General features: G+C 64.9%; 111 protein-coding genes and 4 pseudogenes. 47 read left to right on the plus strand and 68 right to left on the minus strand.

All coding sequences use genetic code 11. The features are described from left to right. Window positions 1-100 precede the first annotated feature (100 nt). The 22 genes and pseudogenes from E3T40_RS15025 to E3T40_RS15120 all read right to left on the minus strand — a co-directional run bounded on the left by E3T40_RS15025 (window position 101) and on the right by E3T40_RS15120 (window position 19,661). Window positions 101-280 (minus strand): hypothetical protein, encoded by a 180-nt coding sequence (locus tag E3T40_RS15025; RefSeq protein WP_104171755.1) that lies wholly within the window; start codon window positions 278-280, stop codon window positions 101-103. A gap of 203 nt (window positions 281-483) precedes the next feature. Beyond that, window positions 484-714, minus strand: coding sequence for an Rv0909 family putative TA system antitoxin (locus E3T40_RS15030; protein WP_134511889.1), 231 nt, complete (start codon window positions 712-714; stop codon window positions 484-486). 135 nt (window positions 715-849) lie between these two features. Then, window positions 850-2,043: an elongation factor Tu gene (gene tuf / locus E3T40_RS15035; protein WP_104171753.1), complete on the minus strand. Its 1,194-nt coding sequence runs from the start codon at window positions 2,041-2,043 to the stop codon at window positions 850-852. 143 nt (window positions 2,044-2,186) lie between these two features. Further along, the gene (gene fusA, locus E3T40_RS15040; RefSeq protein WP_104100974.1) at window positions 2,187-4,301 is read right to left on the minus strand and encodes an elongation factor G; all 2,115 of its coding nucleotides are present in this window, start codon (window positions 4,299-4,301) and stop codon (window positions 2,187-2,189) included. A gap of 105 nt (window positions 4,302-4,406) precedes the next feature. Next, complete coding sequence (gene rpsG / locus E3T40_RS15045) at window positions 4,407-4,877, minus strand: 30S ribosomal protein S7 (RefSeq protein ID WP_066597688.1); 471 nt, start codon at window positions 4,875-4,877, stop codon at window positions 4,407-4,409. After that, window positions 4,877-5,251 (minus strand): 30S ribosomal protein S12, encoded by a 375-nt coding sequence (gene rpsL / locus E3T40_RS15050; protein WP_055811472.1) that lies wholly within the window; start codon window positions 5,249-5,251, stop codon window positions 4,877-4,879. Before rpsL ends, rpsG begins: the two co-directional genes overlap by 1 nt. A 323-nt stretch (window positions 5,252-5,574) precedes the next feature. Beyond that, complete coding sequence (locus tag E3T40_RS15055) at window positions 5,575-6,231, minus strand: spermidine/putrescine ABC transporter substrate-binding protein (RefSeq protein ID WP_134544576.1); 657 nt, start codon at window positions 6,229-6,231, stop codon at window positions 5,575-5,577. 61 nt (window positions 6,232-6,292) lie between these two features. Further along, a complete protein-coding gene (locus E3T40_RS15060; protein WP_104194972.1) occupies window positions 6,293-6,802 on the minus strand; it encodes a DUF6121 family protein in 510 nt (169 codons plus the stop codon). 61 nt (window positions 6,803-6,863) lie between these two features. Continuing rightward, on the minus strand, window positions 6,864-7,832 hold the full coding sequence (locus tag E3T40_RS15065; protein WP_134544578.1) for a hypothetical protein: 969 nt from the start codon (window positions 7,830-7,832) through the stop codon (window positions 6,864-6,866). A gap of 104 nt (window positions 7,833-7,936) precedes the next feature. Beyond that, on the minus strand, window positions 7,937-8,722 hold the full coding sequence (locus tag E3T40_RS15070; RefSeq protein ID WP_134544581.1) for a hypothetical protein: 786 nt from the start codon (window positions 8,720-8,722) through the stop codon (window positions 7,937-7,939). Window positions 8,723-8,724: 2 nt separating this feature from the next. Continuing rightward, window positions 8,725-9,390 (minus strand): hypothetical protein, encoded by a 666-nt coding sequence (locus tag E3T40_RS15075; protein ID WP_134544583.1) that lies wholly within the window; start codon window positions 9,388-9,390, stop codon window positions 8,725-8,727. After that, a complete protein-coding gene (gene pilM / locus E3T40_RS15080; RefSeq protein WP_134544586.1) occupies window positions 9,387-10,430 on the minus strand; it encodes a type IV pilus assembly protein PilM in 1,044 nt (347 codons plus the stop codon). The genes E3T40_RS15075 and pilM overlap by 4 nt, the downstream gene beginning before the upstream one ends. A 28-nt stretch (window positions 10,431-10,458) precedes the next feature. Next, the gene (locus E3T40_RS15085; protein WP_370287950.1) at window positions 10,459-11,013 is read right to left on the minus strand and encodes an A24 family peptidase; all 555 of its coding nucleotides are present in this window, start codon (window positions 11,011-11,013) and stop codon (window positions 10,459-10,461) included. 12 nt (window positions 11,014-11,025) lie between these two features. Next, window positions 11,026-11,283, minus strand: a pseudogene (locus tag E3T40_RS17690) (prepilin peptidase); the annotation flags it as partial. Window position 11,284: 1 nt separating this feature from the next. Then, a complete protein-coding gene (locus E3T40_RS15090) occupies window positions 11,285-12,712 on the minus strand; it encodes a pilus assembly PilX N-terminal domain-containing protein (RefSeq protein WP_134544591.1) in 1,428 nt (475 codons plus the stop codon). Window positions 12,713-13,274: 562 nt separating this feature from the next. Further along, window positions 13,275-13,712 carry a hypothetical protein gene (locus E3T40_RS15095; protein WP_134544593.1) on the minus strand — a complete coding sequence of 146 codons (438 nt, stop codon included), beginning with the start codon at window positions 13,710-13,712 and terminating at the stop codon, window positions 13,275-13,277. A 105-nt stretch (window positions 13,713-13,817) separates the two neighbouring features. Next, complete coding sequence (locus E3T40_RS17415) at window positions 13,818-14,249, minus strand: prepilin-type N-terminal cleavage/methylation domain-containing protein (RefSeq protein ID WP_304999552.1); 432 nt, start codon at window positions 14,247-14,249, stop codon at window positions 13,818-13,820. A gap of 140 nt (window positions 14,250-14,389) precedes the next feature. Next, window positions 14,390-15,619: a type II secretion system F family protein gene (locus E3T40_RS15105; protein ID WP_370287947.1), complete on the minus strand. Its 1,230-nt coding sequence runs from the start codon at window positions 15,617-15,619 to the stop codon at window positions 14,390-14,392. After that, the gene (locus E3T40_RS15110) at window positions 15,619-17,019 is read right to left on the minus strand and encodes a type IV pilus twitching motility protein PilT (RefSeq protein ID WP_134544595.1); all 1,401 of its coding nucleotides are present in this window, start codon (window positions 17,017-17,019) and stop codon (window positions 15,619-15,621) included. The genes E3T40_RS15105 and E3T40_RS15110 overlap by 1 nt, the downstream gene beginning before the upstream one ends. Before the next feature lie 19 nt (window positions 17,020-17,038). Then, window positions 17,039-18,709: a GspE/PulE family protein gene (locus E3T40_RS15115; protein ID WP_134544597.1), complete on the minus strand. Its 1,671-nt coding sequence runs from the start codon at window positions 18,707-18,709 to the stop codon at window positions 17,039-17,041. Between the two features lie 272 nt (window positions 18,710-18,981). Further along, window positions 18,982-19,119, minus strand: coding sequence for a hypothetical protein (locus tag E3T40_RS16455; protein ID WP_166786659.1), 138 nt, complete (start codon window positions 19,117-19,119; stop codon window positions 18,982-18,984). Further along, window positions 19,116-19,661 carry a hypothetical protein gene (locus tag E3T40_RS15120; RefSeq protein ID WP_134544600.1) on the minus strand — a complete coding sequence of 182 codons (546 nt, stop codon included), beginning with the start codon at window positions 19,659-19,661 and terminating at the stop codon, window positions 19,116-19,118. Before E3T40_RS15120 ends, E3T40_RS16455 begins: the two co-directional genes overlap by 4 nt. A 173-nt stretch (window positions 19,662-19,834) precedes the next feature. Here E3T40_RS15120 and E3T40_RS15125 point away from each other — a divergent pair, with 173 nt between their 5' ends. The 3 genes from E3T40_RS15125 (at window position 19,835) to E3T40_RS15135 (ending at window position 23,993) form a co-directional block, all read left to right on the plus strand. Further along, complete coding sequence (locus E3T40_RS15125) at window positions 19,835-21,289, plus strand: DUF222 domain-containing protein (protein WP_134544603.1); 1,455 nt, start codon at window positions 19,835-19,837, stop codon at window positions 21,287-21,289. Between the two features lie 304 nt (window positions 21,290-21,593). Continuing rightward, window positions 21,594-22,841, plus strand: coding sequence for a glycosyltransferase family 2 protein (locus E3T40_RS15130; RefSeq protein ID WP_134544606.1), 1,248 nt, complete (start codon window positions 21,594-21,596; stop codon window positions 22,839-22,841). Between the two features lie 36 nt (window positions 22,842-22,877). Continuing rightward, window positions 22,878-23,993: a PilZ domain-containing protein gene (locus tag E3T40_RS15135; RefSeq protein WP_134544609.1), complete on the plus strand. Its 1,116-nt coding sequence runs from the start codon at window positions 22,878-22,880 to the stop codon at window positions 23,991-23,993. A 72-nt stretch (window positions 23,994-24,065) separates the two neighbouring features. Here E3T40_RS15135 and E3T40_RS15140 read toward each other — a convergent pair whose 3' ends face one another. The 4 genes from E3T40_RS15140 to rpoB form a co-directional block, all read right to left on the minus strand. Further along, a complete protein-coding gene (locus E3T40_RS15140; protein ID WP_134544611.1) occupies window positions 24,066-26,960 on the minus strand; it encodes a bifunctional diguanylate cyclase/phosphodiesterase in 2,895 nt (964 codons plus the stop codon). Window positions 26,961-27,044: 84 nt separating this feature from the next. Further along, complete coding sequence (locus E3T40_RS15145) at window positions 27,045-27,701, minus strand: hypothetical protein (RefSeq protein ID WP_134544614.1); 657 nt, start codon at window positions 27,699-27,701, stop codon at window positions 27,045-27,047. Window positions 27,702-27,881: 180 nt separating this feature from the next. Continuing rightward, a complete protein-coding gene (locus tag E3T40_RS15150; protein WP_104100992.1) occupies window positions 27,882-31,793 on the minus strand; it encodes a DNA-directed RNA polymerase subunit beta' in 3,912 nt (1,303 codons plus the stop codon). A 45-nt stretch (window positions 31,794-31,838) separates the two neighbouring features. After that, window positions 31,839-35,333 (minus strand): DNA-directed RNA polymerase subunit beta, encoded by a 3,495-nt coding sequence (rpoB, locus tag E3T40_RS15155; RefSeq protein ID WP_104100993.1) that lies wholly within the window; start codon window positions 35,331-35,333, stop codon window positions 31,839-31,841. 310 nt (window positions 35,334-35,643) lie between these two features. Between rpoB and E3T40_RS15160 the strand changes: the two genes are divergently transcribed. Next, complete coding sequence (locus E3T40_RS15160) at window positions 35,644-36,513, plus strand: spermidine synthase (protein WP_134544617.1); 870 nt, start codon at window positions 35,644-35,646, stop codon at window positions 36,511-36,513. Between the two features lie 145 nt (window positions 36,514-36,658). Here the strand turns inward: E3T40_RS15160 and E3T40_RS16460 are convergent, their stop codons facing one another. After that, the gene (locus tag E3T40_RS16460; protein WP_166786660.1) at window positions 36,659-36,835 is read right to left on the minus strand and encodes a hypothetical protein; all 177 of its coding nucleotides are present in this window, start codon (window positions 36,833-36,835) and stop codon (window positions 36,659-36,661) included. Here E3T40_RS16460 and E3T40_RS15165 point away from each other — a divergent pair, their 5' ends adjacent. The 3 genes from E3T40_RS15165 (at window position 36,836) to E3T40_RS15175 (ending at window position 39,230) form a co-directional block, all read left to right on the plus strand. After that, entirely contained in the window at window positions 36,836-37,399 is a 564-nt protein-coding gene (locus tag E3T40_RS15165) for a hypothetical protein (RefSeq protein WP_233194147.1), read from the plus strand. A gap of 119 nt (window positions 37,400-37,518) precedes the next feature. Continuing rightward, window positions 37,519-38,736: a sorbosone dehydrogenase family protein gene (locus tag E3T40_RS15170; RefSeq protein ID WP_241981803.1), complete on the plus strand. Its 1,218-nt coding sequence runs from the start codon at window positions 37,519-37,521 to the stop codon at window positions 38,734-38,736. After that, window positions 38,736-39,230 carry a SprT-like domain-containing protein gene (locus E3T40_RS15175; RefSeq protein WP_104171732.1) on the plus strand — a complete coding sequence of 165 codons (495 nt, stop codon included), beginning with the start codon at window positions 38,736-38,738 and terminating at the stop codon, window positions 39,228-39,230. Before E3T40_RS15170 ends, E3T40_RS15175 begins: the two co-directional genes overlap by 1 nt. A 67-nt stretch (window positions 39,231-39,297) precedes the next feature. Here E3T40_RS15175 and E3T40_RS15180 read toward each other — a convergent pair whose 3' ends face one another. From E3T40_RS15180 to E3T40_RS15195, 4 genes are all read right to left on the minus strand, one after another. Continuing rightward, entirely contained in the window at window positions 39,298-39,600 is a 303-nt protein-coding gene (locus E3T40_RS15180) for a DUF427 domain-containing protein (RefSeq protein WP_134544620.1), read from the minus strand. A 79-nt stretch (window positions 39,601-39,679) separates the two neighbouring features. Next, the gene (locus E3T40_RS15185) at window positions 39,680-40,288 is read right to left on the minus strand and encodes a 2-phosphosulfolactate phosphatase (RefSeq protein WP_104194990.1); all 609 of its coding nucleotides are present in this window, start codon (window positions 40,286-40,288) and stop codon (window positions 39,680-39,682) included. Window positions 40,289-40,309: 21 nt separating this feature from the next. Beyond that, a complete protein-coding gene (locus E3T40_RS15190; protein WP_134544623.1) occupies window positions 40,310-41,575 on the minus strand; it encodes a hypothetical protein in 1,266 nt (421 codons plus the stop codon). Window positions 41,576-41,715: 140 nt separating this feature from the next. Next, on the minus strand, window positions 41,716-42,144 hold the full coding sequence (locus tag E3T40_RS15195) for an EVE domain-containing protein (RefSeq protein ID WP_241981804.1): 429 nt from the start codon (window positions 42,142-42,144) through the stop codon (window positions 41,716-41,718). Window positions 42,145-42,187: 43 nt separating this feature from the next. Here E3T40_RS15195 and E3T40_RS15200 point away from each other — a divergent pair, with 43 nt between their 5' ends. The 4 genes from E3T40_RS15200 to E3T40_RS15215 all read left to right on the plus strand — a co-directional run bounded on the left by E3T40_RS15200 (window position 42,188) and on the right by E3T40_RS15215 (window position 46,008). Beyond that, window positions 42,188-42,700, plus strand: a complete 513-nt coding sequence (locus tag E3T40_RS15200; protein ID WP_104101001.1) for a hypothetical protein — start codon at window positions 42,188-42,190, stop codon at window positions 42,698-42,700. Next, a complete protein-coding gene (locus E3T40_RS15205; RefSeq protein WP_198412013.1) occupies window positions 42,697-43,377 on the plus strand; it encodes a DUF1684 domain-containing protein in 681 nt (226 codons plus the stop codon). Before E3T40_RS15200 ends, E3T40_RS15205 begins: the two co-directional genes overlap by 4 nt. Before the next feature lie 232 nt (window positions 43,378-43,609). Then, entirely contained in the window at window positions 43,610-45,163 is a 1,554-nt protein-coding gene (locus tag E3T40_RS15210) for a DEAD/DEAH box helicase (protein ID WP_134544629.1), read from the plus strand. A gap of 311 nt (window positions 45,164-45,474) precedes the next feature. After that, window positions 45,475-46,008, plus strand: coding sequence for a GNAT family N-acetyltransferase (locus E3T40_RS15215; protein WP_104101003.1), 534 nt, complete (start codon window positions 45,475-45,477; stop codon window positions 46,006-46,008). A gap of 42 nt (window positions 46,009-46,050) precedes the next feature. Here the strand turns inward: E3T40_RS15215 and E3T40_RS15220 are convergent, their stop codons facing one another. Then, on the minus strand, window positions 46,051-46,638 hold the full coding sequence (locus E3T40_RS15220; RefSeq protein WP_104101004.1) for an NUDIX hydrolase family protein: 588 nt from the start codon (window positions 46,636-46,638) through the stop codon (window positions 46,051-46,053). A gap of 401 nt (window positions 46,639-47,039) precedes the next feature. Between E3T40_RS15220 and E3T40_RS16750 the strand changes: the two genes are divergently transcribed. Together E3T40_RS16750 and E3T40_RS15230 are read left to right on the plus strand one after the other, a co-directional pair. After that, on the plus strand, window positions 47,040-47,429 hold the full coding sequence (locus E3T40_RS16750) for an ADP-ribosylglycohydrolase family protein (protein WP_104171724.1): 390 nt from the start codon (window positions 47,040-47,042) through the stop codon (window positions 47,427-47,429). A 363-nt stretch (window positions 47,430-47,792) separates the two neighbouring features. Further along, window positions 47,793-48,536, plus strand: a complete 744-nt coding sequence (locus E3T40_RS15230) for an alpha/beta hydrolase (RefSeq protein WP_104171723.1) — start codon at window positions 47,793-47,795, stop codon at window positions 48,534-48,536. 164 nt (window positions 48,537-48,700) lie between these two features. Here the strand turns inward: E3T40_RS15230 and E3T40_RS15235 are convergent, their stop codons facing one another. Further along, a complete protein-coding gene (locus tag E3T40_RS15235) occupies window positions 48,701-49,138 on the minus strand; it encodes a DUF5997 family protein (RefSeq protein ID WP_174720118.1) in 438 nt (145 codons plus the stop codon). Window positions 49,139-49,234: 96 nt separating this feature from the next. Between E3T40_RS15235 and E3T40_RS15240 the strand changes: the two genes are divergently transcribed. Then, window positions 49,235-50,029, plus strand: a complete 795-nt coding sequence (locus E3T40_RS15240; protein ID WP_198412014.1) for a LysR substrate-binding domain-containing protein — start codon at window positions 49,235-49,237, stop codon at window positions 50,027-50,029. 6 nt (window positions 50,030-50,035) lie between these two features. Beyond that, the gene (locus E3T40_RS15245) at window positions 50,036-51,265 is read left to right on the plus strand and encodes a GAF domain-containing protein (RefSeq protein ID WP_104194994.1); all 1,230 of its coding nucleotides are present in this window, start codon (window positions 50,036-50,038) and stop codon (window positions 51,263-51,265) included. Window positions 51,266-51,289: 24 nt separating this feature from the next. Here E3T40_RS15245 and E3T40_RS15250 read toward each other — a convergent pair whose 3' ends face one another. From E3T40_RS15250 to E3T40_RS15260, 3 genes are read right to left on the minus strand one after another with little or no spacing between them, the layout of a single operon-like run. Next, window positions 51,290-51,985: a GyrI-like domain-containing protein gene (locus tag E3T40_RS15250; RefSeq protein WP_134544632.1), complete on the minus strand. Its 696-nt coding sequence runs from the start codon at window positions 51,983-51,985 to the stop codon at window positions 51,290-51,292. 31 nt (window positions 51,986-52,016) lie between these two features. Next, the gene (locus E3T40_RS15255) at window positions 52,017-52,844 is read right to left on the minus strand and encodes an ABC transporter permease (protein ID WP_104171719.1); all 828 of its coding nucleotides are present in this window, start codon (window positions 52,842-52,844) and stop codon (window positions 52,017-52,019) included. Then, window positions 52,841-53,836, minus strand: a complete 996-nt coding sequence (locus tag E3T40_RS15260) for an ATP-binding cassette domain-containing protein (RefSeq protein ID WP_134544635.1) — start codon at window positions 53,834-53,836, stop codon at window positions 52,841-52,843. Before E3T40_RS15260 ends, E3T40_RS15255 begins: the two co-directional genes overlap by 4 nt. 120 nt (window positions 53,837-53,956) lie before the next feature. On the opposite strand from E3T40_RS15260, the gene E3T40_RS15265 reads away from it, so the two are divergent. Continuing rightward, window positions 53,957-54,142: a hypothetical protein gene (locus E3T40_RS15265; protein WP_134544638.1), complete on the plus strand. Its 186-nt coding sequence runs from the start codon at window positions 53,957-53,959 to the stop codon at window positions 54,140-54,142. On the opposite strand, the gene E3T40_RS15270 is transcribed toward E3T40_RS15265, so the two are convergent. The 5 genes from E3T40_RS15270 to E3T40_RS15290 form a co-directional block, all read right to left on the minus strand. Next, window positions 54,139-55,101 (minus strand): FKBP-type peptidyl-prolyl cis-trans isomerase, encoded by a 963-nt coding sequence (locus E3T40_RS15270; RefSeq protein ID WP_134544641.1) that lies wholly within the window; start codon window positions 55,099-55,101, stop codon window positions 54,139-54,141. The genes E3T40_RS15265 and E3T40_RS15270 overlap by 4 nt on opposite strands. A gap of 215 nt (window positions 55,102-55,316) precedes the next feature. Beyond that, window positions 55,317-57,035 (minus strand): chromosome partitioning protein, encoded by a 1,719-nt coding sequence (locus E3T40_RS15275; protein ID WP_134544644.1) that lies wholly within the window; start codon window positions 57,033-57,035, stop codon window positions 55,317-55,319. Window positions 57,036-57,395: 360 nt separating this feature from the next. Further along, a complete protein-coding gene (locus tag E3T40_RS15280; protein ID WP_134544646.1) occupies window positions 57,396-57,599 on the minus strand; it encodes a hypothetical protein in 204 nt (67 codons plus the stop codon). A 253-nt stretch (window positions 57,600-57,852) separates the two neighbouring features. Next, a complete protein-coding gene (locus E3T40_RS15285; protein WP_104195090.1) occupies window positions 57,853-59,070 on the minus strand; it encodes an acyl-CoA dehydrogenase family protein in 1,218 nt (405 codons plus the stop codon). Between the two features lie 117 nt (window positions 59,071-59,187). Continuing rightward, entirely contained in the window at window positions 59,188-59,922 is a 735-nt protein-coding gene (locus tag E3T40_RS15290; protein WP_104194999.1) for a TetR/AcrR family transcriptional regulator, read from the minus strand. Between the two features lie 194 nt (window positions 59,923-60,116). Here E3T40_RS15290 and E3T40_RS16765 point away from each other — a divergent pair, with 194 nt between their 5' ends. The 5 genes from E3T40_RS16765 (at window position 60,117) to E3T40_RS15315 (ending at window position 64,368) form a co-directional block, all read left to right on the plus strand. Beyond that, complete coding sequence (locus E3T40_RS16765) at window positions 60,117-60,320, plus strand: hypothetical protein (RefSeq protein ID WP_104195000.1); 204 nt, start codon at window positions 60,117-60,119, stop codon at window positions 60,318-60,320. Between the two features lie 118 nt (window positions 60,321-60,438). Then, on the plus strand, window positions 60,439-60,621 hold the full coding sequence (locus tag E3T40_RS15300) for a hypothetical protein (protein ID WP_104195001.1): 183 nt from the start codon (window positions 60,439-60,441) through the stop codon (window positions 60,619-60,621). 866 nt (window positions 60,622-61,487) lie between these two features. Continuing rightward, window positions 61,488-61,655 carry a hypothetical protein gene (locus E3T40_RS16465; RefSeq protein WP_166786661.1) on the plus strand — a complete coding sequence of 56 codons (168 nt, stop codon included), beginning with the start codon at window positions 61,488-61,490 and terminating at the stop codon, window positions 61,653-61,655. Between the two features lie 211 nt (window positions 61,656-61,866). Beyond that, a complete protein-coding gene (gene gtfA / locus E3T40_RS15310) occupies window positions 61,867-63,357 on the plus strand; it encodes a sucrose phosphorylase (protein WP_134544652.1) in 1,491 nt (496 codons plus the stop codon). 36 nt (window positions 63,358-63,393) lie between these two features. Beyond that, on the plus strand, window positions 63,394-64,368 hold the full coding sequence (locus E3T40_RS15315) for a magnesium transporter CorA family protein (protein ID WP_104195004.1): 975 nt from the start codon (window positions 63,394-63,396) through the stop codon (window positions 64,366-64,368). Window positions 64,369-64,386: 18 nt separating this feature from the next. On the opposite strand, the gene E3T40_RS15320 is transcribed toward E3T40_RS15315, so the two are convergent. Further along, a complete protein-coding gene (locus E3T40_RS15320) occupies window positions 64,387-64,560 on the minus strand; it encodes a CsbD family protein (protein WP_104195005.1) in 174 nt (57 codons plus the stop codon). After that, the gene (locus E3T40_RS15325) at window positions 64,557-64,748 is read right to left on the minus strand and encodes a hypothetical protein (protein ID WP_104195006.1); all 192 of its coding nucleotides are present in this window, start codon (window positions 64,746-64,748) and stop codon (window positions 64,557-64,559) included. The genes E3T40_RS15320 and E3T40_RS15325 overlap by 4 nt, the downstream gene beginning before the upstream one ends. Before the next feature lie 123 nt (window positions 64,749-64,871). Between E3T40_RS15325 and E3T40_RS15330 the strand changes: the two genes are divergently transcribed. From E3T40_RS15330 to E3T40_RS15345, 4 genes are all read left to right on the plus strand, one after another. Continuing rightward, window positions 64,872-65,450 (plus strand): RNA polymerase sigma factor, encoded by a 579-nt coding sequence (locus tag E3T40_RS15330; RefSeq protein WP_104195091.1) that lies wholly within the window; start codon window positions 64,872-64,874, stop codon window positions 65,448-65,450. Beyond that, entirely contained in the window at window positions 65,447-66,043 is a 597-nt protein-coding gene (locus E3T40_RS15335; protein ID WP_134544654.1) for an Asp23/Gls24 family envelope stress response protein, read from the plus strand. Before E3T40_RS15330 ends, E3T40_RS15335 begins: the two co-directional genes overlap by 4 nt. Next, on the plus strand, window positions 66,036-66,416 hold the full coding sequence (locus E3T40_RS15340; RefSeq protein WP_134544657.1) for a hypothetical protein: 381 nt from the start codon (window positions 66,036-66,038) through the stop codon (window positions 66,414-66,416). The genes E3T40_RS15335 and E3T40_RS15340 overlap by 8 nt, the downstream gene beginning before the upstream one ends. Before the next feature lie 97 nt (window positions 66,417-66,513). Next, window positions 66,514-66,987 (plus strand): Dps family protein, encoded by a 474-nt coding sequence (locus E3T40_RS15345; RefSeq protein ID WP_104102258.1) that lies wholly within the window; start codon window positions 66,514-66,516, stop codon window positions 66,985-66,987. A 15-nt stretch (window positions 66,988-67,002) separates the two neighbouring features. Here the strand turns inward: E3T40_RS15345 and E3T40_RS15350 are convergent, their stop codons facing one another. Then, complete coding sequence (locus E3T40_RS15350) at window positions 67,003-67,281, minus strand: hypothetical protein (RefSeq protein ID WP_134544659.1); 279 nt, start codon at window positions 67,279-67,281, stop codon at window positions 67,003-67,005. Between E3T40_RS15350 and E3T40_RS15355 the strand changes: the two are divergent. Then, window positions 67,275-67,409, plus strand: a pseudogene (locus E3T40_RS15355) (SDR family NAD(P)-dependent oxidoreductase); the annotation flags it as partial. The gene E3T40_RS15350 and the pseudogene E3T40_RS15355 overlap by 7 nt on opposite strands. An 83-nt stretch (window positions 67,410-67,492) precedes the next feature. Here the strand turns inward: E3T40_RS15355 and E3T40_RS15360 are convergent. Continuing rightward, window positions 67,493-70,375: a bifunctional diguanylate cyclase/phosphodiesterase gene (locus E3T40_RS15360; protein ID WP_104195008.1), complete on the minus strand. Its 2,883-nt coding sequence runs from the start codon at window positions 70,373-70,375 to the stop codon at window positions 67,493-67,495. 587 nt (window positions 70,376-70,962) lie between these two features. Here E3T40_RS15360 and E3T40_RS17220 point away from each other — a divergent pair. After that, window positions 70,963-71,853 carry a hypothetical protein gene (locus tag E3T40_RS17220; RefSeq protein WP_104195010.1) on the plus strand — a complete coding sequence of 297 codons (891 nt, stop codon included), beginning with the start codon at window positions 70,963-70,965 and terminating at the stop codon, window positions 71,851-71,853. A 152-nt stretch (window positions 71,854-72,005) separates the two neighbouring features. Here the strand turns inward: E3T40_RS17220 and E3T40_RS16630 are convergent, their stop codons facing one another. Beyond that, window positions 72,006-72,254 carry an ATP-binding cassette domain-containing protein gene (locus E3T40_RS16630; RefSeq protein WP_304481852.1) on the minus strand — a complete coding sequence of 83 codons (249 nt, stop codon included), beginning with the start codon at window positions 72,252-72,254 and terminating at the stop codon, window positions 72,006-72,008. A gap of 170 nt (window positions 72,255-72,424) precedes the next feature. On the opposite strand from E3T40_RS16630, the gene E3T40_RS15380 reads away from it, so the two are divergent. Both E3T40_RS15380 and E3T40_RS15385 read left to right on the plus strand, forming a co-directional pair. Next, entirely contained in the window at window positions 72,425-73,435 is a 1,011-nt protein-coding gene (locus E3T40_RS15380) for a LacI family DNA-binding transcriptional regulator (protein WP_104195012.1), read from the plus strand. A 60-nt stretch (window positions 73,436-73,495) separates the two neighbouring features. Next, a complete protein-coding gene (locus tag E3T40_RS15385; RefSeq protein WP_104169515.1) occupies window positions 73,496-74,329 on the plus strand; it encodes a shikimate 5-dehydrogenase in 834 nt (277 codons plus the stop codon). A 363-nt stretch (window positions 74,330-74,692) separates the two neighbouring features. Here the strand turns inward: E3T40_RS15385 and E3T40_RS15390 are convergent, their stop codons facing one another. After that, on the minus strand, window positions 74,693-75,526 hold the full coding sequence (locus E3T40_RS15390; RefSeq protein WP_104195013.1) for a site-specific integrase: 834 nt from the start codon (window positions 75,524-75,526) through the stop codon (window positions 74,693-74,695). A gap of 426 nt (window positions 75,527-75,952) precedes the next feature. Between E3T40_RS15390 and E3T40_RS15395 the strand changes: the two genes are divergently transcribed. The 4 genes from E3T40_RS15395 to E3T40_RS16475 all read left to right on the plus strand — a co-directional run bounded on the left by E3T40_RS15395 (window position 75,953) and on the right by E3T40_RS16475 (window position 79,143). After that, window positions 75,953-76,519 (plus strand): hypothetical protein, encoded by a 567-nt coding sequence (locus tag E3T40_RS15395; RefSeq protein ID WP_134544662.1) that lies wholly within the window; start codon window positions 75,953-75,955, stop codon window positions 76,517-76,519. A 493-nt stretch (window positions 76,520-77,012) separates the two neighbouring features. Further along, a complete protein-coding gene (locus tag E3T40_RS15400; protein ID WP_134544665.1) occupies window positions 77,013-77,243 on the plus strand; it encodes a hypothetical protein in 231 nt (76 codons plus the stop codon). 285 nt (window positions 77,244-77,528) lie between these two features. Next, a complete protein-coding gene (locus E3T40_RS15405) occupies window positions 77,529-77,966 on the plus strand; it encodes a hypothetical protein (RefSeq protein ID WP_134544668.1) in 438 nt (145 codons plus the stop codon). Window positions 77,967-78,984: 1,018 nt separating this feature from the next. Next, entirely contained in the window at window positions 78,985-79,143 is a 159-nt protein-coding gene (locus E3T40_RS16475; RefSeq protein WP_158252064.1) for a hypothetical protein, read from the plus strand. A gap of 119 nt (window positions 79,144-79,262) precedes the next feature. Here E3T40_RS16475 and E3T40_RS15410 read toward each other — a convergent pair whose 3' ends face one another. From E3T40_RS15410 to E3T40_RS15435, 6 genes are all read right to left on the minus strand, one after another. After that, window positions 79,263-80,471: a Fic family protein gene (locus tag E3T40_RS15410; protein ID WP_166786662.1), complete on the minus strand. Its 1,209-nt coding sequence runs from the start codon at window positions 80,469-80,471 to the stop codon at window positions 79,263-79,265. Between the two features lie 293 nt (window positions 80,472-80,764). Next, window positions 80,765-80,932 (minus strand): hypothetical protein, encoded by a 168-nt coding sequence (locus tag E3T40_RS15415; protein WP_104195015.1) that lies wholly within the window; start codon window positions 80,930-80,932, stop codon window positions 80,765-80,767. A gap of 237 nt (window positions 80,933-81,169) precedes the next feature. Beyond that, window positions 81,170-81,601, minus strand: a complete 432-nt coding sequence (locus tag E3T40_RS15420; protein ID WP_134544671.1) for a hypothetical protein — start codon at window positions 81,599-81,601, stop codon at window positions 81,170-81,172. Between the two features lie 149 nt (window positions 81,602-81,750). After that, window positions 81,751-82,302, minus strand: a complete 552-nt coding sequence (locus tag E3T40_RS15425; RefSeq protein WP_104195017.1) for a hypothetical protein — start codon at window positions 82,300-82,302, stop codon at window positions 81,751-81,753. Window positions 82,303-82,409: 107 nt separating this feature from the next. Continuing rightward, window positions 82,410-83,021 carry a hypothetical protein gene (locus E3T40_RS15430; RefSeq protein WP_104195018.1) on the minus strand — a complete coding sequence of 204 codons (612 nt, stop codon included), beginning with the start codon at window positions 83,019-83,021 and terminating at the stop codon, window positions 82,410-82,412. Between the two features lie 110 nt (window positions 83,022-83,131). After that, window positions 83,132-83,734, minus strand: a complete 603-nt coding sequence (locus tag E3T40_RS15435; protein ID WP_104195019.1) for a hypothetical protein — start codon at window positions 83,732-83,734, stop codon at window positions 83,132-83,134. A gap of 296 nt (window positions 83,735-84,030) precedes the next feature. On the opposite strand from E3T40_RS15435, the gene E3T40_RS15440 reads away from it, so the two are divergent. Then, entirely contained in the window at window positions 84,031-85,050 is a 1,020-nt protein-coding gene (locus tag E3T40_RS15440) for an HNH endonuclease (RefSeq protein ID WP_241981806.1), read from the plus strand. 8 nt (window positions 85,051-85,058) lie between these two features. On the opposite strand, the gene E3T40_RS15445 is transcribed toward E3T40_RS15440, so the two are convergent. From E3T40_RS15445 to E3T40_RS15480, 8 genes are all read right to left on the minus strand, one after another. After that, entirely contained in the window at window positions 85,059-85,481 is a 423-nt protein-coding gene (locus E3T40_RS15445; protein ID WP_104195021.1) for a hypothetical protein, read from the minus strand. 51 nt (window positions 85,482-85,532) lie between these two features. Then, window positions 85,533-86,159, minus strand: coding sequence for a hypothetical protein (locus E3T40_RS15450; RefSeq protein ID WP_104195022.1), 627 nt, complete (start codon window positions 86,157-86,159; stop codon window positions 85,533-85,535). An 83-nt stretch (window positions 86,160-86,242) separates the two neighbouring features. Beyond that, on the minus strand, window positions 86,243-86,740 hold the full coding sequence (locus tag E3T40_RS15455) for a hypothetical protein (RefSeq protein ID WP_104195023.1): 498 nt from the start codon (window positions 86,738-86,740) through the stop codon (window positions 86,243-86,245). Between the two features lie 112 nt (window positions 86,741-86,852). Continuing rightward, complete coding sequence (locus E3T40_RS15460) at window positions 86,853-87,449, minus strand: primase-like DNA-binding domain-containing protein (RefSeq protein WP_104195024.1); 597 nt, start codon at window positions 87,447-87,449, stop codon at window positions 86,853-86,855. A gap of 610 nt (window positions 87,450-88,059) precedes the next feature. Then, window positions 88,060-88,341: a hypothetical protein gene (locus tag E3T40_RS15465; protein WP_104195025.1), complete on the minus strand. Its 282-nt coding sequence runs from the start codon at window positions 88,339-88,341 to the stop codon at window positions 88,060-88,062. 81 nt (window positions 88,342-88,422) lie between these two features. Further along, entirely contained in the window at window positions 88,423-88,701 is a 279-nt protein-coding gene (locus E3T40_RS15470; protein ID WP_134544673.1) for a hypothetical protein, read from the minus strand. A gap of 70 nt (window positions 88,702-88,771) precedes the next feature. After that, window positions 88,772-89,221 (minus strand): hypothetical protein, encoded by a 450-nt coding sequence (locus E3T40_RS15475; RefSeq protein ID WP_134544676.1) that lies wholly within the window; start codon window positions 89,219-89,221, stop codon window positions 88,772-88,774. A 352-nt stretch (window positions 89,222-89,573) separates the two neighbouring features. Then, window positions 89,574-90,062, minus strand: a complete 489-nt coding sequence (locus tag E3T40_RS15480; RefSeq protein ID WP_104195029.1) for a DUF2510 domain-containing protein — start codon at window positions 90,060-90,062, stop codon at window positions 89,574-89,576. A 412-nt stretch (window positions 90,063-90,474) separates the two neighbouring features. On the opposite strand from E3T40_RS15480, the gene dnaE reads away from it, so the two are divergent. Further along, a complete protein-coding gene (gene dnaE / locus E3T40_RS15485) occupies window positions 90,475-93,789 on the plus strand; it encodes a DNA polymerase III subunit alpha (protein ID WP_134544679.1) in 3,315 nt (1,104 codons plus the stop codon). Between the two features lie 65 nt (window positions 93,790-93,854). Here the strand turns inward: dnaE and E3T40_RS17230 are convergent, their stop codons facing one another. Next, complete coding sequence (locus E3T40_RS17230; protein ID WP_233194150.1) at window positions 93,855-94,178, minus strand: DUF4177 domain-containing protein; 324 nt, start codon at window positions 94,176-94,178, stop codon at window positions 93,855-93,857. Further along, a complete protein-coding gene (locus tag E3T40_RS15495; RefSeq protein WP_233194151.1) occupies window positions 94,127-94,249 on the minus strand; it encodes a DUF2510 domain-containing protein in 123 nt (40 codons plus the stop codon). The genes E3T40_RS17230 and E3T40_RS15495 overlap by 52 nt, the downstream gene beginning before the upstream one ends. 254 nt (window positions 94,250-94,503) lie before the next feature. On the opposite strand from E3T40_RS15495, the gene E3T40_RS15500 reads away from it, so the two are divergent. Then, window positions 94,504-95,292, plus strand: a complete 789-nt coding sequence (locus E3T40_RS15500; RefSeq protein ID WP_134544684.1) for a hypothetical protein — start codon at window positions 94,504-94,506, stop codon at window positions 95,290-95,292. A gap of 179 nt (window positions 95,293-95,471) precedes the next feature. On the opposite strand, the gene E3T40_RS15505 is transcribed toward E3T40_RS15500, so the two are convergent. Continuing rightward, complete coding sequence (locus E3T40_RS15505; protein WP_104195094.1) at window positions 95,472-96,128, minus strand: CatA-like O-acetyltransferase; 657 nt, start codon at window positions 96,126-96,128, stop codon at window positions 95,472-95,474. Window positions 96,129-96,243: 115 nt separating this feature from the next. On the opposite strand from E3T40_RS15505, the gene E3T40_RS15510 reads away from it, so the two are divergent. Together E3T40_RS15510 and E3T40_RS15515 are read left to right on the plus strand one after the other, a co-directional pair. Continuing rightward, window positions 96,244-96,810: a GrpB family protein gene (locus tag E3T40_RS15510; protein ID WP_104195033.1), complete on the plus strand. Its 567-nt coding sequence runs from the start codon at window positions 96,244-96,246 to the stop codon at window positions 96,808-96,810. Window positions 96,811-97,067: 257 nt separating this feature from the next. Continuing rightward, window positions 97,068-97,352 carry a GNAT family N-acetyltransferase gene (locus E3T40_RS15515; RefSeq protein WP_369828385.1) on the plus strand — a complete coding sequence of 95 codons (285 nt, stop codon included), beginning with the start codon at window positions 97,068-97,070 and terminating at the stop codon, window positions 97,350-97,352. A 130-nt stretch (window positions 97,353-97,482) separates the two neighbouring features. Here E3T40_RS15515 and E3T40_RS15520 read toward each other — a convergent pair whose 3' ends face one another. After that, the gene (locus E3T40_RS15520; protein ID WP_104195034.1) at window positions 97,483-97,971 is read right to left on the minus strand and encodes a MarR family winged helix-turn-helix transcriptional regulator; all 489 of its coding nucleotides are present in this window, start codon (window positions 97,969-97,971) and stop codon (window positions 97,483-97,485) included. Between the two features lie 44 nt (window positions 97,972-98,015). Here E3T40_RS15520 and E3T40_RS15525 point away from each other — a divergent pair, with 44 nt between their 5' ends. Beyond that, window positions 98,016-98,930, plus strand: a complete 915-nt coding sequence (locus tag E3T40_RS15525; RefSeq protein WP_233194152.1) for a DMT family transporter — start codon at window positions 98,016-98,018, stop codon at window positions 98,928-98,930. Between the two features lie 248 nt (window positions 98,931-99,178). Here the strand turns inward: E3T40_RS15525 and E3T40_RS15530 are convergent, their stop codons facing one another. Then, window positions 99,179-99,649: an N-acetyltransferase gene (locus E3T40_RS15530; RefSeq protein WP_104195036.1), complete on the minus strand. Its 471-nt coding sequence runs from the start codon at window positions 99,647-99,649 to the stop codon at window positions 99,179-99,181. A 198-nt stretch (window positions 99,650-99,847) separates the two neighbouring features. Between E3T40_RS15530 and E3T40_RS15535 the strand changes: the two genes are divergently transcribed. The 4 genes from E3T40_RS15535 to E3T40_RS15550 all read left to right on the plus strand — a co-directional run bounded on the left by E3T40_RS15535 (window position 99,848) and on the right by E3T40_RS15550 (window position 103,928). Continuing rightward, entirely contained in the window at window positions 99,848-100,357 is a 510-nt protein-coding gene (locus E3T40_RS15535) for a GNAT family N-acetyltransferase (RefSeq protein ID WP_104195037.1), read from the plus strand. A 388-nt stretch (window positions 100,358-100,745) separates the two neighbouring features. Further along, complete coding sequence (locus E3T40_RS15540; RefSeq protein WP_233194154.1) at window positions 100,746-101,027, plus strand: cell division protein CrgA; 282 nt, start codon at window positions 100,746-100,748, stop codon at window positions 101,025-101,027. Between the two features lie 247 nt (window positions 101,028-101,274). Next, window positions 101,275-102,129: a nuclease-related domain-containing protein gene (locus E3T40_RS15545; RefSeq protein WP_206750363.1), complete on the plus strand. Its 855-nt coding sequence runs from the start codon at window positions 101,275-101,277 to the stop codon at window positions 102,127-102,129. A gap of 1,187 nt (window positions 102,130-103,316) precedes the next feature. After that, window positions 103,317-103,928 carry a TetR/AcrR family transcriptional regulator gene (locus E3T40_RS15550; protein WP_134544687.1) on the plus strand — a complete coding sequence of 204 codons (612 nt, stop codon included), beginning with the start codon at window positions 103,317-103,319 and terminating at the stop codon, window positions 103,926-103,928. 333 nt (window positions 103,929-104,261) lie between these two features. On the opposite strand, the gene E3T40_RS15555 is transcribed toward E3T40_RS15550, so the two are convergent. Next, window positions 104,262-104,990 carry a hypothetical protein gene (locus E3T40_RS15555; RefSeq protein ID WP_134544690.1) on the minus strand — a complete coding sequence of 243 codons (729 nt, stop codon included), beginning with the start codon at window positions 104,988-104,990 and terminating at the stop codon, window positions 104,262-104,264. Between the two features lie 1,429 nt (window positions 104,991-106,419). Here E3T40_RS15555 and E3T40_RS15560 point away from each other — a divergent pair. From E3T40_RS15560 to E3T40_RS15575, 4 genes and pseudogenes are all read left to right on the plus strand, one after another. Further along, complete coding sequence (locus E3T40_RS15560) at window positions 106,420-107,004, plus strand: recombinase family protein (protein WP_104195042.1); 585 nt, start codon at window positions 106,420-106,422, stop codon at window positions 107,002-107,004. Between the two features lie 347 nt (window positions 107,005-107,351). Then, a pseudogene (locus tag E3T40_RS15565) lies at window positions 107,352-108,652 on the plus strand (ISL3 family transposase). Between the two features lie 202 nt (window positions 108,653-108,854). Next, entirely contained in the window at window positions 108,855-109,634 is a 780-nt protein-coding gene (locus E3T40_RS15570; protein ID WP_233194155.1) for an alpha/beta fold hydrolase, read from the plus strand. A gap of 200 nt (window positions 109,635-109,834) precedes the next feature. Further along, a pseudogene (locus tag E3T40_RS15575) lies at window positions 109,835-110,182 on the plus strand (IS5 family transposase); the annotation flags it as partial. Between the two features lie 325 nt (window positions 110,183-110,507). Here the strand turns inward: E3T40_RS15575 and E3T40_RS15580 are convergent. Next, the gene (locus E3T40_RS15580; protein ID WP_134544697.1) at window positions 110,508-111,122 is read right to left on the minus strand and encodes a recombinase family protein; all 615 of its coding nucleotides are present in this window, start codon (window positions 111,120-111,122) and stop codon (window positions 110,508-110,510) included. Window positions 111,123-111,564 lie beyond the last annotated feature (442 nt).

A 111,564-nucleotide genomic window follows, 5' to 3' on the forward strand; every position in this document is an offset into this window, starting at 1 on the left:
GGCCTCCGTTGCATCGTGTTGAGTGTGGTAACCCAATCGATACCGGAGGTCCTCACTTTTTTAGCTCACGCCACGCTCACAACCTGTGTGGGAACAACAGCTAGTCCGGGGTCAGCGCCGCCCACTCGGCGGCGTCCATGTACTGGCCGCGAGCGAGCCTGTGCAGTTCGCCCCTCTCCGCCTGGCGGCGGAGCCGGAGGTCGACGCCGAAGGCCCTGCGGAGATCGGACGCGAGGAGGAGGCCGTTGGGTGAGACGTGCTCTTCAGGTGAGTCAGGCATCCGCCCACTGTGCACTGTTGCGTCCCCAGCACCGCGTCGCCACAGGGATCTGCACACTCCCCTCCGGGCAACCCGCCTGTGGAGAACGGGGCGCATCCCGATGCGCGGGTGCTGCGCCCGTTCGCAGGTGGCATGCCACGCGCGAACCGGCGCACGACCCGCGCCACGGTGCGCTCGGTCACCGAAGTGAGCTCGACCAGCGGTTACCTGCCGTCGGGGCCAGTGCCTCGAGCGTCGCGGTCGGTCGGACCGTCCCCGCGACCGAGGTGTTTGTCCGCCGCCGCTCGGGCATCCTTGATCTTGTCGGCGTGCTTGTTGCCGGTGACCTTGTTCGCGGCGGCGGCGCCCCCGTCGAGGATCTTGTCGGCGATCTTCTCGCCCTTCTCTGTTTTGAGGAACTCCTGCGCTTTGCGGCTGATGTCGTTGAAATTCACGGGGTGCTCCGATCTGGGGCGGTTGAGGTTCATTTCAAGGCTAGTTCCTGGGCGATTCGGGATCAACTGGCCCCGCAAGTCGGGGACGAAAAAAAGGGCCGGCCCCGAAGGACCGACCCCATTTTCTGAAGGGAACTACTTGATGATCTTGGTCACCGTTCCGGCGCCGACGGTGCGGCCACCTTCACGAATGGCGAAGCCGAGGCCCTCTTCCATGGCGATCGGCTGGATCAGCGCGACGTTCATGTCGGTAGTGTCGCCGGGCATGACCATCTCGGTGCCCTCAGGCAGCGTGATGACGCCGGTGACGTCCGTGGTGCGGAAGTAGAACTGCGGGCGGTAGTTCGCGTAGAACGGGTTGTGACGCCCGCCCTCATCCTTCGACAGGATGTACGCGGTGCCCTCGAAGTCGGTGTGCGGCGTGACCGAACCCGGCTTGACGACAACCTGGCCGCGCTCGACGTCTTCGCGCTTGGTGCCACGAAGAAGAAGGCCACAGTTCTCGCCGGCCCATGCCTCGTCGAGCTGCTTGTGGAACATCTCGATACCCGTGACCGTGGTCTTGATGGTCGGGCGGATGCCGACAACCTCGACCTCGGAGTTGATCTTGAGGGTTCCACGCTCGGCGCGGCCGGTGACGACGGTTCCACGACCGGTGATCGTGAAGACGTCCTCGATCGGCATCAGGAAGGGCTTGTCCTTGTCGCGGACGGGCTCCGGGAAGTAGTCGTCGACAGCCTTCATGAGCTCAAGGATGTTGCCGACCCACTTCTCGTCGCCTTCAAGCGCCTTGAGTGCGGAAACGCGCACGACGGGAGCGTTGTCGCCGTCGAAGCCCTGGGCGGAGAGGAGTTCGCGAACCTCGAGCTCAACGAGCTCGAGGATCTCTTCGTCGTCAACCATGTCGGACTTGTTCAGTGCCACGAGCAGGGACGGCACGCCGACCTGCTTCGCGAGCAGAACGTGCTCACGGGTCTGAGCCATCGGGCCGTCAGTAGCAGCAACCACAAGGATCGCCCCGTCCATCTGAGCTGCACCGGTGATCATGTTCTTGATGTAGTCAGCGTGGCCCGGTGCGTCTACGTGCGCATAGTGACGCTTTTCGGTCTCGTACTCAACGTGCGAGATGTTGATCGTGATACCGCGCTGGCGTTCTTCCGGAGCCGAGTCGATCGACGCAAAGTCGCGCTGAACGTTCGTCTTGGACGGGTACGTGTCGGCAAGGACCTTGGAGATCGCTGCAGTCAGCGTGGTCTTTCCGTGGTCAACGTGACCGATCGTTCCGATGTTTACGTGCGGCTTGGTCCGCTCGAACTTGGCCTTGGCCACTGTGGGTCCTCCTCAGGACTCATGGCTCCATCGACCGCTGGTTTGCGGCCGGTGAAACTGCTGGATTTGTGTACTTATGCTACTCGGGCCGGGAGGCCGAAGCGATTTGGGCCCGAAGGCCCGGAGAGACCGGAAGCCTCAGGCTATTCGCCCTTGTTCTTCTGGATGATCTCTTCGGCCACGGCCCTGGGGACCTCCGCGTAACTCTCGAAGGTCATCGAGTACACCGCGCGGCCCGAGGTCTTCGACCTCAGGTCACCGATGTATCCGAACATCTCCGACAGCGGCACGTTGGCGCGAATTACCTTCACGCCCTGAGCGTCCTCCATGGTCTGGATCTGTCCACGACGCGAGTTGAGGTCGCCGATGACGTCGCCCATGTATTCCTCGGGCGTACGAACTTCGACGGCCATCAGCGGCTCGAGCAGAACAGGGTCAGCCTTACGAACGGCTTCCTTGAAGCCCATCGAACCGGCAATCTTGAACGCCATCTCCGAGGAGTCGACGTCGTGCGCGGCGCCGTCAAGCAGGCTTGCCTTGACGCCCACCATCGGGTAGCCGGCCAGGACGCCAACGTGCAGCGCATCCTGGATTCCTGCGTCCACCGAGGGGATGTACTCCCGGGGGATGCGGCCACCCGTGACCTTGTTGACGAACTCGTAGCTCTTCTCGGCAGTGATCTCGAGCGGCTCGATCGCGATCTGAATCTTCGCGAACTGCCCGGATCCACCGGTCTGCTTCTTGTGCGTGTAGTCGTGACGCTCGACCGCCCTGCGGATGGTCTCGCGGTAGGCGACCTGAGGCTTGCCGACGTTGGCTTCGACGTTGAATTCACGTCGCATCCGGTCGACCAGGATGTCCAGGTGAAGTTCACCCATTCCCTTGATGACCGTCTGACCAGTTTCCTGGTTCTGCTCGGTGCGGAAGGTCGGGTCTTCTTCGGCCAATTTCTGGATCGCAAGACCCAGCTTCTCCTGATCCTGCTTCGTCTTCGGCTCGATCGCAACCTCGATGACCGGGTCAGGGAACGTCATCGACTCGAGCACGACCTGCGCGTTCGGGTCGCACAGGGTGTCGCCTGTGGTGGTGTCCTTGAGGCCGATGACCGCGTAGATGTGACCGGCGGTCACGAAGGCCACCGGGTTCTCCTTGTTGGCGTGCATCTGGAAGATCTTGCCGATGCGCTCCTTCTTGCCCTTGGTCGAGTTGACGACCTGGGCGCCGGAGTCAAGGTGACCGGAGTACACGCGAACGTAGGTCAGACGACCGAAGAACGGGTGAACGGCGACCTTGAACGCGAGGGCCGTGAACGGCTCCGTCGCGTCGGGGTGACGCATGATGACCTTTTCCTCGTCGCGCGCGTCGTGGGCCTCAATGGCCGGCACGTCGAGCGGGGTGGGGAGGTAGTCGACGACTGCGTCAAGCATCGGCTGAACGCCGCGGTTCTTGAACGCGGAACCGCAGAGGACCGGATAGATCTCGCTAGAGACCGTGAGCCCCCGAATCGCGTGCTTGATCTCGGAGACGGTGAGCTCTTCGCCGGAGAAGTACTTCTCCATAAGGTCGTCGTCGGTCTCGGCGACGGTTTCGAGGAGCAGCTTGCGGTATTCCGCGGCCTGCTCGGCGAGGTCGGCCGGGATCTCTTCGATGGCGTACTTGGAGCCCATCTCGACGTCACCCTTGGAGTCGCCGCGCCAAGTCAGTGCACGCATTTCGACGAGGTCGACAACACCTTCGAAGGTGTTCTCGGCGCCGATGGGCAGCTGGATGACGAGCGGCTTCGCACCGAGGCGCTTGACAATGGTGTCGACCGTGTAGAAGAAGTCGGCTCCGAGCTTGTCCATTTTGTTGACGAAGCAAATGCGGGGCACGTCGTACTTGTCGGCCTGGCGCCAGACGGTCTCCGACTGGGGCTCAACGCCCTCCTTGCCGTCGAACACTGCGACGGCGCCGTCGAGGACGCGGAGCGAACGCTCCACCTCAACGGTGAAGTCGACGTGGCCGGGGGTGTCGATGATGTTGATCTGATTTGAGGCCCAGAAACAGGTCGTCGCGGCAGACGTGATGGTGATGCCACGTTCCTGCTCCTGCGCCATCCAGTCCATGGTCGAGGCGCCGTCGTGCGTCTCGCCGATCTTGTGATTGACACCCGTGTAGTACAGGATGCGCTCAGTGACGGTGGTCTTGCCGGCATCAATGTGAGCCATGATGCCGATGTTGCGGACCTTACTCAGGTCGGTGAGCACGTCAAGTGCCACGGGGGTCCTCCGGAAGTTTGCTTGTGGATCTTGGGGCGAAACAGAGCATCCGGTCGCCGGGCCCATCGAGATCTGCTCTCGACAAGCCCGGATTCCGGAGCGCGACTACCAGCGGTAGTGAGCGAAGGCCTTGTTCGCCTCGGCCATCTTGTGCGTGTCCTCGCGGCGCTTCACAGCGGCGCCGAGGCCGTTGGATGCGTCGAGGATTTCGTTGGTGAGACGCTCGGTCATCGTCTTCTCGCGACGAGCCTTGGCGTAGCTGGTCAACCAGCGCAGAGCCAGGGTGTTGGCGCGGTGCGGCTTGACTTCGACGGGCACCTGGTAGGTGGAACCACCGACGCGGCGCGAACGCACCTCAAGGGTCGGGCGCACGTTGTCGAGTGCCTTCTTCAAGGTGACGACGGCATCCGCACCGTTCTTGGCAACGACGCCTTCGAGTGCATCGTAAACGATGCGCTCGGCGAGGCCCTTTTTGCCGTCGAGGAGGATCTTGTTGACGAGCTGGGAGACGATGGGGGCGCCGTATACCGGGTCAGCGATAACGGGACGCTTGGGCGCTGGGCCTTTACGAGGCATTACTTCTTCTCCATCTTGGCGCCGTAGCGGCTACGAGCCTGCTTGCGGTTCTTGACGGCCTGGGTGTCCAGTGCGCCGCGAACGATCTTGTATCGAACACCGGGGAGGTCCTTCACACGACCACCGCGGACGAGCACCATCGAGTGCTCCTGGAGGTTGTGACCCTCGCCGGGAATGTAGGCGGTGACCTCGGTACCGTTCGACAGCTTGACGCGGGCGACCTTGCGGAGGGCCGAGTTCGGCTTCTTCGGCGTGGTCGTGTAAACACGGGTGCACACGCCGCGCTGCTGGGGGTTGGACTTCAGGGCGGGCGCCTTGGTCTTGGTGACCTTGGGGCTGCGGCCCTTTCGTACCAACTGCTGAATGGTGGGCACTAATTACTCCTTGTTTGTGCTGCACGGTGACAGCTCATTGATGGTTAGCATTCGAATCGCTCCGTTTCCGGCCCAATCGAGTTCATCTGGACCCACCGAAACACGCGGAATGGGTTTCGCGAGCCGTAGTGGGTATGCCGTGGGGGCTGCTCGGAGAGCACACCCTGTGTGAGTGCCACATCAAGGCGCCTAAGGTGCGGCACGACAAGATCGCGGTGGCATGACTCAAGCGCACGACAAAGCGCACACCTTCAGAGGATATCCCGGGGGTGACCGCTGGGTCAAATGGATCACGCGGCCCAAGGGGTTCGTTCAGGTGTTGTTCAGGGGCCGTGCGGCCAGAGCGGGGAATCGAGCGCGGTGTCGAGGTCGGCGAGGAGAGCGATCACCCAGGGTTCGACGAATTCGGTGACGGCGCTGCGCATCCGTTCACGGTGCCGGGACAGTTCGGCGCAGACCCGACCGCCGACCAGCGCCGCGTGTTCGTCGGCGCGTGTGACCTCGGCGCGGATGGCCGCCTTCTCCTCGTCGGTCAAGGGAGGCGGGTCAACGGGCAGGGCCACGGATGCCTCGGGCCGGGCGAGTTCGGCGAACGTGAAGAGGTAGGGGGCGTCGGGCGGTGCCGGCGGGTCGAGCTCGAGGCCGGTGTAGGCCGGGTCGAGGTCCTCAGCGGGGCGGTAGGTCAACGCGGCCTGCTTGCGCTCCTCGTTCAGGCGGATCTCCCGGAGCAGCAGGGGGAGGTGCGTCTCGGTGAACTCGTCGACCTCGGCGTCGATCAGGTGCTTCAGGCGCATGGCGAGGGCGTGCTGCACGGCGTGCGGGACATCCGTGGCGAGGCCGGCGGCGGCGATGACCGGCGACCCGAAGCAGGTGCGGCACAGGCGTGAGCGGCCGCGATGCGTGCCCGGGCGCCAGCGAGGCAGCCAGTTGAGCCAGTCGTCAACCTGTTGGCTGACCCGCAACTCGATGGAACCGCCCATGAGAGTCAAGGGTACCCGATCGGAGTGCTCCGCAGTCAGCGACTTTCAGGCCGGCGGGGTTTCAGTCTTCGCCTTGCTCCCACGGCCATTTCGGGGGGCCGCGTTCGGGCATCCGTGAGGCGAGGACCAGCGAGTAGAGCAGGGTGACGATGAAGGAGAGGATGCCGGTGGTCACCGCGAACGGGCCCAGCAGCACGGAGGCTGCGAACCCGACGCTGTCGCCCGGGAGCCCGGCGGTGTCGGCCGGCACCCCGGTGCCGAGCGCGTAGAGCACCCCGCCCACCAGAACGAAGACGACAAGCGCGGCGACCCCGGTGCCGAGGGAGTACCCGACGGCGATCCGCTGGTTCTCCGGTCTGGTGCGCAGCCCGAGCAGCAGCATCAGGGTGAACACCAGCACCACGGCGGCGGCGGTCATGAACGGGCCGACGAGAGGTCCGGCGTTGGGGTCACTGATGACATCCGTGTCGGTCAGCAGGCTGATCATTCCGAAGGCGGCGACGAGGAGCGCGGCAAGGAGCACTGCCGCGAAGACGGCGACGACCGTCGCGTACTTCTGGTAATTTCGCATCGCTCCTCCTTGATGGCGTACCTGCTGGGGCCCGGCACGCTGAGCGCCGGGCGTCGAACGACTAGTTGCTGCGGAGGCCCTGCGGTCCGGCGGCGAGGACGCGGTCGTATTCGGCCTTCGCTGCAGCGTTGCGTTCGGTGACGGCACGGCCGTTGCGGGCGATCCAGGCGCCGGCCCAGATCGGCACCTCGCGGGCGACGACCGCAGCGGCGATGGCCCCCGGGTTCAGCCACTGCTGGCTGATGAAGCGCGCCGCCTGGTCGGGCGTGAAGTTCCAGGCCTGCACGCTCAACAGCGCCGCACCGATGTAGGAGAAGTAGACGGCCACGGCCACCAGGAAGCCGAAGAGCACGTAGGCCCACCAGCCGCCGCGGTTCACGATCAGCACCAGAAGGGCGAACGCGACGAAGAAGAAGATGACCGGCACGTAGAAGATGGGCAGCACGATGAAGTCGGTGAACTTCGAGGCCGTGTCCGCAATGGACAAGCTGCCGATGCCGGACAGCACGAACGCGACCACGGCGTAGAGGGCGGCGAAGATGACGGTAGAGAGCAGGGCGATCAGCACGCCGGGGCCGCGGTTGCTCTTGTAGCGGGGAGCGGTCGGCGCCTGGATGTAGACGGGGGGCTGCGCCGTGGTGTTCGTGGGGGCGTAGGCCTCGGCGGGTGGGGCCTCTGATGGGGTCGCAGCCGGGTTCTCGACCGGCTCGATGCGCCGGGTCTCGGCGGTGGTGTTCACCGGGGCGATGTTCACGGAGGCGGCGGGCACGTAGGTGGGCGTCGCGGGCTCGCGGGAGGTCGCGGGGGTGTCATAGGAGATCGGCTCGCCGACGGGGGTGGCCGGGTAGTGCGCCGGTGTCTCAGCGGCAGCATCGGTCGCGTCGCCGGACTCGGCCGGAGCGGAGTGGGAGCCGGTGCCGGTGTAGTCGGGGGCATCCGTGCGCTCTTCATGGCCGGCGTAGTCGACCGGTTCAGGACTCGGGTCGTTGTTACGGTTGCGGTTGCCCTCAGGGGACGTTGTGTCGCTCATGGTGCGCTCCTTGTGGTTGGCCGGGACGATCAGCCACAATCTTAGCAATGCGACTCCCCCGGTCGAGGGAGGCGTGACCTGGCGGGGCGATGTGTCGGGTCGGGTTACTCTGCGGGAGTTGGTGAGGCGGCCGGATCGAGCAGCACGTAGATGAGGCCTGCGATCGACGCAACCACGTCCGTGGATATGACGGCAGTTTCTGTTGCTTCAGTTCCGACCGCGGCAGCGGGAATCGGCCCGCCCGACGCTGGTGTTGTGGCTGACCCTTCCGATGTGGCGAACGTGGTGACCATCACCAAACGGGTGCCTTTCTGGAGGCTCTCCAGAAAGTCGAGAACGTTCCCATAGCTTCCAGTAACACTGAGCGAGATCGGCACGGATACGAAGTTAGTGCCAGTGATTAGCTCATTCGGCTGCGGAGCCAAGGCCGCTGCGACTTCGGCCGCGGTCGGGGCTGCGACTGCTATGGGTGCCGGCGTGGGTGCCGGCTGACTTTCTTCGGCGGGTTCCGCGACCGGTTCAACAGGGGCGACGGCAACAACAGGAACGTACGGTTGGGCGTCGCTAACCAGGATGGATGTCAACGTCACCTGGTGCTGCTGCGCAATCGTGTCCAACTGAGCGACGAAGTCGGGAATTTCCGCTGCGCTCGGAACCGCCATTCTGAGGGACGACAAATCAGTTCGAAGACTAACGATGCTGTCGAATTTCTTTTTCAGCGTGGAGACCTGAGCCTCGTAGGCCGAGTTTTGTGTTTCGACAATCTCTCGGTCCGCGTCGGCCAATTGCGCTTCATCGAGTTTGGGCGCAACACCCAGCACCCAGCCGAGAACGGCTGCGGCACCGATGAGTATGACGGTGCCGAATACCCAAAGCCTGTTGAGGTCCATAGTTACTTTTCCTCCGTGCTTGCGAAGCGATTTGAGTAGGCATCGGAGTTGATGTGCATGACTAGTTCCACCGTGTATGCGCCATCAGTCGACAACGAGATCGATCCCGGGTTGGCATCCGCATAGCCTGGTAGGCCCCTGAGCGCATCCAACCACTCCGGCACTGTTGGAAGGTTTGGGCTGGTCAGGCCAAGAGAGAGCGTGGCGACACGGGCTGCTTGCAGCGGCGCGGTTGGCTGCCCATATGCCACCAGTGGCGATGCGGAGTCAACCCCCACGGAGTCGATCGACACGTCCGCGGGCAGGACCGCCTTGACCTCGGAGAGGTAGGCCTTCCAGTCGATCTCGGTGGCCGAACCGAACTCTCGTGCCGCCACGGTTATGTCAAGGGCCGCTTGGATTTGATTGACCTCAGCGTACTTTGCCTGCTCCGCGAGCAACTCTGTACTCCGGGATTGAGCATCAGCAAGCTGCATGCGGCTCTGTTCAGCCTGCCACGAAGCGGCGGCAGTCCCGGCGCCAACCAGCACGAGCACACCGACAAGAACAGCGCCCAGCCGACGTCGCGTTTCCCTGGCCTTTTTGCCAGCTTTCACTTCCGGTGGGAGCAGATCGACGCGTGGTTCTACACCGAGCATCAGCTCTTCGCTGTGCTTTGCGCGGCTCATGCCTGGCTCCCCAACGCGAGTCCCAGTGCCACCGAAAAGGCGCCACGAGTCTGTTGCAGCGTTTGCGCGTCAACACCGCGTCCGAGGTGCACCGCCGCGGACGGGTCTGCCGCAAATACCGGAAGGCGTGTCAACTCACCCAGAGCGGCGGCGAAACCACTCAGTTGCGCACCACCGCCAGTCAGCACAATCCGAGTCACCGGCATGTGCTTTCGGGTATTGGCGAAGTAGTTCACGGTGTTTCGAAGGCTGTTAAGCAGTTCGGTCGTAACTTCAGATATAACTGTCGCAGCGGCTTGCTCCTCCGCGTTAGAGACAGCGCCGAGCCCGAGTCTCCGCTTGAGCGCCTCCGCATCATCCACGGTGACCCCAAGCCGTAGAACGAGGGCCTGCGTGAGATCACCCCCGCCGGCAGGGATGAGGCGAAGAAACTGCGGGACGCCTGCAAGGGTGACCACTACTGTCGTGGTGGCAACCCCGACGTCGATTTGGGCAACGGCACCATCCGTTTTCTCACTACGGTAGATGACCCGGCTGAGCGCGAAGGGAATGAGGTCGACTTCGACCGGGGTTAAGCCGGCCAGCTGCACAGCTTTGACATTGCCCAGCACGGCTTCTTTCACCGCCGCAATGAGCAGTCCGCTGATTTCCGGCCCGGACTCTCCTTCCTTTTCGGAGATCGGGTAGAAGTCGAGCAGTGCATCCGCGACCGGGACGGACAGCATGTCCTGGACCTGGAAGGGCAGCGATTCACGAATCCGTCTGATCGACATCTTGGGCACCGTCAGATCGCGTGCCAGCACCCGGTGGTTGCCCATGCCCAGCACGACATTCTTGCTCTTAAACCCGCCGGCTGACCACAGGCTCTTGAGCGCCGCCGCGACGGTGTTCGGTTCAGCCACTTCGCCGCGATTGACCGCCCCCTCCGGCAGGGGAGCCTCGTGGTAGCGCACGAGTGTTGGCTTCGCCTTACCCGCGTCGCTCACCTCAACGGCGCGCAGACCGGCAGTGCCGATGTCAATTCCTACGACGCTTGCCATTTTTGCTTCTCCCTCATGTGCCGAACCGTCATGCCAATCCAAATAACGACAAATAGCCACTAGCTATCTGCTCACCATAGAAGATCCCAAGCCAGGCACCGGCCAGCATCCATGGGCCGAACGGGATCCCGCTCTTGCGGCTTGCCCGCCGCGTGACGAGGAGCAGGAGCGCGAAGAGGCCGCCCAGCAAAAATGCGGAGAATGCGCCCACCGCAAGCGGCCCCCAACCAAGCCATCCCAGGAAGAGGCCAAGGACCCCCGCGAGTTTGACATCGCCCAGCCCCATTCCTGCCGGGTAGGCAAGAGCCATGAGCATGTAGAGCCCAAAGAGGACCACGCAGCCGATGACTGCTGGGATGAGACGTGCTGAATCCCCACCGAGCAGAGACGCCGACGTCAATAGGATGGCCGCAACCGGGTAGGCGGGGAGCACAATCCGATTCGGAAGGGTGTGCGTATCAACGTCGATTATCGCGAGTGCGACGCTGATTGCAGCGAGGTACAAGAAGGCCGCCAGGGTCAGAACACCTGCGGTCGCCGATCCTGGTGTCGGGATGGCCCCACCGGGGACAACTGCCAGCACTTTCCATGCGACCAGCCCGAAGAATATGGCAGTGCCCAGCTCAACTAGTGGGTACCGTGCCGAAATTCTGACGCTGCATTCGCGACAGCGACCGCGGAGCAGCAGCCAAGACAGAACAGGAATGTTATCCCGGGGACGAATTCGAGCGCCGCAGCCGCCGCACGCGCTTGGCGGCGCGACCAAGGACAGCCCGAGCGGTAGCCGATAGACCACGACGTTGAGGAAAGAGCCGATCAGGAGTCCCAGACCCCCAACAAGAAGTGCAGGCAACTCAGCCGCCCAGTTTCACGTCGCGCATGGATAACAACGTTCTCAGTGTCGCTGGCGAGCCGCCCGAACCACCGGCTGTGTTCGTTCCTGTTCCAAGGTCCACACCGGGGAGACCGAGGCCCGCGTAGGTGAAGCCGGTGTTGTTCCAAAATGAGTTGAGGGAGCCATTGGCGTACATCTGCCCCCGCCATTTGAACGTGTTGTTAGCCACAAATTGGCAGGGGGTGTAGAGCATGGCAGACACTGTCGAATCGATCTCGAACGAGTTGTTGATTATGAAGTTCCCCTGCTGCGTGTAGTCGCAGGTCGGCGGGTCAGTGTTCGTAATATCAGGAGTAATGAACCAAAGTTTGCGCGGTTGAGTACTGACCGAGGACTTAAATGTCAGATTGTTGCTCCAGTTGAACATGGGGGCAAAGATAACGACATCATTCGGCAGGCTGACACTCGAAGCTGAGGCGATCACCCCGGTCGTGCACGCCATTGCGTCGATGATGACCGGGGTGGATCCTGTTGCTGCAACCGCGCTCATCATTGTTGTCGAAAGCTTGCAGTCAGCGCCGATGGGAATCACGTTGAAGGCGGTGCCGGTCGAATCAACCCAATCCGTCGCTGTGAAGCCGAAGGAAACCCAGTTCGGAACAGCCGGTATTGAGCCTCCGCTCGTGTACGTGCCGCTCACCCCAGCAGGGCGCGTGGGGTTTAGCGCAGTGAGATTGCCGGTGATGGTACCCAGAGTCGCCGTTCCGGATGCCCAGACGTTCCCCTGCATAGTGCAGGTCACGATGGACAAATTGCCGCGGGCGACGACCACGTCCCCCTGAATCAGGCTCCCGTTATCGCAGCTGAAGTCGCCGTCAGACACCTGAATGGCCGGCGGTCCGCCCGCGGCAACGATGAGGTTACCGTTGTTCTTAAAGCTGACGCTTCCATGGAAGTACATCGCCGCGCCGGTGGCCGTGATGCCAGGCAGTACGGCTGGTGTGTAAGGGTAGATAGCCTCGACGGACGTCGTGTTCTGCGCAGTAACTCCTGCAGCGGTTTGCGCTTTAGCGGTGCCCGTCGAAACGATTTTGACGCGTTTCACGGTCTGATCCGCGTAGGGCGGACAGGTGTTCAGGACCCACGTATCACCGGTCGCTGCCGTCGAGTAAGAGACCTTGTAGGTATACGCGGGCGTCGTTGCAGCGGTTCGACTCGCAGTGCAAGTTCCGCTGCGGAGCTCGACCACCGCAACGTTGATTCCGCTTTCGGCTGCTGTCTTCGCCTGGATACCCGCACGAGTCGTGCTGGTGAAACCCAGCGCGGTCACTGCCATGCTCGCTATCAGCACTCCGACGATCATCATCAGCGCAGCTATGCCGAGGACAGCGACCAACGCGCTTCCGCGCTCGCGCGGCTCTTGGGTTCTGGCTAGGGCAAGAAGCATGGCGACCCCACTGTCACAAGATTTAGTGTGTTCGACGTCGATTTCATGGCTTGGGGGGCTCCGGCACCTGCGCTGATGCTGAGGTTCACCGTTACCAACCCAGCGGACACGGTGAAGACAGGAGCACCCGAAACGCTCACGCCAGTGCCGAGCAGTGTCCAGGATGAGAGACTGCCGGGTGCCGGAATCGCGACCGTGGCCGGAATCCGCTTCGTATACAGACTCCCGCCCGCGGCGGGAGTGAAGTACCAAGCCTGACACGACCATTGCACAGGGGTTTGGCCACCCTGGGTCCGAACTGTAAGAACTTGAGTACCGGTGCTGGGGACAGCGAGATCGACATCGGATGCGTTCCGCACGCCAGCCTGAACGGACCGCATGATGAGCTGACCAGCGGTTGACGCTGAAGTCGCTCCGCTCACCTGGGTCTGCGCCCGAGTTGAGCTAATCAGCATGGCCCCAGCCACAAAGAGGACCACCAGAGAAAGACCCATGTACAACAGCAGCTCAACGAGGGTCATGCCCACATCCGATTTGGGTCTCAGGACTATGGTGAGCGTCCTCATGGAGTATCCAACAACACGTGCTTGCTTGCCTCGGAGATGGTCGGAGTTGAACCGACTGCCGTGACCCACACGTGCACTGTGACCGTACGCAGGTACGGAACCTGACAAATGTCTCCGGCGGGGAGGCCGATGAACTCCAGATGCGGCTGCAGGGTGCCCGCAGGGCCGGCGACGACCGCTGGGGTGTCGGCCACAAAAAGCTTGACAGCACTGCAGCTGGACCCGGAGGCCCGGAGCTGCTCAAGCTGCTGACCAACGACCTGCGTTGCCGACGCAATCTTTGAGTTTCTTGAAGCGACGGTCATCGACTGAATGAGCAGCGGAAGCATGGCCACCGCCAGCAAAGCAAGCAGGAACATAGAAACGATGATCTCAATAATGCCGAAACCGCTCTCCGCTGTCGGTGGACGGGGGAGAACGCGACTTGCCTCCACGAATGATCTCCCTTAGACGATATTTGGACGGACGTCGGGGGCGACACCTAGATGCCGCCCCCGCGCTTTATGAGGCTGCTTACGCTCAGCCTCGCCCCGAGCTAGTTACGAGCACCCACCGGCAAGGGTCGTGACCGTGGTGGCCAAAGCCGTAGCGGAAGTCGATTCTGTAATCTTGAAGACCTTCCCAGAACCACTGATTGTTGAAATGCAGAACGTCGTGCTGGAACCGTACTTGTAGAGGCCCACGGACGTACCTGAGTCCGGGACCCCAGAGAGCGCCTGAGTGGTCGGCAGTGCCTGCGTCGCTGATGAAGTCTGAGCAGCAACAACGCCCGTCTTCCAGTTAGTCAGGTCGGACTGCGCTGCGCTGTCCTTAGCGTTGTTCTGGATGCCCAAGTAGACAGGGATGGCGATAGCCGCGAGGATTCCGATGATGATGACGACGACGAGAAGCTCGATCAGGGTGAAACCCTTTTCCTTCTGGCCGAGTTCTGAGCGCTTGTGGGCAAGTGCTCCCGAGATGCTTTTGATCATTTTGTAGTCCTTTTCGCTGTGGAGTCCGTGCAGGGGATGGGCATTCGGATTGCCTGATTTGAGCTTATGGGTCAGGCAGGCTGGCGGTATCCCGCGTACAGGGGTAACCTCTATCGGCCATGCCCCCAGTGCGGGGGTGACTATTTGACGAGCGTCGCAATCGTGAAGATCGGAAGGTAAAGGGCGACGATCATGCCGCCGACGACGATCCCCAAGAAGGCGACCATGAGCGGTTCGATCATGGCAGTGAGCTGCTCAGTCGAAGACTCGACCTCCTGGTCGTAAAAGTCCGCGATCTTGTTGAGCATCTGCTCCAGTGATCCGGAATCCTCACCCACCGAGATCATCTGAGTGACCATGGTCGGAAACACCGGCTCTTGTGCAAGCGGCCCACCGATCGAATGCCCCTGACGTACTGAGTCAGCGACTTTGACCAGCGCCTGTTCTACGACCCAGTTTCCGGAAGTTTCGCCCACGATATGCAATGCCTGAAGAATCGGTACGCCGGCTCCGATCATGTTTGCAAAATTGCGGCTGAATCGCGCGACGGCAATCTTCTTCAGCAGCTGGCCAAAAACGGGCAACTTCAACTTGATCGGGTCTAGGAACTTACGTACCTGGAGGGTGTTCTTGTTTCTCGGCCACCATACGGCGAAAGCAATAGCGCCAAGGGCGAGGACCGGCCCGACCCACACCATCGAACGAGACAAGTAGACAAGCATCATGGTCGGCAGCGGTAGTTGCCCACCCAACCCGTCAAACATTTTCTCGAACACTGGAACGATGAAGATCAGCATCCCAACCACCGCCAACAGGGACATGATCAGCACGATCACTGGATAGGTCAAAGCAGATTTAATAGTTCCCCGCAGCTTGACTTCCTTCTCAAAGTTCTCGGCAATCGACTCCAACGAACCTTCCAGAAAACCGCCCGTTTCACCGGCCCGAACCATGTTGACCATCAGTGGCGGAAAGGACTCAGAGTGCTTCGCCATTGCATCCGAGATAGAAACGCCGGTCTCCACGTCGTCCCTCACAGCGACGAGAATCTTAGTGAGAGGCTTGCTCTCCGTCTGTTCGGCAAGGATATTGAGCGTTCGGAGGAGGGAAAGCCCAGCCCCGATCATGGTGGCCATCTGACGACTCATGATCGCCAGATCTTTCAGACTCACGCCTCTGCTGAAACCGGGAATATTGATTTCTCGGCTCAGCCCGCTTCCCTCCGGCACTACGACCATGGAGATTGGCGACAGTCCCATTGTGCGGAGGCGCGACATTGCGGCGCCTTCAGAAGCGGCATCCAGCCGTCCCTTGACTGCCTTACCAGCAGCGTCGCGGGCCTTATAGGCGTAGGCAAGGTTGGTGGGCACTATCGCCCCCTGGGCGAGTAGGAGTCGCCGAAGTCGATGCCGCCGGCCGACATCGGGTTAGCAGACGACTCCATCGGGTCGACCCGGCGAATCAGTTGGTTCAGGCCCTCAAGGTCCTGCGCCTTCTCCTCGGCCGACGCGCGGGTGATCAGACCCGCGTCAACGAGTTCAGCGAGGTGCTGGTCCATGGTGTGCATGCCCAGCGCGCGACCTGCCTGCATCGAAGAGGCGATCTGGTAGGTCTTGCCCTCGCGGATCAGGTTGGCGACCGCCGACGTGGTGACGAGCACCTCGGTGGCGACGACGCGGCCACCACCCACCTTCTTGACCAGGGTCTGGCAGACCACACCCTGCAGGGTGGCGGCAAGCTGCGCGCGCACCTGACCCTGCTGGTGCGGCGGGAACACGTCGATCACGCGGTCGATGGTCTGGGCCGCGGACTGGGTGTGCAGGGTGGCGAAGACGAGGTGGCCGGTCTCTGCCGCGGTCAGGGCCACCGAAATGGTCTCCAGGTCGCGCAGCTCGCCGATCAGAATCACGTCGGGGTCCTGGCGCAGCACGTGCTTGAGCGCGGAGGCGAAGCTTTTCGTGTCGTGGCCGACCTCGCGCTGGTTGACCAGCGACTTCTGGTGCTTGTGCAGAAACTCGATCGGGTCTTCGACCGTGACGATGTGGTCGGCACGGGTGCGGTTGACCAAGTCGATCAGGGCCGCCAGGGTGGTGGACTTGCCCGAACCGGTGGGCCCGGTCACCAGAACCAGGCCGCGGGGAAGCTTGGCGAACTGACCGACCGTCTCGGGGATACCGAGGTCTTTCAACGGCTTGATCTCGCGCGGGATCAGGCGGAACGCCCCGCCGATCGAGTTGCGCTGGTAATAGTAGTTGACGCGAAAGCGCGCGCCGCCGGCCGTATACGCGAAGTCGAGCTCGAGCTCCTCCTCGAACTGCGCGCGCTGCTTCGCCGAGAGGATGCTGTAGAGCGCAGAGGTGACCTTGTCACCCATCCACTTGCTCGCGCCCTCAATCGGCCGCAGGCCGCCATCGACACGAATGCTCGGCGGCGCTCCGACGGTGATGTGCAGGTCGGAGGCGTTCAGGTCGAGAACCTCGGCCAGGGCGTTCAGCAGGTCAAGGTCGGAGACCTCGTTGTCGCCGGTGCGGTTGGCACGGGCGCGGCGCCCGGTCGTCTCGACCGCGCCGGTGTCCACCGGGAGGACCGTTGTCGCCGGCTGCGCGGCATCCGTCACATCGACGAACTCGAACTCCACCGAGTCAGGAGCGGCCGGCGCGGCATCGTGCTCCGTCGGTTCGGCACCACGACGCTCGGGATCGCCGAGGCTCCAGCTGCCCCCGGCGGCCCCAGGAGACGTGACCGGAATTTCATAGATGGGCTGGCTCATGCAGATATCCCCTTTTGCACTATGCGACCACTCGCAAGATTTCTTCGATCGATGTCAAACCCATTTGGGCCTTGGCCCAGCCATCCTCGCGGAGGGTGATCATGCCCTGTTCGCGCGCCACCCGGCCGATTTCAGCGCTCGATGCTCGGGCCACGGCGAGCCGCTCGATCTCCTCGGTCACGGTCATCACCTCGTGCACGGCGATGCGCCCCCGGTAACCGGTCTTCGAACACTGCGTGCAGCCGACCGCCTCGAAGATCGTGGGCAGCGGGCGCTCCGGGTCGAACGCGAAGCGGAGGCGCGTCAGGTAGTCGACGGTCAGAACGGATGGCGTCTTGCACTTGTCGCAGAGCCGGCGGGCCAGGCGCTGGGCGACCACGCAGTCCAGGGCGGAACCCACCAGGAAGGGCTCGATGCCCATTTCCGTCAGCCGGGTGATGGCGCTCGGCGCGTCGTTGGTGTGCAGGGTGGAGAGCACGAGGTGGCCGGTCAGCGAGGCCTCAATGGCGATCTGCGCGGTCTCGTGGTCGCGGATCTCACCCAGCAGTACGACATCCGGGTCGCTTCGCAGGATGGAACGCAGCGCACTCGCGAAGCTGAGACCCGCCTTCGGGTTCACCTGCACCTGGTTGATGCCCGCCATGCGGTACTCCACCGGGTCTTCGACCGTGATCACGTTGATCTCGGGGCGAGCGACCGCACCCAGGGTCGTATAGAGCGTGGTCGACTTGCCCGAACCGGTCGGACCGGTGATCAGGATCATGCCGTAAGGCTTGGAGTAGGAGGTCTTGTAGGCCTCGAAGTTGTGCTCGAGCAGGGCCAGCGCGCGCACGTCGAGAGTCGTGTTCGAGTTGTCGAGAATTCGCATGACGACCTTCTCGCCCCACACGGTGGGGAGAGTCGCAACGCGCAGGTCGATCTGACGGCCGGCATGGCGCACGGTCATGCGGCCGTCCTGCGGTTTGCGCCGCTCGGCGATGTCGATATCGCTCATGATTTTGAGCCTGGAGATAACACCGTTCTGGATGCTCTTGGGTGCGGTCTGCATCTCGTGCAGCACGCCGTCGATGCGGTAGCGCACCCGCAGGCTGTGCTCGCCGGGTTCGATGTGGATGTCCGAGGCCAAGTCCTGGATGGCCTGGCTGACCAACAGGTTCACGAACCGCACGATTGGGGCATCGTCGTCGATGGAGTCCGAGACTCCGAAAGAGGAGCTCTCGGTGGCGGCGTTCTCTTCCTCGAGTGTGGAGGTGAGGTCGCTGAGCTCGTCGTCGGCGCGGTGGTAGCGGGTGATAGCGGCGAGCAGGTCGCTGCGCTCGGCGACAACCTGGGTGACGCGCATCCGTGATGCTTCGCGCACGTCGTCGACGGCGAAGACGTTGCCGGGGTCGACCATGGCGAGGATGAGGCGGCCGTCGTCGACGGCGATCGGGAGCACTTCGTGGCGTTTGCAGACGGCCACCGGAACGAGAGCCACGGCGAGGCGATCGACCGGGTAGTCGATCAGCTCGACGAAGGGCAGGTTGGCTTGCTGGGCCCGAGCCTTGGCGAACTGTACCTCGGTGATGACGCCCTTGGCGACGAGGGCGCGGACGGCGCTCTCATCGGCGGGGTCGCCGGCCATAAGGTGGTCGAGCTCCTCGATCGGCAGCAGACCGTGCAGGATCAAGATTTCGGTGAGGCTGGCCACGCGATCCTCTCGAACAGGCTCGGTAAGTAAGTAACGGATAACGCTATCTCGGGGGCAGGGAATCCGGCCAGACCCACAATGAGGGGGACACGGTTCGAAAAAATGCCTCTGTTCAGTGATCCTAACGGGGCGGGGCTTCGACCCGACATCGACACGACATCGACACCTGCTCGAAACGGTCTGGACGCCCATCCAAAGGTTGTCGATGATGTTCTGTGTGTAGCCCAGCGGGCCGGCATTCGTGTACTTCGTGGCGAGCCAGATGCCGCCCCTCAGAAAGTGGGACTCACCGAAAGCGCCGTCTGCCGTGTCGTCTGGATGACGCAGCGGCGGCCCTCCGACTGGGTGAAGCGCTCCAGTCCGTTTGCGACGAGCCGGGCCTCCACCGCGGCGCTCTGTTCCGGGGTCACCCAGACCACGGTGGTGATGATCCCGGTGTCGGATCCCCGTACGGGCTCGCCCAGACGCAGGTCAGGTGGTCGAGAACGTCGATCTGGACGCGCAGCTCGGCATCGTCGGTGCCGTGGGACACGCCGGCATCCGGGTCCTGGCTCCAGACGGGGTTCAGGGTCAGGTCGCCGAGCGCCTCGACCATGGCCGGGCTGTGGAGCTGCGTGCACGCGGTCGGACGTGGAACGACCGGCGCCGCGGTCTGCCCAGGTGCGGATTGCGTCGGCTTGAGGGTTACCGGGGGCGTGGTGGTGGTCGGAGAACCCGTAGCGGTGGGTGCGTTGGTCGGGGCGGGCGTCACGGTGGCGGTTCCGGTGGTCTCGCCTGGGCCCGGGAAACCCTCACCGCTCCGCCAGACCACTGCCACCACGAGGATCACAAGGAGTGCGGCTCCGAGGACGGCCAGCCCGGTCCAGGCCCGGCGACCGGCTGCCGGCCGGCCCGACGTCGGGGGCTCATGCCCGGCGGCGTTCTCGTTCTCGGGCGCATTCTCTGGCCTCATCGGCACATCCTCCGAGGTTGTGCCCTCCACCATAGGCGGGGTCTCCATTGAGGCAACCGGCGGCCTTGCACGGCTTCGGAGCGGCCGGAGTTGGTCAGAGATATATTCGATTATTCCTGTAATTTATGTGAGTAACTCTCGACACTAGATGCGGGCTGGGGTATTCTCTTAACATGACAAACCTCGCGGAAGACCTCAGGCAGGCGGTCGATGCCGTGGCCCTGCTGGGCTCGTCATGCGCTGACTTCGCGGCCCTTCCTGATGCCGAGGTGTTGGTCGGTCAGAAGCGAATCGCTTCGATCCGCCGTCTCGTCGATACCTATGCCGCCTGGATGGCGGCGACCATCGCCGAGCGTTCCCGACCGGAGCTCGGGCACTCGGGCCTGGCGGCGCAGCAGGGGTACCTCTCGCCGGTGGCCCTGATCCAGAACTCGACCGGCTCGTCCAAGGGCGACGCCTACAAGCTGGTCGCAGTCGGCACCATGATGGCCGATGCCGAGGCGGCCGACAGGCTCGTCGAGGCGGCGCTCTCCTCGCCCGACAGGGATGCCGCCGAGGTCGCCGAATTCGAGGCGAAGGTGCCGTGGCAGGCACCGATCGCCCGGGCCGTCACCGCCGGAACCCTTTCCGTCGACGCGGCCGAGTCGATCCGTGCGGGGCTGGGCGAGATCGACGCCTCGGTCACCGCCGAGAAGCTCGCGGTGGCGCTGGAGGCGCTCCTGGCGGAGGCGTCGTCGCTGAATGCCGATCAGGTGTTCAAACGGGCGAGACGGATGCGCGACCGGCTTGACGAGGCAGGCATCGCCGCCCGGGAGAAGCAGGCCTCCGACGACCGCTACCTGCGGGTCTACCGGCTGGGCAACGGCAACGTACGACTCAGCGGGCTGTTTGCCCCCGAAGACGGCGAGTTCATGCTCTCCACGTTCGACTCGATCACGGGCCCGCGCCGCGGCGGGGTGCGATTCGTGGACGCAGAGCGGGCGGCCTGGGCCAGGAGGATGCAGGAGGACCCGCGCAGCACCGAGCAGATCGCCGCTGACTCTCTGGTGCAGCTGCTGAAGATCGCCGGCGAGGCCGACCCGGGCCGGGTCTTCGGCGGGCGCCGCCCCTCGGTGCGCGTGATCGTGACCGAAAAGGCGCTCAAGCCGGAAGCAGACGCGCAGGAAGCAGAGGCGCGGCAGCCGGCCGCACCGGCCGGCCACGGGCAGATCGAGGGCAACCCGGTCCCGATCTCGCAGGAGACCATCGACCGGCTGCTCTGCGACACCGGGACCCGCGGCATCAAATTCGACGACAACGGCCAGATCATCAACGTCGGCCGCGACGAACGACTCTTCACCGAGAAACAGCGCGCCGCAATGGCGGTACGCGACGGCGGATGTCTCTGGGTCGACTGTGAGAAACCGCCAGCGTGGGCAGAAGCGCATCACATCAACGAGTGGCTCAAAAACAACGGGTATACGGACCTCGCCGACGGAGTGCTGCTGTGCCACCCCCACCATTTGCTGCTGCACAACCAGCACTGGACGATCAGCCGCACCGGAACGCAGTACTGGCTTGGGCCACCGGTCGAGGTCGATCCAGAGCAGACGCTGGTGGCGTTGCCGAGTAAGAGGTCGGGCCTGTAGTCCAGTCACACTTCTCGACGACGGACAATGCGTCAACGTCGGCCTCGCGCAGAGCCTCTTCACCGAGAAGCAACGCGCGGGAATCGTGGCCCGCTACGTCGAATGCCGCTGGCCCGGCTACGAACGCCCACCCGCCTGGACCGAAGCCCACCACCTCGACCAATGGCTTGCAGACTCCGGCGGCCCTGCCCGGCAAGAACGCCCTCCTGCAATCACCAAAACCCCCGAAAAACCGAAAATTCTGATGCTCACCGATTCTGAACCAGCACTGTCAGGTTTTCCCTAGGAACGACCAGGGGGCTGCATGATGATTGAAAATTGGCACTGGATGCTTGTCTATCCGGCCTTGATTCTGGTCGTGATGGAAACGCTTTGGATCGGTTCCCGCCGGCGCCCCGGCTTCGGGCACAAGACCGCCATCGTGATCACCATTGTCGTGCGAATCATCTACCTCACGTGGCGCGTGATGTTCACCATCCCGTCCGACGCCTGGTGGAACACTGCGACCGGCATTCTGCTGTTGACGGTCGAAGTACTCGGATTCGCACAATCGCTGGCGGTGTATGTCACCCTCTGGACCCCATACGCCGGGCGCACTGTGCCGTCGCCGCCAGCAGACGAGCTCCCGCGGGTCGACGTGTTCATTGCCTCCTACAACGAGCCCGTGTCAATGCTCCGGATGACCATCGCCGGCGCCGTGGGCATGCGCTATCCGACCGACGGCGTTCGCGTTTTCGTCTGCGATGACGGCGCGCGTGAGGAAGTGCGCCAACTTGCCGAAGAGTACGGGGCCATCCATCTCATCCGGCCTGACCACGCTCACGCCAAAGCCGGCAACCTCAACAACGCGCTTGGGCGGAGCGACGGGGACCTGATCGTGACCCTGGACGCGGACATGGTTCCCCGGCCGGACTTCCTGGAGCGCACCGTCGGTCGTTTTCAGGACCCCGAGCTGGGCTTCGTCCAGGCGCCCCAAGCGTTCTACAACGAGGACCCGTTCCAGTACAACCTGTTCTCCGGTCAGGCTTTGCCGAACGAGCAGGACTTCTTCATGCGTACCCTGCAGGCCGGCAAATCACGCTTCAATGCAAGGATGTACGTGGGGAGCAACACGATGTTCCGCCGCTCGGCTTTGGAAAGCGTGGGCGGATTTGCAGTAGGTGTGATCACGGAGGATCTCGCCACGGGCCTCCTGATCCAGGGGGCCAAGTACCGGACCGAATTCGTGCCGGACATCATTGCGGCCGGGCTGGCCCCGGAGAACCTGGCCGACATGCTCAAGCAGCGTGACCGCTGGTGCCGCGGCAACATCCAGACGGCCCGCAAGTGGAACCCACTGACCCTGCCCGGACTCACACTCATGCAGAGGTGGCTCTATTCCGATGCGGTCGTCTACTGGTACTTCGGGGTTTTCAAGCTGATCTACATCATTACCCCGCTGCTCTTCCTCCTCTTCGGGGTGGTCGCCCTGGACACGAGCGTGGAGGCCCTGCTTATCTTCTGGCTGCCCACCTATCTCTGCGTGATGCTGTGCTTCGCCATCATCGTCTGACGTCGCCGGAGCCATTCCTGGAGCAACATCTACGAATTGGCGTTGACCCCCGCCATCGCGCTCTCCGCGGCAGCTGAGACGCTGGGCCTGCGAGTCAAAGCCTTCAACGTCACCCCCAAGGGCGTTGGCCTGAAAGAACAGGTCTTCCACTGGCGAATCGCGCTCCCCCACCTGGTGCTTCTGACCCTGGCGGCCGTCGGCCTGGTGCGAGGAATCTTCCTCAGCCCGGAACTCGCCAACACGAGCGCGCTATACATCAACGTCTTCTGGTGCCTGTACTTCGTGGTCGGCCTGGTGCTGGCCGTCACTCTGTGCGTTGAGCGTCCACGCCTTCGGTCAGCCGAGCGCACGCCGATGAGTACACCGGTGACCGCAGCCTTCCAGAATTTTGGCGCTCACCCGGGTGAACTCGTCGACCTGAGCCTGATGGGGACACGCATATCCATTCCCTGGTCGGAGCGGCTCGACCCGAAGGGCTTCGCCTCCAAGGCATCGTCGGTCACCGCTCTTCAGATCCCTGAGGTCGGCGAACTGCCCGGAATAGGCAGCTGGATCGTGAACTCCTCGGACGGTGTGACGATCGGCTTCCGTTTCGATCCGCTCACCCCGGAGCAGACCGTGGACCTGGTACAGGTGATCACCGAATCACCGAACTGGGTCCGGGGAGACGAGGAGGAGAAGGCCTACCTCGCCACTGCCGGCTGGCGTGCAGTACGTGGGGCCACAACGCCCACGCTTCCCTGGCGGCGCGCCCAGGTTCGGATGGCTACCAGCTCGTCGGCTGTTCTGCATCTCGTCACCCTCTTCGAGCGCGGCCCAGCTCTCGAACTCGCCCGGGAACGTGAGGCCGCGTTCGCCGTCGACCGCGTGCCCACCGCCGCGGCGGGAGGGCTGGCACTCGACGTCGTCGATCATCCGGAAGTGGAATCCCTGGATCGGGATCCCGGGGCGCTCACGGCAGCGGTCGAGGACATCGGCTTCGGCGGGTGCCGCCTATCGCTCCGCCACCGTCTAAAACCGGGAGCGCTCGTCATCGTCGAGATCCCCGGAAGCCTGGCACAGCCGGAGGTGGCCGAGGTGCGGTGGGTGAAACGACGCTGGGTGGGCTACGAGGCCGGCCTTCAATTCGACCGGGCGAACCCGACGGGATAAGGCCGAGCAGTGGCACTCTCATAGGGCGGCTGCGACATCACCCTCCGCCCCAGGCACCGCAGAGCGCCAGGGCTAGTGGGCGAACTGTACCTCGGGATGCACGGACGGCGTGGGCTTGGAGAACAGATAGCCCTGGCCGAAGCGGCAGCCCATGGATCTCAGCAGGTCCCGCTGGCTCGTCGTCTCGATGCCCTCGGCGACGACATCCAGGTTCAGGGAATCGGCCAGACGCAGGATTCCCTCCACGATCGCGCGATCATGATCGGAGCTCTCGACGTCGCGAATGAACGTCAGGTCGATCTTGAGCAGGTCAACCGTGAACGCGCGCAGGTGGGTGAAAGACGAATACCCCGTGCCGAAGTCGTCGATGGCCAGCCGCACGCCGAGGCTCCGCAGTTCCTGGAAGGTCCGGGCCGCGGAATCGATGGCGTCGAGCACCGCGCTCTCGGTCAGCTCCAGCCAGAGCTGTTCCGGCGGCAGACCCGACTCGGCGAGGGCCCGCTTGACGACGTCACCGAAGTCATCCTGCACGAATTGCCGCGCGGACACGTTGACGCTGACCGCCATCCCCTGAGCCAGCCCCGTGGCCGCCACGCACGCCTGGCCGAGCACCGTCGATCCGATTCCCTTGATCAGACCCACTTCCTCGGCGAGAGCAATGAAGTCACCCGGCATCACGAGCCCGCGCTCGGGCCTCCGCCAGCGTGCCAAAGCCTCGGTCGCCACCACCTTGTGGTCCTGCAGATCCACGATCGGCTGATACCAGGATTCGATCTGGCCCAGTTCCACCGCGTCGCGCAGGGCCAACTCGCTGTCGAGCCGCTGATGGATGCGGTACCGCAGGTCGTCGTCGAAGACCTCGTACCGGGCGCGCCCGCGGTCCTTCGCCAGGTACATGGCCTGATCCGCATTGCGCAGGAGCAGTTCGGCATCGTCGTGCCCGAGGCCGAAAGCAATCCCGATGCTGGCGTCGACGGATGCCGACTGGTCGCCGATCGTGATCGGCCGCGCGATGGCCGCCTGGATCGAATCGGCGATCCGGTGCACATCCTCGCTGCCACCGACATCCGGGCAGATCACGACGAACTCGTCGCCTCCGATCCGGGACACCGTGTCGCCGGCCCGGATGCTTTGCCGGAGGCGGATGGCAACCTCGTTCAGCACTGTGTCACCGGCGTGGTGCCCAAGGCTGTCATTGACGAACTTGAACCGGTCGAGGTCGATGAATAGCACCGCAACGCCGCGACCCTGGCGCGACGCCTGCAGAAGCGCCTGCTTCAACCGGTCGAGCAGTAGCAGACGGTTGGGCAGGTTCGTCAGCGGGTCGTGGAATGCCAGGTGCTCAACCCGCGCCTCGGCCAGGCGTCGGGCGGTGATGTCCTCCAGCTGGTACAGCAGTCCCCCGGCCTGGTCGCCCTCGAAGATCTCGGCGATGCTGACCTTGACCCAGGTTTCCTGATTGCCTTCGCGGCGCATCCGTCGGTCGATGCGTTGTCGGGTCGACGGACCTTCCAGGGCAGCGCTCTCCGACTCCTCATCGTCACCGTCCTCAGCCGGCATGAAGATCGTCTCGATATGGGCGCTGACGAGCGGGTTCTGGTGACCCGCCAGTTCCAGGAGCCGCCTGTTGGCGGCCACTACCTGTCCGTCGAGCGTCACGATAGCCGTTCCCAACGGCGAGGAAGCGAAGGCAGCCTCGAACCGGGCCGCGGCGGCCGTAGCCGCGTTCTCGGCCTCACGCTGCGCGGTGACATCGGTGACGCTGGCCAGGTGCCCGATGATGCCCTTCTCATCACGCATCGGGGCGGTGTTCACCTGCACCCAGTTGATGTGGCCCTCAGGGGTGCGGAACCGCAGGGTGGTTTCGTAGGGCTTGCCGGCTGCGGCGCTCGCTTCCCAACTGAGGAGCACCCGTTCCGCGTCGTCCGGATGGAGCGCGGTGGCCCAGCCGTCGCGGCGCGACTGACTCTTCGTGAGGCCGCTGAGTGCCAGCCACTGGTCGTTGGCGGACACGAGCCCGCCCGCGGCATCCATCTGCACGATTCCAACGGGTGCGATCTTGATGAGGGTGTGCAGCGTGTCGGCCGTCTCCGCGAGCTGGCGGGTTCGGTTCTCGACCGTCGCCTCCAACGTGTGGTTGGCCTCAGCGAGAGCCTGCATCGCGCCATCACGCTGACGATCGAGGTCACGCAGCCGGCGGGCAGCGACCCACGCCAGCACGCAGCTGAGCACTGTCATGCCGAGGATCAGGATGGCGACGCCGAAGGCCGTGTCGTACCAGCCCTGGCGCTGTCCCCACAGCCGCAGCCAACCGAGGATGAACGGTCCCAGAACCAGGAATGGAATGACCTGGCGGAGGAGCCGACCCGCACTGCCACCGCCTCGGAAGAGGCCGATCAGACCGGCATCGGGGCGCTGAATCAACAGGGCCGTGGCGAGGATTCCGACGCCCAGGGCCGTCTGCCAGGCCATACTCGTGTAGCCGCCCAGCGAATACAGCGAGGAGACGCCATAGGCATAACCCAGGATCGCGACCAGGCTGACGCCCAGAGCCGCGAATGCGAAGCCGAGCATCACGGCGGATCGAGCGGCCCGGCTGGCGATGACGGACGCACCGAGCAGGACCAGCGCCACCGACGTGGACGGCGCCATCCGCTCCGACCGCCCGCCGAAGTCGATTCCCGGCAGGAGCACATCGATGCCGAGTGATCGGCCGACGACGAACTCCGCGATTGTGAGGGCGCCAATCATCAGTGCCAGCAGACCCAGGGTCACGGTCAGCCTGCGACGATCGACGGCCAGCACGGCAACCGCCACCAGCACGAGCCCCAGGGCTGCCATCGGCTTCATCGCCAGCAGGTCGCGGAGCACGGGCGGCAGGGCGCCCGCTCCGACGTACCAACTGACCAGCACCAGGAGACCCATGGCACCGACTAGCGCCCCACCAAGCTGCCCGACCAACCGCATGCTGTTCCTCTGCTCCCGAAAAGCAGGTCTGCCGGTCGTTGCTTCTACCCTACTTTGTGCGCGGATTGCGGATATCCCCGGCGACTACTCGTCGGCCCACACGTTGGCGATGATGTCGTGCGTGTAGCCGTCCGGTCCGGTATTGACATATCTAGTGGCCAGCCAGATGTCGTCGCGAAGAAAGTGCGACTCACCGACGAGTTCACCATCCTCGGTTGTCTCGATGAGGCAACGCATTCCGCCGAGTTCCTCGTAGCAGTTCATTCCTGCGGCGGTCAGCCGGCTTTGAATCTGAGCCGACTGTTCCGGGGTCACCCACACCAGCTCCGTGGTGAGTCCCAGGCCGGACCCGCCGTTGGCGTTCGCCCACACGCAGGTGAGGCGCTCCCCGGCAGCGTCGATCAGGGCGATCAACTCCGGGTCGCCGGACCCGCGGTTGACGTCCGAGTTCTCCTCAGCGACCCAGGCCGGGTTGAGCACCAGGTCACCGAAAGCGGCCACGATCGCCGGGCTGTAGAGCTCATCACAGGTCGACGGATGCGGCCCATCCGTCGTGGCCGTCGGAGCAGGCACACTCGCGAGGGCCAGGGGAGCAGGGGACGAGTGCGGCTGCGGCCGCCCGACCGCCTCTCCCTCCGGCGCGCCCGCGCCGCCCCGCCAGACAATGAGCAGGACAATGAGGGCGATGACCAGCAGGGAGCCGACGGCGCCGAGGAGCACCCACATCCGTCGACGCGTCATTGCCGAAGCGGACACCGGACCTGCACCCATGCGATACCCCCAGAAAGATTCTGGACCAGCCTATCGCGGGTCTCGACAGGCTCGGGTCTCGACAGGCTCGACCAGCGGGGGCGAACGGGCTTAACGGAGGACGGCCCCCTGCCGAGGCAGGAGGCCGTCCATGGAACCTATCGCTAGTGACTAGTTGTAGGTGCCGGGGGTGAAGTCATCCGACGAAAAGCTGTCGAAGTCGACGAAGCTCAGGTCACCCTCGTTGAACGCTGCATCATCGGTGAAGATGCGGTTCGGGTAACGCTCAGCCTTAGCTTCATCCGTTGCCTCGACGGTGACGTCGCGGTAGCGGGGAAGACCGGTGCCGGCCGGGATCAACTTACCGATGATCACGTTCTCCTTGAGGCCCATCAGCGGGTCGCTCTTGCCTTCCATGGCCGCCTGGGTCAGAACCCGGGTGGTCTCCTGGAAGGAAGCGGCCGACAGCCAGGACTCGGTCGCCAACGAAGCCTTGGTGATACCCATGACTTCTTGACGAGCCGACGCCGTCTTCTTGCCCTCGGTGAGCGCGGTGCGGTTGAGGTCGTTGTACTTCAACCGGTCAACGAGCTCGCCGGGGAGCAGGCCGGTGTCGCCGTGCTCGACGACGGTCACCTTGCGCAGCATCTGGCGAACGATGACCTCGATGTGCTTGTCGTGAATCGGCACACCCTGCGACCGGTAGACATCCTGCACGCCACCGACGATGTGCTTCTGCACGGCGCGAACACCCTTGACGCGAAGAACTTCCTTCGGGTCGACGGCGCCGATGATGATCTGCGTGCCGAGCTCGACATGCTGGCCATCCTCGACGAGGAGAGTGGAGCGCTTGAGCACCGGGTAGGCAATCGGCTCATCGCCGTTGTCGGGGGTCAGGATGACCTTCCGGCTGCGGTCGGTGTCCTCGATGGTGATGCGACCGGCGGTGTCGACGATCGGCGACGCACCCTTGGGGGTACGGGCCTCAAACAGTTCCTGCACACGAGGCAGACCCTGGGTGATGTCGTCGGCGGATGCCGATCCACCGGTGTGGAAGGTACGCATCGTGAGCTGGGTACCCGGTTCACCGATGGACTGTGCGGCGATGATACCGACGGCCTCACCGATGTCGACGAGTAGCCCGGTGGCGAGCGAGCGGCCGTAGCAGACCGCACACACTCCGACGGCCGACTCACAGGTCAGCACCGAGCGCACCTTGATGGTCTCGACACCGGCCTCGACCAGCTTGTCGATGAGCACGTCACCCACGTCGTCGCCGGCGTCAGCCACGATCTCACCCTTGGCGTTGACCGCCGGGGTGGCCAGGCTGCGAGCGTAGACCGCGTTCTCCACGTTGGGGTGGCGGACGAGATCGCCCATCGGGTTGACCTCGGCGATCGGCAGTTCCAGACCCTTGGTCGTGCCACAGTCGTCTTCGCGGATGATGACATCCTGCGAGACGTCCACGAGACGACGTGTGAGGTACCCGGAGTCGGCGGTACGCAGAGCCGTGTCGGCCAGACCCTTACGAGCACCGTGAGTAGCAATGAAGTACTCGGCGACGGACAGGCCTTCGCGGTAGCTCGAGATGATCGGGCGAGGAATGATCTCACCCTTCGGGTTGTTGACCAGGCCTCGCATACCGGCGATGTTCCGCACCTGCAGCCAGTTACCACGGGCACCGGAGGTGACCATGCGGTTGATGGTGTTGTCGGCCGGGAAGTTCTCCTGCATGGCCGCGGCAACGTCTTCGGTTGCCTTGGTCCAGATCTGGATGAGCTCCTGGCGACGCTCGAGGTCGGTCGTGAGACCCTTCTCGAACTGCGACTGCACCTTGGCGGCCTGCTTCTCATAGCCGGCAACGATCTGCGGCTTGTTCGGCGGGGTCAGGATGTCGCTGAGCGCCACGGTCACACCGGACCGGGTGGCCCAGTAAAAACCGGCGTCCTTGACGCGGTCAAGCGTCGCGGCGACTTCCACCTTCGGGTACCGTTCGGCGAGGTCGTTGACGATCGCCGAGAGGCTGCCCTTGTCGGCGACCTTTTCGAAGTACGGGTAGTCAACCGGCATGGCCTCGTTGAAGATCGCGCGGCCGAGCGTGGTGGTCACCAACACGGTTCCGACGGCCTGGCCGTTGACGAGTTCGACGCCTTCGGGCTGCGTGCCCTCCTCAAAGTACTTGTCGGCCAGACGGATGCGCACCTTGGCGTTCAGGTCGAGGCCCTGGTTCGCGTCCTTCTTCTGGTCGAAAGCGAGAATCGCTTCCGCGATCGAGGAGAACGCCCGGCCCTCGCCGATGACGCCTTCCTTGAGCGTGGTCAGGTGGTGCAGACCGATGATCATGTCCTGGGTGGGCAGGGTCACCGGGCGACCGTCAGACGGCTTCAGAATGTTGTTCGAGGCGAGCATCAGGATGCGCGCTTCGGCCTGGGCTTCCATCGACAGCGGCAGGTGAACTGCCATCTGGTCACCGTCGAAGTCGGCGTTGAACGCGGCACAGACGAGAGGGTGCAGCTGGATCGCCTTACCCTCCACGAGCTGAGGCTCGAACGCCTGGATGCCGAGGCGGTGAAGCGTCGGTGCCCGGTTCAGCAGCACGGGGCGCTCGCGGATGATCTCCTCGAGCACGTCCCAGACCTGCGGGCGTGAACGTTCGACCATGCGCTTGGCGGCCTTGATGTTCTGAGCGTGGCTCAGGTCGATCAGGCGCTTGATCACGAACGGCTTGAACAGCTCGAGTGCCATCTGCTTGGGCAGACCACACTGGTGCAGCTTGAGCTGCGGGCCGACGACGATGACCGAACGGCCGGAGTAGTCGACGCGCTTGCCGAGCAGGTTCTGACGGAAACGACCCTGCTTGCCCTTGAGCATGTCGCTCAGTGACTTGAGGGCGCGGTTACCGGTACCCGTGACGGGGCGGCCACGACGACCGTTGTCGAAGAGCGCGTCAACGGCCTCCTGCAGCATCCGCTTCTCGTTGTTCACAATGATCTCGGGGGCACCGAGGTCAAGCAGACGACGCAGGCGGTTGTTGCGGTTGATCACGCGACGGTAGAGGTCGTTGAGGTCGGAGGTCGCGAAGCGGCCACCGTCGAGCTGCACCATCGGGCGCAGTTCGGGCGGAATCACGGGGACGACGTCGAGCACCATCGCGGCCGGCGAGTTGCCGGTGATGATGAACGCGTTGACCACGCGGAGGCGCTTGATCGCACGGATCTTCTTCTGTCCCTTGCCCTCGGCGATCTGCAGGTGCAGGTTTTCGCTCTCGGTGACCAGGTCGAAGGCCAGCAGGCGCTTCTTGATGGCTTCGGCGCCCATGTAGGCCTCGAAGTACATGCCGAAACGGTCCTGCAGCTCGTGGAAAACGGAGTCTTCGGGCTTTAGGTCGCCGACCTTGAGGGTGCGGAAGTCTTCCCACACGCGCTCGAGGTGAGCGATCTGCTCGTCGAGAGACTTGCGGACCTGGCTCATCTCCTTTTCGGCGGCGTCCTTGGTGCGCTTCTTCTGGTCGCTCTTGGCGCCTTCGGCCTCCAGTGCTGCGAGGTCGGTTTCCAGGCGCTGCAGACGGTCGGCGATGCGGGAATCGCGCTGGCCCTCGATGGTCTTGATCTCGAGGCGGAGCTCGTTCTCAAGGCCGGGCATGTCCTGGTGGCGGCCGTCTTCGTCAACCGTGATGACCATGTACGCGGCGAAGTAGATGACCTTTTCGAGGTCCTTCGGAGCCATGTCCAGCAGGTAGCCGAGACGCGAGGGGACACCCTTGAAGTACCAGATGTGGGTGACCGGGGCGGCGAGCTCGATGTGACCCATGCGCTCACGGCGCACCGACGACTTCGTGACCTCGACGCCGCAGCGCTCGCAGACGATGCCTTTGAAGCGCACTCGCTTGTACTTGCCGCATGAGCATTCCCAGTCCCTGGACGGGCCGAAGATCTGCTCGCCGAACAGGCCGTCTTTTTCCGGCTTGAGCGTGCGGTAGTTGATGGTTTCGGGCTTCTTGACCTCACCGTGAGACCAGCGACGGATGTCGTCGGCGGTCGCAAGGCCAATGCGAAGCTCGTCAAATGTGGTTACGTCGAGCAATTTCTCTCCTTGGAAAGTATTCGAAGTGTTCGTCATCGGCCGGGCCTAGATGTCGTCGATCGAAGACGACTCAAACCGGGTGGAAATGTTGATGCCGAGCTCTTCCGCAGCGCGGAACACCTCGTCATCCGTGTCGCGCAGGCTGACGGCGGTACCGTCGCTCGACAGCACCTCGACGTTCAGGCACAGCGACTGCATTTCCTTGATCAGAACCTTGAAGCTCTCGGGGATACCCGGCTCCTGAATGTTCTCGCCCTTGACGATGGCCTCGTAGACCTTCACCCGGCCGAGGATGTCATCGCTCTTGATGGTCAGGAGTTCCTGCAGGGCATAAGCGGCTCCGTATGCTTCGAGCGCCCACACCTCCATCTCACCGAAACGCTGTCCGCCGAACTGCGCCTTACCACCCAGCGGCTGCTGCGTGATCATGGAGTAGGGGCCGGTGGAACGGGCGTGGATCTTGTCATCGACAAGGTGGTGCAGCTTCAGGATGTACATGTAGCCCACGGAAACCGGGTTGGGGAACGGCTCGCCGGAGCGGCCGTCGAACAACTGGGTCTTACCGGTGCGGTCAATCAGGCGGTCGCCGTCACGAGTCGGGGTCGTCGAGTCGAGGAGACCCTCGATCTCGACCTCGAGCGCGCCGTCGAATACCGGGGTCGCGACCTTGGTGTTCGGAGCTGCGCTGTGCGCGGCCTCGGGCAGACGGCCGGCCCACTTGGGCTTGCCTTCCACCTGCCAGCCCTGCTTGGCGATCCAGCCCAGGTGGGTTTCCAGGACCTGACCGAAGTTCATGCGGCCCGGGATGCCCAGCGGGTTGAGGATGATATCGACCGGGGTTCCGTCGGCGAGGAACGGCATGTCCTCGATCGGCAGGATGCGGGAGATGACACCCTTGTTGCCGTGACGGCCGGCGAGCTTGTCACCCTCGGTGATCTTGCGCTTCTGCGCGATGAAGACCGCGACGCGCTGGTTGACGCCCGAGCCGAGCTCGTCGTCGCCGTCCTGCGAGTCAAAGACCTTGACACCGATGATGGTGCCGCGCTCACCGTGGGGAACCTTGAGGCTCGTGTCGCGAACTTCGCGGCTCTTCTCGTTGAAGATGGCACGCAGCAGGCGCTCCTCGGCGGACAGCTCGGTCTCGCCCTTGGGCGTGACCTTGCCGACGAGGATGTCGCCGGGGCGAACCTCGGCACCGATCCGGATGATGCCGCGTTCGTCGAGGTCGGCGAGCAGATCAGGCGACACGTTGGGCAGGTCGCGAGTGATCTCTTCCTTGCCCAGCTTGGTGTCGCGAGCGTCAACCTCGTATTCCTCGATGTGAATCGACGAGAGGGTGTCGTCCTTGACCAGGTTCTGGCTCAGGATGATCGCGTCCTCGAAGTTGTAGCCTTCCCACGGCATGAACGCGACGAGCAGGTTCTTGCCGAGAGCGAGTTCTCCGTTTTCGGTGGCGGGGCCATCGGCGATGACTTCGCCGACTTCGATCCGCTCGCCGGCCTGCACGATGACGCGGTGGTTGTAGCTGGTGCCTTGGTTGGAGCGCGCGAACTTGCGCAGGTAGTACTCCTGCGTGCCACCCTCGTCGAGCTGGATGGTGACGACATCGGCCGAAACCTCCATCACCACGCCGGCCTTGTCGGCGGTGAGCACGTCACCGGCGTCGATGGCCGCAAAGACCTCCATGCCGGTACCGACGAGCGGGCTCTCGCTCATCAGGAGCGGGACGGCCTGACGCTGCATGTTGGCACCCATGAGGGCGCGGTTCGCATCGTCGTGCTCGAGGAACGGGATGAGCGAGGTGGCGACGGACACCATCTGGCGAGGCGAAACATCCATGTAGCCAATGTCTTCCGCGGGGAAGAGGTCGACCTCTCCACCCTTCTTGCGGGCGAGAACACGGGCGTCGGCGAAGTGCCAGTCCTTGGTGAGCGGGGCGTTCGCCTGGGCGACGATGAACTCGTCTTCTTCGCTGGCGGTGAGGTAGTCGATCTGGTCGTTCATGACCTTGCCATCGACGACGCGGCGGTACGGGGTCTCAATGAAACCGAAGGCGTTGATCCGCGCGAACGAGGCGAGCGAACCGATCAGGCCGATGTTCGGGCCTTCCGGGGTTTCGATGGGGCACATGCGGCCGTAGTGCGAGGGGTGAACGTCTCGCACCTCGACGCCGGCACGGTCACGGGACAGACCACCCGGACCCAGCGCGGACAGGCGACGCTTGTGCGTCAGTCCGGCGAGCGGGTTGTTCTGGTCCATGAACTGCGACAGCTGGCTGGTACCGAAGAACTCCTTGATCGCGGCGACGACGGGGCGCACGTTGATCAGGGTCTGCGGGGTGATCGCTTCGATGTCCTGCGTGGTCATTCGCTCGCGAACGACGCGCTCCATGCGGGACAGGCCGGTGCGCACCTGGTTCTGGATGAGCTCGCCGACGGCACGGATGCGACGGTTGCCGAAGTGGTCGATGTCGTCGATGTCGATGCGGATGTCGGTCTGCTTGCCGTCGCGGACTCCGGCGATCGTGGTCTGGTTGTCGTGCAGCGCAACCAGATACTTGATCGTGGCCAGGATGTCCTTGAGCGTCAGCACGGAGTCGCTGAGCGGCGCTTCGAGTCCGAGCTTGCGGTTGATCTTGTAACGACCGACCTTGGCCAGGTCGTAGCGCTTGGAGTTGAAGAAGAAGTTGTCGAGGAGCGCACGCGCGGCCTCGGCGGCAACCTGCTCGCCCGGACGCAGTTTGCGGTAGATGTCCTTGAGGGCTTCTTCCTTGGTGAGGATGTTGTCCTTCTCCAGGGTGAGCTCGATCGACGCAAAGCCCTTGAACTCCTCGAGGATCTCTTCGCTCGTGAGGCCGAGGGCCTTGAGGAAGACGGTGACGGACTGCTTGCGCTTGCGGTCGATGCGAACGCCGACCTGGTCGCGCTTGTCGATCTCGAATTCGAGCCAGGCACCGCGGCTCGGGATGACGCGAGCGGAGTAGATGTCCTTGTCGGACGTCTTCTCCTGCTGGCGGTCGAAGTAAACGCCCGGGGAGCGGACCAGCTGTGATACGACGACACGCTCCGTGCCGTTGATCACGAAGGTGCCCTTGGGGGTCATCAGCGGGAAGTCACCCATGAACACGGTCTGGGTCTTGATCTCACCGGTGAGGTGGTTCATGAACTCAGCGTTCACATAGAGAGGTGCGGAGTAGGTCTTACCCTTTTCCTTGCACTCGTCAATGGTGTACTTCTCCGGCTCGAGCTCCGGGTTGGTGAACGACAGCTGCATCGTTTCGCCGAGGTCCTCGATGGGTGAGATCTCTTCGAAGATCTCGTCGAGCCCGGTGCGAGTCGGCAGGTCCTGTCGACCGGCCGCCTGGCCTTCTGCGACACGCTGTTTCCAGTTGTCGTTACCGACGAGCCAATCGAAGCTCTCGGTCTGCAAAGCAAGCAGATCCGGAACAGTCAGATTGTCGGTGATCTTCGCGAACGAAAGACGGCCAGCGGCGCGTCCGTTCTTGGGTGAGTTGGTGGTTGCGTTGCGCGCAGCAGCCAAGGAAATAACCTCCGTGGACCCCGTCAGGTCTAGTCACTGTTAGTAAGGAATACCGAGTACGAACTCCTCAGACCCTCGAGTTCTGAAATTCCGGTGTTCTGAAATCCTGGAACGAGGTATGCGTCAAGGTGGCTTGAGCACGCAAAGCCGACCGCAATATGAAGGCAGAGTTTAGTCTGGGAGCGCAAAGAATAACTATATGCCGGTTAGCTCACCGTGTCCACTCAATTGTTGACGTGCCATAAATTCTCAGGTATAACCCGGTTTCGGGCCGCTCCGGTTCAGACTGCGGAGGGCGCAGACTTGAGGGATGAGCAGGCCTGTAGCGCAACATCCGTCGATCACCTTGAAACTGAGCGGCCACCATGCTGTCATCGAGCCCGACCGATTCACCCCGGGCAGCTTCAACCTGATCGTGGACGGCACGCCGCAGTCGAACGTGAACCTGGACGATCCGGGCGAGCTGTTCTTCGAATACGTGCAGCGGATCGGTCACGTGATCGACCTGATCGGCGAGGTGGGCGAGCCGATCACCGCCGTGCACCTCGGCGCCGGCGCGCTGACCCTCCCCCGATACGTGGAGGCGACCCGGCCGGGCTCCCGCCAGCAGGTCGTGGAGCTGGAGAGCGACCTGATCGATTTTGTTCGCGGTGAGCTGCCCTGGGACAAGCGGGCGCAGCTGCGCGTGCGGCACGGTGATGCCCGCGAGGTGCTGGCCAAGCTGCCGGCCGGGCTGCACGGCGCGGTGGACCTCGTCGTCGCCGACATCTTCTCCGGGGCCCGCACCCCGGCCCACGTGACCAGCCGCGAGTTCTACGAGTTGGCCGCTCCCCTTCTGTCGCCGCGCGGGGTGCTCGTCGTGAACGTCGCCGACGGGCCCGGTCTGCCGTTCGCCCGCTCACAGGCCGCGACGCTGTCAGCCGTCTTCGGACACGTGCTCGCCCTCGCGGAGACCCAGGTGCTCAAGGGGCGCCGGTTCGGCAATATCGTCTTCGTTGCCGCGCACACCCCCATCGACACGAGCTGGGTGTCGCGGCTGCTGGCGGGCGGGCCGCATCCGTCGAAAGTGGTCGAGGGTGCTGAGCTCACGCACTTCATGGCGACCGCGATGGTGACGACGGATGTGACGGCCACCCCGTCCCCGCTGCCCGGCCGCACGGTGTTCCAACTCGGCAGCTGAGCCGCGGTTACGCCGGGGGCCGCGCGCCGGGGGTCACGCGCCGGGCGTCGCGCGCCGGGGGTCGCGCGCCGGGTGATGTGTGGCCAACTCAGGAGATCCGGGGCCAAGGTGCTGCGGGCATCCGTGTTCATGCGGCTTTATGTACTCACGCGCTGGGATCTCCTGAGTTGGCCACGTGTGCGGCTCGCGGCGGGGCGACGAGGGCGACGGATGCCGGCAGCTCGGGGCAGATGGCGGCGGATGCCGGTGGATCGGGCCGGATCGGGGACCGGCCCGGCCCGGCCCGGCTACGCTGGTTGGGTTCACGTTTACTCCGCGGCATGTGCCGCCTTCGCCTCAGGACCACACCCTGCCCATCATCATTGGCTACGACGCCGTCACCCTGCGTGAGAAAGTCGACCTCTCTGCTGCTGAGCTGCGCCTCGAAGAACTCGGCGAGCTTCGCAGTCTGTCCGCCCTCAACGAGAAGGTCGTGCTCTTGCGGCTGACCGGACGCCTGGACGAGGCCTGGGACATGGCGAACACTGCGCTGCGCCAGTCCCGGTTCACCGGGTCGCGGGAAGAACTCGCGTTCAGTCGCATCCGTCGCGCCCAGGTGCAGCAGTATCGAGGCAAGCTCGACGAGGCGGTGACCGAGCTGACCCATTGTGTGCTCGAGTCCGAGACGCACGAGTGGGGCGCCGTCGCGGCGTTCGCCCGGGAAAGCCGCGGCAAGGTTCACTTCGAACAGGGCGACCTCGACGCCGCCCTGGCAGACTTCACGGCCTCGGTGACGCTGCGGGAGCAGGCCGGCGCCACGCCCGCCCTCCTCGAGAGCGCGCTCGTAGCCGTTGCGGTCGTCGAGTCCTTCATTGCCGAGCGGCGACAGACCCGCCTACAGCAGTAGCACTTCGGTGCCGCGGGGTGCCGGCCGGCCTGCGATTGACCGGCCGGCTGCATCCGGACATCGATTTGCAGGAGTTATGCACGGAAGGGGCCACTCACCTCGAAGCAGGAATTCGGGGCATGCTGGACACAGTGCCGGCGAGCGTGCCGGTGCGAAGGAGGTTGAAGATGAGCGGGCGGATGCCACCACGCAGCGGCGCGGCCGGGGTGCTGGCCCTGGGCGCGCTCCTGCTGCTCAGCGCGTGCACGGCGACCGCGCCCGGACCCGCGGCAGAGACCTCTACCCCCGCCCGGCCGGTTCCGTCCGACACCGTTGCACCCGGTCCGACCGGCACCGCCGGGCCATCGGTGCGGCCGGTCGACGCCCCGGTCGTGGTCGCATCCGGGCTGGATGCCCCCTGGTCGATCCTGCGCCTGCCGAACGACGGCACCCTGATCAGCGAACGCGACACGACCCTCATGCGCGAACTCCTGCCCGACGGCAGCCTGCGCGACGCCGGCCGGGTCGCCGAGGCGAGCCCGGGCGGTGAAGGCGGGCTGCTCGGCCTCGCCGCACTGGCCGACCCGGCCGCACCGGGCGGGACCGGGTGGGTCTACGCCTACTTCACGTCCGCCGACGACAACAAGATCGTACGGATGCCGCTGCTCGGCACGGTCGGAAGCCACACCCTCGGCGCATCCGAACCGGTGCAGGGCGGCATCCCGAAGGCCGGTAACCACAACGGCGGTCGGCTCGGTTTCGGCCCGGACGGCCTGCTCTACGCCACGGTCGGCGACGCCGGGAACCCCGAGAACGCCCAGGACCTGGGTTCCCTCGGCGGCAAGATCTTGCGGATGACGCCGACCGGCGCCGTGCCGGACGACAACCCGTTCGGCACGCTCGTCTACTCCTACGGCCACCGCAACCCGCAGGGGATCGCCTGGGACTCCAGCGGCCGACTCTGGGCCAGCGAGTTCGGACAGAACACCTGGGACGAGCTCAACCTCATCACCCCGGGCGGCAACTACGGCTGGCCGATCGTCGAGGGCCGGGGACAGAGCGCGGACTCCGGCTACCTCGACCCGGAGCAGCAGTGGCCCACCAGTGAGGCCAGCCCGAGCGGGCTCGCCATCGTGAACGACACCATCTTCATGGCGGCCCTGCGCGGCGAGCGGCTGTGGCGCATCGATCCCTCCACAGGCGAGGTCGATGACTGGTTCGGGAACAGCTTCGGGCGGCTGCGCGATGTGGTGTCGGGGCCCGATGGCACACTGTGGTTCGTGAGCAATAATACGGATGGCCGCGGCACCCCTTCCTCCGGCGACGACCGGCTTTACCAGGTGGCGGTGGCACCCTGATGGCCGACCTCGACCGGGTGCGGCACTGGGCGGACGCGTTGATCACGCTGCACCTCGATCCCAGCTGGACCTTCGCCTTCGACAACGCGAAGAAGCGAGCGGGGCTCTGCAACTTCACCGTGCGGCGCATCACCGTGTCCCGCTACCTGGCGGCGCGCTACGAAGACGATGACGTGCACCAGATCCTGCTGCACGAGGTCGCGCACGCTCTGGCCGGACCGCGCGCCGGCCACGGGCCGAAGTGGAAGGTGATCGCGCGGAACCTCGGCTATGACGGCAAGAGCACGCACGACGGCGAGATCGCCGACGAGCTCGCGCCGTGGGTCGGCACCTGCCCGGCCGGCCACGCGCACTACCGTTACCGACAACCCACCCGGGCGTTCGCCTGCGGGCTGTGCGTGCGCGGATTCGACAAGCGGTTCCTGATCCGGTGGACACGGCGCGAGATCACGGCCGCCGCCCGGCGACAGGCTGCGGGGGCGGCGAAGCCCTAGCTCTGCCCTGTGGTCTCAACAGGCTCGACCACCGATTACTCGGGCCGGCCGTCCGGCCAGGAGCGGGCTACTCGGAGACCTGGATTTCTTTCCAGAAGGCGACGTAGTTGCTGTAGTCCTGGCCGACCCGGTCGAAGGAGGCCGAGGGCGGAGTCGGGTAACTGAAGGCGCGATCCTGCAGCAGAGTCTCGCCGTCCTTGACGCTGAAGTACTGGCACGCGCCCTTCCAGGAGCAGGTGTACTGCGTGGGGCTCTCGACGAGGAACTCGGAGTTCACGCTCGCCGGTGGGAAGTACCAGTTGCCCTCGATCTTGAGGAGATCTGCCTGCGGTGCTTCGGCGATGACGGTGCCGTTGAGTACTGCCTTCATGGGAGTTGCTCCTTCAGTGAGATTCAAACAGTGAGGATGAAACGAGGGGTTCGGCTCAGAGGCCGCTTCAGGTGCAACCTCAGCCCGGAAAGGCGAATTCCCACAGTCGGGAGATTCCCGGGGAGCGCGCCGGGGCATCCGTCGCCGGGGCCTGCGTCGCCGGGGCCTGCGTTGCCGGGGCCTCGAGACCTACCGCAGCCTGCACCTCGGCCGACCGCCCCTCGGCGACGAGCGCCTGGGCGGTTTCGGACGCGGTGACCAGGTGCCGCACGGCCCGCGCGAGACCCGCGAATCCCGCGGCGGCCGCGGCCGCCTCCGGCGAGCAGTGGTCGATGCCGCGGGCGGCGAGGGCGTCGATCACGGCGCCGGCGGCGAGGAAGTCCTCCACCGCGAACCGGGGGGCGCCGCCATGGCGTTGCTCGCCCACGGCGATCACGGCCACGGAGAACCGGTCTCCCTTCTCCGCCTGGCGGGCGAGCACCCATTCGGCCACGCTCGCGCGATTGGCGAGGCTCGCGGCGATGACCTGGTGCTCGTGCAGGGCAGTCGGGAGAACGATCTCGGAGCCGGGCGACGGCAAAGCGTCGGCCAGGATGACCACGTCGGCCTCGGCGGCCAGAGCCTGGAACCCGGCCAGGCCGACATCGAAACGGACCTGGTACTTCTGTTGGGGCGCGTCTTTGTTCACGCCCCAAGGGTAGCGGCGGCGCTACCGGACGTCGAAGCGGGCGAGCGCGTCGGCATCCGTGGCATGGGTCATCGCGCTGCGCGCGGTGTCCAATGCGGACACCGGGTCGGCCTCCGAAGCCGCCAGGCTCAGCTTGCGTTCGGCCTCCGCGAGGCGGGTGCGCGCCACAGCGCCCACGCGGCCGGGATGCGCGGTGATGAAGTCGCGGGTCACGGTGATCTGGCTGCGCGCGGCCAACAGAGCGCCGGTCAGCGCGCCACGGGCGTTGTCGAGCCGCAACTGGCGGTTGCGGGCCTCGGAACGGATCAGGTCGAGACCGTCCATTGCCGTGCGCAGTCGGGACTGGTCAGCGGCAGGGTCGCTCAAGCGCGACGGCTGCCGCAGCTCGCCGACCACCCGGTCGGCCTCCGCAATAACGCGGTTCAGTTCGCCGCGGGCCGTGGTCTCCTCGTGGGTGTCGCGCAGCACGCGCACCTCGGCCAGCTCGGCGTCCGCCGCGTCGAGCGCTCGGGCCAGGGAGGCGAATCCGACGTGCAACTGGTCTTCGCCCTGTTCGATCGCGTCGAGCAGGGTGCCGGCGCGGTGCAGGGCCTGCTCGGCCGCGAGCAACCGGTCACCCACGGGGTCGGTGGCTTCGCGGGAGAGACGGGCGGCCGCGGCATCCGCTGCCCGGCGGGCGTCATCGACGGCCTCTTCGGCGCGGGCGACGTTGCCGCTGATCGGGGCCAGGGCGTGCGCGGCATACGTGCGGCTGAGCCGGGAGAGGCTGGCGGTGCCGGCCGCGACGCGGTCGGCGACCCGGTCGAGGCGACGACGCAATTTCTCAAGCAGCAGCGGGGCATCCCGTTCGACGCCGCGCCGGGAGTCGAAAGTGCGGGTCTCCGCGCCGAGGCGCTTGACGGCCTCGTCGGCGAGCACGATGATCTCCTCGGTCCAGCGGCGACGCTCACCCTCGGAGTCGGGCACGCTGTCGTCGAGCTTCTGCTGCAGCAGGAACGCGTCACGCACCTGCCGCCGGGAGGAGTCGAGCGCGGCGGCGAAGTCGCTGGTGGCGTTCTCCCCGAACTGGGCGACCGCGAAACCGAGCTCGTCGGTGGCGACCTCGATCAGGTCATCCGCACGCACGAGGGCGATTGCGGCGGCTCGGGTGCGCTCCGCGGCCAGAGCGAGGTCGACGCGCGCGCGCGCCCAGACCCGGCGCCGCATGATCATCACGATCACCACGACGACCGCTGCCGCCCCACCGAAAACGACGGCCGAGGGCACCCACCAGAACTCGCCAGTCATGCCTTCAGTGTACCGAACGGATGCGCCTCACCCCGGCGCCGCACCCGGCGGCACGTCCTTGAAAATCGCCGATCCCACCCACAATCGCCGCGGAAACGGGTCGCCTCGGCATCATCGGCGAAGAACGGCTGGTACCAGCGCTACTCCCGGCGCATCTGCCGCCGGATCACCTCGAAGTCGTGCCGGGAGATCTCGAGCAGCCCCCGGCGCAGCTGGTAGCCCCAGTCGGGGTTGCTGCGGGTGAACTCGAGCACCGACAGGAGCGGGCGAATGGAGGCGGCCACGACATCCGTTTCGTAATCGATGTGACGTCGCCACGGGCGGTACGAGCTCGGGGCGGCGGACTCGCCTTGATGCACGATTCCGGGGGCGATGCGACCGATCGCGGTGAACTCGCGCAGCGCGTCGCCGTCGATGTCCGTCTTCGGGGAATAGTAGACCACCCCGTCGGACTCGCCCATCTGCTCGAGCGCCACCCGGGCCCCGTGGCTGGCCTGCACGAGCCCCACCGCGACGGCGCGCAGCACGTGTTCGCGTGAGGCAACGCCCAGCCAGTATCGAATTGCCACCCTCTTAGTTGTACTGCATGCCCCAGCACCACAGACTGGGGTCATGCGTGTTCTTCTGAAAGAGATCCTCGACTGCTCCCCCGATGCCGCCTGGCGCGCCCTGCGGAGTCCTGCCGTGTTCCGCGAGGTAAGTTCGCCCGTGGTGAGCGTCGAATCGCTCGAGATGGATGGCTTCCCCACCATCTGGGAGCCGGGTGAGCATCCGGTCAGCTTGACTGCGCTCGGCCTGGTGCCGATGGGCGACCAGGTGATCCGCCTGACCATGGCGACCACCCGGAAGGATGGCGTGCGCATCCTGCGTGACACCGGCCGCGGGGTATCGGGGCCGCTCGCCTCGGTCACCCTCTGGGACCACCGGATGGCCGTGTCTCCCGACCCGGCCGGCACCGGCAAGACGCTTTTTCGAGACCAGCTGATCTTCCGCACCGGCGCGCTCACCCTGGCCAGCTGGCCCGTTTTCTGGGCGCTCTGGCAGTGGCGGCTGCACCAGCTCAAGCGCCTCGCGCCGAACTGGAGCCTCGACCTCGGCGTCGATGAGTCCGGCGCGAGCTCGTGAGCACCACCCTCGGCGCCCTGCAGGTGGCCGACTGGCGTCGGCGCGTGTTCGGGCTGTACGGCGGCGTGCGCCAGCTCAGCGCGCACGACCCGGCCGCCGGCCACGAACTGTGGCGGAGCGGCAGGGACGACCTGTTCGGCGGGCATTCGGCGTCGCCGTTGATGCCCGACGACCGGGCCGGCTTCACCGGGCTGCCGGTCGCCGCCTACGACCCCGACTGGCGGTTCGAGGCCGAGGTGCACCGCGCGGAACATCCGATGCGCATCTCGGTTGACACCGGCACCGACGGGAAGGTGCAGTTCGACCTCGTCGGCACCGTGCGTTTGCCCTACCTGGGACCAATCGACCTGTGGCGGCTCTCCAGCTACGGCGGCGGGCTCTTTCTGCCTGTGCGCGACGGTCTGGCCGGCAAGCCCGGCGGAACCTACGGCGGCGGTCGCTACCTGCTCGACACGGTCAAGGGCGCCGACCTGGGCGCCGGGGCCGACGACGACAGCATCATCCTCGACTTCAACTTCGCCTACAACCCGTCCTGCGCGTACGACCCGATGTGGGCCTGTCCGCTGCCCCAGGCCGGCAATACCGTGGCCGCGGAGGTGCCCGTCGGCGAGCTGACCCCCGGTGCGGAGCGCCACCCCACGGCTCCCGTCGGGCGGGCGTTCGACCCTAGGGCTTGACAGCATCCGCTAGAATGGAAGCTTGCGTGTGTGCAGTTGCGCTCGCTGCGTCGTAGAACGCCTCTTCTTATTGCGGCAGCCCACCAGGGCCGGCCCGATTTTTCGAATTAAACCTTCTTACGGCGAACGGATGTGCCCATCGGCACCTTCGCCATGTGAAACCTCTGAGGCTCCGAGTTGCCGCCCGTGCGGAACGGATGCCCGAGGAATCTGATGCCCGAAAGGCACCATTTTGTCTGAAACTTCCTTTAGCGCGCTTGGCGTGCCGGCCCCTCTCGTTGCCATCCTGACCGAGCAGGGCATCGACAGCCCGTTCCCGATCCAGGTGGACACGCTGCCCGACACCCTCAACGGCCGCGACGTGCTCGGCCGCGGCAAGACCGGCTCCGGCAAGACCCTCGCGTTCGCACTGCCCATGGTGTCACGCCTCGGCGGCAAGCTCGCCGGCGGCCGACGTCGTCCGGGCCGCCCGCTCGGCCTCATCCTCGCCCCGACCCGCGAGCTGGCCACGCAGATCACCAACGCGCTCACGCCGTTGGCCGAGGCGTACGGCCTCAACACAACCACGATCTTCGGTGGCGTCTCGCAGGGCCGCCAGGTTTCCGCACTCAAGGCCGGCGTCGACATCGTCGTGGCCTGCCCGGGTCGCCTCGAGGACCTCATGAAGCAGGGCTTCATCAGCCTGGACGCCGTCGAGATCACCGTGCTCGACGAGGCCGACCACATGGCGGACCTGGGCTTCCTGCCCGTCGTCACGCGCATCATGGACAAGACGCCCAGCAGCGGCCAGCGCCTGCTGTTCTCGGCCACGCTCGACAACGGGGTGGACAAGATCGTGCGCCGTTTCCTGCACAACGAGGTCATGCACTCGGTCGACGAGGCCAACAGCCACGTCTCCGCGATGACGCACCACGTCTTCGAGATCGACGGCGTCGAATCGAAGAAGGCGCTCGTCGAGAAGCTCGCGAGCGGTTCCGGCCGCCGCATCCTCTTCATGCGCACCAAGCACCAGGCCAAGAAGCTCGCCAAGTCGCTCACCGACGCCGGGATCCCCTCCGTCGACCTGCACGGCAACCTTTCACAGGTGGCCCGTGACCGCAACCTCGCCTCGTTCAGCGCCGGCGACGTGAAGGTTCTCGTCGCCACGGATGTCGCCGCCCGCGGCGTGCACGTCGACGACATCGAACTCGTCATCCACGTCGACCCGCCGGCCGAGCACAAGGCGTACCTGCACCGCTCGGGCCGGACCGCCCGCGCCGGCAGCGCCGGCGACGTCGTGACTCTGGTTCTTCCCGAACAGCGCCGCGACACCGACGCGCTGCTGCGCAAGGCCGCCATCAAGGTGACCCCGCAGCGCGTGACCGCGTCCTCCCCCGCCGTGGACGCCCTCGTCGGCGACGTCGCAGCGTACGTCAAGCCGCTCCCCCGCGTGGAGCAGCCGCACGGCCAGTCCCAGGGCGGCCGCTCGCAGGGCGCCAACGCCCAGCGCAAGCGCGTCAACCGCGATGAGCGCGACTCCGGCTCCCGTGACTCCGGCGCCCGCGCCGGTGGAGCACGTGGCAACCGCGGACACCGCGGCAGCGACGCAGTGGCACCCGCCGGCGGAGCGCGCCAGGAGCGCTCGGGCCGCCCCGCGGCATCCGGTCGCAGCCAGGGATCGGGCAACGCCCAGAGCCGTCCGGCCCAGGGTGGTCGCTCCGGCGGCCTCCAGGTCGGGGGCCTCGTGCGCGGCGCCGGTGCCACCGGCGGCGCTCGTCGCTCGGCCCCGCGCCGCGCGCAGGGCTAGTCGCTCGGTAGCATCTGCACGTTAGTTCCACTGTGAACGGGCCGGCCTCTCCCGAGGCCGGCCCGTTCTGCCTTGTGGCCAACTCAGGAGAAACATGCCCGTGACGGATGCTCGGCCCCGGAATCACGTGGCGCCACACCATGGCGCCACCGGATCTCAGGAGTTAGCCACTTGTTATCCGACTCATCGGCGGGGTCTGGAGCCGCCGTAGACCGGGAAGTCGCGGGTCGGACGGGAGCCGTCGGCGCAGTGACCACGGGCAGAACCCGGCAGCGTCAATCGTGTGCCTGCGGCTGAGCTAGTCTCGGGTCATGGCCACCACAGCAGTACTTCGTCCCGTCGCAGAAGCGGATGCCGACAGTCTCGGCCGCGTGCATGCCACCTGCTGGCACGAAACCTACGACCAGTTGCTCAGCGAGGCCGCCCTCGAGCAGCTGCAGCCCGCACGCCTGGCCGCCATGTGGCGCCGGTTCAGCGCCCAAGGACCGAACCACCGCCAGGTTGCGGCCCTCGTCGACGGCGAGATCGTCGGATTCGCCGGCAGCGGGCCGTCCCGCGACGCCGACAAACCGGCCCCGATGGAGCTCTACTTCATCTACCTGCTCGACGCCTACCACGGCACCGGCATCGGCCAGCAGCTCTTCGACGCGGTCGTCGACGAGGGCCCGTCCTACCTGTGGGTCGCCGAAAACAACCCCCGCGCGCACTCGTTCTACAAGCGCAACGGCTACGCCCCCGACGGCCACGAGCAGGATCAGGAAGTGCTCGGCGAACAGCTCCACGAAGTGCGCCTGGTGCGACCGCGCTCGCTCGCACGTCGTCTGTCACTCGTCACGACCGAGTAGCTCGCAGCGGCGGCCCGCAGGATCGGGCCGCCATCAGGCGGCTTAACGCAGCTCGCCGACCGAGGCGAGCGCCATGCGCAGCAGCGCCCCGCGCCCGCCCTCCATCTCGGCTGCCACCGCGTCGGAGGCAGCCTCCTTGGGGGTCATCCAGGTCAGTTCGAGGGCGTCCTGGCGCGGGTCGCAGGTGCCGGTGACGGGAACGACGTAGGCCATCGAAACGGCGTGCTGGCGGTCATCCGTGAACGCGGTGATGCCCGGCATCGGGAAGTATTCGGCCACCGTGAACGGCACCGGGCTCATCGGCAGCTGCGGGAAGGCCATCGGGCCGAGATCCTTCTCGAGATGCCGGAAGAGGGCGTCGCGCAGGGTCTCGCCGTAGAGCACGCGGCCGGACACGAGCATCCGAGTCATCTCGCCGGTCGACCGGGCGCGCAGGAGCACGCCGACCTCCACGACCTGGCCGAGGCCGTCGACGCGCACGGGCACCGCCTCGATGTAAAGGATCGGAAGTCGGCGCCGCACTTCGGCCAGCTCGACGTCGCTCAGCCAGCCCGGGTTGGTGTGGGGCGGCCCCGCGCCCTCGGGGCCAGGCGTCCAGTCCGGATCGGGGTCAGGGGTGCGCACGCTCATGAGGCTATTCTGTCGTACCCTGCGCCCGGATACGCCATGGGCACCCCGCTGCGGGTCGGACGGAACGGGCGCGGTCCGGCGCGCGTGCGGCGACGGTCTGCGCATGGTGAGGCAGAGAACTGCGGCGGCGCGCCACGACCGCGCGCTCGGCGCCTTCACCGGCTGGCGCTCGGCGATGCACTCGGGATGCCGACGCAGGACCTGTCCCGGGCTTAGATCGAGGCCGACTACGGCGCCAGTGAGGGGTTTCGGGACCCCGGACCGCACCAGCCGATCGCCGTCGGGATGCCCGCCGGGTCGATCACGGATGACGCGGAGCAGGCCAGTCTGCTGGCCCGCTCCTGATCGATTGTCACGGCCAGGGCGACCCCGGCGTCTTCGCGAAGCGGCTTCTCGACTAAGTGGAACGGGCGCGGGCGCGCGGCTCCCTCGATCTGCTCGGACCCTCGACGACGACGCTTGAGCGCCTGCGATCCGGCGTGTCATCCCTCGAGTCCGGGCGCTTCGGCACGACCAACGGCGCGGCCATGCGCATCACCCCCGTGGGGATCTCCTTCGGCCTTGCTCCCCTCGCCGGGTTCATCGACCGGGTGGCCCGGGCCGGCGCAGTCACCCACAACACCGGACTCGGGTTCGCCGGCCGTCTCTGGTGGGCGACCGGCCACCTCGCGGGCCTCACTCCGGCGGCGCGGGGCGAGGCGGCGGACCAGCTGATCGGGACATCCGTCGCCGGTCGAGCAGGTGGCGACGGATGCTCGGGCCGGCCAGGGCAGGCCAGGCGGGGCGAGTGAGGTGAGGCTGACTCAGGAGAAACGGGTGGCTGGCGCGGTCGCCCCGCGAAACGACGCGGTAACATGCGGAACTCTGCGGGGGCGCGCCCGCCGCTGCCGGAATCTCCTGAGTTGGCCACGGGGTGCCCGCGGATGCCGCCGCCACGTGGGGAAGTGCCGGCCGGTGGTGTGCATGGCTCCTGCAATTCGGCGGAGCGGTGGCACGGTTCCCGGAAGTACGGGCATCTTTCCGGCTTCTCGCAGCGGATCGCCGGAGTTCTGCATGGGGTACGACGGATGCCGACCGATTTTGCCGCGTCCCCGGGAGTGGAAAGATTGACCCGTCGGCGTTTCCCGGTGTCGACCTCGAACAGGAGGACCACCATGGGCCCGAACGACACCAATCCCGGCGGCGACGCCTCCACCGGGAGCGACGACACCACCGAGAGCAGCACCACCGGCGCCGCCGCCGCGTGCGCCGAGCCCATCGACCCGGATGCCGTGCTGTGGAGCGCGTCTGGCGCCGACCGTGCCGGGCGACCGCTTCTGCTGATTCTGCATGGCTACGGTTCGCACGAGGGGGATCTCTTCTCGCTGGCGCCGCACCTGCCGCTGCATCCGGTGATCGCCGCGCTGCGCGCCCCGCTCCCGACCGGTCCGGGCTGGGCCTGGTTCCCGATCGGGGCCGCCGGCGCCAAGGTCAACCCGGGCTCGCCGAGCGCCGACGCACTGGATGCTGCCGCCGCCGGGGTGCTCGAATGGCTGGACGGCCTTCCCGAGCAGCCCGCGTCCGTCGGACTACTCGGCTTCTCGCAGGGCGGGGCTATGGCGCTGCAGCTGCTGCGGCAGGCACCCGACCGGTTCGCGTTCGCGGTGCAGCTGTCCGGTTTCGTGGGGCGCAGCGAGCACACCGGTGACGAGCGCCTGCGTGAGCGGCGCCTGCCGGTCTTCTGGGGCCGCGGCACGGCCGACCCGGTCATCCCGCAGGATGCCGTCGACCGCACCCGGGCATGGCTTCCCGAACACTCCACACTTACCGAGCGCATCTACGAGGGCATGGGCCATTCCATTTCGCAAGCCGAACTGGGCGAGATCGTCACGTTCCTGCGCGCGCAGTACGACGCCTAGGAGGCCCGACACCCGACACAGCAGCGTCTCCCGCCCCGAACGAATTCGACGGAGATTTTGGCCCGAGTTGGCCAAAAAGGCCGGAATCGACGTCCTACGGGCAAAATCTCCGTCGAATTGGTGAGACGACGCGGAGGGAGCGACGTGCGCGCGGGACGGCGGCGCTAGCGGCCGCGACCGGCCTTCTCGTTCTGGGCCGCCTGGCGGGCGACGTGGGCGATCTTGCGGGCGCGCTCGGCGTCGCGGTCCTTGACCCGGATCTGCTCCTCGCGCACCTCATACTGGGTGGCACGCTCGGTCACGAGCCAGGCCGGCGGCTGCTGCAGCAGAGCCTGGATCTCGGCGGAGGTGAGCGGCTCCGTCACGGCGCCGCGCACGAGGCCGGAGATCGAGACGCCAAGCTTGGCGGCGACGACCTGCTTGGGATGCGGGCCATTCGCCCGCAGTTCGACCAGCCAGGCAGGCGGTTTCGCTTCGAGCGCGGCCAGCTCGGTGCGCGACACGGGTGCGCTCTGGAATTCTTCCGGGGCTGCTTCGAGCAGAATCCCGAGCTTTTGGGCCGCCGTGGCGGGCTTCATGGTCTGGGTCTTCTTCTCGCTCATCAGTCAAGCGTATAGCCTGAGAGCACCCGCATAGCCTGAGAGACAGCCGCTCCCCACGGATCTACGTTCGCAGTGCCATCACGAGAAAGGATGCCGGTGACCTTTTCCCTTGCCTTCGTCGCCGGTGTGACCCCCACCAAGTGGACCCGCACCTGGGCCGATCGACGCCCCGACCAGCCACTCGAGGTCTTCCGCACCGACCCGTCCGAACAGGACGCGGTGCTGCGTGACGGCCGCGCCCAGGTCAGCCTGGTGCGCCTGCCCGTCGATGAGACCGATCTCAGCCTGATCGCCCTCTACCGGGAGATCCCGGTGGTCGTCGCGGCCAAAGACCACTTCATCGCCGACGCCGACAGCGTGCTGGTGGCCGACCTGGCCGAAGAGCACCTGCTGCAGGACCCCGAGGACGTGCCCGAGTGGCGCCTCGTGGCCACCGAGATCAGGGACGGCACCCGCCGCCCGCTCCCGGCCATGCGCGACCTCGACGACGCGATGGCGCAGGTCGCGGCCGGGGTCGGCATCCTGATCGTCCCCCATTCGATCGCCCGACTATACGGCCGAAAGGATGTCGTCTCGCGCCCGGTCGAGGATGTCGCCGAGAGCCAGGTGTCCCTGGCCTGGCTCTCCCGTGAGACCACGGAAGACGTCGAGGAGTTCATCGGCATCGTGCGCGGCCGCACGAAGGACAGCTCGCGGGTCGACTCGCTGCCCGCCGGCACCGAAAAGGTCAAAAAAGAGAAGAAGACCGACAAGGCAAAGGCGGCGGCGAAGGCCGTGCGGGTCGCGGCGGCGAAATCCAAGCCGGCCGTGGCGAAGAAGGCGACGAGCGCCCCGGGCCGCACCCGCAACACCCCCAGCCCCCGGGCGGGCAAGCGCCGCGGCGGCCGGTAGCCCTCCGTGCCGCAACTCCTGCGCTGGGTGCTGGTACCCCTGATGCGAGCCTGGTCGGCGGCCGTGACGCGCGACTACGACGACATCCCGCGGCCCCGGGACACTCCTCAGGCGCATTCCCCGGGAACCGACAGCGACCGCGTGCTCCTCTTCGGCAGCGGACCGGCCGTCGGCTGGGGCGTGCTCAGCCACAACGTGGCCCTGCCCGGATCTCTGGCGCGGGCGTTGTCGACTCGCACCGGGCGGGGCACGGATGTCGACGTCATCCCGAACCCGCTGGTCACCATCCGCACATCGCAGGCCGAACTCGACGGGCTGGGACTCTGGCGATATGACGCGGTCGTCGTGAGCCTCGGCACGACCGACGCCGTCACCCTCCTGTCAGCCCTGGTCTGGCAGCGCGAGCTGTCCGCCCTGCTCGACCGGATCCGGCACGAGTCCTCGCTCAGCACCAGGATCTTCGTGCTCGGCGTGCAGCCGATCCGGTCTATCGCGGCCTTCGACTCCGGGCTGGGCTCCGTGGCCGAGAAGCACGCCCGCAGCCTGGACGAGGCCAGCGCGGCGATCTGCGCGGGGCAGGAGCGGAGCTGCTTTGTGCCCATGGCCGCAACCCTCGCCTCAACGCCGGGGCGGGTGCGCACGGCCGCGCAGTACGTGCAGTGGGCCAATCTCCTCGCAGACGAGATGGCGCCACCGCTCGATGCCGAGTACCTGGGTGCTTCCCGAGGAACGGCCGATGGCCGCGCGGAAGCGTGGGGTGCCGAGCCGCTCTCGCCTGACCCCCGCCGGGCGGTCGCCAGGCTGGGCATCCTCGCCGCCGACACCGAGGTGCGCTGCGACCACATCGTCGCCCTGGCCAGAAGCGCCTACGGCACCCGGTCGGCCGCCCTGACGCTCATCGACGGCGACCGGCTCTGGGACCTGGTGAGCGTGGGCTTCACTCCACGCGTCTACTCGTTGGCCGGGTCGATCACGGCCCTCGCCGTGAGCGGGGCCGGAGCGTTCGTGGTTTCTGACGTGCTCCTGGACGACCGGTTCACCGCCCGCCCGCCCCGTCTGGGCCAGGAGCAGACCCGCTTCTACGCGGGTTTCCCGATCGAGGCCGACTCCGGCGAGCGGATCGGCGTTCTGTGCGTGTTCGACTCGGAACCCCGGGGCCCCGCCGAGGTCGACCCCGTGCTGCTGCGGGAGTTCGCCCTCCTGATCCAGGCCGACCTCGGCCGGCGTCAGGAGTAGGCGGCGCCGCCCGGCCGGCGCGGGTCAGACCGGCGCGACCGGCTGTCTCAGCACCGTCTTCAGCTTCGCGGGCGCGGCGCAGCGCGGGTCGCCGAGGTAGATCTCGTGGTGCCGGCCGTTCACCCTCAGCCCGTAGCTTGCCAGGAACTCCCCGTGCAGACGGGCGAGCGCGGGTGCCTCGGCGGCGTAGGACCCGACATGCAGCAGCTGCGCCGACAGCCCCTCGTCAAGCCTCTCCACCCGCACCCGGGCGAGCGCGGACAGCTTCTTCTTCGCGAGCGCGCCGGTGATGGCCTCGGCGATGAAGGCATCCGTCACCCAGTCCGGCTGGCTCATCAGCAGCGTCCATTTCCACTCCGCCTTCGCGCCGGCGGTGAAGACGGAGGCATCGTCGGCGTACCAGAGGCCTTCGAGCGGTGCGATGACCATCTCGCGGCCGAGCGCACGCTTGGCCGCGAACTTGACCGCGTAGGCGATGGCGTAGAGGGCCTCGACGGCCTCGATGTAGGCCGGCGCCGTGTCCGGGTCGCCGGCCCCGTCGAGGGCGACGAACCGCTGGGCCGGAACCCCGATCAGCTCCCAGTCCACGTTGGCAGGCCCGTAGAGCGACGGATGAACGCGCTTCACGTCCCAGGGGCCGGCCCCGCCGGGCGCGGTGTTGCGGGGCGCGCGCAACGCTCCTGTGCGCCGGTCGGTGCGGAACGGCACCGGGTCACTCATGGGCACTCTCCAGGGGATTCACTGACTCCTGCTAGCGGGAACTGATGGACGCGAACTTGCGCACGCAGAGCGGAACGAACACGACCAGCATGACCGTGGTGCCGATCAGCACCGTGGCAATCGGGTTCTGCATGGTCCAGATGTCGGGCACCGGAGCTGTGCCCTCGTTGCCGAACAGCTCCCGTGCCGCCTGCACCAGCGACGAAACCGGGTTCCACTCAGCGAAGACGCGCAGCGGGGTCGGCAAGGTGTCGCTGGGCACGAAGGCGTTCGAGATGAAGGTCAGCGGGAAGAGGATCAGGAAGGACGCGTTGTTGATGACCTCGGGAGTCTTCACGCTCATGCCGAGCAGCGCCATCACCCAGCTGAAAGAGTAGCTGAACAGCAGCAGCAGTCCCACGCCGGCGAGGAATTCCGGCACCGAAGAGTTCACCCGCCAGCCCACGAGCAGCCCGGTCAGCATCATGATCACCATGGAGATCGTGTTCAACACCAGGTCACTATTGGTGCGTCCGATCAGCACGGCGGAGGAGGTCATGGGCAGGCTGCGGAAGCGGTCGATGATCCCTTCCTTGAGGTCCTGCGCCATCGCCGCGCCCGAGAAGGTCGACCCGAACACGACGGTTTGAGCGAAGATCCCCGCCATGAGGAACTGGACGTAGTCGGTGCCTTCCACGGAGATCGACCCGGCGTAAACCTGGCTGAACAGCAGCACGAACATGATCGGCTGGATCACCGCGAACACGAGCATGTCGGGTGAGCGCTTGATCTTGATCAGGTTGCGCTTGGTGACGGTCCAGCCGTCGGAGTACCAGAGCGAAAGCGGGTTCCAGGAGGGGAGGGTGGCAGCGGAGCTCATTCCGACTTCTCCAATTCCACGTCGTCCGCCTGGTCGGCGGCCTTGTCCGCCTTGTGGCCGGTGAGTTTCAGGAACACGTCGTCGAGCGTGGGCCGGCGCATGCCGGCGTCGTGCAGACGGATGTCCGCGTCACCCAGCGCCGCCAGCACCTGCTGCAGCGCCCGCGGCCCGTCGACCACCGCGACCTCGAGGCCGCGGCCGTCGCTGGTGATCGCCGGTTCTCCCGCGCCGTAACGGGCGAGGATATCCCGGGCCGCCACGCCGTCGCCGGCCTCTACCAGGGCCACCTCGAGGCGGTGGCCGCCGATCTGTGCCTTGAGGTGGTCGGACGTGCCCTCTGCGATCACCCGGCCGTCGTCGATGACGACGATGTCGTCCGCGAGCTGGTCGGCCTCCTCGAGGTACTGGGTGGTGAGGAGCACGGTGGTGCCGTCGGCGACCAGGCGCTTGATGACAGCCCAGAGCGCGATCCGGCTGCGCGGGTCCAGCCCTGTGGTGGGCTCGTCGAGGAACAGCACCTTCGGGTTGATCACCAGCGCCCCGGCCAGGTCGATCCGGCGGCGCATCCCGCCGGAGAAGCCCTTGACCGGGCGGTTGCCGGCCGCAGTCAGCTCGAAGAGGTCGATCAGCTCCTGGGCCCGGCGCCGGGACTCGGTGCCGCCCAGGTGGTACAGCCGACCGACCATCTCGAGGTTCTCGAACCCGGTCAGGTTCTCGTCGACGGCCGCGTACTGTCCCGAAACGCCGATAATGCGCCGTACGCCCTTGGGGTCGGCGACGACGTCGATGCCGTCGACGAACGCGGTGCCGGAGTCCGGCCGGATCAGGGTGGTCAGCATCTTGACGACGGTCGTCTTACCGGCGCCGTTCGGGCCGAGCAGCGCCTTGACGGTCCCGCGCGGCACGGACAGGTCCAGCCCAGCGAGCGCATGCACCGGCCCGGATTTGGAGCGGTACACCTTGGTCAGACCTCTGGCCTCAATGATGGTCATGGGACATCCCTGCCTGGTCGGGGGAAAAACGGGAGAAACGAGCGGGAACGAGCGGAGCCGCGAAATCAACATTTTATTGACCTTGACCGGCTCGGACAAGCGCCACACCTGAACGCACGGATGCGCCCGGCCGACCAGGTCAGCGTGGAACTCCGTGTCGACCGGTCCGGACGCGACCTCGGCCAGCTGCAGAAGGGTGCCGTGCTCGTCGCTGCTATACCGCACCGGCACTGCGGCGGCGCCCGGCACGACGGCCGTCTGTCCCAGAAAACCGGTCGGTTCGAGCGCAGCCGAACGGCCGGCTAGCCGGCGGCGAGGATGTCGACGACGAAGACGATCGTGTCGGTACCCGAGATGCCGGCGTCGGGCTGGCCCTCGGCGCCGTAGCCGAGTTCCGGCGGAATCGCGATCATCACCTGGGACCCGACCGTCTGGCCGACGAGACCCTGGGCGAAGCCGGGAACGACGGCGGCCAGGGAGATCGGGGTCGGACCGCTCTTGCCCCAGGTCTGGTCGAACACCTCACCGGTGGACCAGACGACGCCCGAGTAGTGCATGACCACGGTGTCCGCTTCGGCGACTGTGGCACCGTCACCCTTCTTGAGAACCGAGGTCTTCAACTCGGTCGGAGCGTCGGTTGCCGGGATCGTCACGGTCGGAGCGCCGTCCTCGGCCAGCTTGACAGTCGGAAAGCCGTCCTCCGGCTTCTGGTCCTCGCCGTTCGCGCGAGGGGGGATTTCACTTTTGACGTCGATGACGAAGATGATGTTGTCTTCGGCCCCGACCTTGAGCTCCTCGTTGCCGGTCTCGCCGAACGCGTCAGCCGGCGGGGCCACGACCGCGACGCGCGATCCGTAATTCGCGCACGCGACACCCTTCATCAGCGCCGGGAATACACTCGAGTCCTTGGCCAGGGTGATGGGAGCGCCGAGGTCGTCACCGAAGCCGCCGGCGTTCATCTTCTCGCCAGTGTTCGCGTTGTAGACGGAGAACCCCAGTTCGACGATGTCGTCGGTCTTGACGGCGTCACCCTTGCCCTCGGTCACGACGGAGACCTCGGTGGCCTTCGTGGTCAGCGGCGACTCGAACTGCACTTTGGGCTCGGCGCCGGCCTTGCCGGAGACCTTCACGGCCTCCGACGCCGTGCCGGAATCGACGCAGGCGATTCCCGCCGCTCCGGTGTTGTCGGAGGGAGACCCACTGCACCCGGCGAGGGCGAGTACGGCAACCGTGGCAATGGAGATGAGGGCAGGAAGTTTACGCACGCTGATCTTTCTCTTCGACAGTGATCTGTTCACAATGATCTTTTCGACCACTGATCTGTTCGGCAGGATTCGATGCACACACTGATTTGCGGGGCATCTGAGTCGATGGGCATCCGTTCGGGCCTTCGCCAGTATGCCCGACCGAGATCAGTGCCGCCTGAATCCCGGCTGGCACACTGTCAGCCGGGCAGGCTCAACACCGGGACGCCGCCGGGTCAGAGACCTTCGGCGATCGCGGCCGTGGCAACGAGCCACGCTTCACGGGTGCGCGGCGCGAGCGCGTCGTAGTTCAGCGATCCCCCGGCCACGAGGGCGGAGTCATACGGCACGTCCACGACGGTGCGGGTCAGCTTGCTGAAGTGGTCGTGTAGCCGCACGGAGAGCTGACGATCGGCCGTCTTGGCCGGTGACGCCAGGATTGTGACCGCCTGAGCGACCTTGTCGGCGTGGCCCTTCTGACGCAGGCCGTCGAGCAGCGAGGCCGCGCCATATGCGGTGTCCTCTCGGATGGTGGAGACGACGACGAGTTGGTCGGCCGCGTCGACGGCCGCCTCCCAGTTGGACGCCCGCATATTGTTGCCGGTGTCGATGATCAGCACTCGGTAGAACCGGCTGAGCGCGGCATGCAGTTTGCCGAAGGCCACGTCGTCGATACTGGCTGCCCCGGCAGGGTCGAGGTCGGAGGCAAGCGCGTCGAACCGGGCGTCACCCTGGTTGCGCACGTAGTTGTCGAGGTCGCCGACCCGGGCGGAGCTTGAATAGGCGAAGTTGTCGAGGTCGCGGAGCAGGTCAACTGCGGTGTTGGTGTGGGCGGCGGTCTGCGCCCGCACGCCGAGGGTGCCCATGGTCTCGTTGTTGTCCCAGGCGAGGGTGTACCCGCCGCGATGGATGCCGAAGGTCGCGGCGATGAGCAGGGTCGCGGTGGTCTTGTGCGCGCCGCCCTTCGGGTTGAGCACGACGATCGTGCGCGGGCCGACCAGGCTGCGCTGCACGGACGCGACCGCCGCGCGGTGCGACATCTCGCCGGTTCCGGGGGCCGGGGACACGAGTCCGCCGGTGAGGCGCCGCACCGTGCCCTGCCAGCCCAGAAGGGCAGGCCCCGCCACGAGCGGCGGACGGGAATTCATGAAGTCCGCGAGGTTCGGACCACCACCGGCGAGCGCCGCGGGGGCGATCGAGGGGTCGTCGGCGGGCACCTCGGCGAACGTGCCGCCCGGCACCGGTGCCGGGCCGACGAGGTTCGTGGCTGCCCGGGGAGCGGAGAAGGGCGAGGCCGCGAGGTCCTGCTCCTGATCGTCCTCATCGTCGGTGTCGGCGTCGAGATCGAGCACGAGGCCATCGAACGCGGTGAGGGGTGGGACATGGGCCCGTGCCGACGGGGCCGGTTCGATCTGCTGGATGACCTCGGCATCGGCATCGCGCATGTCAGCATCGCGCTTGGCTTCCTTCAGCGTTGCCGTGTCGAGCGCAGCAGTGCCAAGCCCAGCGTCATCGAGCCCGGCGGCCTGGAGTTCGGCGGTGTCGAGACCCGAATTCTGCTGTTCCGCGGGCACGACCAGCGCGATCAGTTCGACGTTCTCGGTTTCGGAGACAGCGGCGGAGACAGCGGCGGAGACGGCAGCAGGCGCGGTCGACACCGGCTCCGATGCCGGTCCCGGTTCCAAGGAGGTCGGGATGAAGGCCCCATCGTCTTCTACGTCCCCGTTCGGGTGAACGATCAACGGCGACTTGCCCTGCTCGTCTTCCGCGGTCAGGCGCACCGCGCGATCGATCGCGCGCGCGGCATCCGTGACCCGGTTGATGATTTCCTCGCGCACGCCGGCCTCGTCGGCGGCGGTGATGCGCGAGCTGACACCGTCGATGACGAGCTCTCCCGTTCCGTCGCTTCGGATCATCGCGCGGATGCGGGGAAGTTCGGAAATGTTCTGCGTCATATTTGGCCTTTTTTCGTCGAGCTCAGCTCATCAAGCGTGAGCACGTCGAATTTCGGTCAAGCGTGCCCCGTTCAGCCTACGGGGTAGCGGGGTCCACCCCTCGTTTGGCCGGGCGACGCACTCAGAGGAGTGCGAGGATCGGGCACTCACCCCCCTTCGCGGGCACGTTGCAGCAGCCTCCGGGCGGGGAGGCTGTTCATCACAGGTTGAGCAGCGTTTCCGGCGGTGAACCAATTCGACGGAGATTCTGTTCTGAAACGACCTTTTTTTGAGTTTCTGGCATTGATTCGGGAATAATCTCCGTCGAATTCGTTCGGGGCACGGGCGTGTGACAGGGCGGGCCGGGTCAGGCGTGCTCGGTTAGGCCGCGTGTGGCTCCGGCGCGGCCCAGCGGATGGCGCGCAGGCCGGACCTGGTGGCGTGCGTGTCGTCGTGGCCGCTCTGCCGTCGGCATTCCACGAGGTCGTTCGTCGGGGTGATGTGCGGGTCGCGGCACGAGCTGGCGTAGCTGGTGTAATCCGTTTCGAGCAACAGCTGATCGTCGGTGAGGTGTTTGTCGGTCATCGATCTGCGTTCCTGGTTCAGGCGCACGGGCCGCGTCCCCCACGACGGTTGCGCGCAGTGCTGCCCGTGTTCTCTGGCACGTTCCGGTGCGGCCGGGCTGAGTGATTGTGTCACAGCGTACGTTGGCAGACGCCGAATGTCTCCACAATGTCGAGTACTGGTCATTTCGTCCACCTGACCGAAACCCGCCCGACCCGCGAGCGGCGACATCCGTCGACCACAGGTCGACCGAGTCCTGAGCCGAGCAATCGGGTCAGCGGAAGGCGCTGATCCCGGTGAGGTCCCGCCCGATCAGGAGCGACTGCACGCTTTCGGTGCCCTCGTAGGTGTGCAGCGACTCGATGTCGGCGAGGTGCTGGATGACGTGGTTTTCGAGCAGGATGCCGTTGCCACCGAGCATGTCACGGGCCATCGACGCAATCTCCCGCGCCGCCCTGGTGTTGTGATACTTCGCCAGCGACGCCTGGATCGGGCGCAGCGTTCCGGCGCCGTCGAGCTCAGCCAGGCGCAAGCAGTGCAGCTGCATCGACGTGAGCCGGGACAGCATCATGGTCAGGCGCTCCTGCACGAGCTGGAAACCGGCGAGCGGCTTACCGAACTGGATGCGCTGGGTCGAGTAGTTCAGAGCCGCCTCGAACACCGCCGTGGCGTGGCCGAGGGCCGACCAGGCCACTCCGAGCCGGGTCGCGAAGAGCACCGTGGAGGCGTCCTTGAACGTGTGGGTGCCCGGCAGCACGGCGTCCAGCGGGATCCGCACATCCGTGAGGGTGATCCGAGCCTGGTGGATGGCGCGCAGGGACCCCTTCCCGGTGATCGTCTCTCCGTGATACCCGGGGGTGTCCTGTTCCACTATGAAGCCGCGCACATTGCCGTCGTCGTCACGAGCCCAGACCACCGTCACGTCGCCGACCGAGCCGTTGCCGATCCACTTCTTCTCGCCGTTGAGCACCCATTCGTCGCCGTCGCGCTGTGCGGTGGTCTCCAGGCCGACCGAGTCGGAGCCGTGGTCCGGTTCGGTCAGGGCGAAGGCGCCAAGTTTCTCGGCGCGGGCCAGCGGCACCAGCCAGCGTTCCTGCTGCTCCGGGCTGCCGAACAGGGCGATGCTGCGCAGGGCCAGCCCGCCCTGCACGGCGACCACGGTACCCATCGAGCCATCGCCGCGGGAGATCTCCATGTTGACGAGCCCGGCCGCGAGCGGCGACATGGGACTCAGTCCGGGGCCGACGACACCGTCGGTGAGAAGGTCGAGCTCGCCGAGTCTACGGGCCAGGTGCAGCGGGTACTCGGCTTTGTCCCACGCGGTCGTCAACTCGTCCAGCGACTCGGTGGCAAAACTGCGAGCGCGGTCCCAGAAGGCCCGGTCAGTTTCAGGCACGTCGGCGAATACGCCGTAGTAGTCGGTGTCGAGGGGCCTGGATACGTCGTAGTCGGGCACGGTTTCCCTTTCGTGGAGGACAGCGAAGTCGGGCAGGCCTGATCGGCTGATGTCGTCCGACACCAGGGCATGAATGCCCTCGTGCACCGGTCAGAAAATACCCAGGTTCAAGTTCTACCTGACACTCAGTCTCAGGTCAAGTGATACTGAGTCTCAGCGGGAGCGCGTCTGGGCGCGCAGTCGCTCCTCGATGGCGCGAGCCAGTTCGGTGGGATCCGTGGCGGCCGGGAAGACGGCGACGACCACGTCGCCCGCGGGTCGCACCTCGGGACCTGGCTCCGCGGCATCCAGGTGGAAAAGCCGTCGCACCTCGGTGAGTTCGGCGGCCAGCGAATACGGGCCGACGCTGTCCGTCGCCCGGATCAAGCGCCGCAGCACGAAGTTGTGGGTGGCCGTCACGGCGGCCGCGAAGCGGATGGCAGTCAGGGGCGGCACACCCGGCACGGTACTGCGCAGGTAGCTGGCGAACATCCGTTCATACCGGATCGCCATAACGGTTTCCCGGTCCCGCAGCACGGGGGTCTCCCGCAGGACCCGGTCCCGGATGCGCACGATCTCCAGTCGCTCGCGGAACCGCTCGAAGACCATGGCGGCGGCCTCACACACGGCCAGCCAGGGATCCGAATGCGTCGCAGCGAAGTGCTCGTCGATGCGGGCGACCAGCTCGTCGTGGTCGGCGAAGATCACGTCGTCCTTGGACCGGAACTGCCGGAAGAAGGTGCTGCGCGAGACCCCGGCCGCCTCGGCGATGTCCACGGTGCTCGTCGCCTCATAGCCGTGCTCCTGGAACAGGCGAACCGCGATGTCGGCAACCTCGACCCGCGAGAGAGGTCTCTGCGGCCCGAGCGGCTCGGCAGGCCGGGAGGATTCGGCAGGCAGGTCTGACATGGTCAGGCGAAATTATCATGGAATGCGCACGAACGGATGCCCTGACAGGCCACCCCCGCTTGCCCGGTGCGGCACGGACGGGCAGTCTGACGGCGGCGAAGGAGCGACCATGGCCGCTGCAGGAACGAGCGTCGGCACCCAGGCAGAGCAGGCGCCGCGAGGGGCGCCGCGCCCTCACGACCTCCTGGATTTCCGTGGCCTTCCTGCCGGTGTTTCTTGTCGACGCCGCACTCCTGGGTGATGCCCTGCTGAGCTGCCGGGTTACGAGCGCGGCGGCGAGGAACCGGTCCCGCTGGGGGCAGCAGCATTGGCCGGCCTCCCGAGCCGTCCTCGTGCTGCTCGCTCCAAGCATTGAGGCAATGGTGTTCGGCTTCCGGGCACGACGCCTCGGCGCATAGCACCCGCAAAAGTGGCTCCGCCACCTCAGCTCTGGTCGCACACGCCGAATCGGAGTAACGTCACCGGCACGGTCAACACAGACGGCAAACTGCCACGCCGAGAGAGAGCGCTCCATACATGGACTTCAATCCCCAGTGCCAGCAGGCCGATTGCGCCGGACTCATGCGAACCCGAGCCGTGGCAATCGACACCCTGGCGGATGAAGAGATCTGGTTCCTGTGCGACGAGTGCGGCTCCGAGAAGCACTGGACGAATCTTGCCGACCAGGACGCTCCGCGGCACCACACGAGAGGGTCCTGATCGATCGGTTGCGTAGCTCCCGGAGGGGCCAGAGCTGACCACACCCCGGGGATGCCTGTCGGCACAGGCGGAGCGCCGGGTCAGCTGTCGAACCAATTCGACGGAGGTTTTCCTGAAAAACAGCTGTTCAGCAGTGTCTAGGGCCATTTTGGCCCAAATCTCCGTCGAATTCGTTCAGCGGCGTTGCCGCACGGCCTCGGACTCGGAGCAGGGCGTTCGGGCGCACTGGTCCGGAACGCACGGTGATCCCGCGTAGCGGTCCACTGCTCGTCTACGTCGGCACCAGGAACAACCGCCCCGAAACCCCCAATTCGTGATCCATCATCGCCCGCAGCCGTCAGGATTCGTTCATCGAAGCGTACCGGTCAAATTGAACATAGATTTCGAATAGCACTTATCCACAACAGGAAAAAACCTCGTTTCTTTGTTCTAATTTTGGTAACCTTTTGATTGTGATCAACCTCTGGGAAAGCTTCGAAGCGGTTGCCGTGCCCGGCCCGTCCGCGGCGGCCCGCGCGGTCGCTGAGTGGCAGACCCTCGCGGTGGGGCGTGGGGAGTCTCTGCGGTGTTCGGCGGTGTTCGGCGGTGCGCGGCTTCGACGACGACGACTACGACCTGCTGCAGGTGACCGCGGCAGTCGGGGTCCACGGGAGACGGGTGGACGCGGTTCGGGTGGCGGCAGCGGCCGAGGTCGCCGACCGGTCCAGGCCCGACGCGCTCGCCGTCAGAGATCTGATCAGCAACGGCGGCCAACAGAAGGCCGTGATCAACGATGGCGGACGCATCATCGCCCGGGGCGCACCGGAGCGTGCTTTACCCGCGCGGAGTGACGGGCCATCCGCATGCTGCGCGGAGCCGCACAGATCATGGCACCACCCCGGCTCGAAACCGGGCCCTACACAGGGCGAAACACAACCAAATCCCGCACCCACACCGACACCGACACCGACAGCCGCACCGACACCCGCACCCGCACCCGCACCCGCATGACGGACACCATCGAACGGAAGAACGCAACCCGGGACGACGAGTAAGGGGGTACTGGGCCCTGGGCTCGACCGGTTCGACCAACGTCACGGGTTCCCTGGCCGGGTTGGGTCTCCAGGGTCTCGCACGCTCGACCACCGAGGGGGAGCCGCCGGAAGGACAGCCTGAAGGACAGCCGGAATTGCCCTGGCCCACCGGGTGCCGTAACTTCTGAATCGGTGCTGTTCGCTGCCGCGCCGAGTCGAACCGGAGTTGAACATGACCACAATCGAGCTGCTCGTCTACGCCGACCGCCTGGGCGGCACCATCCACAATCTGCAGACGCTGCTCGACGGCCCGCTGAGGGCCTTCGGCAGCGTGCACGTGCTGCCGTTCTACGTTCCCTTCGACGGCGCGGATGCCGGCTTCGACCCGATCGACCACGCCGCGGTCGATGCCCGACTGGGCACCTGGGACGACATGCGCAGCCTCGCCGGCACGCGCGGGCTCACCGCGGACCTCATCGTCAACCACGTCTCCTCCTCGTCGGTCGAGTTCATCGACTGGCTGGCCCGTGGCACCGCCTCCACCTCCGAGGGCATGTTCCTCACCTTCGACACCGTGTTCCCGAACGGCGGCACCGAGAAGGACATCACGGCGTTCTACCGGCCGCGACCCGGACTCCCCTTCACCGCCTACCAGGGCGCCGACGGCAGCCGTCACCTCGTCTGGACGACCTTCATGCCCACCCAGGTCGACCTGGACGTGCACCACCCCGCGGCCCTCGCCTATCTGCGTCGGGTGTTGCGGACGCTGGCCGCCGGCGGCGTCACAACGGTGCGGCTCGACGCCGTCGGCTACGCCGTGAAGACCCCCGGAACCGACAGCTTCATGACCGAGCAGACTCTCGAGTTCGCCCGCACGGTCGTGGCCATAGCCCACGAGGAGAGCCTCGAGGTGCTGGTCGAGGTGCACGCGCACTACAGCCAGCAGCTCGCGATCGCCCCGCTGGTCGACCGCGTCTACGACTTCGCGCTGGCGCCTCTGCTTCTACATTCGCTCGGCACCGGAACCGTTGATCGCCTCGCGGACTGGCTCAAGATCCGCCCCGCGAACGCCATCACCGTGCTCGACACTCACGACGGTATCGGCGTCATCGACGCGGGCCCGATCGGCGACAAGCCGGGCCTGCTGACCCAGGCCGAGATGATCGACATCTTCGCGCGGGCGGAGCGTGCCACACACGGCCACTCCTCCATCGCATCCGTCGTGCCCGAGTGGTTCACGCTGCCGCACCAGATCAACGCGACGTTCTACAGCGTCCTCGGCGGCGAGGAAGTGCCCTATCTTCTGGCCCGCGCCGTGCAGCACTTCCTGCCCGGCCGACCGCAGGTGTACTACGTTGGACTGCTCGGCGGCCTCGACGACACCGAACTCTTCGAGCGCACCGGCAATGGCCGCGACGTCAACCGCCACGTTTACACGGCGGAGGAGGTCGAACGTGCCCTCGCGACCGACGTGACCCGGGCCCAGCTCGGCCTGACCCGCATCCGCAGCACGCACCCGGCCTTCGACGGCGACTTCTCCTGGACGGCCATCGGCGACGACCGACTCGAACTCCTCTGGACCGGTACGGACGCCGTCGCGCGACTCACCGTGGCCATGACGCTGGACTCACCGAGCCTCCGCATCGAGCTGACGGATGCCGGACGCACGCAGGTGCTCGACACCGTCACATCCGTCGCCGCCTGGGAGCCCCCCGCGCGCTGACCTATTCGATCGGTCGAGATCGGGCTTGACTGGAGTGTGCCCACACCCCGTACCCGCTGCTACCGCGACGGCTCTCTCGTCGACGAGGATTTCCCGCTCGCCGAGGTGTCTGAGCACCTCGCCCTGTCCGGCGCCGTCGTCTGGGTGGACCTCGCCGATCCCGGCGAAGAGGATCTCGTCAGCCTCGCGGGCGAACTGGGCCTGCACGAGCTGGCGGTCGAAGACGCCCTGACGCTGCGGCAGAGGCCCAAGCTCGACCGCTACCCCGACCACCTGTTCCTGTCCGCGTACTCGGCCGAATTCGGCGTGGCGACCGCTCAGGTCACCACGCACGAGATCGCGGTGTTCATCACCGACCGGGCCTTGGTGACCGTTCACACTGAAGGTTTCGACCTGGAGGCCGTCGTGGCCCACTGGGATTCGGCCTCCGATCTGGCCCGGAACGGAGTGGCCTTCCTCCTGCACGGGCTGCTCGACCACCTCGTCGACGGCTATTTCGACGCCGTTGAAGCACTGGACGAACAAGTCGAAGAACTCGAGGATCAACTCTTCCTGCCCGGCACCAAGCAGGAAGCGGTGCAGCGGGCCTCCTTCGAACTGCGCAAGAGTCTCGTGACGATACGCCGGGTCATCCTTCCTATGCGCGAGGTCGTGAACACGCTGCTGCGGCGCGATCTGCACCTGCTGCGGGACGAGATGGGTCCCTACTTCCAGGACGTGTACGACCATGTGCTGCGCGTCATGGAATGGACGGAGAGCCTGCGTGACCAGGCCACCGCCATCCTTGAGGCGAATCTGGCGATTCAAGGCAACCGGCTCAACGTGATCACGAAGAAGGTGACTGGTTACGCGGCCATCATCGCCGTGCCCACAGCCATCACGGGCTTCTACGGGCAGAACGTGCCCTACCCCGGCTTCGCCCAGCCGTTGGGCTATTACAGCTCGGCCGCGCTGATCGTGGGGCTCTCGGCACTGCTCTACGTGCTGTTCAAGCGCAACGACTGGATCTGACGCTCCATGCGTAAGAACTTAGTGCTTGAAAGCGTCCTTGACGTTTTCGCCGGCCTTCTTCACACTCGCCGAAGACTGCTCCGCCTTGCCGTCGGCAACCTTGGAATCATCCTTGGTGGCCTTGCCCACGGCCTCAGTGGCCTTGCCCTTGAGGTCCTGGGCGGCGTTTTCGATCTTGTCGGATGCACTCATAGCGTCTTCCCTTTCCAGTGGTGTTGCGTCGGTGGCAGCCAGGCGCGCGTGCCCCAGACGTATGCGGTCGCAGCCGTCGAGTCCCCGGCGCCATCATCATCATCGGCCGGACCGACGAGCAACGAATCGAACGTGGGCATGACGGCACCGGCGGATATGCTGTCGTCGACGGCGGGTGAGTGGAACATCGGGAATCCTTCCGGTCTGCGGCTGACAGAGGCTGTCAGTAATACGACGTGTGTTGTGGCATATTTGTCACACGGATTTGTCAAATAATTTTTGGACACGGCGGGTGAGAGGGTGGAGGAATGATGCCAACGACCCCCATCCGGGCACCGCTCGCATCTCCGCTTGAGTCATTCACCGACCAGACCCTGGCCGACCGCGCCGCCGACGGGGACATTCGGGCGTTCGAGGTGCTCGTGCGTCGCTACGGCCCGCTGATGCGGGTGTATGCCAGCCGGGTCCTGGGATCAAATGACGAGATGGACGACGTCGTTCAGGAGTCCTTCATCACCGCCTGGCAGCAGCTGCCCACCCTCGACAACGGCGCCGCCGTCAGGAGCTGGTTGATGCGGATCGTGAGCCGGAAAAGCGTCGACCGGCTGCGTGCCCGGCGTCCGCACCTCAACGTCGATCTCACCGACGCCCCGGCACCGGAGAGCCACTCCCCCCATAGACTGGCGGAGGTGGAGTCTCAAACCGAAGCTCTGACGCGTGTCCTCGGCGATCTGCCGGAGGACCAGCGCCGTTGCTGGATGCTGCGAGAACTCGCGGAATGCAGCTACGGCGAGATCGCGGAGGAACTGGAAGTTCCCGTTTCAACGGTTCGTGGGCTTCTCGCCCGAGCTCGGAAGACTCTGCTCCAAGAGATGGAGGAATGGCGATGATGAACCCCTCCGATGAGCTCGCGGGCCACACCTTCGAAGAACTGAGCGACTACCTCGACCGGGACCGCACCCCGGCCGACCCGAGCATCGACGGCTTCCCCGAGTGCGAGATCGCCCTGCGCGGCATGCAGCGGCTCCGGCGCACGCAGCGCGCCCTGCTCCGGAAGGACGTGGAGCGCGAATCCGAGCGCGAGGACAGCTGGGTCAACTCGATTCTGCAGCACATCAATCTGGAGGCGCGCGCGGGCCGGGACATCCCGATCAGCCACCCCTCCCCCACCGCTCGCCTGAGCGTGACCGAAGGTGCGGTGCGCGGCATTCTGCGTGCCGCCGGTGACGGCGTGCCGAACATCATCGTCGGCCGGTGCCGCCTCGACGGCGAGGTCAGCGAGCCCGGCGCACCCGTCAGCGTGCGCGTGGATGCCACGGTTCTGGAGGGCAAGAACATTCCACCGCTCGCCGAGCAGCTCCGGGAGGCGCTTTACACCGCACTTAGCCAGCACACGGAACTCGCCGTCGAGGCCGTCGACATCACCATCCGCGACCTGTACCAACCCGTATTCCCGCCGGCGAAAGCGAGCAGCGATGAGTGACGCCCTTGCACCTGGAGCGCCGCCGCCCGACCCCGGGACGCCGGCCCAGCTGACCGCTCAACTCGACGGGGCGGTGCTGGCAGTCCCCGGCGTGGATGCGCTGTATTCGGCAGCCCCGCTCGTGGCAACCGTGGTCGCCTCGGTGATCGCAACCACCGTCGAAGCCGTGACCGGCAAGCCGCAGTCGACCAGCTCCGTCTCCGTCTCCGAGAAGGAGGGCGGCCTGAAGATCGCGGTCAAGATCGGCGTCGCCGCACCCTTCGCGGCCACCGACGTGAGCCGCCGCGTGCACGATGCGGTCACGGATCAGCTCGACCAGAACGGCAACCCGGTCGTGACCGAGATCGCGGTCACCGTAGCCCGGATCGACTGACCGGGTTCGCGGTCACTCCGGTTGGCCACCGGTCCTCACGGCGGCGTCACACCCCGGGTGTGTAGCGTGAATACCCACACGACCTAAGGAGTCACCAGTGAGTCAGATAATCGACATCGGTATCCCGGATCAGCAGCTCGAGAAGATCGTTCACGGCCTGTCCCGGGTGCTGGCGGACTCGTACACCCTGTACCTCAAGACTCACAGCTACCACTGGAACGTCGTTGGCCCCATGTTCCACTCTCTGCACACCATGTTCATGGACGAGTACACCGAGCTGGCCCTGGCCGTCGACGACATCGCCGAGCGCATCCGTGCACTGGGCACCCCGGCGCCGGGCACCTACCGTGAGTTCACCGAGCTCGCCGTCGTGCGCGAGGACACCGACCTGCCGGATGCCCCGGAGATGCTCCGTCGTCTGGTCGCCGCCCACGAGGCCACGGCCCGCACCATCCGGGAGGTGCTGCCCCTCGCCGAGGGTGCGCCCGACCAGGTCTCCACCGATCTGCTCGTGCGTCGCCTCGACGTGCACGAGAAGACGGCGTGGATGCTGCGCAGCATGCTGGCCTGAGCTTGCCAACTGCATTCAGTCGCCCAGAGCACGGCCGATCCGATCGATCACCTGACCGACGAGCGCCTGCTGTTCGCCAACGCTGAATTCGACCCACCAGAACGGGGCCGCATCAGCCGCCGCCGACAAGGCGTGTGCCGCCATCGGACCTAGACATGACGTGACGTGACGGAACAGGGTGCGCCGGCTGGCCCTGGCGGCGGATGCGACGTCCGCCCTGCTGCAGGCATCGAATTCGCGCTTCCGGGAGAGCCGCAGGGCGATCAGCGCCAGCTCGTCCGGACTCCATGGCACCCGCATTCGCCCCGTACCGTTTGCAGGGCCAGACGGCCATCGTGACCGGTGCGGGGTCCGGGATCGGCCGGGCCCCGGCCATCCGTTTCGCCATCGAGGGTGCCAGGGTCATCGCGAGCGATGTGTCCCCGAACGGATGAACCAGTTGGCCGTCCTGCCGGCCGACGGCGGCCAGGCCGCGATCTGAGGCGAGCACGCCCGGACTCGTGCGCTATGCCCCGCGTCGGGCCGCCGCAACCGCGCTTCCAGCCATCGGGTCCCAGGTCGCGCTCGGGCGGCCCAACAGGTAGCCCTGGGCGAGCACGGCGCCGCTGGTGCGGAGACTGTCGAGCTGTTCCGTGGTCTCCACCCCCTCGGCGATCACCTCCACGTCGAGCTTCGACGCCAGCGCCAGGATTCCCTGCACGAGGGAGACGGAGGAGGCGTTGGGAAGGTCCTGAATGAAGCTGCGGTCGATCTTGATCTGGTCGACGGGAAGGGTGTTGAGCCAGGCCAGGGTCGAGAAGCCGGTGCCGAAATCGTCCAGGGAGATGCGGATGCCCAGGCGGCGCAGTTCCACGAGGCGCTCGACGATGCCGGGGAGGTCGACCAGTGATCTGCTCTCCACCACCTCGAGGGTGAGCCGCTCCGGTGCGAGGTCGTTGCGGTTGAGAGCCGTGCGAACCGTCGACACGAGTCGGTAGTCCAGAAGGGTGGCGGCGTCGAGGTTGACCGCGACGCCTAGAGGCCGAGCGCCCAACTGCGGCCACTCGACCACGTCCCGGCACGCGGTCGCGATCACCCACAGATCCATCTCGGTGATGAGGCCGCGTTCCTGCGCCAGCGGCAAGAAGGCGCCCGGGGCCAAAACGCCCAGTCGCGGATGCGCCCAGCGGATGAGGGCTTCCGCGCCCACCACCGTCTCCTCGCCGAAACGGGAGATGTCCACGACAGGTTGGTAGTAGAGCCTCATCTCGTTTGCCTCGACAGCACGGGCCAGCTCGACCAGCAGTGACGTGTCGGTGTCCCCCGGTGATTCCGGGTTCGATGATGCGCTGCCCGGCACCTCGGTGCGGGCGACGGCGATCTGATTCCGTCCCGTTCTCTTTGCGTCGTACATCCCGGCGTCGGCCGCGTCGAGGAGCTGCTCGCCGCGACCCCCCTGTCCACTGTGCGAGGCAACACCCACACTGGCGGAGATGCGCACGTGCTGGCCGGCCAGGTGGAAAGGGGGATTCAGGCAGCCGACTACTCGGTGGGCCAGCTCGATGGCCGAATCTTCGCCGTCGAGATCGGTGACAAGCACCGCGAACTCGTCGCCGCCGAGGCGGCCGATAGTGTCATTGGTTCGAACCTCGGCGCGCAGGCGAGCCGCGACCTGCCGCAGCAGCTCGTCCCCGGCGCGATGGCCCAGCCGGTCATTGACGCGTTTGAAGTTGTCGAGGTCGCAGAACAGCACCGCCGTTCGGCTGTGAGGCTGGCACTCTGCCAAGGCGGTGTCGAGCAGCAGCGCGAACAGCGCTCGGTTGGGCAAGCCCGTCAAGGCATCGTGCTGGGATTGGTGCCTCACGGTCTCGAGCAGCCGGGCCCTTTGCATGGCCGTTTCTCCCTGGTGGCTGACACCTTCGATCAGGGTGATGGCCTCCGCCAGGACCTCGGCCGCGACGGGGGCAACCCAGCAGGCCGTCGCGACGCCCATCAACATATCCCCGGCGAGAAGGGGGACGGCGACCACGTTGTGTGAACCGATGGCACGGAGCAGCTCCGCCAGGGCCGGGCTGGCGTCGTCAGCCGTGATCAGAACGCGTTCCTGCCGCCTGAGAACGCCGAGAAGCTCCGGCGTCTGCTCCACAGTCAGCGTCGTACGCATGAAGAATTCGCGATCGGCAGGCTCGAAACCGACGGCTGAGGCAGGGCGAAGCTCACCAAGGTCGGCGTCCCAGAGGAGAACGGATGCCGCGTCACTGCCGACGATCGCCGCCAGTGCCGACGCGATGACTTCCGCGATCGCCTCGACGCTGTCGCTGATCGCCAGTTGGTGGGCGAGGTTGAGCAGTGCGGCCGTGCGAACTCCCTCCCGGCGGGATTCCTCGAGCGCCGTGAACAGGTCCAGGGCCGCGGCCGCGTGTCCGGCGTAGGCCTCGAGCAGGGCCCGATCTCCTAGCATCGCGGTGTGTCCCTCCGTGAACACGGCGGCCAGATGCCCGTGGATCCTGCGATTGGATGCGATGTCGACGACCAGCGCGCGCTCGCCCAGTTGCTCGCCGCGCAGCATCCGTGCCACGAGATCGGCGCCACGTTCGTCGCCAAGCCCTCGGTGGCGGACCAGCGGCGCGCCGCCCCCGGCAGGTTCGACGATGAGGAGGTACGACGGCGCGAGCACGGCGGAGGCGGCGCGATCGACGATTCGGGCGAGCACCTCGTCGACATCGTCGCTGCTAACGAGGTCAGCCGCGGCCAGTTGCACCTCCCGCACCTTGTCGCGCAGTACGCCGAGGGATGCGTCGACCCAGCGACTCCGCGTGCGCCACGACCACCAACGCACCCGCGTTGACCAGGTCAGCACGTATTCGCACGCCGGGTAGCCGTCCGATTGGCACTGCGGGTGGCTGATGTGGGCAAGGGCGAGTCCGAAAATGGCCGGCACGGACGAAAACAGTCCCTGGGCGTATTGGCAGTCGAGTCGGGACGGACGATAGCCGTCGTGGAGGCGGTAGCGCACGGTCGCGCTGGTCTGTCCGACCCGGACTGCATCCATCGTCGACGTTGTGGTGAACTTCGGCACCATGCGTGGCAGCTGGCGAAAAATTGCTCCAGGTGAGGCGAACACACTCAGGAGCTGCACCAGCACGGGCTGGACGTCACCGCGGACCGCACCGGTGCCCACGGTGAACATGGTGTTCGGGTCACCGAGCACCGCGGTTGCGGCCTCGAACAGCCGGATTCGGGTGGCGTAGCTGACCCACGCGGACGTGTTCTGGAGAGTCTTTGCATCCTGCTGTACGCCCGCCCGGGCGAGCACCTCGATGACGGCTCCCTCCCCACCGCGCTCACGCACGTGGCGCAAGAGTAGGCTGATGGTCGTGTTTGCGGTTTCGCGCGGCTCTGTGTCCATCGTCTTGCACCTCTCAACTCTCTATCGACGGGTTTCGGCGTGGGGTAAGCGCGGAAATCGGTTCAGGAACGTCATCCGCTTGTCGAACGCCTCCAATCGTGCCACCAAGACCTCCTGTCGTGACACGTGACGCGCGAATGAAGACGCGATGAGCGAGCGCTACCCCGTCATTTATGTGTGAGGCTTTACTGACAGCAGAACGTCCTGATCAATGCCGATCCACGCTCGCTGGAACCGGACTCCGTCTGGATCTACCGGTTCTACGACGCCGCATCGGACACATTCGGGGTCGAGCCGCAATCGTACGACATCGGCCGCGCGGCCAGGGGTCTCGTCGATTTCATCGATCTGGTGCAAGCCAAGACGCGCGGCGGACCACCCGTCTACCTCGTGGCCCACTCCATGGGCGGGCTGATCTGCCGCACCGTCCTGCAGCGCGAACTGGCCGACCCCGCCGAAGCGGTGTCGAAACTCTGCACGATCGGGACCCCGCATGGAGGAATCTCCGCCGAGCTCGGCGGGCCGATCGGGAGCTGGCTCATGGACCGGTTCAGGCCACTGGGCAGCAATATCTTCTCCCCCGGCACATGCAGGAGTACATGCTGCCGGCCACCCACGACCCTGCCCGGGAAACCGACCCGAAAACGGGCCGGTGGGACCCCCGGCGCATGGTGGGCTCCTTCCCTCCCTCCCGCATCCTCAGCATCGTCGGCACGAATTCACGGGACTATTCCGTGGCCGCCGGGCTGTCGTCCGCGGTCATGGGCGTGCAGAGCGATGGTCTCGTCGCGATCCGCAACGCGTACGTGTACGGGGGTGCGCGGGCCTACATCCATCGCTCCCACTCGGGTCGATACGGCCTGGTCAACTCCGAGGAAACGTACCAGAACCTTTCCCGCTTCCTGTCCGGCGGGTTGTGGGTGGAGGTCGCCCTGCACGGGGTGGAGCTCGATCGCAGGGACCGCATCTGGCAGGGCGAGGCGAGGCTGGCCATCCGTGGCGTGCCCGTGCTTATTCATGAGCAGACGGCCGATCATTATTGCCCGATCGATCTGAACGCCACGGAGAAGGGCATCGCCGGGCCCCTGTCACCGGTCCCGTTGATGACAATCTTCCTGCAGCCGAAGAACGTGCGTAAGTGCCGCTACGCCCTCGACCTCAAGATCATCTCACTCAAGGAGACGGGCGGCATCCTCGGTTTCGGGGACCACCTCGAGCAGATCGCGGACTGGCAGGACACGCTCATCGTCGACGTCGAGGTGAACGACAAGGGCGCGGCCAGAAGCGTGACCTGGGAGTGGAGCAGCACCCTCGCCGGTCGAATCGCCGAACAGGCAGAGCTGCCCAACCAGCTCGACTGGGCACCGGGCAAGTCCAGCGACGGGCAATGGCAGCTGCCGGTTCCCATCGCCCCGATGGGGCAGGCGGTGCTCGGCAGCCACGCGCACCTCCAGCTCAGCATCGGCCTCTGGGCCTGAGCGGCCGCCTCGCGCGATCGACCCGATCCTGATCACGCATCACCGCGCGGACCCCACCGCGGCGAGCGAACGGTTCGCTCGGCTCACGCCGGAGCACACAGCCGATTCGTTGTGTTTGCCGCTGCCCACTGACGGACCGTACGGGTCGGTGCTCACCTGCGACACGATTCTCGGGCGCGGAACGACACCGGCTGCCCGTCGACCTGGAACTCACCGGCCTGGAGGCGGTAGAGCCCGGCCAAGATTTTCACGAGGGTGGACTTGCCGGACCCATTCTCGCCGACCAGGGCATGGATCAAACCGGGGAGGATTTCGATGTTCCCGACTGCGAGGGCGACGACCGGTCCGAATGCCTCAACGGCACCGGCAAGGGTGAATCGTTTCAGAGAACGTGTATTCACCGAATATAGGGTGAGGTTGGGGCATCCGTCAACAGCAGAAAAAGTGCAATTCCCCAAATGAGATTCGACCGAGACTTCGAATGGGTCTCGTGTATTGATTCGTTTCAATCTGCGGCGCGGTGATCTACACTTCACCTAGGGGCAGCAAAGCGCAGGGCGAAAGGGTGACGATGGCAACGGTGAGTGTGCGCGAAGTCGCGGCTCGCGCCGGGGTGTCGGTCGGCACCGTCTCCAATGTGCTCAACCGGCCGGGCAAGGTTTCCCCGGCAACCGTGGAGCGGGTGCAGACGGCAATCTCCGCCCTCGGCTTCGTGCGCAACGACGCTGCCCGGCAACTGCGGGCCGGCCGCAGCCGCAGCATCGGACTCGTCGTGCTCAACGTCGCCAACCCGTTCTTCACGGATGTCGCGCGCGGCGCCGAGGACCGGGCCGCCGAAGAGGGTCTCACCCTGCTCCTCGGCAACAGCGACGAGAACATCGACCGGGAGAGTGCCTACCTCGACCTGTTCGAAGAGCAGCGTGTGCACGGCGTCTTGATCTCACCGCTCGGCGAGGTCGGGGACCGGCTCGTGCGGCTGCGCGCCCGCGGCACCCCCACCGTTCTCGTCGACCGGCAGACGGCCGACCACAGCTTCTCCTCCGTGGCCGTCGACGACGTGGCCGGCGGGCACCTCGCCGCGGAGCACCTGGCCTCGATTGGGCGCACCCGGATCGCGTTCGTGGGTGGGCCGCAGAGCATCCGTCAGGTTGCCGACCGGCTGGAGGGCGCGCGCCAGGCCGTGCGGGAGCATCCGAACGTGTCGCTCGAGGTGATCAGCACGGAGTCCCTCTCGGTGCTGCAGGGGCGTTTCGTAGGCGAGCAGTTGCGCGCCCGCGACCCGGTCGACCGGCCGGACGCCGTGTTCGCGGCGAACGACCTGCTCGCCATCGGCGTGCTGCAGGCCCTGAGCATGCTGGGCGATGTGCGGGTCCCCGAAGAAGTGGCGCTCATCGGCTACGACGACATCGCTTTCGCGGCGGCAGCCATCGTGCCGCTCTCCTCGATCTGCCAGCCGAGCGCCCTGATCGGCCACACGGCCGTCGACCTGCTGCTGCGCGAAGCGGCCGGCGGCGACGATTTCGTGCACGAGCAGATCGAGTTCCAACCGGAGCTGATCGTGCGGGAGTCCACCGCCGGCTGACTGGGTCCCGCTCCTCCCACCCGGGCTTCCGCTGGCGCTTCCGCTCCTAAACTTGACCGCATGACACTGCAGCCCCTGCTCAACAAAGACACCCGCCTATGCATCTCCCTGGCCGCCCGGCCCAGCAATTTCGGCACGCGTTTCCACAATTACCTGTACGCCGATCTGGGGCTCGATTTCATCTACAAGGCGTTCACCACGACGAATCTTGCCGCCGCGATCGGCGGCGTGCGTGCGTTGGGCATCCGTGGCTGCTCCGTGTCGATGCCCTTCAAGGAAGATGTCATCGCCCTGGTCGACGAGTTGGATGACTCGGCGAGCGCCATCGCGTCGATCAATACGATCGTCAACGACAACGGTTGCCTGCGGGCCTCGAACACGGATTACATCGCCGCCGCCGATCTGATCCGCGCGCGCGCCCTCGACCCGACCACTCCGTTCCTGCTCCGCGGCAGCGGCGGAATGGCGAAGGCCGTCGCCGCGGCCTTCCGCGATTCCGGGTTCGAGCATGGCACCCTAATCGCCCGGAACGAGGCCCGAGGCCGGACTCTCGCCACCGAGCTCGGCTACCGCTGGGCGGCCGAGCCGACCGGTCTCACAGCACCTCTGCTCGTGAACGTCACCCCAATCGGCATGACCGGCGGTGCCGAGGCGAACGACCTGTCCTATTCCGCCGAGGCGATCGCCGACGCGACCTGCGTGTTCGACGTGGTGGCGTTGCCCGCGGAGACTCCGCTCATCCTGGCCGCGCGCGCGGCAGGCAAGACCGTGATCACGGGGGCCGAGGTCATCGCTCTGCAGGCAGCGGAACAGTTCGAGCGCTACACCGGGGTGCGGCCGGCGCCGGAGCAGGTCGCCGCGGCATCCGCCTTCGCCCGCACTCACGCACGGTAGCGCGCGCCTGAACCAAGTCAACGCCGAAGCAGGTTGCTTCAGTCGGCGTTCACGTGACTTGACCGGGACCCTCGTTGCCTTCGGGGGATCCTGTTCAGGAAATCTCTCCCCGCGAGGATAATCCACGCCGGAAACGACGAATGGCCTCCGAAATCTCGGAGGCCATTCGTTTTAAGACTAGTTCTAGGACCAGAATCAATAAGTTCTAAGAACAACCCTGTGGCGGTACCGGTGGGATTTGAACCCATATTGCGTGTCAGTGTCCATCGCCCGACACCCCCGAATCGACTGGTTTACGAGGATATAGCGCCCGTTTGCTCACAGTAGAAAACAGGTGCTCGCAGACTTTCCGTTACCGCTGCGTTACTGCTGGAGCCGTTCGCGGCGCGCGACGTCGAGTGCCTCAGCGACGCCGTCCAGGTCGTCCTCGAACAGGTCGGTGTAGCGATCGAGAGTCATCGCGGCTGAAGCATGGCCGAGCATCCGCTGCACCGCCTTCACGTTCGCACCCGCGCTGATCGCTAGTGATGCCGCCGTGTGCCGCAGGTCGTGCGGCGTCACCCGCGGCATGATCGGAGGCTCCTCCCGTTTGAGGCGCTTGGCCTCTGCTGCTGCTTTCTCCTCCGCGGCAATCACACGCATCACGGCGCCCATGAACCAGCCCTTGTGCGCGTGGCCCTGGGTCAGGTGAATCACGCCATCACCCCAGAGAAGCGCGTCGGCGCTCTTGCCCCGGCTCGCGTCTGCGATCGCGCTGTCCAGGAACGCCGGATAGACGACCGAGCGGCACTCGTGGGTCTTCGGAGTGCCGACCACGACCAAGCCGTTCACACTGACGGCGTTTTCCTCGATCCGGAAGCGCCGCGTAGCCTGGTCGATGTGCCTAACCCTGAGCCCGGTCGCCTCTCCCCACCTGAGACCGGTGTACGACAGAAAGCGAACAAAATCAGGGTATTTCGATTCCACCGCCAGCCGCTCGACCTGCTGGTGCGAGAGGTATGCGCGCCGGCCGCTGGTCCTACGGGGCAGTTTGAGTTCGCGTGCCGGGTTCGCCGTGATCCGTTTGTCCTTCACCGCGCCGTCGAGGATGACGGCGAGAATTCCATGCGCGCGGGAAGGTTGCAGCGCTTCCGCGCGGAGCTCGTCGAGGTCGAGGACGAGCAGAGCGCTGAGGGGCCGACTCTGGGCAGCTGACATCCACGAACTGGCAACTAAGTGGTCGCGCAACGCTCAAGAAGCACGAAATTTTGCCAATTTTCCGAGCAATTTCATCGGTTGCACGCCAGCCAACTGAAGACGTTGCCCGTCCTCAGTTCCACTCGTAAACGAGTGATTGCCTCGTGCTTCTAGCCCCACCTGCGTTGACCAGGCGAATGTAGGTGCTGATGGCGAATGTGAACTCGAATACGACTTTGATCGGGTCATATAGCACTCATCAGGTCCAATTCGCCGGGGTGTGCTTTCCTAAGCCAATCAGTCTTGCCTTCCCCCGCGGGGGATGCAAACATTCGAATCATGACGGAATCGCACTCCCCAGCACCCGCCGATTCCACTAACGGAACTGGCTCGGGACCGGGGGCGGTACATGTCTCGGAGGACGCCATCCGGCGCCTCGCAGAAGCCGTGGCTCGACTGGCGAATGACCCGGAATACTTCCTGGAAGCACTCACGGACATGCTGCTCGCGATGAGGCCCATCTCACTCGAGAGGCTGTCCGGGAACGAGGTCCGCTTCCTGATCGAATCGGGCGCATTCAGCGCTGAAGAGTGGGCCGAGACGTCGGCAGCCGTGGACCGAGGACGCCTACAGGTTGGTGTAACTGAGGGATGGCTGTTGGGCCTTTTCGAAACCAGCTCGATGGAGGTCGTCACAGGTTTCCTGGACTGGAACGAGGAAACCGTTCGCGCTGCCGTCGCGGAGGGGCGCCTGTATGCGATCGAAATATCAGGCCGGCTCCGTTTCCCGACATGGCAGTTCAGTGTTGGATCGCCGGACAAGCTTCTGCCCGGGCTCACCGAGATCCTCCAGGTCATTACCCCGAGATGGACTTGGCAAAGCGCGGCCGGCTTCTTCGCCACGGTTCAGTCGAGCCTCGTCGCCGAGGGCCCCCAGACCCCGGTGCAGTGGCTCCGCCACGGCGGCGACGTCCACGACGTGATCGAGATCGTCGAGTCGGACGATTGGTCGTGAGTACCTAATGCCGGCGCATGAGAAAGGCGAGAAAAGCCCATCGCGACAGCGGCGGACACTTTCGAGTTAGGCGGCGGGGATGCGAGCCTTGTCGTCGCTCTGGTCTGCGAGATGTGGAGCGAATTGCGGCCGATTGATGTCCTGAGTTATCAGCGACACTGCGTAGTCGCTCATAGTCATGCCGAGTTCATCTGCTCGGTGACGTGCTGCGGCTGCGAGCGGAATCACGGCGCGCGTCCCAAGTAGCAAGCGCTGGCCTTTTGACGGACGCCCAATTCGTGAAGTTCCAACTCGTGAAGTTCGCATGGCCAAAGTCGAGCATTGTTTGGGTGACTGTTCTCGACATAGGGCGCGTCTGATCAGCTTCACCTAGGCCCGATTGTGCTCAGAGATGAGTTGACTACTAGTCGAAGGTCTCGCTGAATAAAATTGGGCATAGCGGAGTTCCTGCCTGTGAATTGTCACGCAGCTCATCCGGGTCAAGAGGAAGTAAATGAGTGCAGCAAACTGGCGCGAAGTGTGGCCCCTGTATCGAGTCAAACTCGTCGACGAGACAGCTCGGTGTCTGGCAGAACAGCAATCGGCTGCGACTAGTGGGCAGCGGCCACGCTGGGAAGAGCTCACCGGCGTCCAACAAAAAAATTTGGCGGAGAACATCGCTGGCATTTTCCTCGCTCAAGATCAGGCAATGCACAACCTGGTTGAGCGGGGTCTGAAATCGTGAGGTTTCGTTGAGCGAGATCCCTCTATCCGCGACTCCGTCACGTGGTCGTGGCAGGCGTCTGGCACGCAAACGTCGACTGGATCGGCAAAGCCATCCCCTCAATTACCCGCAACGTTCCTGCGGCACGAACGATCCTCAACGTCGGAGACTTCGGAATCTGGGCCGATGGCTGAGCCGGCAGTCCTTCCAAAGATCGAGGCCGAGCGGCTTCTCGAAACGGCAGTCCAGGGGCGTGTCGGCAACTCTGCAACGTCGTAATCGCGGCAATCCACCAAAGGAGTAGGAATGACAGCAAACCAGCAGCGCGGGACGTACCCGAGAATATCTCTCGACGTTGAGGCGAAAACGGAGGGCATGTCCATTGGCCAGATGGTGCCCTTGCTTTACGCAAGCCCCTCGCCCGACTCCCTACCTGAAATCGCGTTCTTACAATGCGCCCGATGCGCGACTGTCAAGGTCAATCCCGTGTCAGTCCGAGTTACGACGCCCGGTGGTCCGGACACGGACTCTAGCGTTGATGTCGACATCAGAACAGGCAAGGCCATCCGCAGGAATGCTCCAAGTGATGGATACCCGGGGGCGGCAGCAGTCCGAGAGGCGACCGTCCTTGTCTATTTTCGATGCGAATCCGGGCACGAGTTTGTCATCGATTTCTTCATGCACAAGGGCTATTGTCCGACCAACGTCTATTCATGGGACGTCGAGGACAATCTCAATTCGTAGGCGCACAGCCTTGGCCTCCCAGCATGGGGTGTGGCACATATCCGCCCGAGATAATGCCAGGTGAAGGTCGCCTGATCAGCGCGGTCCCGATATCGGGTATCTCGCCCAGGCCGACGCGACCACCGTCATCAGTCACCTTGGCTGTCCATCTAACGGTCGAACGACGGGACTTTGCCACTCGACGTCGGGAGGCTCCGGCAGCGATTCCCAGAGTGTCGCATCTCGTGTGTCTCGCATTGCTGCTGACAGATTTGTCTCAGCGACCCTACGGGCGTTGATTTCATGAGAAACAGGGGTGTCTTGCGGTACGCATGTGCCGGGGTCAGCCGGTCGTTCAGCGGCGCCTTTGGCGCTAACCGAGCCACCGGACCTACAACGCCTCGGTCTGACGCCGATAGTAGGGATAAGTGCGATTATCGGGGGTAAAAAACCACCCCCTTGAACCGACATGAGGCTGCGCAGAAAAAGGGGGCTGGCAGCGCGTCATTGCGGATTTACGTCCGGCTCGTTCTCTGTCTCTGGCATGCTGGGCGGATGGGCCCGGTACTCGACAATCTGCGCGACTTCTGCGGCACGTAACTCTTCTGGTTCCCGGATTTCGCACAGTCTCCCGGGTTCACAGGGTGCCTGGCCGTCGTCGCTGCCGTTATCGTTTACATCGCGACGACGAAGAACGCCCGCAAGGAGCAATGGTGGAAGCGCGCCGAGTACGCATTAAACCTGACCCTGGCGGCGGAGGAGACCACGCAGATAACCGGTCTCGAAGTGCTCGACGCGCTCGAATCGAAGACCAAGACAGAACGAGCGTTTATCGAAGCGGCAACGCAGTGGTTCCTGAACAAGGGGCCCACGGGAGTATCCGCTGGTCCTGCCTACGAAGCACCTGCCAGCGAAGCACCGTCCGCTGACGACGATGATGCGCCTATACCAACGGGCATCCGCGCTCGAATCTTTGGTGCCATACGTGGTTTTTTCAGGCTCCCCCGCGCATAATTAGTACAGGAACAGGAGGCACACCATGACGATCAACGAGATTCAGCAACGTCAGAGCGACAGCCGACCTAGCCCGAAAGCTCAGGCCGTAGCCGCGCGCGTTCGAGTGAACGCAGACCGCCGCGTCGGCGTGGAGACGCCAAAGTGGATCGTCAAGCTTTCTCAGACACCCGCCGCGAAGTAGTTTCTTTTCTCGCCAAGACAGCGAGCTCGTAACCGGCTAGATGTTTTCCTCGAGTGCATGCCGCAGTTCGACACCGTTAGACAAAACCTCGGTGCGCGTTGCGTCCGCGAGTCTCCACTTCACGCCATCATCGCGGCCTGGATGCGGCGGTCAAGATCATCCAGCTCGGCCAGCGCCTCGGACGCAGCCCACACTCGGTTCTTCTTGCGCCCGGTGATTTCCTGGATGTACCCAGCCAGGGTGAGCTGGTCGATGGCCCGGTATGCCTGAGAAGCCACGGACCCGGACCGTGCCTCGATCTCGGCTGCACTCATCACGGGGTGGTCATAGAACGCCGGAATCAGTGCGGCGGCCGCAGATCCAGCGCGAGGGCGCAGCTCTGCTGCCCAAAGATCCGGCATCGCCTTCAGGCGAGCGATGGTGCCGCGCGAGCACTCGGCAGCAGCACGCGCTGAGCGCGCGAACAAGTCAACCAGCGGCGCAGGGTCGCCCAGGCGGTACGCGCCGAGCGATGCGAAGTAGTCGTCGCGGCGGGCGAGGAGACCACTGGCCAGAGGCACAACGGCATTACGGGTGACGCCGCGGCGACGCAGTACAGCGGATACCAGCGCACGTCCGATACGACCGTTGCCATCAGTGAAGGCGTGGATCGACTCGAACTGGGCGTGGCCGATCGCGGCCTGCACCATCACTGGAACGTCGTCGCGGTTGAGGTACGCCACCAGGTCAGTCATCAGCTCAGCGACTCGCGCCGGCGCCGGCGGCACGTGGAGGGCACCCCGCGGTGAGTAGTCGCTTCCGCCGATCCAGTTCTGCATGTCCCGCAGACGACCTGCGTAGCTCGCCTCGTCGGGGTCATCCTTCATCAGCGCGCGGTGCGCGTCGATGATGTGCTCCAGCTCAAAACACTTGTGCTGCTCAACGGTGGTGATGAGTTCATGAAGCGCAGCCGAGGCGGCGACCATGCTCATCGCCGAGGCATTGCCCCGGTTGCCTGCAACCGCTTGGGCGTAGTCCAGCGCAGATGCAGAGATGCGCTCGATTTTCGAGGAGGCCACAGATTCCGTACGCACCATGAAACGGCTCAATGCAGCAGCATGGCCTTCCGCGTCCGTGTCAGCCTGCGCGACGGCGAGAAGGGCTTTCTCGGTTTGCAGCAACACTGCCAGAGGCGGCATGTAGTCGAGCGTCTGGATCAGTGGCGGGATTGTCGCGTCGACCGAACTCAGCACCCGGTCTTCACGCGTGCCGCCGCGTACCTGCTGACGCCAGGGCAGAGTCTCCACCCCGTGTGGAGGCCAAGCGGTGTTGGTGATCGCAGCGTTCATAACCACAACTTTACCGCATTTAGATGGTGCTTGTTGTCGCTAAACACGAATTAGAGCGAGAACAGTGGTGATTAGCTCCTGCAATGGTTAGCAGACGTGTGCGGTGCCACAACTGCGCGACCCGAGCGACCAGAGCGTGCGTGACCAGATTGTCGCGGAAGCGAGACCCATCGAATTCTCTATGCGGGCTGTGAAGCTGATACCTCCACAAGACACGCGATTTCGCAATGAATCAGGTGTTCAGGTAACTTTCGGTTGGAGGGCCCGGTGTCGCGATCAGGTGCCGAGCTTTTCTAGCTTGTCGGCTGTCTTGTGAGGTCCTCAGCGTTCTCGAACTCGCGCCCGATCCGGGCCCAGTGGCGGATCTGGTGCGCCGCGCTGCGGCCGGCGACAGCGCCGGCTGATTTCGCGGCCTCAAAGAGGTCGGCGTCGACTCGCACCTGGATCATTGCGTCGGGCATTCGGACTCCTTCGCGCTGCTTTCGAGAGGTTGATCACACACATCGTACGAGGGGTGTCAGACTCCGGCGCCTCGGTTCGACCGGAGACAGAGACAAGTGGCATATCGAGATCCATCGAACCCTCCACGCGGGCTGTGAACCTGATACCTCCAGAAGTCACGTGATTCCGCAATGAATCAGGTGTTCAGGTAACTCTCGGCTGGAGCGTCCGGCCAGGTGACTGCGATGGCTGCACGGTCAGGCCTCGTCGGACCTGGGTGACGCACGTTCAATCGTCACTGGGTGGCGGCGGATCGGCCGGGCAAGGATCAGGACGCTGATGAGGGCCGCAGCAGCAATGGGCACCGCGAGAAGGTAACTGAGCTCTGGAAAGAGTCTGCGGCCAGCAAGAAGTGTCAGCCCCCCAACAAGCGCCGCCGGAACAGCGACCAGGATGCACGCCCACAGCGGCGCGCGCATTCGTCGCGCCCACAGCGCGGCGAGGAACAGGCCAAGTGAGCTGCCGAGGATCAACAGGTTGCCGGTCCGGGCTTCTGCGAGTGCCTCTTCCGATGCTGCGAAGTACATGGTCATGTAAGCGCCGCGACCCAAGAGCACAGTGCATGAAACGACGAGGGCCGACCACAGCGCGAGGATCCCTGCCCAGGCCAGAACTGCGGTTGCGCTCATGCTGTGACGGTAGCAAATTGCTTGAGGCAATGCGTTGATGACTTTATCAACGGGCTTGGTCGATGGGCGGCGGGCGGCAGCCCACGATGCTCAAATGAGGGTGTCCGTAAGCCGATCGGCAGCGCGGGCTCAGCGCCGGGACCTCGTTGTCAATCCGCGTCGCTGATGTATTGCCGCACGACGTCGTAGAAGAGCGCCGCCTCCACCGGCTTGTCGAGCAGCACCTCGTTGAGAGCCGCCTTGTAGACAAGGGACAACGGATAGAACTGGCGACGCTTGTTCAGCTGGATGACGGTGTCTCCATTGCGCACGTCCTTCTTGCAGCCCTTGTACACGACCCATTCAGCTCCAGGAACATGAGTCATGACGACTTCGGCGACGTAGGCGTGGACCTCGTCGATGAGGCGCAGCTGTTGCCGGGTGAAAGGGGCGTGCGTGTCGACGCCGTCTCCAGCGGGCGGAGATTGGGGATCCCACCAGGCCGGAATCCACGATGTAGCCAACGGCTCGGCGGTTTCCGGGAGGTGCGCCAGGAACCACTGGCCGATGCCCCGGAGGCTCTCGATGCTGCCATCTGCCTCGGGACCGCCGGTTTCCCAGAGGTGCTCGCGGATGCGGCCCTGCGCATCGCTGATCCCATTGAGATACGCGTGGTGCGCTCGGGTGATTTCCTCTTTCGAGGCGTGCATCAACGTCAGCATGTGCTCGTGGTCCCCATAGTGCGATCCCCCCGGATAGTTAGCTGGTGCAGCGTCAGCGCTGTATCTCGATCTTGCATGGCACCTCTGACGAGCCGAGGCGACCAGCTTCAGTCGATGACGATTAGCTCGTAGTTTCGGGCGGCGGCGGCCGCCGTCACCGCGGCGAGGTTCGTCTCCCGGTCATCGCTTGCCAGGACCGGCCAGGTTTTTCCCGGAAAGTCGCCCACCCACCAATACTCGGCAGGGCCCCAGTTGGCGCCGGCGCTCCACACGTGGTGGAAGATCACGATCCCCCGGCCGGTCGCCGCAGTCTGCTCAGCGATCAGCGCGGCCAGTTGCGCGCGGATCACACTGGCTTTTTCGTCTGCTGTAGTGAGCTGCGCGACGATCGGCGTCGCGACTCCGGCGATGTGCGCCGCTACAGCAGCAGGCAGCGGCTGCGTCGGGTCGATCTGGACGACGCTGCCGCCCGGCATCGTGTAGTCGCGCGGGGCGTTCTGGGCCAGGATCTGCTTCTCGAACTCGGACAGGCTGCCGTTGCCGTCGCGGTCGCCGGGGATCGCGGTCGGCGTGGGAGTTGCCGTCTTGCTGCCCACCCCCTGGTCAGCAGTGGGGATGAGTCCGGCCAGGTCACCGCTGGCGGGACTGCACCCGGTCAGGAGTGCTGCGAAGAGGAGCGCTGCGCTGGCGGTGAGGATGGTGCGTCGGATGGTGTTCATGACTGGTTCCCCCCAAGGGATGTTGCTGAGTGTGTGGTGCCTGGCAGGCAAGGCGTGTTGCTGGTGGGCGGGATCGTCGAGGTACCCACCGTGGGCAGCCAGGACAGCGCCTAGAACAGGTTCAGGATCTTCCAGCCGGCGTCGACTCCGCCGTGACTCGCGATGTAGTCATTGGCTGTCTGAGTTACGGCGGCGGGGTCATGTGAGATGGAGCTATCCACGTATTTTCCGGCAATCAGCATGACGTAGACCGGGCTAGGCTCGCCGCCCTGCGGATCGTCTCTGGTGAACCCCATCGTCTGCTGAATCATGATGGACTTGGTACCTCCCAGCTTTTCTGCAAGAGAATCCTGCTGCTGGATCATTGACTTGTTTTGCGCAGCACCGTCCAGGTCTGTAGTTGCAAACACCATGGCGCCGACCTTGGCGTCCGCGAGCACAGCATCCGGAACCGGGCCGGTTGACGAGATGACGACGAGTGATCCGTCTGCCATCGCGTACGTGCGCTGACCGTCCGCGAGGGGCGTGTCCGCCGTGACGACGTCGCCGACGAGAGCGTCGGGGGCTGGCGTGGGAGTCGGGGTTGCCGTCGCTGTACCAGCGCTCGGGATGAGCGCGGTGACGTCACCGGCGGCGATACTGCACCCGGTGAGGAGTGCGGCGAGTGTGAGCGCTGCGGTGGCGGTGAGCATGGTGCATCGGAATTTGGTCATGGCTGGTTCCCCCCAAGGGATGTGTCGGTGCCCGCTCAGCGTATTGGCTGGCGGGGTGGTGCTTTGTCGCTTGGTGCGTGTGGACGGCAATCGGAACCGCCGGAACAGCAATGTCGGTCAGGTGTTGACCCGTTTCTGCTGGGATACGAGAAGTTTGTGTCGGATGATGCCGCCAGAATGAGCTTGTCGACGTCACATCACAGAAAGATGGCATCATGCCCATACCGATCTACATCATGTTGCTCATTGCAGCACCCCTCGTCCTCGGCGTGACTACCGGAAGCGGTGTTGCCGCCTTGGTCGGGCTCGCCCTGGTTCTGATCGCCAGCCCGATCATCTGGAAAGTCCGCAAAGCTCGCTATTTCAATTCCGAGAAGTTCCATACGCTGCGATCCGAGATCGCCGTCGTTGTCGCCGAGCACAACGAGGTCGTGAACTATGTAGCCGAGATCCGCTCGCAAGGCTCATTCGAGCTGGGAGCGTCCTCTGGGGGCCAGTATGCGCACCTGGCGACGTTCGAGAACAACTCGGCGTGGAAGAACCGGCGCGACCGCAACGTCTCCGTCTACGCGCCGCAAGTGCACAACACATCGCTCCAGGTCGTGCGCAACGCCAGCGTCGAGCCGATCAAGTACGTCATGAAGTACTTCTCCATCAAGGCCGACCAGGAGACCCTGGCTGAGGTTCAGCGTATCGCCGCGGACATCTCTCGCCTGGAGGAGGCGGTCTCCAACGTCAAGGGTCGCGAGGCAGAGATCACCGCGAGAATCAACCCGCCGAAGTTCATCCTCAAGCGTTACGCCGACGAGTTCTGGAACCAGATCGGCGCCCACCTGTCGCCCATCGAGGTGCCGTACCCGCGTTACAAGTTCCAGTACACCTCCGCAGGAGGCAACAGCGGTCAGGCGTCGAATATCGAATTCGACACTCCCACCCTTGATGCGCTGTCCGCGACGCTCGTCCAGAAGATCCGCTGGACGAAGTCGGCCGCCGGGCAGCGTGCGCTGATGACGGTGCGACTCCGGGGCGAGATCAAGCAGCGCGACCGCTACGCCTGCTTGCAGTGCAGGGTCTCGGTGGCCGCCGAGCCACACCTCTTGCTCGAGGTCGACCACATCATGCCGGTGTCCAAAGGTGGTCTCAGCACGCCGGAAAACCTTCAGACGCTCTGCTGGCGGTGCAACCGATCGAAGGGTTCAAAGGTCCCCAGTAGCCCAGCGGTCGTCTCCGCGACCCCTATCTCAGCGGTCGTCGCTGCGCCTCCACTCTTCGAGACAATGGGGCGCCTTGCTGATCGGCGGCGTTCTCAGCCTTGATGAGCCTCTTAGGGTTCAGTCGCCTTGTCGTCCAAGATCATCCCGCTGGTCTGAGGCAGCAGGGTGTCGACGGCTTCCTCCGCTAGGTCAAGCTTGACGCCCCACTCGTGATGGGCACGGAGCGCGAGCGAGTCGTACAGGGGAATTGCTTCATTGGTGCCGTCGTTCGCGGTAACCCAGCCGGCGTCCTGGATTCGGCGACTGAGTTTCAGGACTTTTTCGTATTCGGCGCGCCTGCGGGCTTTCACTGCGGCGCCGAGTCGGCGTCGTGCCTCGGTGAGCCAGGCGGGCTTTTCGGCTTGCAGCGCCTGTACGTCGGCGCGGGTCCACGGCCGTCCGAGGTTGGGGAGATCTTTGGTCGCGATGCTGAGGCGAGCGGCGGCTTGCCGTGGCTCCAGCGGCTTTGGATCGGGCCGTTTGGCGTTCATCATCACCTTCCATGTCGGGAGCCGCGGTCGTCAGTGGGCGGTTGCAGCATCACGTTACTCGTCCACAATCCGTGCCGGGGCCGCGGGCTCGCTCCGGCGCAGGCCATACAGCGCGACGTCGGATGCGTTCTTGCTCCAGCCGTGCGCACGGGCCGTGAGCGGCTCAGCCGCGTCCATCATCGAGCCAGGGCGCGAGCGGGTGTAGAGCCACTCGCCCGAGGCAGTAGCGACCGTCTTGATACGGCGGGTGAACGCCTTCTTCAAGAGCGGCCCGTCAGCCGGGAACTCGTCGCTCAACCAGTCGGCGTAGAGCGCGTGCAGCAAATCGACCGGCAGGAAGACCCAGCGAAACAGCTCAGCGAAGGCTTGCCAGAACGCGAGGATCTGGCTGTCGGCCTGGGCGTTGGCCAGCCAGGCTGCTGTGGCAGCTGGGGGCTTGCCGCCGTAGCGCTTCTGGGCAGCGGAGGCCGACGCTGAGCTGAGCGCTGCGGCGATGGCCGGCCAAGGTGTGGCGTTCTCGGGATCAGCACGAAGCTCGGCGATACAGGTGCGCAGCAGCTCGTCGATGCAGTCGCGGGCGGTGCTCAGCGCGGCCAGCTCAGCGAGGGTGGCGGGATCGCTGGTGCTCAGGTTGTTCAGCTCCGCGAGGGCGGTGCGGAGGGGTTGGTGACTGTTGCGCATGCAGCAAACTTGCCCGTTTGGGATGTGCGGGGGCCGGATTCGCGGTTGTCAGCGACGAGTCAGGCTGCTGCGGACGATTGCCACTAGAGTTCCTCCAGATTCTTGCGATCGAGCACGATTCCCCGATGTAGGAACGCGGCTGGGGTTGAGAGCACCGACAGCGTGTACCAGCCGTCGTCTCGGATGGAGCCTCCAAACGGGGCCCATGCCTCGTCGATGCGGGTCTCTTTTGCCCACGGGGGCGTCTGGATCCTGGGGCGGGCACCTTGGCAGCGCCACGCGACGAGAGCCTGAAGAAATGCGTCCCAGCGAGGGGTCCCTATGTGCGCCGGCTCTCTGACCAGCTCCGCGAGGTGTTCGCTCGAAAGCTCCAGCACAGTGTGGATGAGGATGCGGGCGAGGTGCTCGCGCTCACGGAGGTCATCGTCTCGGAGTTGCAGCACGCGCTGCGCGACATCGTGCCCGAGCGCGGCGACTGTGCCAGCTTGGGCTTGGGCAGCCGGGGTAGCCGTGTTGTTGACCGGCGTAGCGGTAGGGATCGGCAGTTGACGCCTGGCCGCGGGGTTCGTCTCTCGTGACATGGCATTTCTCCCTTTGGTGTCAAATCTATCGTCGGTGCGGTGATCGCGGATCAGACGCACGTCTTGTTTGAGATGTGTGGGGTGAGCCGGATGTGTGGTTGTCAGCGACGAGTCAGGCCACGGCGGACGAGTGCCGGATCAGCGTGGCAGTGCGGCGGAGTCCGTACTGGCCTCCCCCGGCTTCGTTGAGAGCCCAGCGGCCTACCCTCTGCGTCAGAGGCTCAGCCTCGTCCATCAGCGACCCGGTGCGGGTTCGGACATAGGCCCATTCACCGGATGTGGTTGCGACCTTCTTCAGCCGCCGGGTGAACGCTTTCCCCAGGAGGGCTTCTTCGTCGGGGAACTCAACGGTCATCCACTGCTCGTACAGGGCGTAGAGAAACGTCATGGGCAGGAAGCCCCAGACGAAGTCCTCGGCGAAGGTGTCCCAGAAGTTCAGGACGTGCTCATCGGCAGGGGCAATCCCTGACCCATACTTCTGCCGAGTGGCGTTCACCGACGACGATCCGAGCGCGTAGGCGATCGTCGGCCAGTCGCGGGCGGTCTGCGGATCGGTGCGCAGCTCGTTTACGCAGGCACGCAGCATTTCGTCGATGCAGTTGCGCACGGCGCTCAAGGCGGTGAGTTCGTCGAGTGAGGCTGGCCGGTCGGGGTTGATGCAGCGCAGCTCGCCGATGGCGGTGTTGAGGGTTTGCTCGGTGTTTCGCATGGCGCTCACTTCCTAGTCTCTGTGTACTTGTTCGGATTTAGCCAGCGTTTTTGGGCGATGTACCGGCGATGAAATAAATCGCCGGTCCGGGCTCGCTGGGATGGATTGCCTGATGAGGGTCGATTTATACAGCTCAGGGCCGTTGGAAACGTACCGGCGATCTGCGGCTGGTTTTCCATCGCCGGTCCGCTAAATCAGCGGCTTTTGGCTATTTTCTCTTGATTTCTAGCTAATAAGTAAGAGAGAAGAAGAGAGATGTACCGTATGTACCGCGTAATCCGGGAAACCCTACACATGCGCGCCTGCGCACACGCACATGTAAGGAAACCTCCAGAATGGCGGTACATACGGTACATTGGACCGTTTCCCCTGGTCAACGTGCAAATACGTCTTTTTTCGGCGGTACAGATCGTCGGTACGCCCTCTCGGCGCGCAGGCCTTCTGAGTGAGCGATTACCACCCTCATCAGGGATTTTAGTGGCGTCGACGTGTTGCGGCCGCGGACCGTATTGGGCGCTCGATCGCCGGTACGTTTCGCCTGAGGGCATGTTTTCACCCTCAAATGGCCGTCCTAGCGTGCTGAACGTGCTCACCGGTCCGAGAGCGAGCCTCAGACGAGCAGATCGAGATACACCCGCACCGTCGCCGTGCCCGGCGCGATCTCGGTGAGCCCGTGGTCGAGGATCGTAATGATCGAGGCGTCGTCGGACTCCTCTGCGGCGTACGCAGCGAAGCCGACCTCGCCGATGTGGATCCCCGGGTCGCTGGCCCAGGGCAGGCGGGTGCTGAGGGGTTGCGCGAGCAACCAGGCACCCAGCGCGTGCGCCACCTGGGCAGAAGTCTTGCCGGTGGACATCGCCACGTCAGCGTTGATCTCGATGTGCGGGGTCACGGCGCCGAGGCGAGGGCTGAGCGTGAACCGGTCAGCGTCGTGGGCGAGGTCGAGGCCGGAGACTTATAGCCGGCTGATCTCTCATGGGTTGTCTTCGTAGCGCGCCGGCACGAAGGCGAGAGCTACAGCATCGCCGACGGTGACTTCTGCGTTCTCGAGCCCGAGGGCCCGGATGCGCTCGAGCTCGATGGGGCGCTTGACCCGCCGCACGCTCTTGGTGAAGCTGCCGCTGAGCCAGCTGTGCCAGGGGTCGCAGCTGAGGTCAGCGTGCGCCATGGCGAGCCCGGACGCGAGCGCCGCCGCGGCGATGGTGTCGAAGTGCTTAGCCGGTTTGACGACGATGGTCTGGACGAGGCTCATGGCGATGCTCACTTTCTGGTGTCAGGGCTGGTAGCCGCTTTCCGTGGAGGGATGGATCATGATGACGTACTCAGCGGGCAGCCTCCACGTACAGCCACACCAGCGGGCCGCCGTCACGGTCAACCATCTGGGCGATGACAATGTCGAACCCGCCGTCGGTGCCGCGGGCCTCGCAGAGGGTCTGCCCGCCGAAGATGTTTGCTTGCGGCTCGCAGTCACCCGTGACGGGGAACTCCCACCCGGCGCGATCGACGAGCGCCAGGAACTCCGCCGCGCTCAGCTGTGCGGGGATGCTCCACATTCGGAGGATCGACGGGCACGCCACGCCACCCAGGCAGATCCGACGTGGGGGCTCTGTGCTGGTTTGCGTGACCGTCCACCCAGGCGCCGGTTTCAGCGCAGCCGCTGCTCTCTCGATCGGTGCGGGATCGCCGGAGATGACGACCACGGCAATCAGCGCGCCGACCAGGAGGACTGTGACGCCCACCCCGACGATCACTGCTCGGATGACTTTGCTCATTTGCGTTCCCTCGTTTTCTTGGCCAAGCCCCTCGTTGAAAGTGCCAGCGGCCACACCGCGCCACCCCAAGGCTGCCGCGATCCGCGACGGAACACACTCGGCCAGGGAGTTAGCCACCACCTTCTGGAAGCACACTGCCTCCGGTTGCAGCTGCTCGAGCTCCGCGACGATCAGGTCGATACGTTCCTCGAGTCGTTCCGAGTCAATGTTCAGGTTTAACGAGGCAACGCGTAGACATGTGGGGGGGGCAGGCATCAAGGCTCCAGAAAGAGTTCTCACTGGCGGTCCCAGCTCCCCCGTCGTCGGCTCGCCACTCACCCCGACCCTCACGCCCCGCAGAGACTGAACACTATTATCTCGTTACCCCAACCGCTTCAAACACGTACGGAACCGGAAGCAGCATCAGCATGACGGCAAGGCCGGTGATGTTCAGCCATGTCCACCTCAGGATGATCGAGGCGATCATTGGTATGACCATGAACGGACCGATGATGATCGGGGTCAGAAAGAATCCGAGCGACGCCCAACCCGGGTCCGCCGGGTTCGACTTCAGCAGCTTAGGGATATGGACCGAATAGCTGTAGATGAGGTAGGCGGTTGCAGCTACCGCGACGCCTAGACAGATGTAGCTCCAAACGAATCGCCACCGGGGCACTGGCCGCTTGACACTGGAAGCTGTGGTCCTGAGGAACCTTCTCTTGAGGCGCGGGGCCGCAGGGATATCGCGTTTCACATGCTCGGTCCAGTCGGTTCCATTCCACCAGCGCAGTTGGTTGGACGTCTCGGACTTCGGATCGGGGTACCACCCGGATGGTTGTGGTGTGGTCGTATGATCTGTCACAGTGTGTCCTTCCCCGCCACCACAGGTGCGCGTAGCTGACCACAGCATAAGGGTGGCCGGGCATCTGCCTCCAACCCCCTTTCAGAGCTGTAGACCAGCCCGGGTAGAGAGAAAGAAACCTCCCTCGGTCCCCGAACATCGCGCTACTCGACGAGTAGACAAGCTTCCTCGCTGCCAGCAGCCAGTTGCGGCATGACCATGTCGTCCTACAGACCGGCAACACCGATGGGGTCGAGCAAAACTGCTGACATCGACAACACGGTTGCGCTCTGGCTAGGTAGGGCGTCACCGTGTCGGCGAGTTCAGAGGTTCTGAACCCGCGATGCAGCAGATAGACACTTGTCAGTGTCAGAGCCCAGACCTACACTCCCCATATCGAATAAACGTTCGATAGCAAGGGTTGGAGGTACGGATGCGACAGAGCTTCCCGCACCTCCACGTTGCCTCCGCATACTCCCCGCACTATGGCGTGACCATGCCCGAGGTCCTCGTCGACCAGGCGGCAGGTGCCGGCGCGGACTTCCTCGCCCTGACCGACCGGGATGGGCTGTACGGGGCGGTCAAACATGTGCGGGCGTGCGCGGCCGCCGGGATCCGGCCAGGCCTCGGCGCGGACCTGGCCGTCCACGATGATGAGCACCGGCCGCTTGGCCGGGTGACCCTGCTCGCCCACGGCGGGGACGGCCGCGGGTACGCGGCACTCTGCCGGGCCGTGAGTTCCGCGCACGAGGCAGGTCGGGTGCCGAGCATTGACCGGCGACGTCTCGCCACCTGGGCGGAGGGCCGTGCCCTCACCGTGCTCCTCGGGCCGCTCTCTGACGTGGGGCTCGCCGCGCAACGCCGGGACCGCCCGGAGTCAGTTGCAGGGTTGCGTGCGTGGCTCCGCGTCATGCCTATTGGCTCGGTCACCCTCGAGGTCGTCTGCCACCTGGCACCGACCGGGCAACGCGGTTCCGTGGCCGCGGCCACCCGGATGCTAGGACTCGCCGAGGACACCGGGACCCCCGCCATCCTCTCCAACGCCGTCCGCTACGGCGAGCCGGGCGACGCGACGACCGCAGACCTCGCCGACGCCACCCGGCTCCTCACCCCGCTCGCCCAACTCGAGGAACCGCAGGCGAACGGCCAGGCCTGGCTTAAAGACGGGACGCACATGCGCCAGGTCGCGCGCATGGTTGTCGACGCCGGCGCCCGGAACCCCGACGCTCTCGACGACCTGCTGCGGACCACACGCGAGCTGGCGGACCAGTGCGCCCTCGACCCGGCCGCGGACATCGGACTCGGCACACCACGGATGCCGGAAGCCTCGATCATCGGAGTGGTCGGCGACCCCGTCGCGGAGCTGTGGCGGCGGGCCCGGCACGGCATCGACGACCGCTACGCCGGCACCACCCTCGCCCGAGCCGCACATTTGGAGCTGGCACATGAGATGGAGACGGTCGAACACCTCGGGTTCGCGGCGTACTTCTTGACTGTCGCCCGTGTCGCGGACCTGATCCGGGGCATGGGCGTCCGGGTGCAGGCGCGTGGTTCCGGCGTCGGGTCCGTTCTCAACTACGCGCTCCGCACCTCGTCGGTCGAGCCGATCGAGAACGGCCTGATCTGGGAACGGTTCCTCTCCCCCGAACGCCAGACTCTCCCCGACATCGACCTTGACGTTGAATCCGCGCGGCGCCATGACATCTACCGGGAAGTGTTCCAGGTCTTTGGCGCCGACCGGGTGTCGCTGATGTCGATGACCAACGCGTACCGGGGGCGAGGCGCCGTCCGCGACGCCGGGCTCGCCCTCGGCATGCCCCAGGAGCAGGTCTCGGCTATCGCCAAGCAGATGTGGCGGTTCAACGCCCGCGACTTCCGCCGAGCCCTCGAGGAGAAACCGGAGCTCGCGGATCTCGCCGCGCAGGTGCGCGAGTCGCAGCAGTTGGACCAGCTGGTGGACCTGACCGCGAAGCTCGACCGGCTCCCCCGGCACATCAGCGTGCACCCGTGCGGCGTCATCCTCTCCGACACGTCTCTCCTTGACCGGACGCCCGTGCAACGGTCGGGGATGGGGCTGCCCATGTCCCAGTACGACAAACACGACATGGACCCCATGGGCCTGATCAAGCTCGACATCCTCGGCGTCCGGATGCAGTCGGCGATGGCCTACGCGATCGAGGAGCACCGGCGCCTCACCGGCGAGACCATCGACCTGGACCGGGTCCCCCTCAACGACGAACCCACCTACGAAATGCTCCGCACCACCCGCACCCTCGGCGTCTTCCAGCTCGAATCCCCCGGGCAGATGGAACTGATCGGGAAGCTCCAACCGGGAGTCTTCAATGACCTGACTGTGGAGATCAGCTTGTTCCGCCCCGGACCGATGCAGGCGAACATGCCCCTCCAGTATTTGAAGGCGCGGCACGGGGAAGTCGCACCCGACCATATGCATCCGCGGTTCAAACCGTTCCTGGCCGAAACCAACGGCGTCGTCGTCTTCCACGAGCAGGTGATGCGTCTGTTCGACGAGCTGACCGGTTGCGGGATGGGTAAGGCCGATGTGTTCCGCCGGCACCTCGGAAAATCCGGCGACCTCGCCGAGATCGAAGCGTACGTGCGGAAGCAGGCCGCGGTCCGGGGGTTCCCGGCGCCGGTTGTCGATCGGGCGTGGAAGGTGCTGTCCGGGTTCGGCAGTTTCGGGTTCGCCAAGGCACACGGGGCCGCGTTCGCCCGCACCACGTACGAGAGCGCCTGGCTGAAAACGCACCACCCAGCGACGTTCTTCGCCGGACTCCTCACCCACGACCCCGGCATGTGGCCCAAGGACCTGATCGTCGCCGAAGCCCGCAACCTCGGCGTCCCCGTCCTCGGCCTCGACGTCCAGAAATCCGCATTGGACTACCGGGTGGAGCAGCTGGACGACGGGCAGCTCGCCATCCGCCTGGCCCTGCCCGAACTCGCCGGATCCAGCGCGGTGGAGCGGCAGCGCATCGCCGAGCACCAACCGTTCTCGTCCCTGCAGGACTTCCGCGATCGCGTACGGCCACGCCGCCGCACGTTCGAAGCGTTGGCCCGGGTCGGCGCCCTCGACTCGTTCATCGGCTACGACCGCGCCCGCCGCGGCGACCTCCTCGCCCACATCCAAGGCCTCGGCGGCAGGGCCCTCCCCGTCGGCCCCGACCAGCTCGCCTTCGACATTGAACTGCCACTGCCCGACTTCTACCGATCGGTCACTGCCCTCGACCTCCGCGGCCGCACCCAAACAGACGTGGAACTCCGAGACCTCGGCCTCGCCGTCAGCCAGCACCAAATGACCCGGTTCTACCTGCTCTTCAAAGAGCTCGGAGTCACCCCGGCGTCAGAGCTTGTGAACCTGCCGGGCGGCACCGAGGTCTTGGTCGCCGGGGTCCGCCGCGCCACCCACACTCCCCCGATGCGAAGCGGCAAACGCGTCGTCTTCCTCTCGCTCGACGACGGCACCGGGCCCGTCTCCAACGTGGTGTTCTTCCACGACGCACAGGCACAGATCGGAGCACCCGTGTTCCGCACCCACTACGCCCTCATCCGTGGCCGAACCCGGCGCACCGGCGCCCGCGGGGTGTCAGTAACCGGCGAACAGATGTGGGACCTGCTCGACGTGGCAGGGAAAGTCCGGGCGCGCCAGGCCGCAGAGCGGGAACAGGAGCGGATTGTGGTCGAGGCAGAGGCCGCGGACAACGTCATTCAGATGTGGAGACGAAGGGCGTGAGGTTCCGGACGCTATTCACGGGATGGGCCGGCCTTTAGACGCGCCTGATCGGGTGCCGATAGACGTCAGCTGATCCCGAGTCGCTCGAAGACCAGCGTGGCCTGGATGCGGTCGCCGCCCCCGAGGCCCTTACTGCCTGAGGCTGACGTCGTGATGGTGTGCAGTCGATAGCCGAGGGCGGCCTGCGCGTTGATGGACTTTTCTAGCTCGGTGAGGTTGCCAGATCCGGTACCGAATAGCTTCTCCTTCAGCACCACCTGCAACATGACGTAGCTCTGCCCGTATTGCGCTGGGCGTGGTCGACCTACCGCGACGGACTCCGACTTGGTGTGGTCGATCAGCGCGGCGGACTGTTCACCGATGCCTCCTCTTGCCAGACATTCGTCCACTGCTCGCCGTCCCACCGTCGCTGGTGACCCGAACCGTCATCGTACCAACCTGCTGCTGCGTTCGCCACCATTGCCTCGTTTCAGTCCGTCAGGTCGCGACGCGCCTGGACGTGCGCTACAACGTATCAGCCGGTATCCCTGGCGGCACCGATTGCCTCAGGCGTCGAGACCTAACCCATCCGCACCTGCTGCTGCAGCACGGACTGTTCTTCCGAGTAGGTGAAAGTCTCGATCTTGTCGCCCAGCAGCGCGGAGTCGCAGCCGAAGCGGATGTCGCGGATCTCCTTCGTCGCTGAAGCTTCGGTGAGCGCGCTACTGTCGCGTCATGGAGCAATTAGCCCGAATCCCTGACGAGATTCTTCATTCGAAGTGGCGAGAGATAGCCCCGCTCATCGATGTTCTGGCCACCCGGATTGGAGAATCGGAGCCTTTCCCGGTTGTCACGGGCAGTGCCTTCACAGGTGACGATCGAGGAGCAGCTCCATATTCGGTGACGTACGTCGCCAACGCGTGCCTTTTCTCCGCGATTGACCACCTTCATGCTTTGAAGGCGCTTGTGTGGGACGCCCGGCTGCTGCACACGTCAGCTCCGGCCACACTTGCGCGCAACGCAATTGAGAACGCGGTAACGGGGTTGTGGGTGATCTCGCCCGCTAGTCGTAATGAGCGGATCAGTCGGAGTTTGCGCTGGTATGCACAGGATGCTCGCGATCAACACCGGGCCACGGCACATTTCAGCGCCATAGACCTGGCCGGGCAACTTGAACGTCTGAGTGCCATCGCTGAAGTCAGGGGTATCTCGGCGAGCTCGGCGATCAGCAACTTCACAATCACGTCCGTCTTCAAAGAGCTGAAGGCGGCTGGCCGCGAAGCGGCTGAGTTTGAGTGGCGTCTCGCGTCTGGCTTCGCTCACGGCCGGTCGTGGGCGAGCATGGGAGTTCTGGAGCGTGAAGAGCTTCCGTTGGGCGACGACGACAACCTCGTCTTGCGACTGACGAATTCCGACCAGATGGCATTGTATTTCGTTCTCAAGGCGCTGCACTCGATTGAACGACTGCTCCAGCGTCGCGAATTCCTTGCTGGCCTTAGGACCCACGACGCATCTGTCGGCTGAAGGTCGCGGTCGTACTCCGCGGAAGGAGGCAGGTCACTCTCGCGCACACGGGCCTAAGCGAGCGCCCGCAGAGGTCGCATAAATGGGGATGAATGGCTTGCCGTAAGGGGTTCCCAAATGGCACCCGCCGTTCAACGTCGGCTCGAAGCCCTGGCGGCGAATTCCGTGCCCATGGAGCGTTATTTGGAGAGCCACGATGGGTCGGAAAATAGAACTTGCAGCTCTTGAACAAGGCGAGCCGTATGGAAACCGTCAGCGGCCGCATGGTGCACCTGAATGGCGACAGGCATCACGGTTCGCCCCCCGGTCTCCCGGTACCGACCTAGGGTGAATATCGGCAATAGATGCTTCCATCCGTCCCGTATCTGCAGACTGAACCCAGTGAACGACGCCCACGGAACGCTTGATATATCAAACATATTTGCAGGCATATCCGGCTGCGGCTGCAACGACGTGGCAGTGCGGTATCTCTCCAAAACGTCCGCTGTGTGCTCGTGGAAGGTCGAGAAGTCGGCGTGGAATGGGGACCAGACGTTGGCGAACGTCTCTCGCTCGGGATTGAAGACAGTGAATGCAGGGTGCACGATGTCCCAGGTCGCGGGAACCTTCTCGTCTGTGAGAGTCATCCGAAACTCGACGTGACGATTCACTACTGAGGCGATGGCCCAGATCTGCGCGATATAGCTTTTCCACGGAACGACGCGGAGCGCCGCCACCATCTCCGTGACGTCGAGTTCCACCGTGATGGCGTACGTGCACTCGACGCGCGTGAGGTAGTGCTCGAAGTGCTCCCGCCGAGGCCACTTGTCCAGATCGATCGCGCGCGCTTCTGTCATGCCCACGAGCCTAAGGCGGGCACCCCTCCCCATCGGTCAGCACCAGTGAGCGTTCCGCTGCTGCCGGACTTCAGTCAGGCCTCGACGGCCGAGTCTGTCGTGCCAAACTCGACGGATGGACCAGGCAAGAGACACGGAACTCGACACCATCCTGATCGGTGGTCGTGAGCAACGGGCGATCGTCATCGTCGATTACGACGACACATGGCCCTCCAAAGCAGCTTCCATGGCTAAGAAGATCCAGGATTCCTTGGGCCCGGCTGCGCTGTCGGTCGAACACATCGGTTCGACCTCAGTCCCTGGACTGGCGGCGAAACCGGTGATCGACATCCTGCTTGTCGTGGCCGACATTGACGACGAGCAGTCCTACCTTGTGCCAATGGAATCCATCGGGTTGTGGCTCCGCGTCCGAGAACACGGCCACCGGATGCTCCGCACGGCGGAGTTGGACTTCCACGTGCACGTCCTTCCGCCAGAGACCGCTGAGCAGATCGACTACCTCGACCTCCGCGACTGGCTCCGGGTCGGCGCGGCCGACCGTGCACTCTACGAATCCACGAAGCGGATGCTCGCGGCCAACACATGGAGCGACATGAACCACTACGCCGACGCCAAGAGTGCCGTCATCCAGCAGATACTGACCCATGCACGCAACTGGCGAGCAGGCCAGCCCACCAGCTGAACCGTCCCCAGAGAAACAAGTCCCGGCGAAGGTTCGGCTCATGCGCCCCTCGTCGCCGGACGGTCGATTAAATCGGTTTGCGTCTCATCTTCTGTTCCGGTTCAGTGGGTTCATGATGAATGACACCTACCGGTTCTCTTCACGCGCTGGTGACATGGATCGGAAGCTGATCCACGCATGGTTGAGCGAAGAGGCCCACTGGGCGCAGGGGCGCCCGCGTCCAGGATGCTGCAATCGATGCATCCATCAACTTCGGCATGTTCGACTCAATCAGCGGACGGCAAGTAGCGTATGCCCGAGTCGTGACAGGCTCGGTGACTTTCGCTGGGCTCTGTGACGTTTTTGTTGATCCGAAAGTCCGCGGACACGGCGTCGGAGCTGCACTCATGAATAACATCTGTTCGATGCTCGACGACTTGAATTTGAAGCGCGTCATACTTTCGACCGGGGATGCTCACGGCCTCTACGAGAAGTTCGGCTTCGAGCCCCTCGCTCAGCCCGAGAAATGGATGGCACGGACGGCCCCCATTCCAGCGATCTGACCCGGAAGAGATCCCGTACGGGGTTCCCAAACGCCACTCCCCCGATATTTCGGAACCTCGGCGCATTGGCGCCGAATCTGCGTCTGTGGACGTCCGTCTTAGGGACTACGCGAAAGCGGGGTGGCGGTTGTTAGGAGCTGGCAGCTTCATGGATTCGTTGAAGAAGCACAGCGAGGTTCGCCTGCTCCTCGACGCTGAGTGCCGCGATGATCGCATGCTCGGTCTCGAGGTGGTCGGGCAATGCCGCCTCAATGAGTTCGCGTCCGGAATCGGTGAGCGCGACAAGCGTGCCGCGGCCGTCATTCGGATTTGCCTCCCGACTGACCAACCCGCGCGTTTCGAGCTTGTTCAGCCGCTGGGCGACCGCGCTCGTAGAAATCATCGCGTCACGCGCCAGCTCCACCGGAGCGATCCGATAGGGGGAACCACTTCGCAGCAGCGTGGCGAGCACATCAAATGATGCGGAGTCCAAAGCATGGCGAGCGAATGTCGTGGCTAGGCGCGATTCGACGGCGACTGCTGCTCGAGTCAACCGACCGATGACCGCCATCGGTGAAACATCGAGATCGGGTTTCTCGGAATGCCACTGCTCCAGGATTCGATCCACATGGTTTGCCATGCGCCCAGACTAGCAATTGCTAAGCACTTAGGTAATATGGCTAAGTGCTTAGCAATCGAGTTTTCCTGTTGATGACTACGGCCGTGGCCCCCGCATTGTGGGGAACCACATACCTGACGACCACGTTGTACTTGCCGGAGGACCGGCCGTTGCTCGCGGCAACGTTGCGCGCGCTTCCTGCCGGAGCCTTACTCCTGCTGCTGTGCCGCCAGCTGCCGCGCGGCGAATGGTGGTGGAAGTCCTGGGTACTCGGCGTCCTCAATATTGGCGCGTTCTTTGCGTTGCTCTTCGTTGCCGCCTACCGGCTCCCCGGCGGTGTGGCCGCCGTCATGGGCGCGCTTCAGCCTCTCGTCGTCGCGGTCTTGGCGACCCGTGTACTCAACGAGAACCTGACCTGGCGCGTGGCAGCGGCCGGCATGACCGGAGTGTTCGGCGTGTGTCTCATCGTGCTTCAGGCGCAAGCGCGCCTTGACACTATCGGCGTCCTGGCCGCCGTCGCCGGCACGCTATCCATGGCATCGGGGATCGTGCTTTCCAAGAAGTGGGGGCAGCCGGCACCCCCGCTGACCACAACCGCATGGCAACTCCTCACGGGAGGACTCACCCTTCTGGTCATCCTGCTGGTCATCGAGGGTCTCCCGACCGCGCCGCTGACAGCACAAAACATCATGGGGTACGCCTATCTGTCTGGGGTCGGAACCGCGTTCGCCTATGTCCTGTGGTTTCGCGGCGTCGCACGTCTTCCCGCGAGCACTCCAGCTTTCCTCGGCCTACTCAGCCCGGTGGTGGCCTTACTCCTCGGTTGGATGATCGGAGGCGAGGACCTCGCCCCACTGCAAATTGCAGGAATCTTCATCGTCCTGGTTTCGATCGCCGTTGCCCTTTCCAAAGCCACGAAACCTCGCCGCCTTGGGGGCAGAACCCGTGAAGGAACCCGCCGGTGCGACATGAGCTTGTGACGGTCATTCCTGCAGCGTGAGAGAGCAGGATGCGCGCGCTCACCGGTTTCCCTGGTGGTTTCCTGATCGACAATCTCCGTCTATCGCCTCGCTCCGACCGTGGATAACTCACTCCGCCGCAAACTTTATCCACCTCTCCCCCGGAAATCACCCGCGCTTCGGGAGCGCCCCCCAAAGGGTTCCACCTACGGGTGTCCATCTCGGCGCTGCCCTGCAGTGACGCCAACCAGCGATAGCGAAGAGAAGGCTCAGTCGAGCTTCTTGAGCATCTTCACCGAGGTTGTCTCGTAGCCGAGGGAATCGTAAAGTCGCCTGGCGCCGGTGTTGAATGCGAAGACGCTGAGGCCGAGAGAGCGCGCACCGTGGGAGCGTGCATATTCCTCGCCGAGCAGCATCGTTGTTCTCCCATGACCCTGGCCACGCTGGTCGGCGTTGATGAAAACGTCCCAGACCCACCACGCCCCCGGGTCGGTGGTGACATCCTGCCCGATCCACAGATATCCCACTGCCGTACCAACCTCGTTCGTGACGTGAAAGACCTCATTGCCGGGGCTCTGAGTGCCCTCCGGGAACGAACGCGCCATGCTCTCGACCGCGATGCGCCGAGCTTCCTCGTGTGATCGACCCTGGGCAAGTAAGTCACCGACGTACTCCGCGCTGCTTTGCTCAATCCACGTCGGGAAGTCGCTGGCGAGGATTCGTTGAAGGGTTACGGTCATCTCTCAATTCTTCCAGGCTGACCGTCGAGTTGCACCGACGGATTCCGAGGGCAGGGCGCGGACAGGCACGAGGGCATGAACTCTTGGGTGAGGCACTGGCCCAGATCTCTCGCGCTTAGCGCGTCCCCGTTGGGGCGAGATCCGCTCCACCAATGGCCCATGTGATCCGTCCAACGGCGCCTGTGCCATTCTCAGGAGATGGATTGGCCTCAACCTGAACCCGTCTGCTCTGAGCGGCTCCTGCTTGAACCACTCGCGGTGGACCATGCAGCTTCGATGGTCGACGTTCTGGCCGACCCGTCGCTATGCGAGTACACCGGCGGCGAAGCCCCGTCACCAGGCCTGCTCCACAGCAGATATGCCGCACAGACCGTGGGGCAGTCTGATGACGGTTCTCAATGGTGGCTGAACTGGATAGTCACCTACCGAGACACCGGTGAGCCAGCCGGTTTCGTGCAGGCAACCGTCGAGTGCGACGGTTCAACGCTCGTTGCTGAGATCGCCTGGGTCATTTCGCCGAGGCGCCAAGGCCAAGGCATAGCCTCAGAAGCTACCCAGATGATGATCGGATGGTTGCGAGCACACGAGGTTAACCGTTTCATCGCACATATCCATCCGGAGCACCGGGCCTCGATTGGCGTCGCTCGAAATCAAGCGCTACGTCCGACCTCCACCGAGAAAGACGGCGAGACACGGTGGGTGTCCTAACAAACGCCGAATGCCGATAGAACGCTCCGGAGAGGGTTCCCTCAGCGCGCACCGGCGCAGATCGAAACTGCGGCGGGGTCCATTGCCCGGCCTGGTCGGTGTAGTGGCGTCGGAGTCACGGACGGCACGGAAGCCGTCCCGCCTGACTTTGGTTGGGGGAAGCTGGGCCGCACGGCCCGAGAGCACGAGAGTCGAAGGCCGAATCGGAGCATCGGAACCGGGTTGCCCAGCCATGCGGTGCCCGGACTATGAAGGGTCGCAGGCGCTGTCTCTTCCCGCTCTGGTGGATTGACTCCAAATCGAGATGGGGCTGTGCGACTCCCATCCGGTCCTTGGCGTTTCGCTCGGTACTCTTGCTGATCAGCTGAACAAAATCTTGGGGGCCACAGTGTCAAATACCGCCATCGCACCGGACAAATCCACAGGGACGGGGCGCACGGTCACGGGTGCAATACTGCTCGTGCTTGCCATCCTGGGCGGGTTCTTGGGCTTCGCTTGGATAGTCATGTTCTACGTCTCCCAGGGCACTTTGCCGATCGCCGCCCTGGGATCGTGGAACCTCCTCGGGGGCGGCTTCTTCTTCGTCACGGGAATCCCGATGCTCATTGCGGGATTCTCCTTCTTGTCAGCGGTTCCCGGCAGCGGCGCCGGGCATAGGCAGACAGCATGAGCAACGCCTCACCGGCTGGCCGGATGACCTTGAACATCGCCGAAGGTCCAGACAAGGATCAATGCCTTCTTTGTGGCGACCCGAGCGAACGGCAGTAGTCATGGAATCCCAGGGGGGAGGGAACCAGACAGCAGACCAGGCGGCAGCAGACCAGACACCGGCACGCCCGCACACGACCGCAGCCGGGCGCAGAGCGGCGCCCCGGGTCATCCGGGACCTCCGGGGCAACGTCCCCGGGCAGGGCCTCATGATCGAGGTACTCCGCCGTCAAGCGCAATCCGGAGAGATCGTCCCCGAGACCGGCGCCGTGCTCTTGACAGACGCCGCTGTGCCGTGGCGGATCGGCGCGCTCGGAGAGATCCAGGTCGGCGCGCACCTCGCGCAGCTCGGCCCGGAATGGACCGTTCTGCACTCCGTTCCCGTCGGGAAGGGCGAGAGTGACATCGACCACGTCGTTATCAGCCAATCCGGGGTGTTCACCATCAACACGAAACGACACGCGGGCCAGAAAATCTGGGTCGCCGGGCGCGGGTTCATGGTCGGCAATCACAAGCAGCCGTACATTCGGAACGCCAGCCACGAAGCGAAACGCGCGGAGAAGATGCTCTCCCTGGCGACCGGGATGACGGTCCCCGTCTGCGGTGTCATCGCGCTCGTCGACCCGGCCAGCATCACCCGGAAGGCCCCGCCCGAGGGCGACGGTGTCGAACTGCGCATCATCGACTCCCGTGACCTCTGCGCCACCGTCAGCGGCCGCCCCGTCTTCAGCGTCCAACAGGTCGCCGTCATCGTCGCCGCGGCAGCGCAACCCGGGACGTGGCACGCGGGCCCACACTCCATCGAGGAACCCGCCGAGATCACCGCAGCATTCCACGCGCTCAGCGACCGCGTCGTGGACGAGGCAACGCCGCCCGTCATTCTGCGGCTGCGCACCACGGCCTCCCCTGCAACCACGCGCACCCGTCAGCCAACGGCGGTGAAGCCCCGCGCCGCCTGGCCCAGCAAGAGAGCCCAGAAGGCGAAGGAGAAGAGACAGGCCGAGATCATCAAGCTCGTCGCAGTCTGCGTCGGGCTGACCATTTGGTACGTCAGCACCCGCTAGGTGTAGCTCCCAGAGACCTTGTTTACGCGGTTGATGGGTGGAGTGTTTCCGATGCCGCTGTGGTGTTCTTCCACGATGCGAAGGCGCAGGTCGGGGCGGCATAATCCGCACCCACTATGCCCTCATCCGCGGCCGAACCCGGCGCACCGGCGCCCGCGGGGTCAGTGGCCGGCGAGCAAATGTGGGACCTGCTCGACGTGGCAGGGTAAGTCCGGGCACGTCGAGCCGCGGAGCGGAAGCGGGTTGTGGTCGAGGCAGAGGCTGTGGACAACGTCATCCAGATGTGGAAGTGGAGCGTACTCACGCCGGATTCAGCTGTCATCAGGAGCATCCCGCGTCGGCACGATCCTGCCGTGGCGGGGTGGACAGGTCGATTTGCGGCCCGAGGAGGCCGTTCATGCAGGGCATCGACAGCCGGACCGTAGCCAGGCGTAACCGCGCCGGCTGCTTCAAGGAGCCAAACGGTGATCGTGAACGAGGTGACACCGGTCACGTCATTGGCGAGCTCGAGGAGCGAAGGCATGACGCTTCCGTGCGGACTCCAACCACGTTCAGGCGACTCCTCCAGGTGGTCTCTTTTGGTGTCGAGTCGGTCTGATAGCTATTCATCGACACGCGGGCTCGCCCAGCCGGTATTTTGCCGATCCTTCGTACCCTTGACGACGGAGTCCCCCCACTCCACAAGGATTGGCCGCGGCAGATTCCTCACCTCCCCCAGGTGCAGCGACGCCGGGGCTTTTTCGCGGCTACGACGGAACTCGTTGGACGCTCAGCCGAGCAGGCGCGCAGCCGTTCGGCCCGCTCCTGGCCTGCACGCGGTCCAGTAAGCCGCCAGCTGCCGCCGCGCGAGGCGTGCCGCTCGAAGCGGCGGTGCAACTGCAGCGGTGCAGTCATCTGACGCCGTCTTCGCTCTGACCCGTGAAGCAGTCGGGTTGGCGACCCCAGTCAGAGATAAATCTGACTGGGGAAGCCATCGTCCCGGACCCCCCGGTATCCCCACATTGCATCGAGACGTTAATCTCGCCGGGACTTGTACGATCGTACAGTACTCTGGGGCGCGGGCTTTCGGGGGTGATGGCTACGCTTATACAGCACTGCTAGCGGATGTCCGTCCGGATGTGGCCTCGTTTACGGAGTCAACACCACAGCGGTCAGACTCGGACTTTGGTTAATCTCTGGAGGCACGATTGGCACGCAACGATTCTCGGCCGGCCGAGATGCGCGAGCGCATTCTGGCCGCCGCTGCGGTTGAATTCGCCGACCGTGGTTACGCAGGCGCTTCGATTGGCCTCATCGCCGATGCGGCAGCGACTGGAAAGGGCCAGGTTCAGTACCACTTCAGCGCCAAGTCGGATATCGCCCTAGACCTCATACGTTCCGCGTTCTCCCGAGCACCATTCGCCAACGTGCTCGACGATGCCCCGCCTATTCACGGGATGGAAGCGATCGTCGCCTCGATCCGGGGCGTGGCCGACGCCTTCCAAAACGACGTCCGCGTGCGGGCCGCAGTGCGACTGATGCGGGAGTACCAACTGATCCCAGCCACCCTGCCAACACCGTATGTCGGCTGGGTCGCGCGCATAGGGCTGCTACTCCGCGAGGCCGAGGCCGCCGAAGAGATACCTGCCGGCCTGGACCATGACCAGGAGGCGTGGCACCTGGTCGCGTACTTCTACGGCGTGCAGGAAATCTCCAATCGACTCACGGAACGCGCCGACCTCCCCGAACGAATCGAAGAAATGCTCACACGCGCCCTCAAAACACTCGGCGTAAAGCATCCCAACAGGTTCACACGGTAAGAGACACGCGCTCCTCCACTTCTGGGCATGTCGTACAAACGATGGGTTATGAGGCGCCTCGGTTATGAGGCACGTCAGCGTATTTGCGGCTCACATCTGAACGCACGATTCTTGCGTCATTCGCGAATCGCGCAGGTGTGGTAGTTCTCCTCCACCACGCCGTTGCGGTTGCCCGAATGGGCCGTCAGGCCAGGCCATTGACGTCGTGGCGCTTGGGGAACGCGGCAAACTTCGACGTCACGTCACTCGTCTCTGCCTCTAGTGGGGCGCTGCCGACACTGATGATCTCGGTCTCGCCTAGCAACACTCTCGGTGCGAGAGTATCTACCTGCCCTAGCCATTGGCGATAACGTCATTTGCGTTCTCAAGTGCGTTGTCGAAGAAATTCTTGGAATCTTCCAAAGCAAGTTGATTCTCGTTGATCGCGCGCAGCGCGTAGTCGACATGCACCGCATTGGCTGTCTTCACCCAGTCGGTAGTGCGTTTGCACTCGATGTCGACCAATGCCTGCTTCACTTCGGAATCGGAAGCGGGATTGATGGTACCGTCCTCGCCGAGTCCGCTTAACTTCTCGGGGCCACCGATCGGATCGATGCCGGTATAACCGCCTTTGGCCATGCACCTGGCCCACGCATTTTTCGCAGCAGCCAATTTCTCGTCCTGCATCGCAGCTCGCCACGCCTGAATGTGAAGATCTTGGCCAAGAGTTTCGGAATCGAGCGCGTTGCCCGATACATTCCCAGTCACTTTCAGCCGAGCATCGCCGAGGCATCCGCCAGCGGGAATTTCAATTCCCCCCAACGTACCGGGCGATTTCGACAGAACCTCGGGAGTCGGGGCCTCGCCATTGTCGACGCCGATCAGGACAAGATCAAAGTTGGGACCCGCAAGCGCGGCATTGGCGTTTGGAATGGCCGAATTGCCGGGCGCGGGCAAGTACCCGTACACCTTTGCCACCACAGGGTCCGTAATACCGTAGAGTCGCGCATCGGATACCAGGAAACTTTCGGCGTACTTGTCAAAATCCATTTCGGGCTTGAATTCGTAGCCAAACTGCGTCATGCACTCTTGAGTCAGAGCGGTTTCCGCTCGAGCCATTGCCACCATTACGGGTGGGTTCTGGGCGTACGCCAAGAGCGGGTCTGGCGTTGGTGGCGTAACTCCCGAGAATGCAAATGACGAAGGTGCTGGTTCGGTCTGTTGCGCGTCTGACGTGCACCCAGTGGTCGTCAGCGTCAGAGCTACGCCGAAGACCACAGCAGCACGCCTAAGGAATGGGCGATTCACTGGGTAGACCCACTTGAACTTACGGATGTTCATTGAATCCCAGTTTCTGTGGTAGTTCACCAAGAGCAGAATCAGCTCAGCTCTGAGTGTTCTCGAAGAGATATGTCAGGCATATGCCCCACACCGAAGAACCTAAGGCACACGATATCCACCGCCTACAGCCTCGCTAGAAGTGCACCCTGAACTGGGTACAAAGTGCGGACAACTGCAATGCCATTGGAACCGACTATTTTTGTCCGGGAGAACTACAGCGTCTCGTAACCCTAGGGATATGAGGTGTCTCACGACTCTCTCTTGTCGCCTTTGCAGATCTGTGACTTTCGGCGCTATGTGGCGGCGAAATGTGATCGCTATTTGGCGCATCTACCTGGTCGTCGGCGTTGGTTGAGTGTGACTTTTTGCGCTCTGTGGCGGCGTTCTTTGATCGCTATTTGGCGCACTGAGTTGTACACCCACGACGCTCCGGGGCGTCAGCGTCCTATAACCCAAGAGTGAAGTGCCCACTGTCGTGATGTTCCCCGCAAGAGGAACCTTCAACGAACGATTCGGTCTCGGTGGTCCAGCTTGCCGGCGAACGCGACGTGCTACCTCTACTCTTGCGGCATGTCGACACAGCCGCGCGGAGCAAAGCCTGGCCCTCGGTTCATGCGGCCTCATTTCAGCCGGAACAGTCTGCACCTCGTCTGGACGGTGCCCCTCGCCTTCGCTCCTGGATATGTGGCGGCTCGCTTGGTTGGCTTCGACCGGTGCGGGATTGACGGGTGCCTTGGTGACCCCGGTGGGTTTGCGTCACCGAGTGCGCCGGCCGCGGTAAACGTGGCGCTTGGTGCAGGGCTTCTCATGTTCGCGGCTTTGGCGCTCACGCCGTGGCTTCGACCGATCTGGCTGCGACTGAGCGTCGGCCTTGGAATCTCCGTCCTCCTGTCCGGTCTATGGATCTGGCTCACCCTCTTCGAAAGATGACATCATCTCTCAGAGTCGGTTGGCACGGGATGTCTCCAGGGCGCGATGCGCCGCTCGAGAGGTCGGGTCGGCCGCTACGCGCCACCTGGCCGAGCGCCCGCAAGCCGGACGGTCACCGGGACACCCGAACGCTCACGGAGCGCCGAAGGTGATCCGCATAGTTCCGGGAGCGTCCGATTCCCGTATGCCCCGCCCGAGAAAATGCCCGGTGAAGGGGGGCTAAACGGTACACTCCTGAAGCATGACCGGAATGCTTATCGGCTACGCACGCGTATCCACCAACGACCAAGACCTCACCGCCCAGAAGAACGCCCTCGCCGCCCTCGGAGTCTCACTCCAAAAGACGTTCACCGATCAAGGCCTCACCGGAACGAACCGGGCCCGGCCAGGTCTTCGCGAAGCGCTGGCCGCATGCCGGGCCGGCGACACCCTCGTCGTGACCAAGCTCGACCGGCTGGCACGTTCACTTCGCGATGCCAAAGACATTGTCGACGACCTCACCCTGCGTGAAGTGAAGCTCAGCATCGGCGGCTCCGTTCACGACCCCACCGACCCGGTCGGTAGACTCCTCTTCAACGTGCTCGCGATGGTCGCTGAATTCGAGGCCGACCTCATCCGAGCTCGCACCCGCGAAGGCATGCAAGTCGCCAAAGCGGCCGGCCGGCTCCGTGGCAAACAACCCAAACTGTCTCCGGCGCAGGAGAAGCACCTGGTCGAGGTCTACCAATGGGGCGAACACACGACCGCGCAGATCGCTGAACTCTTCAGCGTCGCCAGGTCCACGGTCTACCGGGCAATCAAGCGCGCCGGGGACACCGCCGCCTGAACGTGCGCCGTGCAGAGGAGCACGGAAAAGCCAGTGTTCACACTCGCCTGCACAACCCGGAGAACACCATGGACATTGGGTGGACGACTTCGGAAAATGACAGATCGACCCTCGGCGCTCTTCATCCGAGCGGGTGTCCCGGTCACCGTCCCTCTTGCGGATCGATGGGACTGCCTACCCAAGCTGCGATTGAGCACCATTTCGGATTACGGTCACATTTTTTAGGATCTCTGATTGAGGGCTCTTCGCAATTGAGGGTGTAGGAAGGTGGCGCGTCGGTCGCGGGGTAGGCGTCGAGGTCTTCCGATGATGGAAGTTCCTACGCTGTCCATCCGGACGACCTCGACGTGTTCAACGCTACCTTTGATGCCCCTGACCTGACCACGTTTTGCCGCCTTGATGAGCTCGGCCTCGAAGCGGTGGGGCAGCTCGTTGAGCCGGCTCGTGCGGTGCTGGTGTGTCGAGTGGTCGACACGGATGAGTGGTGCCGGCGGTGCGGGTGCCGAGGTGTAGCGAGAGACACGGTGGCTCGTCGGCTGGCGCACGAACCGATGGGCTGGCGTCCGACCACGCTGTTGGTCCGGGTACGCCGCTCCCGCTGCGGCGGGTGCGGGCATGTGTGGCGGCAGGACACCACGAAGGTCGCTGAACCGCGGGCGAAACTCTCCCGGCGGGGCCTGCGGTGGGCGCTGACGGGCATCGTGTGTCAGCATCTGACCGTCGCCCGGGTCGCTGAGGGCCTGGGCGTGGCCTGGAACACCGCGAACACCGCGGTCCTGGCGGAAGGCAAACGGGCCCTGATCGATGATCCGGGACGGTTTGACGGGGTGCGGGTGATCGGCGTGGACGAGCACGTCTGGCGGCATACCCGCCGGGGCGACAAGTACGTCACTGTGATCATTGACCTCACTCCGATCCGCGATGGGACGGGCCCGTCGCGGCTGCTGGACATGGTCCAGGGACGCTCCAAGGCAGTGTTCAGGACCTGGCTCGCCGACCGGCCTGGCGAGACGACGTGGAAGTCGTCGCGATGGACGGGTTCACCGGCTTCAAAACCGCCACCACCGAAGAACTACCCGGCGCCATGGCGGTCATGGACCCGTTCCACGTCGTGCGTCTGGCCGGGGACGCCCTTGACGGCTGCCGGCGCCGCGTCCAGCCGCCGTCCACGGGCATCGGGGGGGGCAAAGGCGACCCGCTCTACTCCGCCAGGCGCACCCTGCACACCGGCGCGGACCTGCTCACCGACAAACAGCAACAACGTTTGACCGACCTGTTCGCCACCGAAACGCACGTGCAGGTCGAAGCGACCTGGGGCATCTACCAGCGGATGATCAACGCCTACCGAGACGAGGACCGAATCAAGGGACGGGAGTCGATGGAGAAGCTCATCGAATCGGTCAGCCACGGCGTCCCGGCCGCCCTCACCGAGCTCGTCACCCTCGGACGCACCCTCAAGAAACGAGCCGCAGACGTCTTGGCGCACTTCGACCGGCCCGGCACCTCCAACGGGCCCACCGAGGCGATCCAATGCCGCCTCGAACACCTCCGCGGATCAGCCCTGAGATTCCGCAACCTCGCCAACTATGTCGCCCGCTCACTCCTGGAAACCGGAGGATTCAGGCTCCAACTACACCCTCAATTATGAAGAGCCGGTTACATCCTGGAATTCAGGGACCCCGACAACGTGGCGCTGGAACTCTTCGCCCCTGCCTGAGGCGTGTTCGACCTGAGATGTGTTTGATCCAAGACATGTTGGATGCGCTGCCTAACGGCGTATCGCTGTGCCGTCGGGCCTCTGGCCAGATAACCTCTGGCCAGATATGTTGCACTGCCCCTACAGTGAAGTCATGTTGCACTCAACCCGGCAAGGCTCCGGTAAGCCACTCCTCCTGATCCATGGGCTCGGTTCCAGTATTGGCAACTGGAACCCGGTAATCCCGGCGCTGGCCGCTGAACGCGATGTCATCGCCGTCGACCTCCCCGGTTGCGGCGAATCCGCGCCGCTGACCGGCGAAACCACCATTGCCACGCTGACCGATTCCGTCGAAGCCTTTATCCGCGACGCGGAACTGGGTGACCTTGATCTGGTAGGCAGCTCCATGGGCGCCCGGATGGTGATGGAAATGGCACGCCGAGGGCACGCTGGCACCACGGTCGCACTGGACCCTGGTGGATTCTGGAATGACCGCCAGGCAGCGATCTTTGGTGCAAGCATCAAGGCATCCGTCGCACTGGTGCGCCGCATCCAACCGGCGCTCCCCTTCCTCACGGGCAACCCTGTGGGCCGCACGGCCCTGTTGGCACAGTTCTCCGCCCACCCCTGGAAGCTGCCACAGGATCTGGTCCTGCACGAGCTTCGCGGGTTCAAGACATCGACCAGCCTGGACCCGGCCCTCAACGCGCTGATTCACGGACCCCGCCAGGAAGGCGCACCGGCCGGTTCACTCAAGGGCAAAGTGGTCATTGGATGGGGGCGGAAGGACAAGGTCACCGCTCCCAGTGAGGCGGCGCGGGCCACGGAGCTGTTCCCGGATGCAACGCTGCACTGGTTCGAAAACTGCGGTCACTTCCCGCACTGGGACCAACCAACGGAAGCGGCGCGCCTGATTCTCGATAGCACCGGCTGAGCTGCGGCTGAGCGCCCGGGCGGAGCCACCTACGGCTGAGTTGGCTTCAGAAAGGTGGAACCGGCGACGGCTGGGGATGATGCCCCGGTCTCGGGAGGCATCGACGTCGCCGGTTCCGAATTGGGGAACCGGCTTCACCTGGACCGTGACCGCTAGGGCGTGTCTCCCAATGATGGGCTGTTCATCGGCAGGATGGAGGAGTGAGCCCTCGTTACGCCGTGTTGTCGGATGCCCAGTGGAAGCAGATTGCCCCGTTGATGCCTGAATCGGCGGGGAAGTTGGGCCGTCCGTTCAAGGATCACCGTCTTATGACGGAGGGGATCATCTACCGGTATCGGGCCGGCATCCCGTGGCGGGACCTGCCGCCGCACTTCGGGCCGTGGCAGACGGTCTGGAAACGCCACCGCCGCTACAGTGCCGACGGGACCTGGGACAAGGCCCTTGCTTCGCTGCTGGCCCGGGCGGACGCCGCCGGGCTGATCAATTGGGAGGTGTCGGTGGATTCCACGGTCAACCGCGCCCACCAGCATGGCACCAACCTTTCCCGCGGGCGAGGCTCTTCTTGAAGGCCTCGAACCGCACCTGCTCTAGGTTGCTCACTTGGCCCCGCAACCGTTCCGCGACGACCTCCCTGTCGGTGACGAACGCCTCGACGCTCATATCTCCTCCGATCCCGGGCCGAAGCCTGCGAAGCTCGCCGATCGTGGCTGTCAGGGCCCGCCTCATCATCGCCTGGAAATCCCACAGCGTCTGGTCACCGTCAAAGAAGAAGATTGCCATAAGGCCATCAAAACAGACCCGTGCCTCCGGCAGGAACTATGTCGCCGAGTGTCCCGGTGAAGGTTCCCATCTGACAGTGACCAGGTCAGGCCACTACTTTTTCGAGAGGAGCTTCGCACCGTCCGACCGCAGCTCCCCCGCCGGTGAAACATGGCGGTACAGCGTCTGCCGAGTGATCCCGAGCTCCTTACACAGGTCGCTGACTTTCGTTTCCTTCTGCCCCATCGCGGCCATGGCAAGGCGCACCTTCGCTGGCGTCATCTTGAAGGGCCGCCCGCCCGTCCTCCCCCGTGCTCGCGCTGCGGCGAGCCCGGCGACAGTGCGCTCAGAGATGAGCGCCCGCTCGAACTCAGCGAGAGCCGCGAAGATTCCGAAGACGAGCTTGCCGGACGCGGTCGTGGTGTCGATCGCTGCGCCCTCTCCGGTGAGCACCTTGAGGCCGATACCGCGGTCGGTGAGGTCATGCACCGTATTGACCAAGTGGCGCAAATCTCGACCGAGACGGTCGAGCTTCCACACCAAGAGAGCGTCCCCCTCGCGGAGAGCTTTCAGGCAGGCCGCCAGCTGCGGACGATCGTCCTTCTTTCCGGAAGCACGGTCCTCATAGAGGTTGCCCTGATCGACGCCAGCCGCCAGGAGTGCGTCCCACTGCAGGTCAGTGCTCTGCGACCCGTCGGCCTTCGAAACCCGCATGTACCCGACGAGCATGCTGACCCCTGTCATTTATACGTTCGATTGCGCGACAGAGGCGGCTCACCCGCGAGGAAGACAGAAACTGTCACACAACCCGTCATCCAGCCTCCGTATCGCAAACAACGCAGAAACAGTCCAAAGTAACGGCTACAGGAGGGCCACCCATGTCACCTTCCGAACCCGGTATTGTGCGATCGCTTGATGACCCATTGAGCTGAGCTCGCAGACTCCACAGCGGCCCGAGTGTCTCGTATCCCATGTGTTTCGACACACTTAGGTTTCAAGACACCTCGGATACGAATCGGATTGCAACGTGCAAGATGCGCGACGCCAAAGGCCTCGAGCTTTCAAGAGGGACCGGTTGCGTCCAATAGCGTGGTGTAACCCCCGGCCCTGATGGGCGTGTTGCACCGATGTAAGGCGGCCACCGCGTGATTCTTGGAAAGACCGATCAAGT

The organism is Cryobacterium sp. TMT1-19, assembly GCF_004403055.1.
GTDB lineage: Bacteria > Actinomycetota > Actinomycetes > Actinomycetales > Microbacteriaceae > Cryobacterium > Cryobacterium sandaracinum.

Bases quoted from the DNA above. Each gene is read 5' to 3' on its own strand.
- E3T40_RS15325 (WP_104195006.1), bottom strand. From the start codon at position 64,748: ATGTTCCACTCACCCGCCGTCGACGACAGCATATCCGCCGGTGCCGTC.
- E3T40_RS15335 (WP_134544654.1), top strand. From the start codon at position 65,447: ATGATGAACCCCTCCGATGAGCTCGCGGGCCACACCTTCGAAGAACTG.
- E3T40_RS15520 (WP_104195034.1), bottom strand. From the start codon at position 97,971: ATGGCAAACCATGTGGATCGAATCCTGGAGCAGTGGCATTCCGAGAAA.
- E3T40_RS15330 (WP_104195091.1), top strand. From the start codon at position 64,872: ATGCCAACGACCCCCATCCGGGCACCGCTCGCATCTCCGCTTGAGTCA.
- dnaE (WP_134544679.1), top strand. From the start codon at position 90,475: ATGCGACAGAGCTTCCCGCACCTCCACGTTGCCTCCGCATACTCCCCG.
- E3T40_RS15500 (WP_134544684.1), top strand. From the start codon at position 94,504: ATGGAGCAATTAGCCCGAATCCCTGACGAGATTCTTCATTCGAAGTGG.
- E3T40_RS15535 (WP_104195037.1), top strand. From the start codon at position 99,848: ATGGATTGGCCTCAACCTGAACCCGTCTGCTCTGAGCGGCTCCTGCTT.
- E3T40_RS15495 (WP_233194151.1), bottom strand. From the start codon at position 94,249: ATGGTGGCGAACGCAGCAGCAGGTTGGTACGATGACGGTTCGGGTCAC.
- E3T40_RS15280 (WP_134544646.1), bottom strand. From the start codon at position 57,599: ATGACCGACAAACACCTCACCGACGATCAGCTGTTGCTCGAAACGGAT.
- E3T40_RS15340 (WP_134544657.1), top strand. From the start codon at position 66,036: ATGAGTGACGCCCTTGCACCTGGAGCGCCGCCGCCCGACCCCGGGACG.
- E3T40_RS15170 (WP_241981803.1), top strand. From the start codon at position 37,519: ATGCTGGACACAGTGCCGGCGAGCGTGCCGGTGCGAAGGAGGTTGAAG.
- E3T40_RS15070 (WP_134544581.1), bottom strand. From the start codon at position 8,722: ATGGACCTCAACAGGCTTTGGGTATTCGGCACCGTCATACTCATCGGT.
- E3T40_RS15510 (WP_104195033.1), top strand. From the start codon at position 96,244: ATGGACCAGGCAAGAGACACGGAACTCGACACCATCCTGATCGGTGGT.
- E3T40_RS15125 (WP_134544603.1), top strand. From the start codon at position 19,835: ATGACAAACCTCGCGGAAGACCTCAGGCAGGCGGTCGATGCCGTGGCC.
- E3T40_RS15435 (WP_104195019.1), bottom strand. From the start codon at position 83,734: ATGACCAAATTCCGATGCACCATGCTCACCGCCACCGCAGCGCTCACA.
- E3T40_RS15145 (WP_134544614.1), bottom strand. From the start codon at position 27,701: ATGACGCGTCGACGGATGTGGGTGCTCCTCGGCGCCGTCGGCTCCCTG.
- E3T40_RS15545 (WP_206750363.1), top strand. From the start codon at position 101,275: ATGATCGAGGTACTCCGCCGTCAAGCGCAATCCGGAGAGATCGTCCCC.
- rpsG (WP_066597688.1), bottom strand. From the start codon at position 4,877: ATGCCTCGTAAAGGCCCAGCGCCCAAGCGTCCCGTTATCGCTGACCCG.
- E3T40_RS15090 (WP_134544591.1), bottom strand. From the start codon at position 12,712: ATGCTTCTTGCCCTAGCCAGAACCCAAGAGCCGCGCGAGCGCGGAAGC.
- E3T40_RS15455 (WP_104195023.1), bottom strand. From the start codon at position 86,740: ATGTCACGAGAGACGAACCCCGCGGCCAGGCGTCAACTGCCGATCCCT.
- E3T40_RS16460 (WP_166786660.1), bottom strand. From the start codon at position 36,835: ATGCCGCGGAGTAAACGTGAACCCAACCAGCGTAGCCGGGCCGGGCCG.
- E3T40_RS15425 (WP_104195017.1), bottom strand. From the start codon at position 82,302: ATGCTGACGTTGATGCACGCCTCGAAAGAGGAAATCACCCGAGCGCAC.
- E3T40_RS15250 (WP_134544632.1), bottom strand. From the start codon at position 51,985: ATGAGTGACCCGGTGCCGTTCCGCACCGACCGGCGCACAGGAGCGTTG.
- E3T40_RS15515 (WP_369828385.1), top strand. From the start codon at position 97,068: ATGTTCGACTCAATCAGCGGACGGCAAGTAGCGTATGCCCGAGTCGTG.
- E3T40_RS15530 (WP_104195036.1), bottom strand. From the start codon at position 99,649: ATGACCGTAACCCTTCAACGAATCCTCGCCAGCGACTTCCCGACGTGG.
- E3T40_RS15300 (WP_104195001.1), top strand. From the start codon at position 60,439: ATGGACTTCAATCCCCAGTGCCAGCAGGCCGATTGCGCCGGACTCATG.
- E3T40_RS15120 (WP_134544600.1), bottom strand. From the start codon at position 19,661: ATGAGGCCAGAGAATGCGCCCGAGAACGAGAACGCCGCCGGGCATGAG.
- E3T40_RS15505 (WP_104195094.1), bottom strand. From the start codon at position 96,128: ATGACAGAAGCGCGCGCGATCGATCTGGACAAGTGGCCTCGGCGGGAG.
- E3T40_RS15160 (WP_134544617.1), top strand. From the start codon at position 35,644: ATGAGCAGGCCTGTAGCGCAACATCCGTCGATCACCTTGAAACTGAGC.
- E3T40_RS15430 (WP_104195018.1), bottom strand. From the start codon at position 83,021: ATGAACACCATCCGACGCACCATCCTCACCGCCAGCGCAGCGCTCCTC.
- E3T40_RS15420 (WP_134544671.1), bottom strand. From the start codon at position 81,601: ATGAGCGCAACCGCAGTTCTGGCCTGGGCAGGGATCCTCGCGCTGTGG.
- E3T40_RS15475 (WP_134544676.1), bottom strand. From the start codon at position 89,221: ATGAGCAAAGTCATCCGAGCAGTGATCGTCGGGGTGGGCGTCACAGTC.
- E3T40_RS15235 (WP_174720118.1), bottom strand. From the start codon at position 49,138: ATGAGCGAGAAGAAGACCCAGACCATGAAGCCCGCCACGGCGGCCCAA.
- E3T40_RS15405 (WP_134544668.1), top strand. From the start codon at position 77,529: ATGACAGCAAACCAGCAGCGCGGGACGTACCCGAGAATATCTCTCGAC.
- E3T40_RS15140 (WP_134544611.1), bottom strand. From the start codon at position 26,960: ATGCGGTTGGTCGGGCAGCTTGGTGGGGCGCTAGTCGGTGCCATGGGT.
- E3T40_RS16475 (WP_158252064.1), top strand. From the start codon at position 78,985: ATGACGATCAACGAGATTCAGCAACGTCAGAGCGACAGCCGACCTAGC.
- E3T40_RS15390 (WP_104195013.1), bottom strand. From the start codon at position 75,526: ATGTCAGCTGCCCAGAGTCGGCCCCTCAGCGCTCTGCTCGTCCTCGAC.
- E3T40_RS15400 (WP_134544665.1), top strand. From the start codon at position 77,013: ATGAGTGCAGCAAACTGGCGCGAAGTGTGGCCCCTGTATCGAGTCAAA.
- E3T40_RS15075 (WP_134544583.1), bottom strand. From the start codon at position 9,390: ATGAGCCGCGCAAAGCACAGCGAAGAGCTGATGCTCGGTGTAGAACCA.
- E3T40_RS15290 (WP_104194999.1), bottom strand. From the start codon at position 59,922: ATGTCAGACCTGCCTGCCGAATCCTCCCGGCCTGCCGAGCCGCTCGGG.
- E3T40_RS15555 (WP_134544690.1), bottom strand. From the start codon at position 104,990: ATGACGCAGTTTGGCTACGAATTCAAGCCCGAAATGGATTTTGACAAG.
- E3T40_RS15560 (WP_104195042.1), top strand. From the start codon at position 106,420: ATGACCGGAATGCTTATCGGCTACGCACGCGTATCCACCAACGACCAA.
- E3T40_RS15320 (WP_104195005.1), bottom strand. From the start codon at position 64,560: ATGAGTGCATCCGACAAGATCGAAAACGCCGCCCAGGACCTCAAGGGC.
- E3T40_RS15180 (WP_134544620.1), bottom strand. From the start codon at position 39,600: ATGAAGGCAGTACTCAACGGCACCGTCATCGCCGAAGCACCGCAGGCA.
- E3T40_RS15380 (WP_104195012.1), top strand. From the start codon at position 72,425: ATGGCAACGGTGAGTGTGCGCGAAGTCGCGGCTCGCGCCGGGGTGTCG.
- E3T40_RS15385 (WP_104169515.1), top strand. From the start codon at position 73,496: ATGACACTGCAGCCCCTGCTCAACAAAGACACCCGCCTATGCATCTCC.
- E3T40_RS15175 (WP_104171732.1), top strand. From the start codon at position 38,736: ATGGCCGACCTCGACCGGGTGCGGCACTGGGCGGACGCGTTGATCACG.
- E3T40_RS15190 (WP_134544623.1), bottom strand. From the start codon at position 41,575: ATGACTGGCGAGTTCTGGTGGGTGCCCTCGGCCGTCGTTTTCGGTGGG.
- E3T40_RS15275 (WP_134544644.1), bottom strand. From the start codon at position 57,035: ATGACGCAGAACATTTCCGAACTTCCCCGCATCCGCGCGATGATCCGA.
- E3T40_RS15055 (WP_134544576.1), bottom strand. From the start codon at position 6,231: ATGGGCGGTTCCATCGAGTTGCGGGTCAGCCAACAGGTTGACGACTGG.
- E3T40_RS15065 (WP_134544578.1), bottom strand. From the start codon at position 7,832: ATGAGCGACACAACGTCCCCTGAGGGCAACCGCAACCGTAACAACGAC.
- gtfA (WP_134544652.1), top strand. From the start codon at position 61,867: ATGACCACAATCGAGCTGCTCGTCTACGCCGACCGCCTGGGCGGCACC.
- E3T40_RS15220 (WP_104101004.1), bottom strand. From the start codon at position 46,638: ATGAGCGTGCGCACCCCTGACCCCGATCCGGACTGGACGCCTGGCCCC.
- E3T40_RS15580 (WP_134544697.1), bottom strand. From the start codon at position 111,122: ATGCTCGTCGGGTACATGCGGGTTTCGAAGGCCGACGGGTCGCAGAGC.
- E3T40_RS15265 (WP_134544638.1), top strand. From the start codon at position 53,957: ATGCGCCCGGCCGACCAGGTCAGCGTGGAACTCCGTGTCGACCGGTCC.
- E3T40_RS15230 (WP_104171723.1), top strand. From the start codon at position 47,793: ATGGGCCCGAACGACACCAATCCCGGCGGCGACGCCTCCACCGGGAGC.
- E3T40_RS15410 (WP_166786662.1), bottom strand. From the start codon at position 80,471: ATGAACGCTGCGATCACCAACACCGCTTGGCCTCCACACGGGGTGGAG.
- E3T40_RS15460 (WP_104195024.1), bottom strand. From the start codon at position 87,449: ATGCGAAACACCGAGCAAACCCTCAACACCGCCATCGGCGAGCTGCGC.
- E3T40_RS15450 (WP_104195022.1), bottom strand. From the start codon at position 86,159: ATGCGCAACAGTCACCAACCCCTCCGCACCGCCCTCGCGGAGCTGAAC.
- E3T40_RS15445 (WP_104195021.1), bottom strand. From the start codon at position 85,481: ATGATGAACGCCAAACGGCCCGATCCAAAGCCGCTGGAGCCACGGCAA.
- E3T40_RS17415 (WP_304999552.1), bottom strand. From the start codon at position 14,249: ATGATCAAAAGCATCTCGGGAGCACTTGCCCACAAGCGCTCAGAACTC.
- pilM (WP_134544586.1), bottom strand. From the start codon at position 10,430: ATGGCAAGCGTCGTAGGAATTGACATCGGCACTGCCGGTCTGCGCGCC.
- E3T40_RS15025 (WP_104171755.1), bottom strand. From the start codon at position 280: ATGCCTGACTCACCTGAAGAGCACGTCTCACCCAACGGCCTCCTCCTC.
- E3T40_RS16465 (WP_166786661.1), top strand. From the start codon at position 61,488: ATGGCACCACCCCGGCTCGAAACCGGGCCCTACACAGGGCGAAACACA.
- E3T40_RS15200 (WP_104101001.1), top strand. From the start codon at position 42,188: ATGCGTGTTCTTCTGAAAGAGATCCTCGACTGCTCCCCCGATGCCGCC.
- E3T40_RS15570 (WP_233194155.1), top strand. From the start codon at position 108,855: ATGTTGCACTCAACCCGGCAAGGCTCCGGTAAGCCACTCCTCCTGATC.
- E3T40_RS15255 (WP_104171719.1), bottom strand. From the start codon at position 52,844: ATGAGCTCCGCTGCCACCCTCCCCTCCTGGAACCCGCTTTCGCTCTGG.
- E3T40_RS15215 (WP_104101003.1), top strand. From the start codon at position 45,475: ATGGCCACCACAGCAGTACTTCGTCCCGTCGCAGAAGCGGATGCCGAC.
- E3T40_RS15470 (WP_134544673.1), bottom strand. From the start codon at position 88,701: ATGAGCCTCGTCCAGACCATCGTCGTCAAACCGGCTAAGCACTTCGAC.
- E3T40_RS15360 (WP_104195008.1), bottom strand. From the start codon at position 70,375: ATGGACACAGAGCCGCGCGAAACCGCAAACACGACCATCAGCCTACTC.
- E3T40_RS15060 (WP_104194972.1), bottom strand. From the start codon at position 6,802: ATGCGAAATTACCAGAAGTACGCGACGGTCGTCGCCGTCTTCGCGGCA.
- E3T40_RS15415 (WP_104195015.1), bottom strand. From the start codon at position 80,932: ATGCCCGACGCAATGATCCAGGTGCGAGTCGACGCCGACCTCTTTGAG.
- E3T40_RS15110 (WP_134544595.1), bottom strand. From the start codon at position 17,019: ATGAGCCAGCCCATCTATGAAATTCCGGTCACGTCTCCTGGGGCCGCC.
- E3T40_RS15260 (WP_134544635.1), bottom strand. From the start codon at position 53,836: ATGACCATCATTGAGGCCAGAGGTCTGACCAAGGTGTACCGCTCCAAA.
- E3T40_RS17220 (WP_104195010.1), top strand. From the start codon at position 70,963: ATGCAGGAGTACATGCTGCCGGCCACCCACGACCCTGCCCGGGAAACC.
- E3T40_RS15130 (WP_134544606.1), top strand. From the start codon at position 21,594: ATGATGATTGAAAATTGGCACTGGATGCTTGTCTATCCGGCCTTGATT.